Below are 111,260 nucleotides of genomic sequence, written 5' to 3'. Positions count from 1 at the left end.
GCAGAAGGCCCGCCCGAAACGATTGCCGAGGCGCCGGAATCGGCGACCGCGCAGTATCTGAAGCCGCTTCTGGAGCGGGCGTCGGTGAAGCCAGCCATCGTCGATTCCGTGCCCAAAAAGCCCAGGCGGTCTCGCAAAGGCGTATCTCAAGACGACGAACTGGGACTGGTTGCTGCAAAGTAGGCGCTGCTTTTGAGAGCGCTGCTATTTCCCCTCATGCGACTGTTTGGGTTCCGATGCGTTTTGGCTGGACAATGAGATAGAAAGAGCAAGCCTCATGACGCCCCTCGCCAAGCTCCTCACCCTAGCCGTGGCCATCGCCACGCCGGCCGCGGGGCAGTACAACCCCTATCCCAACCAGCCCGGGTACAATTACCCTGTCTATCCAGGTCAGCCCTACCAGGGTTACGGCTACAATCAGGGTTATAACCAGGGCTACAATCAGGGCTATACCGGCAATCCGGTCACCGACATCATCGATCAGCTGCTCGGCAATCGGTACAACGTCACGGATCGCCAGGCCGTCCGCCAGTGCGCCCGCGCGGCTACTGCCCAGGCACAGAACCAATATGGCAGCGGCTACGGCAACCGCTACGGCTACAATCAGGGATTTGCACCGCCGAGCCTTCGCGTCACTGCGATCACCGATGTCGAACGGCGCTCAAATGGCCTTCGCGTTCGCGGCGTCCTCAGCAGTGGCTACCAAGGTCAGTACGGAAACGGCTATCAGGGCTACGGGAACGCCTATGGCAACCGTGGCTACGGCGACCTCATATTCCGCTGCAACGTCGATTACCGCGGCGTCGTGACGGATGTGCGTGTCGGCCCTGGCGGAAACCGGCGCTACTGAGCGCGCTTTAACGGTCGCCGCTCTTCATGCGGCGGCTCCATAGCGGCAGCAGAGGCACTGAGCCCAATCCTCGAAAAGCGCGGCCGGCGGCAGCCGCGGCAGCGTGACTTTCTCGTAGGCCCGCAACCTCTTCTCTTGTTCGCAGCTCTTCCCGTCCCGCGATTGAAACCAAATGTAAGTATCCTCGTTTCGGCCGCGAAAACTGTCGCAATTGCGACAAGAGACGCAAGGTTTGTGAACGTGACGGGCTACAGGCTTTATGACCTCGACGGGGTCCACAAAGTCGCGTCCGGCGAATGGTTTGAGGCCGACGACGACGAGGCCGCGATAAAGGTCGCGAGGAAGATGATGGACGGACACGACTGCGAGCTCTGGCAGGGCCGCAGGCGCGTCGCGCGCATCAGCAAGGACGCTCGAAGCTGAGTGCTACTTGAGCGCCAGCACGACGGGACCCGAGACGGGGTCGGTGACGCCGTCCCCCACCGGTTCGAGCATGTCCCGGAAGCTATCCAGCGTGGCGCCCATGCGCGGCCGCGCCGCCGCGAGCGCATCCATGTCGTCCCACTCGCCGATGATGCAATAGGTCTGCTCACCCGTCTGGATAATGTTGACGTGCCTGAGGCCGGGCCAATCACGCTCGACGCTCTCGTGGGCATCGAGGAAATCCTGATTGCGGCCTGGCTTAACCTTGAAACGCACTGCGTTGAAAGCGGTCATGGCGCATTCTCCAGCTGTGGCTTCGCATCGCCGGGACCCAGAGAACCTAGGCCGGTGCTGGTCCCTTCATTTGGGCAACAGCCGCTTCGAGGGTCTTGCGGTCATTGCCATGCTGCTTGATGAGGTTCCTCACCTCATCATCAGTAAGTCCGTGCTTCTTTCCGAAATAGCGCACTTCACTTGGATCGCTGGCAGCAACCCGGCTGCGGTCACTGGTGGTATTGCCCATGGCGTGGCTCCTTCACTAGCCCCCGGCGCAGACGGCGATACGCTTCTGCCGGCCCGACATCCATAGCAACGGAGGAGCCACCAGCGCCGCGATTGCCGGTGATTCTCTCTCAACACGTATGTGGTCGTTCTTTTTCCCCAGGGAAACGGGCCACGCTACTGCTCAATTTGCCGCAAGGCGCTTCACCAGCAGATCGAGCACGGCAGGGTGGATCGGCCGATCGAACTTCAGTCCCGCCGTGAACCCCTCGACCCAGCAGGCTTCGGCGTCCATGACCTCGAGCCCCTCAAACTTGATCATCATGATATCGCCGACGCTCGGCCGCTCGACGAGCTCTACGCGACAACCGTCCGTCGACAGGTCGAGAACCCTCACGTGATAATTATTGTGTCCGGGAACTCGAAGCGCCACCTCGCCGGGTACCTCCAGCCGAGCGGCGCGCCGCTCGATCTGTTCCTTGGCTTCGGCGGCGACCGGCTCAAAGATGAGGCCCGCCTTGCCGTCGGCATACCAGCGTACCTCGGCCGCGATCGACCCCCGGCCGCGCACCGAGACCTTCACCTCTTCTCCAGGTACGAGCTCGAAAGTGGTTTGGATCCCGCATCCGCCATAGTTGAGGTCGGTCAGCGTGATCAGCTGAGTAACTCCGCCCGCACGAACGAGATGGCCCTGCATGCTGACGGAGCGCCGCTCCCGGCGCTGGTCGGTGGGGCTGCCACGGCGCCTCGGTTCCGGTTCGGGTCCGCTCATCCAGGCCTCCCAGGATAGGCTAGCAACCACAAACTTTGCTAAGGCCGTTTACCCTAACCTTGATGAATGGTCGATGCGGATAGTCGTCGGGCTCGGAACGCAACTCGCCGTTTCGTCCGGTGAGCCGCTCTCGGCGAGCAAATCACTTTGAAGCGATAGTATCTATCTGCCGCTCGAGTCCGAGTTCAGATCGACCGCCGGCCTGGTCGCGTCATCTTGCTGTGCCTCGCTGACCTCCTGGCGCTGTTCGGCGCTGAGATTGGCTTCCCATTGCCCCTCGGCCTGCACCGGGTTCCACGCGAGCATGAGGTCTCCCGCCGACCCGCCCTCTTCGATCTGCGCCGCGAGCTTCTGCAGAACCGGCCGTACCGCAAGGTTCAGCATCCAGTCGGGTGCATAAGCGAGCTTAGCCTTGCTGGTCCCCGCAAGTGCGGTTCGAAGCGCCGCGTGATTGGAGTGGATCCGGGTGACAACGAGCGTATCCCTGCCGTCGTTCTTTCCGATGAAGTCCAGCTCCGCCTGCGCTCCTGGCTGGCCATTGAACAAGAGGTTGACCGTCAGATGCTGATCCGCGGCGCGGTCGACCTTCAGCTCATAGGGCATCGGCGTCCCTCCCTCGAAGGAGGTAGTGCCGCTGGGCCGGACGTCGTCGAGCGCCTGCTCGACCGCTGCATAAGTGACGGCCGGACTCTTGTGGACCAGTTGTTCGGCGTCGGCGCCATAGACGCTGCCGGCCGCATAGCCTGCTCCCATCAAAGCGGGACCCATCAGGAACTTGTACATGGGCCCATCCTAGTGCGGCGCTCGGTAAGAAGCAGTTAAGCGGCCGAGGACTGAGGTTGCCCGCACCCGAGGCGGGAGACGATGAGGTCGAAGACGGCGGGATGAAGCGGACGCGAAAAGCTGACTCCCGCATTTGCGCCGGAAAGCCAGCGAACCCGCGCTTCGAGCGCCTCGAGGCCATCGAACTTGATCCACAATTGCTCGTCCAGCTCCGGCCTCTCGACAAACTCGGCTTTGCACCCCTCGGGAGACAGGTCGTAGATATGGACGCGAAAGTTTACCTTGCCGGACCGGCGCATTGTCACCTCGCCCTCAACCGAAACACGCTCATGGCGTCGCGGCTTCCTGGAGGCGCTTTCGGAGACATCGACGGACTCGAACGAGAGACCGGCCCGCGCGCCGTCGACCCACCGAACCAGCGCCTCGGCCGTACCCCGATGGGCAACCGACAGGCTGAGCCGCTCGCCGGCAACGAGGCTCGTCGTGCAGATCACGCCGCAGCCCGCAAAGGACAGATCGACAATGGTGATCTCGCTCGCAGAACCATCGGGGCGAGTGGCGAAAGCGGTCAGCGTTACGGGCCGCCGCTCACGCCGGTTCATCGGTTGTGAGCCGACATCCGCAAAGACCTGAACTTGCTGAAGCATGGACCTTCTATTCCCGACGCGGCAAATGTCTGCCGCGACGGAGCCAAAATAGTCACGAACTTGTCGCGGCGCGCTTAAGCAAAGATCCGCTTTGGATCCATTTCCAGCCGGAATCAGGCGGCCGCTTCTGCATCCACTTTGACGAGGAGCTGGCCTTCGGCGACCTGCGTGCCTGGCACGACGGTAAGCTTGGCGACGGTACCGTCAAAGGGAGCAATCAATGCGTGCTCCATTTTCATCGCTTCAAGGGTCAGCAAACGTTGCCCCTGAGCAACTTTTTCTCCTTGCGAAACTTCTACCGCCGTCACCTTGCCCGGCATCGGCGCCTCGATTTCGCCGTCGTGAAGACCATGAGAGGTACCGGTGCCTCGCGAGGAAAGCGCGAATTCAAACGCCTGGCCCTCCGTGAACACGACCACATGTTCACTGTCCCGAAAACCGGATAGCTCGGCGATCGGACCGTCCGTCGTCGAGACTGTCCGGAACTCGCCCCGGACGCCGAGCGCCGCGCTAGAGATTGGCCGAGCATTGAGGCGGAAACCGGAAAGGCCGGCCATCGGCTCTTCGTCTTCGCTTGGAACGAGCGCAATCGCAGCAGCGCCGCGCCACACAGAATCGTCCGGTTCCGGATCCGGAACCAGGTCGGCAAGATGGCGCTCGATGAACGCCGTGTCGATCCTGCACGATCCGAAATCCGGGTGCAGCACGGCGTTGAACAGAAATCCGGCATTCGTCCGCACCGGCCAGACCTCAACAGTGTCGAGCAACGATGCGAGTTCGCCTATCGCTTCGTCACGGTCCCTGCCGCTCCCGATCAGCTTCGCAATCATCGGGTCGTAGAACGGCGAGATTGAATCGCCCTCCTCAACCCCGGTTTCAATTCGGCCCTCATTGCCGAGGTCGAAATGGTCTAGCCTGCCAACGCTCGGCAAGAAGCCCTTCGCAGGATCTTCGGCATAAAGTCGTGCCTCGATGGCGTGGCCAAGGATCACGAGCTCGCCCTGGGCCTTTGGGAGCGGCTCGCCCGAGGCCACCCTAAGCTGCCACTCGACGAGGTCCTGGCCGCTGATCTCCTCGGTTACGGGATGCTCGACCTGCAGCCGGGTGTTCATCTCGAGGAACCAGATCCGATCAGCCCGGAGACCTTCCGAGGCATCGGCAATGAACTCGATTGTTCCTGCACTTTCGTAATTGACGGCCTTCGCAGCGCGGACTGCTGCCCCGCAAACCGCCTCCCTCGTCTTGGCGTCCATGCCCGGCGCCGGAGCTTCCTCAATGACCTTTTGGTGGCGCCGCTGCAGCGAGCAGTCCCGTTCGAACAGGTGAACCACGTCGCCGTGACTGTCGCCGAACACCTGCACTTCGATGTGGCGCGGCGAAAGAATGTATTTCTCGATGAGAACCCGGTCGTCGCCGAAGGCACTCCGCGCCTCGCGGCGGGCGCTATCGAGCGAGTCTTCGAACTCCTGCGGAGAATCGACGCGGCGCATCCCCTTGCCGCCTCCGCCGGCCACCGCCTTGATGAGTACCGGATAGCCGATCGCCTCCGCTTCCTTCTTGAGGCGACCAGGATCCTGATCCTCGCCGAGATAGCCGGGCGTCACCGGCACTCCCGCCTCGATCATCAGTTTCTTTGCAGCGTCCTTCAGTCCCATCGCGCGGATGCTGTCCGGCTTTGGGCCGACCCAGATCAGACCGGCCTCGATCACGGCCTGCGCGAAATCGGCATTTTCCGAGAGGAAGCCGTATCCAGGATGGACGGCCTCGGCGCCACTCGCCCTTGCCGCCTCGATGATCCGATCGCCCACAAGATAGCTCTCGCGCGCGGGACCTGGACCGATGTGCAAGGCCTCATCCGCCATGCGGACGTGCAGTGACCTCGCATCAGGATCCGAATAGACCGCGACCGTTCGGATCCCGAGCCGCCGGGCAGTGCGAATGACACGGCAGGCAATCTCGCCCCGGTTCGCAATGAGAAGCGACTTGATCATTGCGCGTGACATCCCGCCGTCCGCTCGGACCAGCTGACGTTTGCAATCTTCCAGGAGCCGCTTTGGCGAACGAGATCGAAGTGATCGATGCCGCAATGGTGAACCTTGCCATCGATCAGGAAGACATAATTGCCCCAGACCATTGCGACGCTTCCGTCGCTCTCGATCGCCGGGTCGCTGAGCCGCTCCTCGAACTTCTCGGGTCCCGGCTGGAAACGCGCGAGCACCTCGGGCCACGTCCTTCGAACAACCGCACGGTTCCCGCCCGGCTGCTCGGTGACAATGGTCGCGCTGCCACCGGCGACGAGCTGCCTTTCCATCGCTGCCGCATCGCGTGCAGCAATCGCGCTGAAGACGGCATTGACCGGCTGCAGGATCGCCTGTTCCTCGGCACCGGGGGCCGGGAGCGGGCCCGCCGGCGGGAGCCTGGTCGCGGCTCCCTGGGCCGCAAGTGCAAGAAGAATTGAAATCATCGCGGGCTACATCCTGAAAACGCCGAATTGCGGCCGGTCCGGGATGGGCGCGTTCAGCGTTGCCGCAAATGCAAGACCAAGGACGTCGCGCGTCTGCGCGGGGTCGATGATGCCGTCGTCCCACAGGCGCGCGGTCGCGTGCCAGGGATTGCCCTGCGCCTCGTAATCCGCGCGGATCGGCTGCTTGAACGCTTCTTCCTGGTCGGGCGTCCACTTGTCTGCATCGCGGTGAACGGTCGCAAGCACGGAAGCCGCCTGCTCACCCCCCATCACGCTGATCCGGGAATTGGGCCAGGTGAACAGGAAGCGGGGCGAGTAGGCGCGGCCGGCCATCCCGTAATTGCCTGCCCCAAAGCTGCCGCCGATCAGCATGGTGATCTTGGGCACGCTCGCGGTCGCGACGGCGGTCACCAGCTTGGCCCCGTGCTTTGCGATTCCCTCGGCCTCGTATTTGCCTCCCACCATGAAGCCAGAAATGTTCTGGAGAAAAAGCAGCGGTGTTCGCCGCTGGCACGCGAGTTCGATGAAATGAGCCCCCTTGAGGGCACTTTCGCTGAACAGGACGCCGTTGTTCGCGAGAATGGCGACTGGGATTCCCCAGATGTGCGCGAACCCGCACACTAACGTCGTTCCGAACTGGGGCTTGAACTCGTGAAGTTCGGAACCGTCCACAATCCGAGCAATGACCTCGTGGACGTCATAAGGAGCGCGCACGTCCTCCGGGATGATGCCGTAGAGGTCGTCGGCACCGAACAGCGGCTCACGTGGTTCGCGAAGGTCCAGCTCCGCGCCACGCTCTGACTGGAGCGTTGAAACGATATCACGAACGATCGTCAGTGCGTGCTCGTCGTTTTCGGCCAGGTGATCGACCACGCCGCTCTTCTTTGCGTGGAGATCCCCGCCCCCAAGATCCTCGGCGCTGATTTCCTCGCCCGTCGCTGCTTTCACGAGCGGCGGACCGCCAAGGAAGATCGTCCCCTGGTTGCGCACGATCACGCTCTCGTCGCTCATCGCGGGAACGTATGCTCCTCCGGCAGTACAGCTGCCCATCACGCAGGCGATCTGGGCAATGCCCTTCGAGCTCATCTGCGCCTGGTTGAAGAAGATCCTGCCGAAATGATCGCGGTCGGGAAAAACTTCGGCCTGGTGCGGCAGATTAGCCCCACCACTGTCGACCAGGTAGATGCATGGCAGCCTGTTCTGCTCTGCGATCTCCTGAGCACGCAGATGCTTCTTGACCGTCATCGGATAATAGGTGCCGCCTTTGACCGTCGCGTCGTTGCAGACGATCATCACTTCTCTTCCCGACACCCGGCCGATGCCGGCGATGATGCCCGCTCCAGGCACCTCCCCGTCATACATGTCGCAACCCGCGAGCTGTCCGATCTCGAGAAACGGCGAGCCTGGATCAAGCAGGCGTTCGACGCGATCGCGCGGAAGAAGCTTGCCCCGCGACACGTGCCGATCGCGGTGCTTTTCGGGGCCGCCCCTTGCTGCTTTGGCAACATCGGCGCGCAGCTTTCCGGCAAGCGCACGATTGTGCGCACTGCGCTGACGGAACTCGTCGCTGTCCGTCGCGATTTTAGTCTCGATCCGCGGTGCGCTCATCGGTTTCGTTATGCCCGTTGGTCGAAAAAGCCCTGCCGCCCGCCTAGCCCGTGCTGCAGGCATTGGCAAAACCGATCCCGGAGGCTTACCGAATGAAGCGTCACATCCTGATCATCGCCGTGTCATCCATTGCGTTTGCAGCGTGCAACAGGACTGCGAGCACACAAAGCGGTGAAGGAAAACAAGAGCCACGCGGACCGCAATCCGGGATCGACAAGTCCCTGATGGACACGTCGGTGAAGCCGGGCGACGACTTCGACAAATATGCCAATGGCGCCTGGGAGAAGAACGCGCAGATCCCGGCCGACAAGTCCAACATCTCCGTCTTTTCAGTCATCAACGATGACGCGCAGAAACGCGAGGCCGCGCTCGTCGGTGACATCGCCAGGTCGAACCCTGCATCAGGATCGGACGAAGCGCGCATCGCCAATTATTACAACGCCTACATGGACACGGCCGGCATCGAGAAGAAAGGCCTTTCGCCGGTCAAGGCGGACATCGATCGCATCGAGGCCATTGCCGACAAGGGCGCCCTCGCCGAGGCGATCGGCCATTCGCTGCGCGCCGATGCGGACCCCTTGAACGCGACCAACTTCCACACCGAGAATCTCTTCGGAGTGTTCGTTACGCAGGGGTTCAACGATCCCACCAAGACGATACCCTATATATTGCAGGGCGGGATCGGACTTCCGGATCGTGACTATCTGGTCTCCTCCGACCCTGCGATGGCCAAGATCCGGAGCGACTACACGCCCTATGTCGCCAAGATACTGACGCTCGCCGGCATCCAGAATGCGCAGGCGCGCGCGCAGAAGATCGTCGCCCTCGAAACCAAGATTGCGCAGGCCCACGAGACGCTCGAGGCAAGCCAGTCGGCCGAAAAAGCGAATAATCCCTGGAAACGCGCCGACTTCGACAAGAAGGCGCCCGGCATCGACTGGAACCGGCTCCTTGGGGCGGCACAGCTCGGCAACCAGCAGGACTTCATCATCTGGCAGCCAGGAGCGGTGACCAAGATCGCCGCCCTGGTCGGTTCAGAGCCTCTGGACGTCTGGAAGGACTGGCTCGCGTTCCACCGTCTCAACCAGATGGCACCGGTCCTTCCAAAAGCATTCGATGATGCGCATTTTGCGTTCTACGGAACCGAGATCAACGGCCAGCCCCAGCAGCAGATTCGCGAGAAGCGCGCGCTGTCCTCACTCGATGCGCAGCTGGGAGACGCCGTCGGCAAGCGCTACGTCGACCGCTACTTCCCAAGCTCGTCCAAAACCGACATCGAGGGCATGGTGAAGAACATCAAGGCAGCGCTCGAAAGAAGGATCGACGCGCTTGCCTGGATGGCGCCTGCAACCAAGGCCGAGGCAAAGAACAAGGTTGCGACTATGGTGGTCGGGATCGGCTACCCCGACACTTGGCGAAACTACGGGTCGCTCGACATCCGGGCCGGGGATGCGTTCGGCAATCTCGACCGCGCCCAGCTCGCCAACTACCAGTACCAGCTCTCGAAGATCGGAAAGCCCGTCGACCGGCATGAGTGGTGGCTCGAGCCGCAAACTGTCAACGCGCAGAACCAGCCCCTGCAAAACTCGCTGAATTTCCCAGCGGCGATCCTGGAAAAAGGCTTCTATGACCCGTCCGCCGATGCGGCTGCCAAATATGGCGCCATCGGATCAGTAATCGGGCACGAAATAAGCCACAGCTTCGACAATCTGGGTGCAACTTTCGATGCGACCGGCAAACTTCGGAACTGGTGGACCCCTGCCGACTTCTCGCACTTCAACCAGGCCGGCGCGGCACTGGCGGCGCAATATGATGCATATGAGGCCCTTCCTGGCCTCCACCTCAATGGCAAGCAGGAGCTTGGCGAGAACATTGCCGATGTCGCAGGGCTCGCAGCAGCCTATGATGCGTGGAAGGCGTCGCTCGGCGGCAAGCCCTCAGCCGTGATCGACGGGCTGACGGGCGACCAGCGTTTCTTTCTTGCCTACGCCCAGTCCCATCGCGGCAAGCTTCGCGACGCGGCGCTCCGGGCGAGGGTCGCGACCGACGTGCATGCACCCGGACCCTGGCGGGTCCTTACAGTCCGAAACGTCGATGCCTGGTATCCCGCCTTCAACGTGGAGGCCGGCGAGAAGCTCTATCTAGCGCCAGGCAAGCGGATCACCGTCTGGGGCAGCTAGGATCACGGCGCAGGCCGGCACCTGATCCTCCAGGCTTCTATCAAGGAAAGCAGCCCGCCATGGGTCGATGGGGCGGGCGGGAGCGATCCGCTGCGCCGGCGCCCGTGTCAGCCGATCAGCTCCCGGCCGATCAGCATGCGGCGGATCTCGTTGGTGCCGGCCCCGATGTCGAGAAGCTTGGCGTCGCGGTAGTAACGCTCGACCGGCCAGTCCTTGGTGTAACCGGCACCTCCGAGCGCCTGGACGGCCTCGTTGGCGACCTTCACGGCGTTTTCGCTTGCAAGCAGGATCGCTCCCGCCGCGTCGTACCTGGTCGTCTTGCCGGCGTCACACGCCTTGGCGACCTGGTAGACATAGGCCCGCGCGCTGTTGAGAGCGACATACATGTCGGCAATCTTGGCCTGCATCAGCTGGAACGACCCGATCGGCTTCCCGAACTGCTTTCGCTCGCGGACATAGGGCAGGACCGTGTCGAGGCACGCCTGCATGATCCCGATCTGCATGCCGGCCAGGACCGTGCGCTCATAGTCGAGGCCGCTCATCAGCACCTCGACCCCCTTGTTTTCTTCGCCGAGGATATTCTCGGGGGGCACGAAGCAATCCTCGAACACGAGTTCGGCCGTGGGCGAGCCGCGGATGCCGAGCTTGTCGACTTTCTGTCCGATCGAAAAGCCATCCATGGTCTTTTCGATGAGGAAGGCCGTGATCCCGCGGCTCCCGGCGGCCATGTCCGTCCTGGCGTAGACGACGAGCGTTTCCGCTTCGGAACCGTTGGTGATCCAGAACTTGGTGCCGTTGAGACGGTAGCCGTTGCCGCTTTTTTCGGCTTTCAGCTTCATTCCGACGACGTCGCTGCCGGCCCCGGATTCGCTCATTGCGAGCGCCCCCACATGCTCACCGCTGATGAGCTTGGGCAAGTATTTGCGCTTCTGCTCGGGATTGGCCCAGCGCCGGATCTGGTTGACGCAGAGGTTCGAGTGGGCGCCGTAGCTTAGTCCTACCGAGGCGGAAGCGCGCGCGACCTCTTCCTGCGCGACGACGTGCTCGAGATAGCCTAGGCCCAGACCTCCCCATTCCTCCTCGACCGTGATCCCGTGAAGGCCAAGTTCGCCCATCTGCGGCCACAGATGGCGCGGAAATTCATCAGTCTGGTCGATCTCGGCCGCGATCGGCGCGATCTTGTCGGTGGCAAAACGCTGGGTGGCGTCGCGGATCGTGTCCGCCATTTCGCCAAGGTCGAAATCGAGTCCGGGCTCGGACATGTCCTCTCTCCTGTTCCGGCCGCCGCTAGCAGAGCGCGAAGCGTTTGAACAACCGCCCCGGCGGTCTTATGTGCGGTGCAGCAAATCGACTCCGGAGTTCGTCATGGCCACTCAAGCATCTGACCCGACCGTCATCCTTTCGATCGCCCGCACGCCGATGGGATCGATGCAGGGCGCGCTCGCCGAGGCGTCGGCGACCGACCTTGGGGCGACTGCGGTCAAGGCTGCGGTCGAACGTTCCGGTGTCTCCGTGGAGGACATTGACCGGATCTACATGGGCTGCGTCCTTCCGGCGGGCCTTGGACAGGCTCCAGCGCGCCAGGCCGCCATCAAGGCCGGCCTTCCAAAGTCGGTCCAGGCAACGACCGTCAACAAGGTTTGCGGTTCGGGGATGCAGACGGTGATCATGGGCGACGAGGCGATCCGCACCGGCAATGCCGACGTGATCATAGCGGGCGGAATGGAGTCGATGACGAACGCGCCTTACCTCCTCAAGAAGCACCGTTCCGGCGCGCGCATCGGTCACGATACGGCCTATGACCACATGTTCCTCGACGGGCTCGAAGATGCTTACGAGGAGGGCCGGGCGATGGGAAGCTTTGCCCAGTGCACGGCCGATGAATACCAGCTCACCCGCGAGCAGATGGACGATTATGCGATCGAGAGCCTGCGGCGTGCCAAGGACGCCATCGAAAAGGGAGAGTTCAGGGACGAGATTGCGCCCGTCACCATCAAGAGCCGCGCCGGGGAGACCAAGGTCGACACAGATGAGGCGCCCGGCCGCGGACGGCCGGACAAGATCCCGCAGCTCAAGCCCGCCTTCGCAAAGGAGGGTACGATCACGGCAGCCACTTCCTCCTCGATCTCGGACGGCGCGGCAGCAGTCGTCCTCACCAGCGAATCCAACGCTCGTTCAAAGGGCCTGCAGCCGGTAGCGCGCATCATTGCGACCGCCGCGCATGCACAGGAGCCTGCTCAGTTCACCGTCGCCCCCATCGGCGCGATCGAGAAAGTGCTCAAGAAGGCAGGCTGGAAGGCCGCGGACGTCGACCTTTGGGAGGTCAACGAGGCATTCGCCTGCGTCGCGATGTTCGCCATGAAGGATCTTGGCATTCCGCACGAGAAGATCAACGTCCACGGCGGAGCGACCGCGCTCGGTCACCCGATCGGCGCCAGCGGCACGCGCATCATCGTAACCCTCGTCAATGCGCTCAAGCAGAAGGGCGGCAGGCGCGGCGTTGCGAGCCTCTGCATCGGCGGCGGCGAGGCAACGGCGGTGGCGGTCGAGCTGGTCTAGGCTCGGGCCTCACCCGCGTAAGCCTGGCACTCGATCTCAAGCAGCGCACCGAGTGCCAGCCCGTTCGCGCCGAAGGCGCTGCGGGCGGGAAGCTTGCCTGGCTCGAAGTACTGCACATAGACCTTGTTGAACGCTGGCCAGTTCTTCATGTCGCTGAGGAAGGCGGTGCAGTGGAACACGTCGCCATAGCCAAGCCCCGCTCGCTTCAGGACGCCTCCGATATTGTCCATCGCGAGCTTGGTCTGGGCCTCGATTCCCTCGGGCACCTTGCCGTCGGCTCCAACGCCGATCTGGCCCGACAGATAAAGAACGTCGCCAACGCGCACGGCATCCGAAAAAGGAAGCGGCTGGCCGTTGAGGGCCGGTCTTCCAAAATGCTGGACCACGGGTCTTGCCGGAGCGGCGTCGGCGGGGGTGGTCACGATGAGAACTCCAGTTGCTATTGCGGCGATCTGTTTCATGCGCTTCCCCCAGTCTCGTCTCAGTCGACGACCTCGCCCTCGGCGACACCCCAGATATCGCTCGTCCGAACGTAGCCCCGATGACTGCCGATCTCGATCCGGCACCATCCCTCGCTGCACTTGCTGACGCGTCCTACGACGCCCTGCTCGGCCATGTATTGAGGCTTGGCGGCATCGTTCCGTCCGACACGGATCGGCCGCGGCTGGCCAGGCTTCACGATCGCCGTGCGGCGGTCGCTGAGCAGCGTCACGAGCATCCAGCCCTGGGCGCCGTCCGGATCCTGGATGAGACGCCAATTGTCATATTTCTTGACCACGCGGACCGGCAGGTCGCGCCGCTGGTAAAGCCAGACGCCAGGATAGTTCTTGCCCGGTCCCGTGCGGGTCATGGCCTGGCCGCTCGCGATCGACGCCCAGTAAGGTGGCTGTTTTTCCTGCGCGGCAGCGGGAGCAGCAGCGCCAAGGATCGCAATGGCGGTGAGCAGCCCCCGAGCAAGCATCAGGCGCCGGTCAGGATCCGATCGACGAGCTGCTTCACGGTGGGAATGAAGCCGTTCGAATAGAAAGGATCGCTCTTGAAGCGAAATGCGGCATGGCCCGCAAACATGAGATTCTGCTCGACCGGGCCGCCGTGGGCGATCTGCTGGAGCGTCTTTTGAATGCAGAAGCTGCGCGGGTCGGCAAGCCGGCCCGTGGAGTTCTTCTCATTGTCGGCCCATGAGGAGAAGGCGCACTGGCTTAGACAGCCCATGCATTCCGCCTGGTCCACACGGATCTGCTTTTCTTCGTCGGGTCTTACGAAGATGAGCGTGTCATCGGGCGTCTTCATCGCGTTGGTGAAGCCGCTCGCGAACCACTCTCGGGCATGCGTCAAATCGCCCTTCGTCACCCAGAAATTCTTCTTGGTGCCGACACCGACGTCCAGCTGGAAATGGTGATCGCCGATCGGCTCCTTCGTGAAGGCAATCTGCCGCTCGCTACGGTCCTCAAGACCGCGCAGGAATGGATTTCGGACGGCCGAGGAATAAAAGCCCGTCGGTGAGAAACGGTGCAGAAGCACGTCGCCTTCCTCAAGAGTGAGCAGCCGGGCTTTCCACTCGGGCGGAATCGGGCTTTCCTGCGTCAGAAGCGGCCGGGTTCCAAATTGAAAGACGATCTGGCCGAGTTCGGGATTGTCGATCCAATGTTCCCATTCATCGAGCCGCCAAACACCGCCTGCCATCACGATTGGAATACTGTCGGCAATCCCCTGCTCGCGCATGGTGTCGCGGAGGGCTTTCACTCGTGGATAAGGATCCTGGGGTTTGCGCGGGTCCTCGGCGTTGGAGAGGCCATTGTGTCCGCCGGCCAGCCACGGGTCTTCGTAGACAACCGCCGCGAGCCACTCGGCGGCCTTGTGATAGGCGCGCTTCCAAAGCGCACTGAACGCCCGGGCCGAACTGATGATGGGGAGGTAGTTGACGCCGTAAGAGGCAGCGATTTCGCTCAGCTTGTACGGCATCCCGGCGCCGCAGGTGACGCCTGAAACCAATCCCCTGGTGCGTTCGAGCACGCCGTGGAGCACTCGCTGGGCCCCGCCCATTTCCCAAAGGACGTTGATGTTGATCGCGCCCCTGCCGCTCGCCATGTCGTAGGCGCGCTGAACCTGCGCGACGGCGCCGTCGATTGCATATTTGATTAGCTCTTCGTGGCGCTCACGGCGGGTGAGCCCTTCGTAGATCTGCGGGATGATCCGTCCTTCGGGATCGTAGCTGTCGGCGTTGACTGCCGACACGGTTCCGATACCGCCCGCAGCCGCCCAGGCGCCGCTGCTCGCGTGGTTCGTTGCGCTGACCCCCTTGCCGCCTTCGATCAGCGGCCAGACCTCGCGTCCGCCGTAGAGGATGGGCTTGAGGCCCTTGAACAAAACCCGTCTCCCCGGCGCAGCATGCGCCATCTTTCGCGCCCATATAGGAGCGGTTCGTTCGCAATGCGCGAAAAAAAGTGAGCGGGGCCCAGGTCGGTTCCGGGGCCCCGCTCCATCCAATCAATGTCGGTGATCAGCCGTATTTAGCACTGCCCGGCAGCAACGGCCCCGCCGAGGATTGCGCCGATCGCGGCGCCGGCGATCGCGCCGTCGGTACGACCGCCGCGACTATAGCGATAGCCGTAGCGGTAACGGTGGTGGCCGCTATCGCCGATCGCGCTCCCGATGACTGCGCCGGCAAGACCGCCCGCCGCTGCTCCAGCGACAGGGCTCGTGCAATAGCCGTAGCCATTGCGCGAACCATAGCCATAGCCGTAGCTCGGGTAATTGTAGCCATAGCCGTAAGATGGATAGCCGTAGGCCGGGTAGCCGTAGCCATAGCTCGGATAACCGTAGCCGCCGTAGCCGCCGTAGCCGCCATAGCCGCCATAGCCGCCGTAGCCGCCGTAGCCGCCGTAGCCGCCGTAGCCGTACGATCCATATCCCGGATAACCGATCGAAATCACCGTCCGCGAGCGCGGATAGGCGTAGCCGTAGTTGCTGTAGCCGTAGTAATCGTGCGCCTGGGCCGCGGCGGGGAGTGCGACCAGCGAGGCGGCAGAAAGCGCCAGTGCTAATTTCGTCAACATGACATTCCTCCGTCTACATCCTGGCCGTGGAGGGACTTCGCGGCCATTTGATACCGGAATTACGCTTCGCAAGCTGTCGAGGTTCTGAACGTTGCGGTCAGGAATCGATAAGCCTGCCTACAATCGCTGCCAACCGGGTCTTAACCCAGCGAATAATCGAGCCCGATGTCGACGGCAGGAGCGGACTGGGTGACACGGCCCACGGAGATGAACGTCACGCCCGTCTCCGCAAGAAAGCGGATGGTCTCCAAAGTGACCCCTCCGGAGGCTTCGAGCGGAACTCGGTGGGACACCAGCTGGACCGCCTCGCGCAGCTGCGCGGGATCCATATTGTCGAGCAGCAACCGGTCCGCTCCCGCCGCGAGCGCCGGCTCGATCTGGTCGATCCGGTCCACTTCGACCTGCACCTCAAGGCCAGTCGCGGCTGCCTTCGCACGGCGGACCGCCTCGGCAACACTGCCGCAGACCGCCACGTGATTGTCCTTGATGAGAACGCCGTCGTCGAGGCGCATGCGGTGGTTCTGAGCGCCTCCCATTCGCGACGCGAACTTCTCGAGCACCCTTAGTCCTGGAATGGTCTTGCGCGTGTCGAGGAGCACAGTCCCGGTACCGTCAATGGCGTCCACATACTGTCGCGTCAGAGTCGCGATGCCAGAGAGATGCTGGAGCGTGTTCAACGCGGAACGCTCTGCCGCGAGCATGGAGCGGGCATTTCCACCAAGACGCATCAGCGTCGTGCCCCGTTCGACGCGCGTACCATCCTTGATCAGCTGCTCTACCTGCACATCCTCATCAAGAGCACGGAAAAAAGCCGCCGCTATTTCAATGCCAGCGACGACCAGGGCCTGGCGCGCGTTCATTTCGGCAGTGAAACGTGCGTCCTTCGCAATGATCGCATCTGACGTGACGTCGCCCGTGCCGAGATCCTCGGCGAGCACGCGCTGCACGAATTCGGAAAGGCTGAAGTTATCGGGAAGGGTCATGGTGGCCCGTCTACGCGAGCGCTGCGCCCAGGGACAAGCTCAGTGCGCCGGCTCCGCCGCCTTGTTGAGGATCCACCTGCCCTCCTCCCACCGGTAGGCCCGGGCGTCGCTTGCTCTGAAGCGATTACCCGCCCAGCCGTTGACGGTGATCGTCGTGCTGCGCTGGGCAATGTCGATAGTGTTGAAACTCTGTTCCTGCTCGCGGACCCGCGTCGAAGTTGCTGTCCCGGCTTGAATCACCAGCACCCCGCCTGCACGGGTGACGAGATCGCTCGCATCCTGGCTGGATGCGTGGTGATTGTGTCCGGCGAGCAGGATGTCGACGCCCGATTTCTCGACAGCGTCGAGTGCCAGCTCCTGGCGGCCGATGGCGCGCTCGACTTCCCCCCCGACCTCAAGCGCGAACAAGGGGTGATGGGTCACAAGTACGCGCATTGCCTCGCTTGACACTCGGGAGAAGCCTTCGCGGATAAATTCGACCTGCTGCTTGTTGATCCGGCCATCCTTGAATGTGAACGAACGGGCCGTGTTGACGCCGAGCACGGCAACGCCGGGAAGCTCGACGAAAGGGCACAGGCTCTGGTCGATGAAACGACGATATCGCGCGAGTGGGGAGAGAAATCGCCGCAGGACGTCGTACAATGGCACGTCGTGGTTCCCCGGCACGCCCAGCACGTCGTGGCCGTGATCGCGCAGCTGCTCGAGGAACTCGCAGGCTTCGCGAAACTGTTCGGTCCGCGCGCGCTGCGTGAAGTCGCCGCTGACGACGACGAGGTCTGGCTTCAGATCGTCGATCTCGCTGCGCACGGCTTCAACAAGACGCTCGTCATGAGCGCCGAAATGAAGGTCCGACAAATGAACAATACGGGTCATGTGGGCTTGTCGAGAACGCGCCGAAGCGCAGCCGGTTCAGCCCGGTTGCACTAGAAATTGAGGAGCAACAGCAGCTTGGCGTCGACCCCCACGCCCTCGGCACGCTTCTGTTCGATGAAGTTGGGGATGTCGGCTCGGGAAACGAGATGAACCTTGATGTCCTCGTTCTCGTCGCCGCCTCCCTCCCCGACCTTGCTGACGCCGTGGGCTCTTACCAGCGTGAAGCCTTCCGAGAGCATTCCGGGCGACGAATAGAATGTGCCGAGGTGCTCGACCCGCTCTGCTGCATATCCGGTCTCCTCAAGCAATTCCTTTAGCGCGGTTGCCTCGACCGTCGCTTCCGGGTCGAGGTCGCCCACGAGACCTGCTGGAAGTTCGATGCAACGACAGTCGGGGGCGACCCGCGGCTGCTCGACGAGGATGATTTTCTGCTCGTGCTCAGCGAGGATGACGACCGCACCGATATCGCGGGCGCGGCTCGCATATTCCCATTTTCCGCGACGAAGGGCTTTTACGAACTTTCCCTCCCACATCAGTTCGACGGGAGGCAGATCATCCAGATTCATAACTCGATTAGCTTGTCCGGGATTTCATTCACGTCGTCGGCCGAACGAGGGAAGTGCTCGGCAAGAACCGTCCCGACGCGCTCGATGGCCGCCACGATCCCGTCCCCGGGCCTGCCCTGACGGACTTCGCCCACAAGGGAGGCCATGGCCTCGCCCCAAGCATGCTCATCGGTAACTTTGAGGATGGCCTCGTCGGCAACAATTTCGGCGCGGTGCTCGGCCATCGAGAGATAGATGAGGATGCCGGTCCGTCCGGCCGTCCGGCGCTCGGCCGCGGCCTTGAAGATTGCGATTGCACGGCGGCGAACTCGCCGGTGCTTGGTCGCCGGCGGAGTTAGCAAGAGCCTCAAGGGCATCCATCTGAGGATCAACAGCGCGACCGTGAACTTCAGTGCCGCAAACACCATCAGCAGTGTCAGCAGCTGACTTAAGGTCGGATCCGGCTGCCATCCGCCGAACAAGAAATCATACCACCAGACAAGCGCCGTCGGTCGCCAAGCGGCCCAGGCGAGCACCGCGAAGAGCGGAACGAGGGCCCAGTGCAGCGCAACGTCATGATAGGCGTCGCTGATAGGGGTCGCGACGGCGACGATTTCGCCACTGCTCTTGGCCTCGGCGCCTGTAATTGCAGCCGACACCTTTTCACGATCCGATTGCGACAATTGCAGGCTCACCAACTGCCTCCCGCACCGCCGCCGCCGAACGAGCCGCCGCCCCCCGAGAAGCCGCCGCCACCACCCCAGCCGCCGCCTCCAAAGCCACCGCCGCCGCCCCAGCCGCTTCCCCGGGAGCCACGGCTGAGCGCGCTCAACCCCCACAGCACCACCCACGGGTTGATGCCGCCGTTGCGATGCCGGTAACGGCGCCCGGGACCCCGCCGGAAGTGCGACAGGACGACGAACCCGATCACCATCAGCCAGAAGAACAGCGGCAACGGGTTGCCGCCGGAATGCTGCCTGTGCTCCTGCGCCTGCTGCGCTGCTGCGACATTCTTCTGCGCCTCGCTGGCAGGAAGGCTCATCTGCTTGATGATCGCTGCTGCGCCCGCTTCGATCCCCCCGCCATAATCGGGCGGATTCTGCTTGAAGTGCGGAAGGATCGCTTCTCGGGTAATCACGCCCGCCATCGCGTCGGTCATGAAGCCGCCCGCGCCATAGCCGGTGGCGATCCAGACCTTGCGTTCGTTGGGGGCGACAAGCAGGAGGACCCCGTCGTTGTTCTTCGCGCTGCCGATCTTCCACTCGCGCCCGAGTCGATAAGCGTAATCCTCAATCGGATAGCCCTCGAGGCTGTTGACGGTCGCAACGACGAACTGGCGGCCCGACTGCGCTTCGAGTGCTTCCGACTTACTGGCGAGATCCTGCACCTGCTGCGCGCTCAGCAGATGCGCCTGGTCCACGACGCGGCCGGTAAGCGGAGGAAAAGTCTGCGCAGCGACGGGCGTAGCCAGCGCCACGAACGCTAACCACAACACCGCCAGGAGCTGCCTCATGCGATCAGCTCGCGTTGAAGTTGACGGAAGGCGCCTGCTGCGCGCCTGCCGAAGCTTCGAAGGGAACCTTCGGCTTGGCGCCGTAGAAGACCCGCGCGCCGATCGCCGTCGGGAACGTCCGGATCAACGTATTATAGCGGCGAACCGAGTCGTTATAATCGCGTCGCGAGGCATTGATCCGGTTCTCTGTGCCCTCGAGCTGGTCCTGGAGCGCGAGGAAGTTCTGGTTCGACTTGAGGTCGGGATAAGCCTCGAAGCTGGCGAGGAGACGACCAATCGAGCCTCCGAGCTGGGCCTGAGCTGCCTGGAAGGCCTGGACTTTGGCCGGATCGCTAAGGTCGCCGGCATTGAGCTGGATGCTCGTCGCCTTGGCGCGGGCTTCGGTCACCTCGGTAAGAACAGTTTTTTCCTGCTGGGCGTAGCCCTTCACGGTATTGACGAGATTGGGAATGAGGTCAGCCCGCCGCTGGTAGTCGGCCTGGAGGTTTCCCCATGACGCGGTAACCTGCTCTTCGGCAGTCGGGACGCTGTTGATCCCGCATCCGGCAAGGCTGAGGGCCGCAAGCGGCGCGAGTAAACCAAGGCGACGAAGCACGGTCATTGGTAGTCCCCTTCAATGCGTCGTGCATAACTAGATGTACGGCCGTTCGCTTTCAATATGCTGTCTTAAGTGAACAATACACGCTCTCGCCTTTCCATCGCGTCCTGAACGGCGCTAGTGTCGCCGATCCCACAAGCAGCCGATGAGGCCACCCATGCTGAAAGAATTTCGTGCGTTCATCGCCAAGGGCAACGTACTCGATCTCGCGGTTGCAGTGATCATCGGCGCCGCGTTCGCCAAGATCGTCACGAGCCTCACCGAAGACATCATCATGCCGGTGATCGGCAAGATCTTCGGCGGTCTCGATTTTTCAAGCCACTTCCTGATGCTTGGCCCGGTACCGGCGGGCTATCACGGCTCGATGAGCGACTATGCTGCGCTCAAGAAGGCGGGCGCTCCCGTGCTGGGCTGGGGAGCGTTCGTGACCGAGATCGTGAGCTTCCTCATCCTTGCCTTCATCATCTTCCTGATGATCAAGGCCGCGAACAGGGCAATGCGCAAGGGCCCCGACGCGCCGGCAGGTCCGTCGGAAGTCGAGCTGCTTGCCGAGATCAGGGACGAGCTCAGGCGGCGCTGAAGATCAGGGCAAGTGGGGGACTTCTGTTGCCCGGCGTCCCCCGTGCCGCTGGAATCCCCTTCTGTTGCCCGGTGGGGTCCGACCGCGCTTTAGCTTTGTAACGTCAGTCCGTTAGGACGTCAGTTACGCGGCAAGAGCGAGCGCCTCGTTATCGTTGGCACTTGTGTGAATGAGCCGTTGCGGTGGCTCAATCCGATCGGCAGTTGGGCCTTTATTGCACTCGTCGATCCTATTTCGCCCCCATCAACAGCCGCGAGACCCGCGGTTGATGGTGGAGGCGCCGGGGTACTGCCCCCCGGGTCCGAAGTGCCTATTCCACCTAACAGTCTACCGACGTAGCCGGCGAACCGGCATGCGGTAGATAGGGATTTTGCACGTGAATCTCAAGAATAGCGCTGTTATTGCAATAATTGCCAACCGGTTTGATGGGGAACGGAACGTGATGAAAGTACTGGTTTTTGTGACATTTGGCGCAGCTTCGCTAGCGCTTGCCGCTTGTGACAAAAGCAACCAGGACGCTGTCCAGAACGCCCAACTCAACCAGCCCAGCGCCGAGCAGCTGAATGATCTTGCGGCCCAGGCAGCGATGGACGCGGCAAATGCGCAGGCGCAGGCGCAGGCGAATGTCCACAACCAAGTCGTGCAGGAGAATGCGGCGGTCGAGAATGTGACCAGCCCCGTTGAGGCGGACGAGCAAAACGTCAGCGGCATGTAAGCGCCGGCGGCGGTGAACGACGAGGCCATTCCCGCCGCAACACTGATCCTCGTCCGCGAGCGGGGCGACAGGCCGCCCGATCTACTGATGGTCGAACGCGCCGGCGGAATGGCCTTCGCTGCGGGCGCACTCGTCTTTCCTGGAGGGCGGATCGACGAGGGCGATCGCCGCCTCGCTGCCGAATTTGGCGTCAAGGCGGCAGCGGTCGCCGCAATCCGCGAAACGATCGAGGAGACGGCAATAGCGGTGGGACTAAGTCCGACGCCCGATGCTGCGCGGGCGCGGATATTGCAGGACGCGCTGGTTCGCGATCGGCCCCTTGCCGAATTGCTGGAGGAACATCAGCTCCAGCTCGACGCGAGCGCGCTGACGGCCTTCACGAGGTGGGTCCCCAAATTCCACGCTGTCCGCCGTTTCGACACCATGTTCTTCATTGCTCCGGCTCCTTTCGGAGACTGGGAACCCCAGGTCATCGAAGGCGAATGTGCGGGCGCCTTATGGGTGTCGGCAAGAGAGGTGCTTGAACGGGATCGCGCCGGGAGCGCACGGCTGATATTCCCGACACGCCGCACTCTTGAACGTCTCGCGCAGCACCCGAGCTTCGATGCGATCCGCGAAGATGCGCTCGCGCATCCGATCGAACCTGTCACTCCCTGGGTCGAAGAAGTGGACGGCGAGCGGTTCATTACGATCCCGGACCATCTGGGCTACCCGGTGACCCGGGAACGTCTCGAGGGACTTTGGCGCGGTTGATCGGGCGGTCGAGTCGCCCGCACGCCAAATAAAAAAGGGGACCGCCGAAGCAGCCCCCTCCTCTTTTCTTGTTAGTCGAAACCTACTTCAGATGGTTCGACAGGTGCTTGTTCATCTCGAACATGCTAACCCGGTCCTTGCCCCCGAAGACCTTCTTCAACTTGTCGTCGGCAACAATTTCCCTCTTGTTCTGAGGGTTTTGTAGGTTGTTCTTGCGAATGTGATCCCACACCTTCGAGACAACCTGGCTACGCGGAAGCGGCTCGCTGCCGCAAATCGCTGCCAGATCGGCCGACGGGGTGACCGGGCGGGCCAGTCCGCCCCCTGCTTTACGACTGCCTTGTGCCATCATGGCCCTCCTGTTGTTCCTATCTGTGGATAGAGCGCAAAGCTCAGTGCTTTGCAATGCCGTTGCAGAGGGAAAATCAGCGATTTTTTCGCTCGAACGGAACGACCCTGTTCAAGACGTCGTGGCCAATGTCGGCTCGGCCGCCAAAGGCAATGCCGGAACGATTGCACCATTGCTCGACAATGTCGGCCTCGTCGGCCCCGAAATCCGGGTCGTTTGGAAGGACATCCAGGACCCGCCCCAGCCTGATGCGGCGTACAGACTGGATCGCCGCGCTTGCAGTCACATGAAACATCGACCGGTCAATCCGATAGAGCTGCTCGCTGAGGTCTTCGATCAAGAGATCGACCCCGGTGAAATCGGGTTCGAGCGAAGTTCCCAGAAGGTTAGAAAGCACCGTCAGGTTGAAGGCCATTGCCGGCCCGTCGAGCGCCGGCTCGAGCGTATCGGGATCACGGCGCACGAGCCAGTTCAGGGCGCGGTTTACCGCTAGCTCGCCGCCCGGGCGAAGGACGTCCTGCGGCATCGGGCCCCAGGCGACATCAAGACCGGCCCGGTGGAATCCCGCGAGCAGAAAACCAGCGTCGCTATAACCCATGTAGAGCTTATTTCGAGCTGCAGCGGGGAAATCGATCACGGCCGCTTCGGCGATCCGGTTCGAGCCATAACCTCCACGGGCGAACCAGACCGCATCGATGGAAGGGTCGCCCATCACCTCGCGAAGCGCTCCCAGCCGGTCTTCGTCGGGCCCTGCGAAATGGCCGTCCGACAGAAAGCATTGCGGGTGGACGAGGAGCTCGAAATCGCCCCTCGTGGCCGCAATCGCCTCTAACCTGTCCGATGCCTCTCGCTTGAGCGGGCAACTTGGGGCAACTACCGCGATGCGCATGGGTGGTGCAGCGTCCGCGGGCTAAACGAGGGCCGCGACGACAGCGCCGATCGCGGCAACCCCGGCAAGCGTGACAGCGAGCCTCTTTCGCATCGACCTGCGCCAGCGGTCATAGGCCGGGACGTCGAGAAAGAAGGTGTCCTGCCCCGTCTCGATGATTACGCCCTGCCGAACGAAGCGAGCAAGTGCGCGGCGCTTCACGAACCGGTCCGGCACCCATTGGATCGCCTGGGCAGAACTGACGGCATTTTGCTGCATGAAATGGGAGACGACGTCCCTTCGTGCCTTCGCCACTACAGCTGCTGCCGCGCTCGCCATTCCATTCTCCCTCGTGAGCAAACCCGACACTAGCTGCGATCCAAAACTCTGCAATCGCGGAGGTTGCCCCCTTTCCTCTGGTAATCACTTCGCAAGCATCGAGGCCTAACTTCCAAGGCAAGAGGCTCGAAAGGCGAGTCTCGGGCGCAAGCGGAGTGCAATTATGTCGGAAGTCCTCGTTTACGAGCGGGCATCACCAGCCTTTGCTGCAAGTCTTGCTCAACGCGGTCACCACATCGTTTACCGCGCAAACAGCGACAATCACTGTCCAGGCTGCGGGCGCTCGCATTGGTACATCGGGCGCGTGAGCGCCGAATGCGGCTTCTGCGGAACGGCGGTTCCGCTTGCCGAGGCGCGCCGCGACGAGCCGGCCTCGCACGGCCAGCGGCGCAGTTCCGTTTCGGCGGCCGAGCAGCGCCGTCATCAGCGAATGGCGGCCAAGGACCGCAAGCTCCAGCTCCTGATTGACGGATCACCCAGGAGCTTTGCCTTGCAGAATATCTCGGAAGGGGGCGCCATGGGCGACAATGTCGCCGACCTCGCGCCCGGCGCGAACGTGCACGTCCGGTTCGAGGGCGGCATCCTCGTGCCGGCCGTTGTCAAATGGGCCGAGGACGGGCTCGTCGGCCTCGCGTTCGTGACACCTGTCCTGCTCGATCGCTCGGACCAGCAAACCCACTGACGCCGACGAATTTGAGGTAGCGCAAGAAGCGTCAATCGGGCAGCTTCCCCTCGTTTCGTTTGAGGGGAAATCATGAAGAAGTGCGTCGCTCTAGCGGCCGCCGCCGGCAGCCTTTTCGTCGTCTCCGCGGCCCCGCCGCCCGCAAGCTACAGCATATTGATCCGCGGCGGCACGATCTACGATGGGTCGGGAGGGTCGCCGTTCGTCGGTGATGTCGCTCTAAGGGGCGATAAAATCGTTTACGTGGGTCCCCACGCCACAGGACGCGCGGCGCGCACCATCGACGCTTCAGGCAAGGCCGTGTCGCCGGGTTTCATCAACATGCTGAGCTGGGCCAACGAAGACCTCATCGCCGATCCCCGCGGAATGAGCGACACCTACCAGGGAGTTACGCTTGAGGTGATGGGCGAAGGCGATTCCATGGGCCCCTGGACCCCCGAGATGAAGCGCCTTGAGATCAAGCGGCAAGGGGATATCAAGTTCCCGATCAGGTGGACGAGCCTCGGCCAGTACCTTGAATGGCTGACCCGCAAGGGCATCACGCCCAATGTGACCTCGTTCGTCGGTGCAACGACGGTCCGCGTGCACGAGCTGGGCGAAAAGGACGTGGATCCTTCGCCGGCGCAGCTTCTGCGAATGCGCGCGCTCGTTCGCCAGGCGATGAAAGAAGGAGCAGTCGGTGTCGGCTCCTCGCTGATTTATGCGCCGGCGACCTATGCCGAAACCCCAGAGCTCATCGCACTGGCGCAGGAGGCCGGCCGCTGCGGGGGCATGTACATCAGCCACATGCGCGACGAGGGACCCAAACTCCTTCAGGCAATCGACGAGCTCGTGACTATTTCCCGCAATTCCGGCGCGCCCGCGGAGATCTATCACTACAAGCAGGCGGGCAAGGACAATTGGGGAAAGATCGACGCAGCCATCGCGCGCGTGAACGCCGCCCGCGCCTCCGGCCAGCGGATCACCGCGGACATGTATACCTACGCGGCAAGCTCGACAGGCTTCGACGCCGCCTTCCCGACGTGGATGCAGGACGGCGGACTTGAGGCATGGGTGAAGCGCCTCAAGGATCCTCAGCTTCGAGCCAAAGCCATCGCCGAGATGAAAGGTCCCCAGGGGACTGAAAATGCAAAACTGGTCGTCGATGATCCCGAGAAAGTACTGCTGGTCGGGTTCAAGCAGGCAAAGCTCAAGGCCCTCACTGGAAAGACCCTGGCGCAGGTCGCGAAAATGCGCGGCAAATCCTCCGCGGAAACGGCCGCAGATCTCATCGTCGAAGACGGTACGCGCATTCAGGTCGTCTATTTCTCGATGAACCCCGACAATGTGAAACGCGAGGTCGCCCTGTCCTGGATGAGCTTCGGGTCGGACGCTGGGAGCCAGGCCCCCGAAGGGGTGTTCCTGAAGTCGAGCACCCACCCCCGCGCCTATGGCAATGTTGCCCGCCTGCTAGGCCTTTACGTGCGCGACCAGCACGCAACGACGCTTCAGGATGCCATTCGGCGACTGACCGCGCTTCCCGCGACGAACCTCTCGATCCGGGAACGAGGTTCGCTAAAGCCCGGCTATTATGGCGATGTCGTCGTGTTTGATCCTGCGACCATCCGTGACAACGGCACTTTTGAAAGGCCGCAGCAACTCGCGAGCGGGGTCGAGCAAGTGTTCATCAATGGGGTCCAGGTGCTGCGAAACGGGAAGCACACAGGGGCGACGCCCGGTCAATTCGTGCGCGGGCCCGGCTGGAGCGGGTGGCCCGGCGGCGGCGCGTGCCGCTGAGTGTTGCTCTCGTCCAGGGCCGCCGCCCGCCGTCCGGGGCGACAGCCCTACTAGCCATCGCGCCAGCTGCCGAATAGGGCCGCGGGCAATGATTGATTCGCCTGTCTTTTTCAGTGGAATCGGGGGAAGCGGAATGCTTCCGCTGGCCTCGATCGTACGCGCCGGCGGGGCTCGCGTCTCCGGCTCGGATCGCTCTCTCGACGCGGGCCGGACGCCGCACAAGTTCGATTATCTTCGTTCGCTCGGCATTCAGCTCTTCCCGCAGGATGGGTCCGGCCTTCAGGAAGGCATGACCCTAGTGACGTCCGCTGCGGTCGAGGCAACCGTCCCCGATGTCGTCCGCGCCAGGGAGCTTGGCCTCCCGCATCTGACACGGCCGCAGTTCCTCGCGCGCCTGCTGAATTCTGCTCAGCGAAGCGTCGCCGTCGGCGGGACCAGCGGGAAGTCCACTGTCACCGGGATGATCGGCTGGATCCTCCACGCTTGCCATCGTCAGCCAACGGTCATGAACGGCGCCGTCATGAAGAATTTCGTGACCCCGTCAGCCCCCTTTGCAAGTGCCATTGTCGGCGATCCGGAGCTGTTTGTCAGCGAAGTCGACGAGAGCGACGGTTCAATAGCTCTCTACGCGCCGGAGATCGCGGTCCTCACCAACATCAGCCTCGATCACAAGGAAATGGACGAGCTTCGCGCTCTGTTCGCGGGTTTCCTCGCGAGCGCAAGAAAAGCGGTACTCAATCTCGATGATCCCGAGACCCGGGCGCTCGCCGAAGGAGTTCGCCTAGAGAAGATCATCGGCTACGGCTTCGACAGCCCTGGCGCCTCGTACATGGGCAAGGACCTCAAACTCGAACCCGGCGGCGTCACCTTCGCGCTGGAGGCTGAGGGAGAGAGGTATGACGTGCGCCTCGCCGTCCCTGGCAGGCATAATGCCTCCAATGCGCTTGCGGCCATTGCAGCCGCCCGCGCACTTGGAGTGAGGATCGAGGACGCGGCCAGCGCTCTTGGCCGGTTCGAGGGATTGAAGCGGCGCCTCGAGACCGTGGGTGAGGCTGCCGGTGTCACAGTGATCGACGACTTCGCGCACAATCCGGACAAGATCACCGCCACGCTCGCGACCCTGCGCGCGCAGCCGGGAAGGCTGCTGATCATGTTTCAGCCGCACGGCTACGGGCCGCTTGCCAAGATGGGAGAGGCGCTTGCTGAGAGCCTAGCCGACGGGATGGGGCCGGAGGACCGGCTCTACCTGCCCGACCCGGTCTACCAGGGCGGCACCGTTGAGAAGGTCCGCGGCTCGGACTGGCTTGCACAGGAGGTTCGCGAACATGGAAAGCGGTCCGAGCATATCGCCGAGCGTGCGAAGATTGCCGGAGCGCTCGTGAGCGAAGCGAACGCTGGAGACCGCATTCTCGTCATGGGCGCGAGGGACGACACCCTCATCGATTTCGCGCAGGAACTTCTGGAGCGCCTGGCCGAAACCCAATCTCGCTGATTCGGTTGAGAGGGGCATGGCAAGGCCCGGAACAGTCACCGGCTGGAAGCTCGGGGCCGGAGAGCGCGCAAGGCTTCTCGATCGCTTCCCTCCCCGGTATGAAAACGTGATCGCCGATCACGTCACCTTGCGCGTCCATGCAGCAGCAAGGACTTCACTCCCGAGGAAGCCTCAGACTGCGCGGATCGTGGGTCGCGCGGACGACGGAAGAAGCCTTGAATGCATGGTCGTCGAACTCGACGGCACCACCCACCGCCCGGACGGATCCACCTACCACATCACCTGGTCCCTGGGATCGGACCGCAAAGCCCGGGAAAGTAACGATCTGCTGCGGGACCACGGCTGGAAAGCGATTCAGGCGCCGGTTGATGTCATCCTCAAGCCCGCGCGTTTCTGATGCGCGAAGCCCGGCTGTTCCTCGACTGCGACGGTGTACTCGCCGATTTCGACGAAGGGGCAAGGCGGCTGCTGGGATCAAGTCCCGGAACCTTCCAGCGAAAGCATGGCCGGAGCGCCTTCTGGAAGCGGCTTGCCGCCGCCAAGGATTTCTACGGCACGCTGGCGGAACTGCCCGACGCCCACATCCTGTTCGAGGGCGTCAGGCATCTCAACCCGACGATCCTTACAGGATTACCGCTCGGCAATTGGGCCGCGGCCCAAAAGATCAGATGGGCCGAGGAGCATTTCCCTGGCGTTCCCGTGATCACTTGCCTCGCCCGCGACAAGCACAAGCACATGCATCCAGGAGACGTACTGGTGGACGACCGCGAAAACCACCGCGCAGCCTACGAAGCCGCGGGCGTTGTTTTCGTGCATCACAAGAATGCGAGCGACAGCCTTCGGCAGCTCGCGAAAATCTTCCCCTCGGTAAAACCCCCGCGAGGCGCCTGAACGTCAGGCGGCGGCCTGGAGGTCCACTTTCTCGACCCATTCCGGCCAGAAGACGGGCTCCCGGCTCGACCAGCCTGGCGCAGTTGCCGCGCTCTCGCTGATCGACTGGAGCAAGGTCCGGCGGCGATCCGGGTGAAGGTGCGGAAGCGCTGCGGCGGCACAGAAGGCGCTTGGCAGCCACGGGCGCGCAGCAGCGCCGATCAGCCGCTCGTAAAGGAAGCGGTAAGCCGCGAAATTCGGCAGGCGGTCCTGGCCAAGGTCGAATGCGGAAATGGTGATCAGCATGCCAACGAACGGCTCGATCATGTCGAGGCCGCTGTCGTCGGGGACCTGCAGACGCAGATGATCAAGTTGCTTGTAGAGGCGGGCCTGGGCGCGGATGGACGCGCCCTCGCCCTCGTCGCGGGCCCAGCACTCAATCGGGTCGCGGCGCCCATAAGCCACATCGAGCGAGCGGCGAATGTAGCGCTGCGTCGCCTTGGCGAAGCTCGCGAACTCCTTCATCTCGGAGATCAGCATCGCACCGCTGGCCGGCTGGCTGGTCCGCGTAATCATGAACCCGACTCCTCAGTTCCCGAGCAGGATCATGCGGCGGCATTGGTTTCGAGAAACTTAACCACGGTCCCACTCCCCGTTCATATTGAATCAAAGGGGAGTCACCGCGTCTAGGCCAGAAATTGACGCACCGAGGGAAATCTGTGGATTGTTGAATTCGGGCAACGCCCGATGCGTTTTTGTGACGGTACCGTTATTTTTCTCGTTCCGGGAAGCCCGACGACGGCGCAGGTTCGTCCGAGCCACCCGGATGAACCGCCGAGGAAGGATCGGATGCGTCCATCGACTCATCACTCCCGACATCGGCCTTGGCGTTGGGATCGTCGGGATGTCGCTTGAGCTTTCGCTCGAGATCATGCTCGGGCGGGGCCGAGATCACCGGCGGTGGCGGCGTGTTCTTATCGTCTTTGCCTGCATTCACAGCCGGGGCTCCCTCGGTATAAACATTGCAGCGCGGAAACGAGCGGGAGCGCCTGCGCGTTCCGCGACCCGTCTGGTTTCGACCGGCAGCGGCGATGCTTCTGCCAACGGGCAAGCGGCGGTTTGCCGGGGAGGAGTTTTGGGACATGACAGTGCCAATGCTCATGATGCAACCTCCGGTCGTGAAGACACGATTCAGCGACTGGCCATTCGCTGTGAAATCGATCCTCGGCTTCTGGCTCTTCTATGCCGGGACCGTCGTCCTTCGGGCCTTCCTCGGCTCCGACCCTTGGACGACGCTCGAGAACAAGCTCATCGTGATCTGCGTCGGTATAGTCATCAATGGCGTCATCTACCTCGCAATCAGCGGACTGTCCGGCGGAAGCAGCATTCGCCGCAAGGCCGTGATTGCCGGGGTCAGCACAGCCATTGGCTCGCTGATCCTGGGCGGCACCGTCGTCATGACCGAAGACATGATGCGCGAGAGCAAGGAGGAATTTCGCTTCCAGGCGCGCGAAGGCTTCACCGTCGTCGAGCAGGGCAACCAGATCCGCATCGAGCGGACTGCGGGCGAGCCCCTCGTGCTGACCATGCCCAAGGTCCACCAGCTCGATCCGATGAAGCGCTTCCGCTATGCGCTCGATATCGCGATCACCTGGCTCTTCTTCTACATTGGCTGGAGCGCCTTCTACATTGCAAACCAGGCGCAGGCCGAGGCGCTCGGCGCTCAGCGCCGCCTCGCCGATGCGGAGAACGCTGCGCAGGCCGCGCAGGTCAGGGCGCTGCGCTACCAGGTCAATCCGCATTTCCTCTTCAACACGCTCAATTCCCTTTCCTCGCTCGTGATGACCGGGCGGACGGATCGGGCGGAAACCATGCTGCTCGCACTCTCGACCTTCTTTCGCACGAGCCTTTCACTAGATCCCAGCGCGGACGTCAGTCTTGCCGAGGAAATCGACCTTCAGCGCCTGTATCTCGACATCGAGATGGCGCGGTTTCCCGATCGCCTCACCGTCGAGATCGACGTTCCAAGCGAACTTGAACAGGCGCGGATGCCGGCCCTCATCCTCCAGCCCATCGTCGAAAATGCCATCAAATACGGCGTATCGAAGAGCCGCAAGGCGGTGGTCATCCGCATAGAGGCACGTCACCTCGACAACCACCGGATGCTGCTCGAGATCAGCAATCGCCTGAAGCACGGCGGCAAGGAAGAGCTTCCTGTCGCGACGCACGAGGGAACGGGTCTTGGCCTCGCCAACGTCTGCCAACGTCTCGAGGCTCGATGGGGCAGTCGCGCAAGCTGCCGATTTGGGCCAATGAAGGGCGGCGGGTTCAAGGTATCACTGACAATGCCGGTGGAGACGAATGGCTGAACTGGACCCGCTCCGCGTTCTCATCGCAGACGATGAACCGCTGGCCGCCGAACGCCTTCAGTTGCTGCTGGCGCGCGCGGAAGGCGCGCAGCTCGTTGGAACCGCAAGTGACGGCGAAAGCGCCATCAATCTTACCGAAGCGCTGCACCCCGACCTGTTGCTGCTCGACATCGCAATGCCCGGTCTCGACGGCATTGGCGTCGCGCGCGCACTCACCGCGCAGCGGCCCTCCCCCGCAGTGGTCTTCGTGACCGCCTTCGACCAGTTCGCCGTCGCGGCCTTTGAGGTCGAGGCGGTGGACTATCTGATGAAGCCGGTCGATCCGGCACGACTGCAGCGCGCACTCGACCGTGCCCGCGCCTATCTCCAGCAGCGAAGCGCTGAACCTGCGCCTGGCAAGGCTTCGCAATGGCTCGAGGAATTCTGGGCTTCGGATCTTTCAGGGCTGGTGCGAATTGCTGCGCGCGACGTCGACAGGGTCTCGGCGGAGCGCGACTATATGCGGCTGCACGTGGGCCGTCGAAGCTGGCTGATCCACCATTCGATGGCGGCGCTGGAGGAAGGCCTGGACCCAGAGCTATTCGTGCGTCTGCATCGCTCGGCGATCGTCCGGAAGGATTTCATTGCAGGGTTCAGCCGCAATCCATCTGGCAGGTGGATCGCGCGGCTCGCCGACGGCACCGAGCAGCCCGTCGGGCGCCTCTATTCCGATCGCGTCCGGGCAATCGCGGGCCGCTAAACGAAAACCGCCGCACGCGGGGGTCAGCGTGCGGCGGCCATTTCGATCGGCATCTTGGGTCAGTGGGCGGTGATGATGAGGGCAGCGCCGAGCACCTCCACCTCGCCGTGACGAGCTGATCTGATCGCTGCCTGGTAAGCAGGCTGCGCATCGGCGACGGTCGCAGTCCGGCACTCTCCCACCGCCTGCAGGAACGGCACGTCGCGATGGTCCGCGGGACCGCATACGACCGACGCTGCGTAGACGATGCGTCCTTGGAGCCTCTGCTGGCCAGCGTCACTCGCAAGATTGAGATCGGCATATGTCACCCGGACGGAATCCTGTTCCGCGGCCTGGCTGACAGTCGGCACCACCAGCGCGGAAGCAACGGCAAGCGCCGCCACCGCGGGAAGGGTCTTCAACATTTTTCGTCTCCCTTTTGCGCGGCGCGGGAGCTGGGGAAGTTGGAGGGGACCCGCGCCGCAGCCTTTCTTTGCACCACAAAGAAGCCGCGGGCCCGCCAGTCTCGATGACCGCTCGGCAATTTGTCGGCAATGCGACGAAGGCCGTTCGTCAGCTGTTCAATCGACGAACGGTGGTCAGCTGGCGTTCAGCTTCGGGTGCCTCTGTTCACGATCGCTGCAAGAGCGACGTCATGGCTGACGTTGCCGACTGTCCGGAAGATGTCGGGCACCATTTCGACTGCGACAAGCAGGCCAAGGGGAGCGATCGGAACGCCGAGCGCAAGCGCGATCGGCGCGATCGAGCTGATGTAGCTGACCTCGCCCGGAAGACTGACCGCACCATAGCTCATGACCGCACCGACGGCAGTCGCAGCGATCATCTGCGTGATGGTGGGCTGGAGCCCGAGCCAGTGGGCCACATAGAACGCGACCGCGACGTTCATCGCCGGGCCCGTCGCGCGAAACAGCGCCACCGCGATCGGCAGCGTCACGTCGCTCACTTCCTCACGAATGCGCATCATCCGCGCGGACGCAAGCATTGCAGGAAGGGATGCAAGAGACGAGCGCGTGGAGATCGCAACCGCCTGGGGGGCGATGAGGCCACGGCTAAACTCGCCGAGCGAAATTCCGCCGGCGATGACTGCCAGCGGATAGGCCGCGATCGTGACGAGGATTCCGATGGCGGAAATTACGACGACATAGTGACCAAGTCCGGCGAAAGCCGCGCCGCCCGCTGTCGAACCGACAGTGAAGGCAAGCGCGAACACGCCGATGGGGGCGACTGCAAGCACCCAGGCAATTACGACCAGCAATGCATCCGCGATAGCATCGAACAGGAGCACCACGGCGTGCCTGCCCTGAGCCGTTATCCTCGTTAGAGCGAGCGCGAACATCACTGCAAAGACGGTCAGGGGCAGCACATCTCCGTTGCTTGCAGCAGCGACCACGTTTGGAGGAACAACGCCCTTGAAGAACTCTGCGGCGCCGGGGAGCGGACCCGAGGCGGTCTGCTCAACCTTGCCCAGGGCCCCCTGGAGCAGCAACGCCGTTTCCCGCCCGAGCGGAAAGACATTGGTCAATGCAAGCGTCGCAAGTGCGCCGAAGACGGCCGAGCCCGTGCAGATGATCACGATCCACAATACCGACCGACCCGCGATCCGGCCCGCCTGCGCTGCCTCTGCGCTCTTAGCGATTCCGACGACGAGCAGGGCGACGACGAGCGGGATGACCGTCATCTTGAGGGCATTGAGCCACAAGGTTCCAACGAACGAGGCGATTCCAAGGGCATTGGCGCGGGGCACCTCGGCAAGATTGCCAGCAAGAATGCCCGCCAGAAGTCCAAGGACGAGTCCCGCCAGCGCATAATAAGCGCGAAAGTTCTTGCTCCCCGCTTCCGCTGCGGGCTCGCTGGCGTTCGTCAACGCGGCTTCTTGAACTTGAAGACGAAGCGGTCGGTCTTCCCCGCGATCTTGGGATCGTGAACCTCGATGTCGTGCCTGTCGGCGGGGTTGCGCAGAATATTGCTGCTCCCGACCAGAACGAAGCCCGCGCGCTTGAAATCCGCCTTTACGACGTTGGGATCGATCCGGTGATATTTTTCGACCGTCGCACGGGTATCCGGGTTTGGATTTGCCACATGATCGATGACTCCGATCACCCCGCCAGGCTTCATTGATGAGTAGACGGCCTTGAGAAAGGCGTCCGGGTCCATCCGGGGCACCTTGAGCTTCTCGTTTTGCCAGTAATTGTCGTGATAATTATCATTCAGGATCACCAGATCCGCGAAATTCCTGGGCAGGTCAGGAGCCTCGAACGCCGACGTCACGATCGAGACGTTTGGATGCGAGGCCCTGAAGGTCTCGAACGCCTGCTTCGTCTTGTCGCTGTAGAATTGCGTTGGATTCCAGACTGTTACGTGACCCTTGGTGCCGACCACGGGGGAGGTGATCTCGGCCCAATAGGCATTGGCACCGAATAGATCGAGGACGTTCATGCCCCGCCGCAACCCAAGGAACTGAAGGACTTGGACGGGCTTTCGACCAGCGTCGAGCTTCACGTTGCCAGGAGAACGCGAAGCGGACGCCGCCGCAGCGGCGATGCTTGGAGAAGCCGGTGCGGCAGCGCCTGCGCCAACCGGCACGGCGGCAATTGCAAGGGTCACGGCAGCAAATCTCGTCAAGCGCATGCGAAATTCCCCCCTTCGAGGCGATCGGCCCCTTCTTATTGCCGGAGACCAATGCGCGCCAGCCGTCAGAGCAGATCCGCCCATCGACAACCGATTTTCGACAAATGCCGTCAGCCCAGCAACGTCCTTCGCCGCTCCAGGCTCTCGCGCGGCCAGACCTCGCTGCTGTCATAATAGGCCTCGACGGCCCGGGCGCCGTCGGGAAGCCGGACCCAGGGCAGCTTCGAGCGCGTGTAGATATGGATGTCGGGCTCGACGTCCTCGGGTCTATCGAGAGTACCGACGCGAACGAAGCGCAGGACATCCCTTGATCCGCCGTAGTTGCTCCACAGCGCAACCGCGCACTCAGGACATCGCCAGATCTGCTGTCCGCGTCCACTTTCGGAAGGGGTCATGAACGGTTGGGGAGAACCCTCGATCGTTTCGACTTCGGCGCTTTCGATCAGGGCATTGATCACGAATGCGGATCCCGTCTCCTTCTGGCAGGACCTGCAGTGGCAGCAATGAACGAACATGGGTTCCCGAGTAAGGCGATACCGGACGGCACCGCATGCGCAGCCACCCTCGCGGCTCACAGGCCCGCGACCTTTGCCGGTCCAGCTTTCGCCATCTCCGAGACGAGCTTCAGGGCCTGGTGAGCCGACAGTGCGGCGCCTTCCTGCCACAGCCCCTGGTAGCTGAGATGCTCGCCCGCAAAGACGATCGGGCCCTCCGGCTTCAGGAGTTCAGCATATTCCGGCGGGCGCGGCTGGTTTCCGGCGGGACCTCGTTGCCAGATGGCTCCAACGCCTTCCGAATAAGGAACCAGTCCCCACCCGACCGAAACTCCCTTCGAGAGTAATTTCGAGCGCCCTGGATGAAGAGCTTCGACGGATTCGCGGCTGACCCGGAGGCGCTCCTCGTTGCTGAAGGCCGCAAACTTTTGGGGATTGTCGGGGTTGGTCCAGCCCGCAACATAGGCGCCAACGAGAACTCCCTTCGAGGCCCCGAAGCCGCTGGAAGGATATATCACGTTCTCGTTGGCCCGGTCGGTCCAGGCGAGGCCACCGAAAATGTTGTCGTCGGTCTCCCAGAAACGTGGAGCCTCGAACGCCACCTTGACGCTCGGGAGGTATTGAACCGTCTTGAGAGCGGCATTCTTCGCGGCCGAGAAATCGTTCGGAATGCGCGAAAGGAGGTTCGCGCCCAATGTGCAGATGCAAAGGTCGGCCTCACTGATCCGCTTTCCCGGTCCATGCTCGATCCGAACGCCGCCTGCTGTCCGGCGAATTGCGGTAACCGGCGAACGCATCCTCACTACAGGCTTTACCTCGTCGTAGATGGCGTGCGCGATCCGGTCCATGCCGCCAACAGGCTGGAGCATGGTCATCTGCATGTCCCAGATATGCTCGAACAGATAGGGCAAGCCGATGGCCGGCGATGGAGCGAGCTCCTTGAAGCCGAGCGGGGGCAGCGCAACTGGCGACTGGGAATAGGCCCCGCCCTCAACGGCCCAGCCAGAAGAGCCGGATGGCACGTAATCCCCCTTGGGACCCAGTGAGCCATAGGGCACCAGGAACTGCCGGACCGCTGCGAGCTCGTCCGCCGAAACGGCTCCATCGAGCGCCTTGCGATCGATCGCCTTCGCAAGCAGCTCCGCCAGCTGACCGCGAAGATCCTCGACCCGTCGCCGCTCGGGATAGACCTTCCCGCCGAAGTCCCATCCCGCGTTTCGGTTGTCGTTGATGAAAGGTTCGAGCTGAACGCCAAGGCGCCGCGCATAGCCAAGGATCACGCGGTGGGTGGAGGGAATGCGGGCGGGCCCTGCATTGAAATAGAGGCCCGCCGAGAAGCTCGCGAGCTGGTCGGGCCGGCGATCCTGGACGATGCGATCACCGCCCCGGATGGTCCAGGCTCTTCCGCCGATCCGATCACGCGCCTCGAGGACCGTGACCCGGTAGCCGGCCCGCCTCAGTTCATAGGCCGAAACCAGCCCTGCTATTCCGGCTCCAAGGATGATGACCGAGTGGCCGTTGCCCGATGTGGGCGGAAGGCGGAAATTCTCTGCTCCCGCCGGGGTCGGCACCGCGAGGCCCAACGTCTCCATCGCCATGTAAGCCGCGGCGATGCCACCGGCCTTTCCGACATGCTCAAGTAGTGCCCTTCGCGTCAGCGCCATCGACTCGCCCCCTTCTCGCCAATGCCCTCGACAGACTGACAGCAATTCAAGGCCGGTGCCGTAAAATTTCGATCGGCCGTTCGCATCGGCTCGTGCGGTCGAGCGTTGTCCGCCTGAAACCCCCAACGTTAACGGAGCAAGATGATGGCGGAACATTCAGAGACGATCAGCACATTGAACACGCTGATCGCGACCACGATCGATAGCATCACGGGCTACGAGGACAGCGCCCAGAACTTCGACAACGAGCGCTTCCGCGAAATCTTTCGCGAACGAGCGAACGAGCGCCAGCAAATCGTCGATGAGCTCCGGTCCGAAGTGCGCCGCCTCGGCGGCAATCCGGAGGACGACGGATCGTTCATGGGCAAGGTCCACCAGCGTTTCGAGGACCTCAAGGCGGCAATTACCGGCCGCGACGAGAAGGCGATCATCAACGAGGTCGAGCGCGGCGAGGACTATCTCAAGGAAAAATGGCAGGCGGCCCTGCAAAGCGGCGACCTTGATGGAGAGACTCACGACCTCGTCGAACGGCTCTACCAGCAGGTGAAGTCAGGCCACGACCAGATGAGCGCGCTGAAGCACGGTATGGAGACGCCTTCACACGCCTGAGATCCAGGCTAAAGTTGATCTTGCCGCCCCTGGTTGGGGTGGGGCGGGGCGATCCCAAGGCCAGCGGGATCGCCCCGATTTTTCTTCCCTAAAGGATCAATAACCCATCAGCGCGAGCACTTCGCGGCGGCTTCGCTCGTCCTCGCGAAACGTGCCCATCATCCGACTGGTCGTCATCATCACGCCTGGAGTGGAAACGCCTCGCGCGGTCATGCACGCGTGGCTCGCCTCGATGACGACGGCAACGGCCTTGGGCTGGAGATGCTGCCATATCGTGTCGGCGACCTGTGCGGTCAGCCGTTCCTGCACCTGCAGGCGCCGCGCAAAACCGTGAAGCACACGGGCGAGCTTGCTGATCCCGACGACCTTGTCGCGGGGAAGGTAGGCAATGGCCGCCTTGCCGATGATCGGTGCCAGGTGATGTTCGCAATGCGACTGGAACGGGATGTCCTTCAGAAGCACGATCTCGTCATAGCCGCCGACCTCCTCGAAAGTGCGGCTGAGATGAGCGGCAGGGTCTTCCTGGTAGCCCCGCGCATATTCACGCCAGGCGCAGGCGACGCGCTTTGGAGTATCAAGAAGTCCTTCGCGGTCCGGGTCGTCGCCAGCCCAGCGGATGAGGGTCCGAACGGCGTCCTTGACTTCATCCGGCACCTCGGTTTCGGCGCCGTTCTCGACGAGATCGCCGTCTTCGGGATCGCCGCGCTCATCGGACGGGGTCATGCGCAAAGCTCCCTCTCGATGGCATCAGCAACGTGAGCTGCCTGCTCGCGGATGTCAGGCACTGCGATAATCTCCCAATAGCGACCCTTCGTGAGCGGGCCCATTGCCCATAGATGCTCGCCGGCGCGGTTGGTTTCATCGACGTCGAGCCCGATGCCGAGATGATCGGGGCGGATCTCCGTCTGGTCCAGAAGGCTTCTGAGCAGCGGGTCGCTCGATCTTGCAATCGAATGGAGGGGACCTGTGCAGTTGAACGCATAAGCGAACCGTTCCTTCCGGCTCCGCTCGCTGCCCCGGGGGCGATACTCGACTTCGAGGCCGCTTCCGTTGCCTTGCGCCGAAAGGATGCGCCCGGCGACGACTTCGAGCCGACCATCGGCAACCATCCGCGCAACCGTAGCAGCAACTTCTGGCGCAATGCGGTGGCGATGAACATCCCACCAGGGCCGTGCATGCCGCAGAAAGCGTTGATGTTCCTCGCAGCTGAATTCCTGCCACAAGACGTGGCTGTACGGGCGAAGGCTGTCCACCGCGGCTCTCCAGCCGACCTGGGCGCTACGACGCCGAAGCCAGCGGAAAAGTGGTCGAAGGCCCCTGGGCAACTCGTCACGCGTCACTGCAGCAGGTTCGAAATCGGCGTGCCCGCGGGGTGCAAGGCCCCGGCGCGAAAGCGCCACGATCCTGCCGGAATAACCCGCCGCCTCGAGCGACAAGACGAGGTCGACCATGGTGAGGCCGGTGCCCACCAGCAGTGCCGATTCTCCCGTTGATGCAAGATCGATCACTGCAGCACGCGCTCCAGCGTCCCAGGGATTCCCGATGAACCGGCTTCCCGCAGCAGCAAAGGCGGCCAGTCCCTCCGGCTCCTGGTTGCCGATAGCAAGTACCAGGGCCTCAGCTCCGATCGAGGAGCCGTCGCTGAAACCAACACGCCATCCATCCTCGCGGCGCTCGGCGCTGCTGGCGGTAGCTTCTACCAGCTCGACGCGTCCGCTCGTCACCGCATCGTTCAGGATCGCCCCCAAATAAGTCGCGAAGAACCTTCGAGGAGCAAAGCCACGGCGGCTACCGCCCTCTGCCTCGAAGGCGCTCGCAAAATGGTCGGGCTCGCCGGCAAGGGCGCTCATGCCTTCCGCGCGTACGTTCAGGAGGTGGACGGCCTCGGTCGTCGAATATGCAACGCCCCTCCCCATGCGGCCGCTTCCGTCGATCAGGGCCGACCGAATTCCCCGACGAGCCAGCTGGGCGGCGACAATCGTGCCGGATGCGCCGCCGCCGACAATTGCGACCGGCACTTGCCGGTCAGATTTCGTAGTCAGGCCAGTTCTCCGGATTGGCGGCGCCAGCTTTGCGACGAGCCATGTGCTCATACATGTTGGTGATCGTCTTGCCGGCAGTTTGCGTGAACATCCCCGGGACGACCGCGTGGACCAGGCAGGCAAGACCGGCGCCGACGAGCTTGGTGCCGATCGCCACCGCGCCGACGCCGTGGCCAGCCCAGCTCATTCCGAGCGAACGCGGATGTTCGAGAAACAGGCGTTCTGCCATCCCTGAACGGTTCCCTGGTCCTTGCTGCGTTGCCATCGTCAGCCCTTTTTCCTTGGCGACCCCGACAGGATTCGAACCTGTGGCCCTCAGATTAGGAATCTGATGCTCTATCCTGCTGAGCTACGGGGTCGCTGGGGCACGAATAGGAGTAGGATGCGCGGCAATCAATTGATCTGGTTGGGCGGCGTCACGGGCACGATGAGGGGGGCGATGGGGACGCCGTCCTCGATAAGCGATTTTGCCTGCTCGAGCGTCGCATTGCCGTGCACCTGGGCAGGCTCCAACTCGCCCTCGTGCATCGCTCGGGCCGTGCTTGCAAAATCGTCGCCTACCCAGCGCGAGCTGCGAAGCATCGCGGCCTGGAGCGCGGCGAGTTTCGCGATGCCGCTCGAGGGACCCTTCCGAGGCACGCGCGGCGCCATTGGCGCCTTTTCCACGTCCGCGGACTGGCAAACAGGGCATTGCACCAGACCTGCCTGACGCTGCTCCTCATAATCCATGCCCGAGTTGAACCAGGCCTCGAAAGTCCCGCAATCTTCGCGACACTGAAGATCGAAAACGATCATAGGCTCACCGCTGCCGGGATCGGCCTTCGGTGGGTCAGCGCCGGTATGCGCGAACGAACGTCCGAGATGCGCTTGAGATCGACTTCGGCAAATCCCAGGCCGGTCTCCTCCTTCATGTCGAGCAGGACCTCTCCCCACGGATCGACGACGAGACTGTGACCGAACGTGTTGCGGCCGTCCTCGTGATGTCCGACCTGCGCCGCGGCGACCACGAAGAGCCCTGCCTCGATCGCGCGGGCCCTTAGCAGCACGTGCCAATGGGCTTTTCCAGTCGGGACGGTGAAAGCCGCCGGAACCGCGATGAGGTCCGCGTCCGATTCGGCAAGCCGCGCGAAAAGCCCCGGGAAGCGAAGATCGTAACAGATCGTGAGCCCGAGCTTGCCGACAGGAGTGCCGTTCACCAGGACGGCGCCCTTCCCTGCAGCGTAAACGCTTGATTCGCGCCAGCTCTCACCCGTTGGCAGGTCGACGTCGAACAAATGCATCTTGTCATAGGTCGCACGTATTTCGCCGGCACGGTCGATGACGAAGCCGCGATTGGCGACCTTGCCGTCCTCGCCAAGGACCGCGAGCGATCCGATGTGAAGCCAGATCCCGTGGCGCGCCGCAGCCTCGCGGCAGGCGGAGAGCACTTGGTCTTCCTCCTGTGGGCGCAGGTTCTTCGCCGCCCGAGCAGAATCGCGGTCCAACAGCCCCGACATTTCAGGCGTGAACAGCATCTCCGCGCCGCCGGCCGATGCCTGTTCCACGGCATGCGTCAATGTTCGCGCATTTGCGGCCGGGTCGATCCCGGTCGTCGACTGGAAAAGGGCGATCCGGGTCATGCGCCGAACAGATCGTCGAGCTTGCCGGAGCGATCCAGCGCGACGAGATCATCGCATCCGCCCACGTGATGCTCGCGGATGAAGATCTGCGGAACGGTGGTCCTCCCTTTCGCGCGCTGTATCATGAGGTCCCGTGCTTCCCCGCCGTAGTCGACTGGGATCTCGCGATATTCGACGCCCTTGGCCTCGAGCAGCTGCTTTGCTCGCCAGCAATAAGGGCAAAATGCCTTCGTATAGATTTCGACAGTCACGTTCAGTCCTTCAGGTCTGATACTTAGGCATGAGTCTCAACGCATCAACTGGAAAGGTTCACCCGCGCGCGTTCGCACTCACGGCTGAACGTGCATGGCGCAAGCCCGTCCGGACCTGTCCGCGGCGGGGATCGGAAAGGTGAACGGGAGATCCTTGTCGGCCACCCGTGCCCGGCGCAAAAGCGCGGCGGATGCCCGACCTCTTCGACATGAACCTGCGCGCGCAGCGGCGCGACCGCGCAGCGCGCAACGGGCCAGAACTGTTTCTTCTCGAGCGCGCCTTTGAAGACTGCCTGGAGCGCGTCTCCCTCCTCCAGCGCCGATTTGGCCGAGCCCTCTTGCTCGGTTGCCCTGATCCATCGTGGCGGCAACGGCTCGCCATCTTTGCCGACAAGGTCGACGTCCGCGACCCCGGTCCCCTGTTTTCGCTTGCCGCAGGAGCAGAGGCGATCATCGAGGATCGGTGGCACCCAAACCCGAACGATTACGGGCTGGTCCTTGCGCTTGGTACGCTCGACACCGTCAACGAACTTCCCCTCGCACTTCGTCTCGTCCGCCATGCAATGCAGGCCGATGGGCTTTTTCTGGCGGCCATGTCGGGCGGAGACACGCTTCCGCAGCTGCGCTCGGCGATGCGCGCTGCGGACAGGGTCGCGGGCGCTGCTGAACCTCATGTCCATCCAAGGATCGAAGCCTCGGCCCTCTCTTCCCTTCTCGTCGACGCCGGGTTCATCAATCCGGTCGTCGATGTCGATCGGGTTTGGGTCGCCTACTCATCCCTGGACGGGCTCGTGCACGACCTGCGGCAGATGGGCTCGACAAACATGCTGAGCGCCCGCTCGCGCTTTGTAAGCCGAGCGGCCCGTCAGGCCGCCCTGGATGCCTTCCGCGCCCTCGGTGACGGATCAAGAACGAAGGAAACCTTCGAAATCCTTCACTTGGCCGCCTGGACCGCCCAACAAAGATGAAGGCGCGTTAACTCTCCCCCGGGAAGAGTTGTTAACCCGACGTGACGTAAACCCGCCGCGTGGACGTGGACCAGAGGAGGGTGGCGTGATCGCTATCCGGAAGATCTTGCGCATGCTTCGCGCCGACGAACGCGGAGCCACTGCGATCGAGTACGGCCTGATTGCCGCGCTCATCGTCATTGCCATGATGACCGGCCTGCAGTCGCTTGGAGGCGGCGTCGGCGGAATGTGGGGCAAGCTTGGCAATACTGCCAACACCTACATGCCCTAAAGCCGATCTCCTGGTTCAGCCCTTCCGCGCACCATAAACCACGAGCTTGACCTTCTGACCCGGAACCAGAGCGCTGTTCGCGGCCAGCCCGTTCAGCGAAAGGAAGCGCTCCAGCCTGAACTCGCGATACGCCATGCGGCTAGCAAGAGACTGAACCGTATCTCCCGGACGTACCGTCTCGATATGGATGATTCGAGGTCGGATCGCGGCCGCTTGGGCAGGTGTGATGCGCCTCAATGAATTGATCATCGGGACGAACGGTCCGACGCCGTACCCCCCCGGGGTCAGCATCACGAAATAATAAACCCTGTCCGGGTCCCACTGGTAGGCGGCGACGCTTGCATCGATCGGACCTGAATCGGTCTCTACACGCGCCGTCGTAACGGCAGCGGGCATGCCATTGATCTGCACGTGCACTGGTTCCGGGACGGGGATGTTGAACTCGCCCCTCGTGAGCTCGCGAAACGCGAGCACAATCGCATTGTCGAGCGAACCGCGGAACTGGCCGCCCCTGAACTGCGCCTTTCCGGCCGATCCCGAAACCGTCACCGCGTCGGTACCGTTGGACATGAGGTAGCCCTGGGGCACGCTGAACTGGATCCTAAGGTCGGGATGCGTGAACGTTGCTCCTTCGATCACGCCCTGTGCCGGGTCATCATCGACATAGACTCCCTCAAGCTCGCTGAGGAAAATGTCGCGGTTGTGAACTCCCTTGCCGAGCCGGCCACTCGCACGCCCTTCGGCGAGCACTCTCTGCATGCGGTTTTCGCTCAGCGGGTGAGTGCTGGCCCATTCAGGGGTTTGCCGGTTGGTCCGGCCCTGGACGCGCTCCTCGAGCGCGCTTTCGCGGCTCAGCGCCGACAGAACGGCCGCGGCGCCGGCGGGATCATAGCCGGCCAAGATCATGTACTGCAGCGACAGAGTATCCGCTTGATATTCCTGCTCGCGCGAGAAGCTCAGCATGTCGAGCCGCGCCCGTGCCTGGAGGACGTCCGAGACTCCGCGTCCAAAGATCGCACCCACGATCTGTCCGAAGATCCCGGCCGTGCTGCGCTCGGCATATTGCTCGCGGATGTGCGCGTGGTTGGCCGCGATGTGACCAACCTCGTGGCCGAGCGCGAACGCCAGCTGGGACTCGTCGTTCATGAGGCCCATCAACTGGCGCGTCACGTAGACGTAGCCGCCCGGCACCGAAAAGGCATTCTCGACTGCCGAATTGAGGGTGGTGAAGTGGAGGGCCTGGCCCGGGTTGGCGATGCCCGAATAGGCACTGACGCGCCGGCCGACCGATTCGACATAGGCAGCTCGCAGTCCGGTTTCGGCGCCGCCGAGCTCCCTCACCAGCTCGGCATTCTCGCGCTGCGCGTCGGCAACGTCCTGCGGGTTGAGATAGTGCAGCTGCTGCGCCGCAGCCGGCGTCAGCGCCAGCGCCGCGCAGGCGATCAGAAGGAAGGTTCTACGCATCAGGCCGACCCGCTCTCCCGTTTCACTCCGATTAAGCGTTGGGGATTTTGAACGGAATATGACTGCGAGCGGTTCCTGGAGAAGTCCTAGCCGATGGCGAGGAACTTGGCCCGGCGCTGCGCGCGAAGCTCATCTCCTCCCAGCCGGCCGCAACCGTCGAGTTCCTCGACAAGGGCGCCTTTCAAGGCGCCGATCGCAGCTTCGGGGTCTCTTTGCGCTCCGCCCAGCGGCTCATTGACGATGCGGTCGACAATTCCGAGCCCCTGGAGGTCGGCCGCGGTAATCTTCATTGCCTCGGCAGCCTCGGCGGCCTTGTCGGCGGTACGCCACAGGATCGAGGCGCAGCCTTCGGGCGAGATGACGGAATAGACGGCATGCTCGAACATCAAAACGCGGTTGGCCGACGCAATGGCGACGGCTCCTCCTGAACCCCCTTCACCGACGATGACCGCGACCATCGGCACGTGCAATGCAAGGCATTCCTGCGTCGACCGGGCGATCGCTTCAGCCTGGCCGCGCTCCTCGGCCTGGACCCCGGGGAAAGCCCCCGGCGTATCGACGAGGGTCACGACCGGGATGCCGAACTGGTCAGCCATCTGCATCAGGCGGATGGCCTTCCGGTACCCTTCAGGCTTGGCCATTCCGAAATTGTGCTTCAGGCGCGAGGCCGTGTCGTCGCCCTTTTCGTGGCCCAGCAGCATGACACGTCGCCCGTCGATACGGGCAAAGCCACCGATGATCGCGGGATCGTCGGCGAACGAGCGATCGCCTGCGAGCGGTAGGAAGTCGTCGGCTATGCCAGCGACATAGTCCTTGAAATGGGGGCGGTCCGGGTGCCGCGCCACCTGCGCCTTCTGCCACGGCGTCAGCTTGGCATAGGTATCGCGCAGCAACTTGTTCGCTTTGCCCTCGAGACGAGCAACCTCGGCATCGATGTCGATGTCGGAACTGTTCGCCGTCTCCTTGAGCTCGGCGACTCGCGCCTCAAGCTCGGCAATGGGCTTTTCGAAGTCGAGATAGGTCTGCATTCGAAGGCGGCGCCTAGGCGGAAGCCACGGTCGAGGTCAACGATGCCTCGTCGCAAGCGGATGCTTCTCGTTGACCAGCTCGACGAGGCGCGCGCTGTCGACATGCGTATAGATCTGGGTCGTCGCGATGTCGGCATGGCCGAGCAGCGACTGCAGCACGCGAAGGTCGGCGCCGCCTGAAAGAAGGTGCGTCGCAAAGGCGTGGCGAAGGACGTGGGGGCTGACGCGTTCCGGGGCGATCCCCGCATCGGCCCCCATCTCACGAACGATCTGGAACAGGCGCACTCGGCTGAGGTGCGATTTTCCGCTCGGGAACAGCCAGATCGTGCCCGTTGGAGCAACCTCGAGCCACTTGGCGACCGCGACCTGGGCGCGCGAGGAAATGGGAACCAGCCGCTCCTTTGAACCCTTGCCCCGAACCATCAGGAAAGGCTGTTGGGGCCGGACCGCGCCGCGGGGCAGGCCGACGAGCTCGCTTGCCCTTAAACCGGAGCCGTAAAGCAGTTCCAGGAGGGCAAGATTGCGAAGGGCCGCAAATGCACCGCTTGCCGCCCGATCCTGCGCTGCTTCAAACATGCGGCCGACCTCGTCGGCATCGAGGATCCTTGGCAGCGGCCGCTCCAGCCGCGGCCTCGGGAGCGCCTCGGACGGATCGTCCGCGCGCAGGCCGTCATCGAAAAGGAAGCCGTAAAATCGCCTGAGCGCGGCAGAGCGGCGGGCGACGGTCGAGGAAGCAAGGTCCGACCATGCAGCACCGAGGCCCGAGAGGTCGTCAGCCGACGCCGAAGCAAGCGACCCAAGTCGCTCGGCGCTCCGCTCAAGATCGTTGCGATAGGCATCGAGTGTGTGCCGCGACGAGCCCGCTTCAGCCGCCATCATGTCAAGAAACCGATCGACCAGAGCGCGATCGTCAGGTGTCACGTCCGCGAAAGTGCCTCGGCGGCCACCATGCGCGCGGTGAAGTTCTGGCCCGTCCGCGAAAGAGCGGTGAGCGCATGATAAAGGTGGGCCGGCGGCACTCTTTCCCACGACGGGGTCTGAAAGCCGGTGCCCGTGAGGACGAGCACGGTCCCCCCCTGCCCCCGCACAGCGGCCGCATCGATCATCTTCGTCCAGCTCGTCACATGGCCAAGGCCGAGGCCGTAGCGCCGGTTGAGCGAATTGGCGGTGTCCGTGGTGATCCGGCCGAGGCCTGCAAGGCCCGCGACGAGGAAAGCGCTCCGCACGTGATCCCGGCTCTTGTCACGCTTGATGAACGAGGTGATCCGGCCCGTGCCCACGTCGGCCACGTTAGGCGCTCCAAGGGCAAGCATTGCCCAGCAGCGATCGGAAGCCTCATCGTCCATTCGGCTTACCGCCGGTATCCAGCGGGCGGCCGCCTGATCGTAGCCGCCCGAGAGCATGGCGGAGATGAGATCGGGCGCATCCTTGGCAAGGCTTGGATCGGGTTCGACGAGTGTCGCCGCGCGCGCGACAAGGGTATGTGCGGCTTCCTTCCGAAGTCCGTCCTTGCCCGTTGCAAGCAGTTTGCGGATTGCTCCGAGCCGCGCGTTTGCGTCCTTCCCCACGAATGCCTGACGCAATTGCCAGGCGTCGCTGTCCGGCAGGTCGCCCGGATCGGTGGAATCATAGATGGCCGAATAGAGATCGATCATCGTCTGGGACGAAAAGACGCCCAGGCCGGCAGCGATTTGCGCAGAAGACAAGCGCTGCTGCGCACTGAGCAGAGGAGCACGCGCCTGGAAGGCATGAAGTTGCACCGAGGCCTCGCTCATGAGGCGGTCAGGCGGGACCATCCCCGTTCCGGTCGCAAGGCCGAAACGCCAAGCGCTGAGCGAATCGACCGGATCCCACTCAATCGTCGTGGCCCGGCCACTCGCGCCCGCGCCCACGACCTTTTCGGCAAGCGCGAGATCGGCGCCGCCAATCCGGCCGTATCGCCGGGCCTGATCGATCATGGCCGAGGCGGCCTCGGGCTCGCCTGCAAGGGATGCGCACATGGCCTGCACGAGGCGCAGGACGCCCGAATCAAACTTCTTGATGCCGTCCTCGAGCGGGCAAAGCGCAGGAGGGTCGGCATTAGCGAGCGCGCTTTGGACCGCTACCTGTACCATCTTGGGCGTGAAGCGATCGGTGTCGACGCCCGCAACGAGCATACGTGCGCCATCGGCTTCGCCGAGGCGAAGCAGCAGCCAGGCCCGCTCCGCGACCCAGTCGACGCTGTTGACGTTCAGCGGCGCATGGATCTTTGCAAGCAGTCCGTCGCGAAGCGCAATGTGCACCCAGCGCGACGCAAGCGGCGTGTGCATTCGCCGCATGAGGGTCGAAAGGAAGGGGCCGCTCGCCTCGCCCCAGGCATCGTCGGCAAGGCCCGCGCGCCCGGGCGGCAGCGCCCCTACCGTTTGGGGATCGCGCCTTGCCCAGCCTGGATATTCGACCGGCGGACTGGGAGGCTGGAGGTTGGTCGACGAAACCTCTTCAACAGCGGTCTCGTCGCCGCCCCCTTCGGAGGGAGCGGCTTCTGACGTGGACGCTTGCGGCACCTGCGCAGCTGGAGCAGGCGTCGCGGGGGCCGGCTGGGACGGCGCGGCTTGCTGCGCGATTGCAGGCAGCGCCAGGACGATGGCTGCCGATGCAAGGAGTAGCGGCTTAATGCGCATTGCTCCCCTGCGCGACCGGAACCTCCACGGTGTGCGTCGGCTGCTGCTTGGGCAGCGTCGAGAGGAAAAAGAGGGCGCCGATCAGGATGACGGCGATGATGATGAGCACGACCAATCGGGACATGGCACCGGCTTTTGCCGAGCGCCAAAGCCGCTGTATAGCCCTTTAAGCGATGGAATTGGGCAAGCGTCTCGACCGGCCCGTAGTGCTGGTCGGGCTAATGGGGGTCGGAAAATCGACGGTCGGGCGCCGCCTGGCCCGCCGCCTAGGCGTGTCTTTCGTCGATACCGACGAGGAAATCGAAGATGCCGCGGGGTATCCGGCGGCAGAAGTCTTCGAACGCTATGGCGAACGGGATTTCCGGGACGGCGAACGGCGACTCGTCGCCCGCCTTGTCCAAGGGGATGTCCGGGTCATTGCAACGGGCGGCGGCGCCTATGTCGACCCGCGCACGCGCCGGTTGCTGAACGAGCGAGCAATCACGGTCTGGCTCGATGCCCCAGTCGACATTCTCGCAGAGCGGACGTCGCGGCGCGACACGCGCGCACAGCTTCGAAGCGGCGATCGCAAGGCGGTCCTCCACCGGCTGGATGCCGAGCGGCGACCTTCCTACGAGGAAGCGCACATCCACGTGAAGAGCGGCGACGGCGCCCATAGGGACGTCGTCGACGCCATCATCGATGCACTCGAAAAGCATCTCGCCGGCAGGGACAAGACCTAGGAAGGGTCCTGGACTGTCTCGCCGGGAAGCGGCCGGTCCGCAGCGAAAGCCGTTTCCCAGCCGGCACGGACATCGCCGGTCTCGCCCTGGAGCTCCAGCCGGTCGCAGTCACGCATCCGGTACTCGCGCTCGACGCGATCGATCTCCTCTCGCGGCACACCGCTCGCCCTCAGTGCCGCTTTTCCCATTGCAACCGCGCCTTCGAACAGCTCGCGCTCTGCAAAGGCAAGGTCGAGGCCCCTCAGCTGCAGCATGTGCAGGCGGTCGAACGTCCGCACCATGACCGAAGCCTGGGGAAAGGTCCTAAGAACGGCGGCAACCGCATCACGCGTCATCTCGCCGCCTTCATTATCGTTGCAAAAGGCGATCACCCTTGCAGTCTCGGCACCGGCTGTCCGAAGGAGGTCAATGCGCAAGCCATCGCCGTAATAGACCTTGGTCCCGAATTCGCTCGAAAGCTCGATCTGTGCCGGCTTCTTGTCGATGATGGTGACCCCGATGCCCTTCGCCATCATCATCTGGGCGACCGTCTGACCGAAACGGCCGTAGCCCACGACGATGGCGCTCGTTTCGGGCGACAGCTCGGGTCCGTCGAGGTCGTCGCGCTGCTCGTCGTCCTGGCCCTCGAGAAAATCAATGAAGCGCATGAGAAAGGGAGTCGCGGCCATGGAAAGCGTGACCACCGCGCTGAAGAGTGAGGCGGCGGTCGTCGAGATAAGCTGCGCTGCCGTTGCCATTGCAAAGAGGACGAACCCGAACTCGCCCGCCTGGCTGAGGAGCAGTCCAAGGCGGATGCTGACCTTCCAGCTGCAGCCGAACAGCCGGCTCAGAGCGCTGATGAGGATGGTCTTGGTAATGATGACGCCCGCCGCAAGACCAATGACCAGCAGTGGGCGCGCAGCAATGATCCTAAGGTCCAGCAGCATTCCGACGGAAAGAAAGAACAGTCCGAGCAGAATGGAGCGGAACGGCTCCACGTCGCTTTCCAGCTCGTGGCGATAGGGCGATTCGGCAAGGACGACACCGGCGACGAAGGCACCGAGCGCCGTCGATAGGCCGAAGTGGCGCATCAGGGCGGCAGCGCCGATGACCGTGAACAGCCCGGCAACGACGAACAGCTCGCGTTCGCCCATGCGGCCGATGAGGCGAAACAGCGGGTTGAGCACGAAGCGGCCGAAGGCGACGAGGCCGATGATCGCAAGCAGCGTGTAAAGAGCAAGCTTCCAACCGAGCGGAGCGCTCGGATCCGGCGACACCCTCGCCATCGCCGCGATGATCGTGATCAAGGGGACGATCGATAGGTCCTGGAACAGCAGGATCGAGAAGGCGCGCTCGCCCTGCGGCGTGTTCAGCTCGTTTTCCGAGCGGAGCATCGGCAGCACCTGCGCAGTCGAGGAAAGCGCAAGCGGCAATCCGATGGCAAGCGAGGCCTCCGGCGAAAAGCCGGGTCCGAAGAACAGGATGGCGGCAATCGCGACCCCGCAGAAGGAAACTTGCGCAAGCCCCAGGCCGAAAATGTCGGTCCGGAGTCGCCATAAGCGGCTTGGCTGAAGCTCCAGCCCAACGATGAAAAGCAGCAGCGCAATCCCGATCTCGGAGACGCTTTGAATGGCCTCCGGCTCGCGAAAGAGCCCGAGGACCGAGGGGCCGATGAGCGCGCCCGCGACGATATAGCCAAGCGTCGCTCCAAGACCCAGACGACGGAACGTCGTCACAAATACGAGCGCGACGCCAAGCATCAGCGCTCCGTCCCGAAGGAGCGTCCCGGTGGCGACTGGCGAAGCGCTACCCAATCGAGGCGGCGTCCATGGCCGCGAGCAGGGTTCGGAACGGCAGCAGGATCGCGCCGTGCCGCCCCCGCCGTGGCCTAGCGGGTTCAAGCGCGCTTATTCCAGGCCAGGGGGGCGTGTCGTGCTCGTCGGCAAGCCAGCGGCTGAGGTCGACCAGCGCTTCTGCGACCTCGTCGTGACTTCGGCCAATGCCATGTCGCTCGACAAGGGCAGCCGAGGCCTGACCAAACGCGCAGGCGTGCACTTCCATCGAGACGCGCTCGATGCGGCGCTCGTCGTCGAGCTGAACGGCCAGCGTGATGCGGCTGCCGCACATCGGAGACCTCAGCTCCGCGCGCCCGTCCTCGCGCTCGAGCTCGTGCGGCTCTCTTAGCGAGGCCGCCAGCCGCAGGATTTCGGTCGTATAGAGAGGCTCCGTCATTCCTTGCGCCAAGTAGTGCCGGAAGGACCGTCCTCCAAGACGATGCCCTCTTTCCTGAGCTCGTCACGGATGCGGTCGGCAGTGGCAAAGTCGCGCGCTTTCTTCGCCTCGGCCCGGGCCGCGATCCGTTCCTCGATCGGTGCCGCGTTTGCATCCGACTGGAACCACTCGGTTGCAGAATTCGCGAGGAGCCCGAGGAGGTTTGCGCTTGCCTTCAGCGTGCTGCCCTCGAGACTTCCCAGGCGCGAGAGGGCGAGCGGCGTGTTGAGGTCGTCACGAAGGGCGTCGAGCACGCCGTCATCAACGCTTCCGGCCTGCGCATCCCCGGCCTTGCGATAGAGACCGTCGAGCGTCGACTTGGCCTGCAAAACCAGAGCATCGGTCCACGGCAGCGGTTGCCGGTAATGCGCCGAGAGCAGCCCGAGCCGGAGCGTCTCGCCGTGATGGCCCTGTGCCAGCAGGTCAGCCGGCGTGACGATATTGCCGAGGCTCTTCGACATCTTCTCAGCGCCCATGTCGACGAAGCCGTTGTGGACCCAGAAGCGAGCGAGCGGCACGCCCCCATGCGCACAGCGGCTCTGTGCGATCTCATTCTCGTGGTGCGGGAAGATGAGATCGAGACCGCCCCCATGAATGTCGATCGTCTCGCCCAGGTGCGCCCGGATCATCGCGGAGCATTCGATATGCCAGCCAGGGCGGCCCCGTCCCCACGGCGATTCCCAGCCGATGACGCCCTCCCGGCTCGGCTTCCAGAGCACGAAATCGGCAGGATCGCGCTTGTAGGGCGCGATTTCCACTCGGGCGCCCGCGATCATCTGATCGCGGTCGCGCCTGCTCAGAACACCATATTGAGGATCGCTCGGAACCGAGAAGAGCACATGGCCGTCGGCCTCATAGGCATTGCCATGTTCGACCAGTCGCTCGATCATCGCGATCATCGGCGCGATCTCGCGGGTCGCGTGCGGCGCAATTGTGGGCTCCTGGACTCCAAGCGCCCCCATGTCCTCCAGATAGCGGCTCTCGTATCGCTCGGTGATCACCGAGGGTTCAACGCCCTCGGCCTCTGCCGCTGCAATGATCTTGTCATCGACGTCGGTGACGTTGCGGGCATAGACGAGGCTGTCGGACCCGAACTCGTGGCGGATGAGCCTCGCGAGCGTGTCGAAGATCACTGCCGGGCGGGCGTTGCCGATATGGGCGCGGCCGTAGACGGTGGGCCCGCACACATACATGGTGATCCGCTCCCTGTTGAGCGGAACGAAGGGCCGCTTTTCGCGAGCAAGCGTGTCGTGGAGGCGGATCACTGGGACTTCCCGGCGGGATTGGGCCTCAGCTGTCGCGCCTGCACCCAGTCGATAATGCCCCGGCCGCTTGCATTAAGCAGCGGGTAGGTCCTGGATTTCGTCATCCACTGCGGTCTGTCGGCCTGAGGTCCATAGACCATGTCGGTCGCAAGATTGGCGAGAAGGAAGAAAAGGGTTGCGCCCAGCAGGCCCTTGAGCGCTCCAAAGCCGCCGCCCAGCGTCCGGTCGAAGGGGCCAAGCACTGCATGCCGGCGGGTCCTTCCCCCCAGTTGCCGCGCAAGCAGCTTCACCAGCAGGAAGCTCGGAATGAAGAGGATCGCGAAGGCTAGCACCGCAGCCGCGGCCGAGCTCGTGTGAAAGCTGTTAATGAGCCCGGTCCACAACTGCGTGTGAAAAAGCTTGAGCATCGCGACGGCGACGATCCAGGCAAAGAGCGAAATCACCTCGTGCACGAAGCCGCGGACGAAACCGACGGCACAGCCACCGATCAGCAACAGGAAAACGAAGACGTCGAGCGCGGTCACGCCAAGGCGCTAGCCGAGCGAAACAGCCGATTCCAGCCCCGCTAGTCAAGGATCGGGCGATAGACCGCGACGCGCGTTGGCCCGGGAACCCGCAGCCGGGTCAAGCTGAGGCCCGCAGCGACCAGCGCTGCAATGGCGGCCGCAAGCATCAGCTGCGGCGCAACACCCACTCCTGCAAGGTGGAAAGCAGCGCCGACTGCAACGGCTCCGGCAGTCTGGCCGAGCAGCCTTGCAGTTGCCAGCATTCCGCCTGCTGCTCCCGACCGTGGCTTGGGAGCCGCGCTGACGATCGTCCGGTTGTTGGGCGATTGAAAAAGGCCAAAGCCAAGGCCGCAAACCGCCATCCGCCAGACAATGTCCAAATTGCTCGGCGAGGCGCCGAGGCGCGATAGAAGGAACAGTCCGGCGGCAAAGATCGCAAGCCCGACGCCGCCCAGGAGGCCGGCGTTCAGCCGGTCTGCCAAGCGTCCCGCCACGGGCGCTGCGATGCCGACCGCGATCGGCCAGGGCGTCATCAGCAAGCCGGTTGCGACAACTGACCGGCCGAGCACGCTCTGGAACAGGAACGGAAGCGCGACATAGGCCAGCATCTGAGCTGCGAACGAGACAACAGAAGTTGAGATCGAAAGGGCGAAAATCGGTATTCGCAGGAGGTCCAGCGGGATCAGGGGACGCGGATCGCGCCGCTCGCGCCATACGAGGATGGCACCGGCGACGACGCCCGCGATGATCAGTCCGAATGCCAGCTGGTTGCCCTCGCGTGCGTAATCCTCGGCACCAAAAACGATGAGGCCCATCATTGCCGCGCTCAGCAGTGCAGACAGCCAGTCGAAGGGCTGACCATGCCCCGCCGGGTCGGGAAGCGCCTTGCGGCCGACGATCAGCGCAGCGATGCCGATTGGAAGGTTGATGAGGAAGAGCCAGGGCCAGGAGGCTAGGCTGAGGATCAGGGCCGCGAGCGTCGGGCCGGTCGCGGCCGACATTGAGAGCACCATCGCGTTATAGCCGATGCCGCGACCAAGCATGCTGGAGGGATAGGTCGCCCGCACCAGCGCAGCGTTCATGCTCATGATGCAGGCTGCACCAATACCCTGGAAGACGCGTGCCGCGATCAGAAGGGGCAAGGTGCCGCCAAGGGCGCAGCCGACGGATCCAAGAGTGAACAGGGCAAGGCCCGGGATGTAGATGCACTTGTAGCCGAGCCGGTCGCCCAAGGCCGCGAGCGGCAGCAGCAGGATCGTGATGGTGAGCTGGTAGGCGTTGATGATCCACACGGACATCGCCGGGCTTGCCCCGAGCTCGCGGGCAATCGTCGGAAGCGCGACATTCGCAATGGCGCCGTCCAGCACGGCCATGGTCAACGCGAGCCAGATGCTGATGACGGACCAGTATCGTCGCGGAATGGGCAGACCGTCCTGGTGCTGGTCCTTGGTCGGGGTGGAAGTTTCGCGGTTCACGGCTGCCAGTCCATTGGCGACCGCCCCAACGAACCGCAACCCAATGCGGCCGCGCCGGCCCGTTTTCGAAGCGGGGTTAGGCCGGCCGGCGGACGATTGCGACGAGGCTGACGCCGAAGGGCATCGGGACCCGTCCGAGGAGGCCCGCTTCAAAACCGAAGACCCGCTCCAGGACGCCGTTCGCGAGGTCCCCCGGAAGCTTGTCATCCGCCGAACGACTGCGCGTTACCTTTCCGACCAGCCTTGCGGCGGCGACAAGCGGGTAAAGCAGGGTGTTGAAGTAGCTCAAAAGCTCCACCTCAAGTCCACTGCGCAGGAACAGTTCCTCAAGGCTGCCCTTCGTATAGCGGCGAAAATGGTGATGAGCCGTGTCGTGCGCGCTCCACATCCAGGGATTGGCCGGCACGGTCAGCAGGAGCTTGCCTCCCGGCTTCAGCCGGCGATGGATCGCGCGGAGCGAAGCGAGGTCGTCGGGCACGTGCTCGAGGACGTCGAGGAGGGCTACCAGATCGTAGGAATTACGCTCGAACATCGAGAGGTCGGGAAGCTTTGCTTCCTTCACCTTGCCGCGCAGGCGCTTGTTGGCGACGGCACGAGCCGAACGGTCGAGCTCGCTTGCCTCGACGCTTCCGAACTTCTTCAGCATCGCAAGATTATGTCCGGTGCCGCAGCCTACTTCGAGGATGCGCGCTTTGGCAGGAAGCCGGACCACTCGCCTGATCAGCGTTTCAAGAATCCGCCGCCGGGCCACGAACCACCAATGAACCTGATCGAGTTCGGCCATTCGGTCGAAGACGGCGCGTTCCATACTCTTCACAACCCTCCCGTTCGTCCGGGCCTGTCTGCGGCCAAAGAAGTAAAGGTCTCGTAAACCATTACCGCCTAGCCTCCTTGGAAACGGGAGGGAAAATTGGCTGCCCAGCGCAAGAAACTCGCAGTCGCATCGCCGCCGCTGGTCGGCGACCTTCGCGCTGCTCTCGTCAAGCGCGGCATGGTGGCGCCGCTTCTCTCCGTCGTCGTGCCAGTCAAGAACGAAGAAGAGGCGGTCCTGCCCTTCGTCGAGCGGGTTGGCGCAATCCTCGAGGAAATCGCACAGGGTGAAGGCTGGGAGATCCTCTTCGTCGACGATGGCAGCACCGATGCAACCCTCGCTGCGATCGTTGCCGCCAATCAGCGGGATCCGCGCGTTCGAGCGCTCTCCTTCTCGCGCAATTTCGGGAAGGAGGCGGCGCTAAGCGCGGGCCTCGACCATGCCCGCGGCAACGCGGTCATTCCGATGGACGTCGACATGCAGGACCCGCCCGAGGTGCTTCCGCAGATGGTGGCCAAGTGGCGCGACGGCGTCGAGATGGTGTTTGGAGTGAGAAGGTGCCGTGCGAGCGACCCACTTCCCAAGCGCCTGACCGCCGGCCTCTATTACCGTGCGCACAATTGGGTCAGCCAGGACAAGATTCCGGAAAACGCGGGCGACTTCCGGCTGATGGACCGCAAGGTCGTCGACGTGATCCGTGCGCTTCCCGAACGCAACCGCTTCATGAAAGGCCTGTTTGCCTGGGCGGGGTTCAGACAGGCGGCGGTTGAATACGACCGCGTCGAACGGGAAACGGGGACGACCAAGTTCAACTACTGGAAATTGTGGACATTGGCGCTCGACGGCATCACGTCGGCTTCGACCGTGCCGCTGCGCATCTGGTCCTATGTCGGTGCCGTCATCGCGCTCTTCGCCCTTTGCTATGCTGGCTTCATTGCCTTCGACACGATGGTCTTTGGCAATCGGGTCCCCGGCTATGCATCGATCATGGTATCGGTGCTCTTTCTTGGGGGCGTCCAGCTCATCTCGCTGGGCGTGCTCGGCGAATATGTCGGGCGCATCCTCACCGAGACCAAGCAGCGCCCGCTCTACGTCGTTCGGGACACCGTCGGGATCGAGCCACTGGCCCACTAGGGATCCTGCTTGCCGCTGCTATCGCGTTACCGGGCGCCGCCGGTCCGGTGTGCAAGGAGGATGCCTCGAGACTGATCAGCGGCCGAGTATCTGGTCGACGAGTTGCCGCAGGTTCGCAAATTCGCCAGTGCTTAGCCCCTCGCTTCCGTTCGCGCCCCGCGGCCCCCAGGCCGAATCAAAGCCGAGCTTGGCAGATTCTTTGAGCCTTAGTCCCAGATGAGCGACCGGCCGGATCTCGCCCGACAGCGCGATCTCGCCAAGGACGACGCAGTCGCTCGGAACCGGCCGTTCCGAGAGCGCCGAGACGAGCGCCGCGGCCACTGCAAGGTCGGCGGCGGGGTCGCTCAGCCGGTATCCTCCGGCGACGTTAAGATAGACTTCCGCGGTCGCAAAGCTGAGGCCGCAGCGCGCCTCGAGCACGGCCAGGATCATCGCGAGTCGCCCGGCATCCCAGCCCACCGCCGCCCGCCGTGGAGTGGCTCCGGTCGCAAGCCGTACCGTGAGCGCCTGAATTTCGACGAGAACCGGGCGCGAGCCCTCGATCGCCGGAAACACGCTCGTTCCGCTCACCGGCTCTCCGCGATGCGTAAGAAACAGGGCCGAGGGATTGGGCACCTCCGTCAATCCCTGTCCCTCCATCGCAAAGACGCCGATCTCGTCGGTCCCGCCGAAGCGGTTCTTCATCGCGCGAAGGATCCGGTACTGGTGACTTCGTTCGCCCTCGAAGCTCAGGACCGTGTCGACCATATGCTCGAGGACGCGGGGACCCGCGATCGTTCCGTCCTTGGTGACGTGACCAACGAGCACGAGTGCCGAGCCGCGTTCCTTGGCGAAGCGGACCAGTTCCTGCGCGGACGCCCGGACCTGGCTCACTGTCCCTGGTGCGCCCTCGATGAGGTCGCTGTGCATCGTCTGGATCGAATCGACGATGAGAAGCGCCGGAGGTTCGCCCTCACCGACGGTGGTGAGGATGTCCCGGACCGACGTTGCGGCAGCAACGCGTACGGGCGTTCCGCCAAGCCCCAGCCGGATTGCCCGAAGCCGCACCTGTTCGACCGATTCCTCCCCCGAAATATAGGCGACCTTGCTGCCGGCGGAGGCGAGCCTCGCCGCGATCTGCAGCAGGAGCGTTGATTTGCCGATCCCCGGATCGCCTCCAACGAGCATCGCCGAGCCGGGAACTATCCCTCCACCGATTGCACGGTCGAACTCAGCAAGGCCGCTCGGCAGCCGTTGTGGAAGGACAGCCGGGGTCTCGAGACCCACCAGCGGAATGACGCGCCCACCGCCCTGGAGGTTGTGCTTGGCTGCAAAGATGCTCGAGACCTCGGCGCCTTCCTGGACGAGCGTATTCCACTCGGCACAGTCGGGGCACTGGCCCTGCCAGCGGCTCGAAACGGATCCGCATGCTTGACAGACGTAGCGCGATTTCACCTTTGCCATGACGGGAACAATACACGAACGCTGGTGCCGTGAAAGAGGAACTGGAACAGCAGTGCAGACCGACGGGGACCGCCTTGGTATGACCGTTTCATGGACGGCGTCTCACTCGTACCGATCGGAGCCTTGCTACTGGTCTCCTGCCTCATCGCGATCCTGACGCGACGGCTTGGCCTTCCCTATATCGTCGGGCTGCTGGTTGCAGGTTTTCTCATCGCGCTTCTTCCCATCAGCCCTGACGTGCCGCTCTCGCGCGAGCTCATGTTCAACATCCTTCTTCCGCCCCTTGTATTTGAGGGAGCATTGCAGCTCGACTGGCAGCGCTTCCGCCGCGAGCTGCCACTCACCCTCACCCTTGCCTTTGCAGGGGTTGCAATCGCCGCGGCAATTGTTGCCGCAGGCATGCACTACCTGGTTGGCTGGAGCTGGATCGGCGCGTGGCTGTTCGCAGTGCTGATTGCCGCAACCGATCCCGTGTCGGTAATCGCCTCCTTCAGAGAGCTTCGCTGTGACGCCAGGGTCTCGATGGTGGTCGAATCAGAGAGCCTCCTCAACGACGGCGTTGCAGCGGTTGGCTTTGCAGTCTTCGCCGCGGTCGCTTCGGGAGCCTCGCCCGGAGTGACAACCATCGTCCCTGCCTTCCTCTGGTCTCTGGCCGGAGGAGCGCTCATCGGATTGTTCGTGAGCGGTGCGATACTGATGATGGTGGGCCGCACCGACGACCCGCTGGTCGAGATCACGCTGACCACGATCGCGGCTTATGGCTCGTTCCTTCTCGCGGAATACCTGCACGCATCAGGTATTATCAGCGCACTTGCGGGCGGCCTCCTGATCGGCAGCGGCGGTACGCGATTCCTGTCTGAGGAGGGCGGCGTCAGCGTACGCCGCGCCTGGGAATATTTTGCGTTCCTCGCAAACAGCTTCGTCTTCATCCTGATCGGAATGACCGAAGCCAACCAGCCGCTCGGCAATCTCGGATCCGCTGCGGTCGCAGCCGCGATCCTTCTAGTGCTCGCGGGCCGGGCTCTTGCCATTTATCCGCTGGCCCTGTTCTTCAGGGGGTCGAGATGGCGATTGCCCGCCGCCTACCAGCACACCTTGTTCTGGGGAGGCCTCAGGGGAGCACTGGCACTTGCACTTGCACTCGCGGTCCCCGCAAACGTGCCCGAACGCGACGCCATCATCGTCACTGCATTCGTGGTCGTTGCCTTCTCGATCCTGGTCCAGGGGCTAACCATGCCCTGGCTGATCAGGCACTTTGGTCTATCGGGGCGCCATTCCGAGGAGACGATTGCGGCACCGGCGAGCGCTGGCTAGTCGGCCATCGTGAGCCTCGTTCCCGAACCCCTTCGAATTCCGGCTTTCCGCTATTTCTGGCTTGCCCGGTTGAGCTGGACGATCGGCAGCCTTGCGATGGTCATCGTCATCGGCTGGCAAGTGTATGACATTGCTCGCGCGACGATGGGCCTCAAGGAAGCGGCGTTTCGCCTAGGCATCATCGGCCTCGTTCAATTTGTCCCGCTCTTTCTCCTGACCCTTGTCAGCGGCTGGGCCGCGGACCGGATCGACAGGCGCTGGATCGCGCGTGCCGCGGTTGCCCTCGAGCTTGGCTGCGCAATAGCGCTCGGCTGGCTCGCCTGGACGCACACGACAACCCTTCTTGCACTCTACACGGTCGCTGCCCTGCTCGGCGTCGGTCGCGCTTTTGCCGGACCGGCTCTGGGAGCGCTTGCGCCCAATCTCGTACCCGCCAAAATCCTTCCACGTGCAATCGCACTGTCGTCAATGTCCTGGCAGACGGGAGCGATCCTGGGCCCTGCCGTCGGGGGCTATCTCTATGCCTTTGCGCCCTTTGCGCCCTATGCCGCGAGCGCAATCCTGTTCGCGACAGCCTTCCTTGGCCTCCTTGCGATCCCGCCGGTTCCGCGGACTGAGCTCACCCACCGCAAGAACCCCTGGGCGCAAATGGTCGAGGGATTGAAATATGTGCGCCACAACCGGTTGGTGCTCGGCGCAATCAGCCTTGATCTCTTCGCCGTTCTGCTGGGCGGAGCAACAGCGATGCTCCCGGTATTCGCGCGCGACGTGCTTCACGCGGGGGCAGAAGGCCTCGGCCACTTGCGCGCTGCCCCGGCGCTCGGCGCGACATTGACGGCGGCATTCTTCTCGATCCGGCCACTGAAGCACAACGTCGGGACCAAGATGCTGACTGCCGTCGGCGTGTTCGGCGGGGCCACGATCCTGTTTGGCTTTTCGCGCTGGATGCCGCTTTCACTCCTCTGCCTTGCGCTCCTCGGTGCAGCCGACATGTTCTCGGTGTACGTTAGGCAGTCACTCATCCAGCTTTACACGCCGGACCAGATGCGCGGCCGCGTTGGCGCAGTCTCCTCGCTCTTCATCTCCGCCTCGAACGAACTTGGCGAAGCAGAGTCTGGCTTCCTGGGCGCGGTCATCGGTCCTGTCCCAGCAGTCATCGCTGGCGGTATCGGCGCGATGTTCGTGGTCATACTCTGGTCCTGGTGGTTCCCGGAGCTCCGCCTTGCAAAAAGCTTCGAACCACCCGATTTGCGCGCTGCACAAGCAGAGGAGAGCTAGGGCATGAAGGCCGCCAATATCCTCGAGACGATCGGCAACACGCCGCACATCCGCATCAACCGCCTGTTCGGTGACAAGGCCGAAGTCTGGATGAAATCGGAACGCGCCAACCCGGGCGGTTCGATCAAGGACCGCATTGCCCTTGCCATGATCGAGGATGCAGAGCGGACCGGGAAGCTCAAAGCCGGGGGCACGATCATCGAGCCCACCTCGGGCAATACCGGGATCGGCCTTGCCATGGTCGCGGCGGTGAAGGGCTACAAGCTCATCCTCGTCATGCCCGACAGCATGAGCATCGAACGGCGCCGACTCATGCTCGCCTACGGAGCGCAATTCGAGCTGACCGACCGGGCAAAGGGCATGAAAGGCTCGATCGAGCGGGCTAACGAACTCGTGGCCAAGACTCCCAACAGCTGGATGCCACAGCAGTTTGACAACCCGGCCAACGTCGAGATCCACCGCCGGACGACCGCCCAGGAGATCCTTCGCGATTTCGGCGACCAGCCGCTCGATGCGATCATCACCGGCGTCGGAACGGGCGGACATATCACCGCCTGCGCCGAGGTCCTCAAGCCGGTGTGGCCAAACCTCAAGGTCTTTGCCGTCGAACCCGCGCTTTCGCCGGTCCTCAGCGGCGGAGCACCCGGGCCGCACCCGATACAGGGGCTCGGCGCCAATTTCGTCCCGAGCATCCTAAACACGAAGATTCTCGACGGAGTCATCGACGTCGACGCGGAACAGGCAAAGGAAATGGCACGCCGCGCGGCAAGCGAGGAAGGCCTCCTCATCGGCATCTCGTCGGGGGCAGCACTGGCCGGAGTTGAACAGAAGCTGCCCGAGCTCGGCGACCGGCCGCGGATCCTCACGTTCAATTACGATACCGGCGAGCGGTACCTCTCCGTCCCCGACTTCCTGCCACAGGAGGCTTAAGGCACCGGTAACCGCGTTCGTTTGGGCAGCTATTAACCGGCGCCCTGCAATACTGCACCATTGACCGCGACGCGCGGTCCTCTTGGTGGAAACTCAATGCGTCGGACCTTGTTCGGCAGACCGCCGGCAGTCGAGCTCAATACGCCTGCGCGCGCGTCCGTGCGCGAGGCGCTGCTGTTCGACGTGGTCGACCACATCGAGAGCGCCAATTTCGCCCTTGGTGAGCGGCGTCTCGCGAGCTGGATGTATGCGCCGTGGCTGCTCCTGAGCGGCCACCTTGCACTGGCGATCAGCCTGTTTGTGGAAGCGCCTGCCGAAGCCGGCGGCGGAGCGCTCGCAGGAGCTCTCGTGCCGCTGGTTTTCTCCCTCGCGCTCGACAGCGCGGCAGGCATCACCATGGCCATGTGGCGGCGACTGCAGCTGGCACCGCACACCGTCTCACGTCTCATGTGCGGCTATCTTGCAGTCACCGGTATGTTGTGGGCTGTTGCCTGCTTTGCTGCAGGATCGGGTCGGCTTGCCGATCCGACCTTCGTCACCGTGGCGATGGCTTCCGGTTTCTTCCTGAGGTCGATCGTTGCCGTTTCCTCCCCGCCGCTTGCACTGGTCAATACGGCGGTCGCCTTCATCACGACCTTCCTCTTTTCGAGCAACTCCGACGCCTCGTTCGCAATCGAGTGGATGTCGGTTCTGATGATCGCCTACAGCGTGCTCATCACGCAAAAGTCGCTATTTGCGGGACGAACTCGCCTTGCGCTCGAGAGTCAGGCCAAGAAAGCGCTCAACTTCGTCGATGAATTCGAGAACAGCGGCCGCGGCTGGTTCTGGGAAACGGACTCGCTCGGAACCCTCTCCTACGTATCGCGCCAGCTTGCCGACGATTTCCAGTGCGAGCCCGAAGCGTTGCTCGGCCGCCAGTTCACCGACCTCCTTTCGGTCGACCAGGCATCGGAATCGCTCGAGGAGCGCAAGACTCTGGGCTTCCACCTTTCGGCACGCTTTCCCTTCTCCGACGTGGTCGTCAGCCCGGCGAGCGAAGAGGATGTCCATTGGTCCCTGTCGGGAAATCCGATCTTCGACGAGCGCGGACGTTTCCTTGGCTTTCGCGGGATCGGCACCGATCTTACCGAGCAGCGCAAGTCCGAGCGCGAGATTTCACGTCTTGCGCGGTTCGATTCGCTGACCGCTCTTCCGAACCGCGCAATGATGCGTCAGACGCTTGATGAAGCGCTTCGCAACGCAGCGCACCGCAAGAAGGGCTGCGCGCTCTTCATGATCGACCTCGACCGGTTCAAGAACGTCAATGATACGCTCGGCCATCCCGTGGGCGATGCGCTCCTTCGCCAGGTGGCCGAAAGGCTGAAGTCGGTGATGGGCAATCACGGCCAGGTCGGCCGTCTTGGCGGCGACGAGTTCCAGGCGGTCCTGCCAGGCGCCGTCGAACTGGGTCTCCTCGAATCGCTTGCACGAACGTTGATCGAGCAAGTGTCGCGGCCCTACATGATCGAGGGATACAAGGTCACGATTGGCGCCTCGGTCGGGATTGTCATCGGTGATCCGGGCCGCGCCAGCGCCGACGCCATGGTCCGGAACGCAGACCTTGCACTTTACGCAGCCAAGGCGGCGGGGCGCGGCAAACACCGGCTGTACGAGCCTTCGATGCACAGCGAAGCTGCCGAGCGGCAAGTGCTCGAGAACGATCTTCGCCAGGCCATCGAGCGCGGCGAACTGTCCGTCCATTACCAGCCGATCGTCCGCACGGCGGCCGAGGAAATCTCGGGCTTCGAAGCCCTTGTGCGCTGGCAGCATCCGACACGCGGCGCGATCTCGCCCGCCAAGTTCATTCCGTTGGCCGAGGAAGCCGGCATCGTCGGCAAGATCGGCGAATGGGTATTAAGGACCGCTCTTGAAGAGGCAGCGAACTGGCCCGACCAGGTGCGCGTCGCAGTGAACCTCTCGCCGCTCCAGTTCAACGATCCGGGCGTCGTGAAAATGGTCGCAGGTCACCTGCGCGAGACGGGCGTCCGCGCAAGCCGGCTCGAACTGGAAATCACCGAAGGCGTATTTCTCGCCGAAGGCGAATCAACCGACGAGACCTTCGCGAGACTGAAAGAGCTGGGAGTCCGGCTTGCGCTGGACGATTTCGGCACTGGCTACTCATCGCTCGGCTATCTGAAGAAGGCGCCCTTCGACAAGATCAAGATCGACCAGAGTTTTGTGCGCGGCGCTGCATCGACAAGCGCTACCAACCGCAATGCAGCCATTATCCGTGCAATCGTCACCCTCGCCGAAACGCTCGGCATGGATACCTGCGCCGAGGGCGTGGAGACCCACGATGATCTCCAGCTCATCCGCGAGCTCGGTGTCAGCATGGTCCAGGGATACATATTCGGTAAGCCCGAGCCTGCCGAAACATCTCGCAAGATTGCCAACAGCACGACCATGGAAGCGGCGGGCTTTGCGTGCATCCGCGAACCTCGCCACCGGCTCATGCGCCGCGCACTTGCGTCCATCGGCGGTCAGACGGTCGAGCTGAGGCTGCGTAACATTTCCTCGATGGGAGCACTCGTCGACTGCTCCAAGCCCGTTGCGCCCGGCGATGAACTCACCATCGACATCGTCGGGGTCGGGCCCGTTCACGGCCTCGTCCGCTGGGCGCAAACCGGCAATTTCGGAATCCAGTTCGCCGGGCACTTCGACCTTGGGCGCCTCGCGCCGACCAAGGAGAAAAAGGGCCAGCCGGCGGTCACCAGCCCGTGGCATACGGGCCGGCGCGAAGCGAGCTGAGCTCCTACCGGCCGGCGAACTGCCGCGCCTGCGCCCGGTCCTTCCCGTAGAAATCGTCGAAATAGACGATGGAAGTCCCGCTCGGCACCGCCGTCAGGTAGGTGATGTAGAGCGGCACCGGCGAGGGCAGATTGACCTTCTGCTCGGGACGAGCTCCTTTGGGGCTCGGCGCCCGGCCGTTGAACAGCCAGCGGGCAAAGCGGGGAGCATCCTCGAGACGGACGCAGCCATTGCTCTCGAGCCGCGCTGCGTCCTCGATCTTTTCCTTCTCCGGAGTGTCGTGGAGCCAGATCCCTTGCTGGTTCGGGAACATGAACTTCATTCGGCCCATGGAATTGGCCGGTCCCGGCTTCTGTCGCATGCGGACCTGAACGCGGCCCCCGACCACACCATTCCAGTCGACCGACATCGGATTGAGGACATGCGCATTGTCGCCGAACTGGTCGACAATCTCATAACCCTTTTCGTTGAGATAGGCGCGCCCGCGCTTCAGGACATTCGGGGCAAGCTTGCGCGCTGCGATGTCCGGCGGCGCATTCCAGTAGGGATTAAGCGCCTCGAAGCGGATGAAGGCGTTCATCATAGGCGTCTGCGCAATCGGATCGGGACGCCCGGCGACGACCCGCATGGAATCCACGACCTGGCCGTTCTCGTACATGTACAGGCGAGCCGCTGGAGGATTGACGATCACGTAGCGGCCGCCACCAGAGGGCAGTGCCCGCGCACGCTCGAGGTTGAGCGAGAGAAGCCTGTATTGCGCCTGATTGCTGTAGATGCGGCTTGCGAGCGCCTGCCTCAGCTTGGCGTAGATCGGGTTCATCCACCCCATCTGCTGCACATAATCGCTGAGCGAAGGAGCGCGGGCGGCGGCTGTCAGCAATTCCATCGCCGAGGGGGGCTCGGGCTTCAGTTCCGGGTCGACATAGATGATGCCCACTCCAGGATCATGCTTCATGTCGCGCGCATAGGTTACGAAGGCGGCGCTCAGCATCGCCTCCGCGCGCTGGACCGCTGCCGGGTCTCCCGTACGAGCCGAAGCGACTGCGCTCGCAAGTCCTCGGACATTGTAACGCCGCGGGTTGAGACGATCCGCTTGCGCACTGGCGAGCAGCTGGACGAGCTGCGGAGCGGCATCTCGGGCCGTTGGAGCAAACCACAGAGGCGCGCCGCTTCGCGAACGGTAGAAATCGGCAATTTCGGCGTCGAATGCCGGAGCCTGCGCGCCGTTTGCGGGCGCGAGCGGGAGCACCGCCGGCAAGCCCAGGCCGAGCACCACCAGCAAAGTTCCAGCCCCAAGGATCCGGCCGAGCGGCATCCGGCCGCGCATCAATTTACCCATCAGTGCTTTTTCATCCCTCAATTGCGCTCGAGCAGCGCTGCAGCGCCATGAACGCACAAATGCAGCATGGGTTTTAAAAGGAAAAGCGCTGACCCTCAGCTGAACCGGGAAAGGACCGAATGCGCTCAAGAAAAAGGGCGCCGGGGGTGGCCCGGCGCCCTTCCTGTTTCAGATTGCCGTCCGTTTAGCGGCGGTTGATGCTTACGCTGTAGACGGCGCCATTCGGCGCAACGTCGCAGCGGAAGCTCAGGTCAGCTGCACTGGCATAGCCGTAACCCAGCGCACCATACGCGCCGACGCCGTACGGACCGTAGCCGTTGGAGGCAAAGCGACCGCTGCTTGCAAGACCGCGCACGCGGATGAGACCGTTGGCGCGCGGGCTGACCTGCGTCACCGAGACCACCCGGCCGCTCGTGTTGGTGCCAAGGACTGCACCCAGGATTCCGCCGATGCTGCTTCGGTTATAAAGGCGGTTCTGGACGGCGGCCGAGCATTGCGAAGCCGCCAGGTTGGTATTGACGCCATAGCCATAGGGGTGGGCATAGCCATAGGACTGCGCGTAGCCATAGGGCTGGGCATAGCCATAGGGCTGCACCTCGCCATAATATTGGCCCGCAGCGGGCGCCGCGGCCGCCAATGCGGCGAAGCCGGCACCGAGGCCAATCATCTTGTTCACCATCGACATGACTCATTTCCTCCGTCTCTGCGTTGGAGTCGTGCCGGTAAAACGCTTGGGACCGCACAGCGGATCGGCGTTCATCGTAGCAGCCGTTCGAGTCGTCGTGGTAATCTGAACCGCGGCTAAATATCTCAAAAGAAAGGCGGCCCCGAAGCAAAAACCCCGGGGCCGCCCGCTTTTCCTGCCGACCTGGACTTATTGATAGTCGGCCTTGACGTCGAAATTCTCGGAATAGACGCCGGCAGGCTGGTTGGGAGCCAGCGTGAAGGTGCCGCCGACATAGACGGTGAACTGGCCCGAAACGTTCGTCTGGCGCGTAGCACCTCCGGCGTCGAGCTGCAGGCTGACTGGGATCGTGTCCACGCCATTGGTGCTGGTCACGACGCCCGTTGCCGGCGGCGTAAGGGTCAGCTGAACGGTTTCCGAGGGAGCAGCCTCGCCAAGAAACTTCGCGGCCTGGTAGGTTCCCGACAGGGCAGTGACGCCGAGTGTCGTGCTGCGCGAGCCGGTCGCATCGGCCGAGATCGACACTGTGCCACCCTGCGCATCGACGGTGACGACGCCGAAATCGAGGTCCTTGTCCTTCACCAGCTGATGAGTTTGGAGAACAACGCCGCGAGCTGCAGCCGAAGCCGTGTCCGAAGCGGTGGGAGCCTGCTGGGCGAGCGCCGGCGAGGCCACGAGAGTCGCGGCAAGCGCCGCTAGGCAGACATTCAAACGCATCTTGATTCCCCACTTTTAAAACATCGAGGCGGCCCAAATGCCTCGAGCCCCCTTCACGTTCGTTGAAAGCTTGTGGTTGCCGGAAAATTTACCTTGTGCGTCAATCAGCAAGCGCCTCGCGCTGCAGGGGCAGCCAGGCGCTCTTCCCCGGCCGGCCCTCTCTCGGTGACCGCGGTGTTAACTCACTCGCATAGGCCAAGTCATTGATCGTAAACGGGCCGCTAAGGCTCCCGCTTCAACTGGAAACCGCCGCTTTCGCGAGGCTCCTAGAAGACTTCGGCCGGCATCTGCATCAGCGTCTCGGCGCCCGCTTCGATCTTCCTTTTCAATGAAACCGACAGAGGTAGCTCACGCTGCGCGTAAAAACGCGCGGTCGTGAGCTTGGCCTCGTGGAACGGTCTGTCCTGGGCGCCATTCTCGAGCGCGCGGCTCGAGGCTGCCGCCATCTTGAGCCACATCCAGCCAAGCGCGACCAGGCCCATCAGGTCCATGTAAGGATAGGCGCCAGCGCCGGCATTGTCCGGATCGGCAGGAGCATTCTGTGCAAGCCACATCGTTGCTGCCTGGAGGTCCTGAAGTGCAGGTTCGAGCGCCGCGGCGATGCCCCCGGGATCGCCGGCCCGCTTGGCCTCGGCGATGTCGCCCCCGACCAGTGCGAAGAAGCTGCGCACGGCCCGGCCGCCCTCGCGTGGGAGCTTGCGTCCGACGAGGTCCATCGCCTGGATCCCGTTCGTGCCTTCATAGATCTGGGTGATGCGCGCATCGCGCACGAACTGTTCCATGCCGTGTTCGCGGATGTAGCCGTGGCCGCCCAGCACCTGCTGCGCATTGACCGCGGCTGCAAAGCCCTTGTCGGTCAGATAGCCCTTGATGACCGGCGTGATGAGCCCGAGCAGATCGTCGGCCTGCTGCCGCTCAGCCTCGTCGGGCGAGCGGCGCATCAGGTCGACCTGCAGCGCTCCCCACAGAACCAGCGCCCGGCCCGCCTCGTTCCACGCGCGAGACTCCATCAGCATCCGCCGAACGTCGGGATGGACGATGATCGGGTCGGCCTTGGCCTCAGTGTCGCGCTCATGTTCGCTAAGCGCCCGGCCTTGTCGCCGGTCGCGTGCGTAGGAAGCAGCATTTTGGTAGGCGACCTCACCCTGGGCGACGCCCTGGAGACCGACGCCAAGGCGCGCCGCATTCATCATGATGAACATCGCCTGGAGCCCTTTTTCGGGTTCGCCGACGAGCCAGCCTTTCGCGCCGTCGTAGTTCATCACGCAGGTCGCATTGCCGTGGATGCCCATTTTCTTCTCGAGGGCGCCGCAGACGAGCGGATTGCGGGCGCCGATCGAGCCGTCCTCGTTAACGAGGAACTTGGGAACGACGAACAGTGAAATGCCCTTGACGTTATCGGGCGCGCCCGTCCGCTTGGCGAGCACCAGGTGGATGATGTTCTCCGACAGATCATGCTCGCCCGACGAGATGAATATCTTGGTGCCGGTGATCGAATAACTGCCGTCCGGATTTTCCTCGGCGCGGGTCTTCAACAGGCCAAGGTCGGTACCGCAATGCGGCTCGGTGAGATTCATGGTGCCGGTCCACTTGCCGGTCGCCATGTTGGGGACGTAGCGCTGCTTCAGCTCGTCCGACCCCTTGACCAGCAGGGAAGCGATCGCGCCCGACGTCAGCCCCTGGTACATTTCGAAGCTGTGGTTGGCCGACAGGATATATTCGCTGACCGCGGTGCCGATCACCTGCGGAAGGCCCTGGCCGCCATATTCCTCGGGCACGGTGAGGGTCGGCCAGCCTGCTTTGCAGAACTGGTCCCAGGCATGCTTGAAGCCGGGCGGCGTCGTTACTGAACCGTCATCCGAGCGCTTGCATCCCGCCTCGTCGCCGATGCGATTGAGCGGCTGGAGCACCTCTGCACAGAAACGCCCGGCTTCCTCGAGGATTGCTTCGATCAGGTCCGGTGTCGCGTTGGCAAAGCCAGGCAGGTTCGAATAGCGCCCGATATCGAGGACATTCTCGAGGACGAAGCGGGTGTCACGCACCGGCGCAGAATAGGTCGGCATTGCTTACCTCCGTGTCAGTACTGTCCTAGCCGCGAGCGCAGCGTCCCGTCCAGCATCTGTAAATGTCGGGCGCCCCACATTAGATTTCCGTCCGGAAGGAACCTTGATGAAGCTTGCCAAGCTGCTGATTGCATCCGCGCTCGCGGCTGCTCCTGCCAATGCCGCTCCAAGAAGTGACACTGCTGTTCTTGCGGGAGGCTGCTTCTGGGGAATGGAAAGCGTGTTCGAGCACGTGAAGGGGGTAAGTGACGTCGTCTCGGGCTATGCCGGGGGCGGCGCCAAGGACGCCAGTTACGAGAAAGTCAGTTCGGAAGGTACGGGACACGCCGAGGCGGTGAAGATCACCTATGATCCTTCACAAGTCAGCTACGCCCAGCTTCTCCAGATCTATTTCACCGTCGCGCATGACCCGACGCAGGTCGACCGCCAGGGGCCCGATGTCGGTCACAGCTACCGCTCCGCCATCTTCCCGCAATCGTCGGATCAGGATCGCTTCGCCCGGGCCTTCATTGCGCGGCTTGGTGCAGCTCATGTCTACAAGGCGCCTATTGTGACGAGGATCGAGAGCGGAAGCTTCTATCCGGCGGAAGCCTATCACCAGGGCTTTGCGAGGAAACACCCATATTTCCCCTACATCGTGGTCAACGACCGGCCCAAAGTCGCTGCCCTCCACCGGAAATTTCCCGCACTTTACAAGGCCTAGGCCCGCTAAACGGTTAAGATTTCACGGAATATTCAGGCCGGGGGCGACAAAGGCAAACCCCTCACCTATATGACGCGCAAGTTACAGCGACCGTGCTCGGGGGATCCTGTGCTGACGACGAATCCGTTCGACGATGACAAGCTGCGCGAGGAGTGCGGCATCTTTGGCATCTGGGGTGCAGACAATGCAGCCAGCTTCGTCGCCCTTGGCCTTCACACGCTTCAGCATCGCGGCCAGGAGGCTGCCGGAATCACCAGCTTCGACGGCAAGCATTTCCATTCGCACCGCGCGATGGGGCATGTCGCCGGAAATTTCGATCGCGACGACATCATCCGGCGCCTCGCCGGGCGGGCTGGCATCGGTCACGTGCGCTATTCGACGACCGGCGAAACCGCGCTCCGCAATGTCCAGCCCTTGTTCGCCGAGCTCGCCGAGGGAGGCTTTGCGGTCGCCCACAACGGGAATCTTTCCAATGCTATGAAGCTGCGGCGGACTCTCAATCGCCGCGGTTCCATCTTCCAGTCCACCAGCGACACCGAAGTCATCATCCACCTCGTTGCAACGTCCGATCGCGGCAACATGCTGGACCGCCTGACGGACGCCCTCAAGCAGGTCGAAGGTGCCTATTCCCTCGTGGTGCTGACCGATGAAGGCCTGATCGCATGCCGCGATCCGCTGGGTATTCGTCCGCTCGTCATGGGCAAGCTTGGCGAGGCGACCATCTTTGCGTCCGAGACGGTGGCACTCGATGTCATCGGCGCGAGCTTTCTGCGCGACGTCGAACCCGGCGAGCTGATTCTGGTCAACGACGGCGGCATCCGTTCCTTCCGGCCCTTCGAGAAGGTCGCGCCGCGGCCCTGCATCTTCGAGCACGTCTATTTCTCGCGGCCGGACAGCATTGCCGAGGGCGTTTCGGTCTACGAAGTCCGAAAGAACATCGGCGCCGAGCTCGCCCGTGAAGCGCCGGTCGAGGCCGACTATGTAGTCCCGGTTCCCGACAGCGGCGTGCCCGCGGCAATCGGCTTTGCGCAGGAAAGCGGAATTCCATTCGAACTTGGAATAATCCGTTCACATTATGTCGGGCGCACCTTCATCCAGCCGAGCCAGGACGTCCGGCTGCAGGGCGTCAAGCTCAAGCACAACGCAAATTCGGCCCTGATCGATGGCAGGACCATCGTGTTGATCGACGATTCGATCGTCCGCGGCACGACGAGCGTGAAGCTCGTCCAGATGATGCGCGACGCCGGCGCGCGCGAAGTTCACATGCGCATCGCTTCCCCGCCTACCCGGCACAGCTGCTTTTACGGCGTCGACACTCCCGAGCGAGCCAAGCTGCTGGCAGCCCAGATGAGCGTCGAGCAGATGCGCGATTACATCAACGCCGACAGCCTCGCGTTCATCTCGATCGAGGGACTGTATCGCGCGCTCGGCCAGGAGCGCGATGCAGCGCAGCCGCAGCGCTGCGACGCCTGCTTTACCGGCGCCTATCCAACCAGCCTTACCGACGTGGGGGAAAAGGAAGACGGCGCGCCGCTCTCTTTGGTCGCGAGCCGCTAAGCCGCTAGAGGCGGCCCAATGACTGATTCGAAACCCTTCGCGGGACGCCTCGCGCTTGTGACCGGGGCAAGCCGCGGGATTGGTGCCGCCACTGCTGAAGCGCTGGCCGCTGCCGGCGCGCACGTAATTCTCGTCGCCCGAACCGTTTCGGCTCTCGAAGAGGTTGAAGACCGTATCCACCGGGCGCGGGGCACTGCGACAATCGCCCCGCTCGACCTCACCCAGGGAGAGAGCATCGGAAAGCTCGCAGCTGCCGTTCTGGAGCGCTGGAAGAAGCTCGACATCCTCGTCCTCAACGCCGCGATGCTCGGATCCCTGACTCCGGTCCAGGACATCGATCCCAAGGAATATACGCGCATCCTGAGCCTGAACCTCCTTGCGAACCAGGCGCTCATTGCAGCGTTCGACCCGCTGTTGAAGCGGGCCGACGAGGCAGACGTGGTTGCTCTCACCTCGTCCGTAGGTGCTGAGCCACGCGCCTTCTGGGGAGCCTATGGCTCGTCAAAAGCAGCGCTCGAAACGCTGCTTGGAGCCTATGCCGACGAGACCGCGCACATGAAACGGGTCCGGGTCCACGTGGTGGATCCCGGGGCCACACGCACGCGCATGCGCGCGCTCGCCTTCCCCGGAGAGGAGCCCGAGCGGGTCAAGCCGCCCGAGGCGGTCGCCCGAGCGATCGTCGAGCGCCTTGAGACCAAGGCTGACGCCGGGAAGATGCGGATCGACGAGCCCGCTGCGCCTTCCCCGGCCCAGGCCTGACCGTATCTGCACGGCAAGTCGGCGCGCTTCATTTTTCGTTAAACGGGCGTTGCCCGACTCGCATGCAATGCCTATGGCAGCGTAACGGTTTGACGCATTTGGGATGGGCGAACTGAAATGTTCGTGCCGATCCTGTCTTGTTGTTGGGTCTAGGCGCCGGGTCGGGGCGCTCACGTGTAAACGGATTGCTCGGCGCAACGTTGCCCCTGTGCCGAGCACGGGTGAGCCCTTCCAAGCTTCGCGCCGGGTAGAGCTCACCCGACTTTCTCCTGAGGGATGCTGCTGCGCCTCGGGCCCCATTTGGTAAACTCAATCTCAACCAAAGCATGTCATTCCCGCGCGAACTGTCCGGGGAGTGGTCATGTCGGTCGAGTGGATTGGGCAAAACCGGATCGGCGCTGACGGCGGTCTCCCTCGGGAGAGGCAGCACACATTGCTCGCTCTTGGAGCGCTGCTCCTCGTGGCGGCAGCTCTCGCACTTCCTGCAGCGCTCGGACCAGTCCGCCTCAACGACAGCTTCTGGATCGACCTCGTGTGGCTCGAGCAATTCGCACGCGAGCTCGGCAAGGGCACGCTCTACCCAAGATGGCTGCCGCTATCCCACGACGGGCTCGGCTCGCCCGTCTTCTATTACTATCCGCCGCTCGCCTTCTATCTCGGCTCCGGCTTCGCGCTCGCGGGCTTCAGCACCTTCTCCGCCCTTATTGCAGCCTTTGCCGCGGCTTCGTTGCTGTCAGGCATCAGCGTCTATTTCTGGCTGAGGCCGCAAAGCCGGGCGGCGCTTCCAGCTGCACTGCTGTTCATGGTCGCACCCTATCAGCTGTTCAACTTCTACCAGCGAGGCGCAATCGCCGAATTTCTTGCAACGGGCTTCGTACCGCTCGTTCTCATCGGCATCCGCAGAATGCTCGAAGAAAAGCGGGGCGGCGCCGCCCTTGCAGCACTCGCCTACGCGGCGCTCGTCATGAGCCACCTGCCGCTCGCGCTTCTCGCCTCGCTGTTCCTCTTTTCGCCCTATGTGCTGGTGAAAGCCTGGAAATCGCCCATGAGCCTGCTGCGCATCGGAGCAGCATTCGCACTGGGGCTTGCCGCTTCGGCAATCTATCTCGTTCCAGCAGTTCTACTCGAACCTTATCGCAGCAGCGCCGACCTCTGGACGCTGCACTATCTCCAGCCTTCGACATGGAACCTGTGGAGCGCCGAAGCCTGGTCTGACCAGACCTATCGAGCAGTCCTCCTGGTCGGCGTCGCGCTTGCAGTGCCGAGCGTCGGCCTCATCATTCGCGAGCGCTCGCCATGGGCAGTCTGGGCCGTCCTATGCCTTGCGATCGGGGTTGGGATCCTGCCCATCATCTGGGAATTTCCGTTCCTGCGCTCAGTCCAGTTTCCCTTCCGCCTGCTGCCCATCGCCGAGCTCGCCTTCGTCACCGCGGCCGCGCTCGGAGCAAGAAACCGCGTGCCCTGGCTGATGATCTGGGTCTCGTTCCTGTTGATGGCCGGGTTCATCATCGCCGCGAAGCCGGACAGCGCCAATTTCGGGGACCGCGTGATGCGCGCAGTCCATCCGGACGTTCCTGAAAATCTTCCGCCCGGGAAACGGCCTTACAGCTGGCCTTCCAAATGGGCGCTCGAGATTGGCGCCCGGCATCGCAGCGCGCAGTTCGACGGCAGGATCACCCGCGAGGCGGTCTTCTATTTTCCTTCATGGGAAGTGCATTGCGGCTCAAGGCGGGTCTCGACGTTCCCGGATCCAAGAACGCAGCTTCTTGCCTATGAGGGACGCGAGTGCGCCCGCAAGCTCGTGCCGACGATGCCCGAGCGCATCGGCGCTGTCGTCAGTTTCGCGGCCTTCCTTCTTATCAGCCTGTCGCTTTTGCCATGGTCACTTGGGCAACGTCGATCGCGCCGCCGCGAAAGCCGCCTTCACAATACATGAGGTAGTAGCGCCAGAGATTGTGGAAGGGCTCTTCAAAACCCCTGAGCGCTCCGTTCGAGACCGCCTCATTGTAGCTGTCGCGCCAGCGCCTCAGCGTCTCGGCATAGTCGAGACGAAGACTCTCCCGGTCCGTCCAGCTCAGTCCGCGTTCGCTCGCCAGGGTCTCGAATTGTTGCTCGTCGAGCAGAAGTCCGCCGGGAAAGATGTAGGTCTGGATGAAATCGGCGTTCTTTGCATACCGCTCGAAAAGCCGGTGATCGATCGAGATGAATTGAAGGGCTGCCCGGCCCCCTGCACGAAGGTTGCGGGCGATGCTGTCGAGATAGGTGCCCCACCAGCGCCGCCCGACGGCCTCGACCATCTCAACCGATGCGAGGGCGTCGAATTGCTCGTCCGTCTCGCGATAATCCTGGAGACGGATCTCGATACGCTCTTCAAGACCAGCTTCGGCAATCTTGCGATCGGCCCACTCCTTTTGCTCGCGCGAGAGGGTGAGGCCCACGACGTGCGCGCCCCGCCTGGCGGCCTCGATCGCAAGCGTGCCCCAGCCGCATCCGATCTCTAGCAGCCTCTGCCCGGGCTTGAGATCGAGCCGGTCGAGCAATGCGGCGATCTTGTTGAGCTGCGCGGTCTCGAGACTTTCGCCGGGAGTATCGAAGCGCGCGGACGAATAGGTCATCGTCGCGTCGAGCCACGCACCATAGAAGTCGTTCCCAAGATCATAATGCGCCGCGATGTTCTGCCTCGCCTTCCCGGGCGCGTTGTCGCGCAGGCGATGCGCAAGCGCGTTGATCCAGCGGAACGGGCCCTTGGCACGTCCAATGTCGCCCAGTGCAACAGCATTGGCGGAAAAGAGCTCGAACACCCCGACCGGGTCGGGACTGGACCATTCGCCGAGCGTCCAAGCCTTGTACCAGCCCACCGAACCGGACGTTGCAAGCCGCACGAGCGCAAGCCAGCTCGAGAGTCGGACCACTGCCTTGGGACCGCTCGTGTCCGAGCCGAGGCGGCGCATCGAGCCGTCAGGCAACCGAGTCTCGATGCAGCCGCAGGCGAGCTGGCGGTCGATCTGGTCGAGAACCTTGGAGAAGGCTGGAGCAGTCAGGCGCGCAAGCGCGCCGCCGCCGGTCGCGAAACCGCGGTCGGCGCGAACCAGATGTTCGCCGCGCGTGCTCATGTCGCGCCAGTTATGAATTCATTTACCGCTTGTCGAGCGGGACCATGAAGGTGGTGCGCCGGAGCGCCGGAAAACGCTGGTCGCTGAGGTAGGCGCGGCCGTCCAGTTCGATCACCAGCGGCATGCGCGACCAGAAAAGGAAGTTGCACACGTCCGGGTCGGTGCGCGCAGCCGGCAAGAGCCGCGGGTCATCGAAATTGAGCGGAAGGATCCTGGGATCGAGGCTCGCACCGGAAAAGGGCACGAACTCGGCGGTGCCGGCAAGCTTGTCGGTCCGCCACATCACCTGGCGCTTCCAGAATGTCAGCGGAACCTCTCCCGCGACGATCATGCGCGGCTGTCCAACCTGCTGAACGAGCGGCCGCGCGGCCGCGACTGCCCCTGCCGAAATGACGGCATTGAGACCGATGTAGGCGAGCACCGCGGTGAAGGCATATGCCGCGGGCCTGGTCCAGTTCCGGCCGAGCCGTTCCGCGCGCCAAGAGAACTCCAGCCCCAGGATCAAGGCGATCCAGATCCATGGATCAACGATGAAGAGCGTGTCTCCGTAGTACCAGCGATGCGAGAAGGGCTCGAGCAGGCGCACCCCGTAGGTGTTCATGAGGTCGAGGAGCGGGTGGCTCAGAACCCCGATGAAACAGGCCAGGAGAAGCCCCAGGGGCTTCACTGCCCCTTCCCTTCCAGGGCGAAGCCTGTCCCACAAAAGGATGACTGCCGCTGCAACGAGCGGCATCACGACGAGCCCGCCAACTCCGTGAGTAAAGCCGCGATGGAAGGTACGCGGCGAGAGGCCGAGCGGGCGCGCGATCCAGCTGTCGATGTCCGGGAGGTTTGCCGAGATGATGAGTGCCGGCATTGCGCGCGGCGTCAGGCGCTTTAGGCCCATGCGCCCGAGGACGGCGCCCACCAGGCTGTGGGTGAGATTGTCCAATTTCTAGGGCTGTCCCTTACGAGCCAGGGTGGCCAGGCCGGTGGCGATCGTGCCGAAAACGAAGGCTCAAAGCTGGCGCGGCTCCTTTTCGACCATCCAGGTCTGGCCCTTGCTGACCAGCGCCTGGAGGTCCGGAGCCTTGCCGGCGGCAACGGCCTTGTTCTGTTCGATGACTGCGCTTTCAAACGTCGGAGCCGGATCCTCGTAAATCACTCCAAGGGCGACGGGGAAGCTATCGGGCATCTCGATCAGCATCGCGGCAATGCCCTTGTTCCTGGGCTCGTGGATGATCACCGAGGGATCATCGCCAGCAACGATCTTGAGGCACAGCCGATCGACGTCGAGCGCGATCCCCTTGGCACCCCCGGCAAAGAGCATCCGCTCGCCCGGCTTGAGCCAGAGCTGTTTCTCAGCGGCAACGTCGCGCTCGGTGAACCCTGCGAAAACATCGTCGTTATAGACGACGCAGTTCTGGTAGATCTCGACGAAGCTTGCGCCCTTGTGCGCGTGCGCAGCCTTGAGAACATCGGGCAGGTTCTTGTGGACGTCGATGCCGCGAGCGATGAAGCGTGCGCCTGAGCCCAATGCAAACATGCACGGAGTGACGGGTCGGTCGACCGAGCCGAACGGGGTCGATGGGCTTCTCGTACCAACCCTGCTGGTGGGAGAATATTGGCCCTTGGTCAGTCCGTAAATCTCGTTGTTGAACAGGAGGATCTGACAGTCGAGGTTGCGACGCAGCACATGCATCGTGTGATTGCCGCCAATGGACAGGGCATCGCCGTCGCCGGTGATGATCCAGACATCCAGCTCGGGGTTGGCGAGCTTGACCCCGGTCGCGACCGCCGCGGCCCGCCCGTGGATCGTGTGAAAACCGTAGCTCGACATGTAATAAGGAAAGCGGCTCGAGCAGCCGATCCCGGAGACGAAGACGGTCTTTTCGCGGGCGACGCCAAGATCGGGCATCGTGCGCTGAACGGCTTTCAGCACCGCATAGTCCCCGCACCCCGGGCACCAGCGCACTTCCTGGTCGCTTGCCCAGTCCTTGGCGGTGGTGATGGTCGTCACTTCGTTCATCAGTGGGGCCTCAACCAGATTACGAGTAAGACAATGGCGATCAGCAGAAGGACCATTGGCCAGACATTGAGGGGCCTCATGGCGCCTCAGTCCGCAGCTCTCGTTCGATTAGACGCGATACAGCCATTCTCAGCCTCCTGAACGAAGGATCGCGTCAATCGCGGCCTCGATCTCGGCAATGCGGAACGGATGGCCCGAGACTTTGGTCAGGGACTGCGCGTCGATCAGAAACTGGTCCCGAAGCACGGTCTTGAACTGGCCCATGTTCATCTCGGGAACGAGGACATGTTTGAAGCTCTTGAGCAGGGCCGACATGTTGCCTGGCATGGGCCAGATGTGGCGGACATGGACATGGGCGACATCACGTCCGCTGGCGAGTGCCCTTCTCACGGCCTGGTGGATGGGCCCGAAGGTCGAGCCCCAGCCGACGACCGCAAGCTCGGCGCCTTCGCGGCCGGCGCAAATCTCCTGATCGGGAATATTGTTCGCGATCCCGGCCACCTTGTTCCACCTCGTGTCGGTCATCTTCTGGTGGACGGCCGGCGAATAATCGATGTTGCCCGTCCCGGGAGCCTTCTCGATGCCTCCGATGCGGTGCTCGAGCCCGGGCGTGCCGGGCTTGATCCATGGCCGCGCGAGTTCCTCGTTGCGTGCGTAGGGCATCACCCCCTCGCCTTCGGCCGGCGGCGTATCGAAATATTTCACTGGAAACGGCTCGTAATTGCCCATGTCCGGTACTCGCCACGGCTCGGCGGCGTTGGCGATATAGCCGTCCGTCAGAAGCATCAGCGGCGTCATGTAACGGGTGGCAATTCGGCAGGCCTCGATCGCGCAGTCGAAGGCGTCCGCAGGCGAGCGCGCGGCAATCACCGGCAATGGCGAATCGGCGTTTCGCCCGTAAACCGCCTGGTAGAGATCCGACTGCTCGGTCTTGGTCGGAAGGCCCGTCGAGGGCCCGCCGCGCTGCGAATTGACGACGACCAGTGGCAGCTCGGTCATGATTGCAAGGCCGATCGCCTCGGTCTTGAGAGCAACGCCAGGCCCAGAGGACGAGGTGATGCCGAGCTGTCCCGCGTAGCTCGCCCCAATGGCGGCGCAGATGGCAGCGATCTCGTCCTCCGCCTGGAAGGTCGTGATTCCGAATTCCTTGAGCCTCGCCAGGTGATGGAGGAGCGGACTTGCAGGAGTAATCGGGTAGGAACCGAAAAACATCTGCAAGCCGGCGAGCTGGCAGCCCGCGACAAGTCCGAGCGCGAGCGCTTCGGCACCCGTGACCGTGCGATAGAGCCCCGGCTCCGCGGGCGCTGCGGCAATGTGGTGCTGCTTGAAGGGCGCACCCATCTCGATGGTTTCGCCATAGGCATGGCCGGCATTCAGTGCCGCAATGTTCGCCTCTGCAAGTTCTGGCGCTTTGGCGAACTTCTGCTTGAGCCAGTCGACGATCGGCTTGCGATCGCGGTCGAACATCCAGAGCGCGAGGCCAAGCGTCCACATGTTCTTGCAGCGGAGCGCTTCCTTGTTGCCAAGGCCGAAGGGCTTCACGGCATCAAGCGTAAGCTGCGAAATGTTGAAATGGACCACCTGCCACTTACCAAGGCTGTCGTCCTCGAGCGGATTTTGCTCGTATCCGGCCTTCGCGAGGTTGCGTGCGGTAAACTCGCCCTCATCGGCAATGATGAGGCCGCCCTCGCGAAGCGCCTCTGCGTTCACCTTCAGCGCGGCGGGGTTCATCGCGATCAATACGTCTGGCTGGTCCCCCGCCGTTTCGATCGCGGTCGAACCGAAATTGATCTGGAAGGCCGAGACTCCGAAGGTCGTGCCCTGGGGAGCACGGATCTCGGCCGGAAAATCGGGGAAGGTCGCAAGATCGTTCCCGGCAAGCGCGGTCGAGAGGGTGAACTGGCCGCCGGTGAGCTGCATACCGTCGCCGGAATCGCCGGCGAAACGGACGACGACCGCTTCAACCGGCGGACGCGCCGCGGCTTCCTTTTCAGTGAGGAGATGGGTGGCTGTCGCCACGAGCTGGTCCTTCACAAACGCGAGTTTTGACGTGGAGGTCACCTTTAGGCTCCTGAGGCGAGCTTCGCTACCTATTCTCATCCTGGCATGCGGGTTGAGCCATGAAGTCGCCAGGCGGATTGCATCAAGGCTTCACTCCCCGCAAATGACACCGCCATGGACAACGCGTTCATCCGGCCCGACGTGCGGCAGTTCCTCGACTATCTTGAGGGCCTTGATCGGCCCAAGGGCCACGAGATAGGGGCTGAGGCAGCCCGCAAGATGATGATTGCCTCGCGTCATGCCTTCGAGCCTCCTGCCAGACCGATCGAAGTGGTCCGCGATCTCGAAGCTCCAGGGCACCAGGGCCGGATCGGTCTCAGGCTCTATGATGCGCGGGGCGAACGCGGTCCTGGTCCAGTGCTCATGTTCATCCATGGCGGCGGGTGGGTGCTTGGAGACCTCGAGACCCACGAGCCATTCTGCATCGAGCTTGCCCTTGAGCTGGATGTCCCCGTCGTGGCCCTCGATTACCGGCGCGCGCCCGAGCATCCCTTTCCCGCAGCCGCCGAGGACAGCATCGCCGCAGCCCGCTGGATTGCAGGCTCGCCGCCAGAAATTGGGCGGGCCGCGACCAGCCTTTTCCTCGCGGGCGACAGCGCGGGGGGCAATCTTGCGGCTGTTGTCGCTGCAGCGCTTCGCGACCAGCCTTCAAAGGTCCCCGTCGCGGGACAGTGGCTGATCTATCCCGCAGCCGATCCGAAGGTCCGCTATCCAAGCTATGACCAGTTCTGCGCCGGACACCTCCTTACCAAGGAGAGCATGGACTGGTTCGAGGAGAGCTATGCAGGGCCGAGCGAGGACTGGCGCTACAGCCCCCTTCTTGCAGGGGTCGCCGGCCTTCCCAGAACCTTCGTTGTGACAGCCGGTCTCGATCCCATCCGTGACCAGGGCCGCGCCTATGCTGCACGGTGCGCCGAAGCGGGGGTGGAGACCGTCTATCTCGAGGTCGAGGGAACCGTTCACGGTTTCCTCAATCTGCGCAAAGCCATCCCGTCCGCACAAAAGGATTTCACCCGATGCCTCAGCTATCTGAAAGCGTGGATGGAGCAGACCCGATGAGCGCCGACAAAAAGGGCTATCGGCGCGGCGTAGGCGTCATGCTGCTCAATGCGGCGGGCAAGGTATTCGTGGGTGCCCGGATCGATAATACGGACGAAGCCTGGCAGATGCCGCAGGGCGGGATCGACCCGGGGGAGCACGATCCCTGGTTCGCCGGCCTTCGAGAACTAGAGGAGGAGACCGGAATCCCGCCGCACCTCGTCGAGCGCATCGCCGATTGCCCGAAGCGCATGAAATACGATCTACCCGACGAGCTCCGCGGCAAGCTTTGGGGCGGCCAGTACATGGGGCAGGACCAGGATTGGTATCTCGCCCGCTTCCTCGGGCGCGACAGCGACATCAACATCAAGACCAAGCATCCCGAGTTCCGCGAATGGAAGTGGGTCGAGCCAGGCCGGCTTCCCGACCTCATCGTGCCCTTCAAACGCGACCTCTATCGCAATCTGCTCGAGGAATTTGCGATCCACCTTTAAAAACGCGCTTGCTGCTTCCCGCAGTCGGAGCGCCGCTGTCGGTCGAAAGACAGTTTCGAGAGACCAGCGATCGTCTAAACAGGCGCCGGGATCGATCTTGTGGAGGCCCCCCGCATGCGGCGCATCGCTTTCCTGACCCTCACGGCCCTCGCCATTGTCTCGGCCTGTTCGCGCCAGGCGCCCCCGCCCAGCATCGGGAAGATCATCGAGAAGGCGGTATCGGATACGGCGCGGCCGGCGGCATTCAGGGCCGCCGATCCGCTTCGCATGCCTGCCGAGACCCTCGCTTTTTCCGGGGTGAAACCCGGAATGACCGTAGGCGAATTCTATCCGGGCGGCGGCTATTTCACGCGCATGCTAAGCGATGTCGTCGGGCCCTCGGGCCACGTCTACGCGATCGAGAATGCCGGTTGGAACGACTCAGTCAACGACGACAAGGCGATGCTTGCCGAAGGGAAATGGAAGAACGTCTCGCTCGAGGTGAAACCCTTTGGGACGGTAAGCTTTCCAAAACCGCTCGATCTCGCCTGGGTCACGCAAAACTACCATGACCTCAAGATCGCGAAATACGGGACTGTCGACACCCTCGCCTTCGACCGCGCGGTGTATGCGGCGCTAAAGCCCGGCGGGACGTTTTTCATCCTCGATCACCAGGGGCCTGCCGGTATGACCGAGCCCGAGATTGCAAGGATGCACCGGATCAATCGCGATGACGTGATCCGCGAAGTCACCTCGGCCGGATTCAGGCTCGCCGCGGAGGGCAATTTCCTTCATCGGCCCGCCGACGATCACACCAAGCCGATCTTCGATCCCGCGATTCGCGGGCACACCGACCAGTACGCGCTAAGGTTCGTGAAGCCCGGGGCGTAAGCTCTGCTTTTTCCGGGAAGGAGCCTCTTTCGAGCCGGCCTTGGTTGCCCTGTCGCGGAGCCTTCTTTAAGCGGGCTCCCGGCAACGGGGACAAGCATGTTCAACTGGTTTCAGCGGCTTCTTCCGAAGACGGGCGATTTCTTCGGGATGTTCGAGGCTCATGCGGCAACGCTCGTTGCCGCGGCGACTGCAATGACCGAGCTGGTCGACGGCCGTCCGCCGTCCAAGGAACAGATCCGGGAAATCGATCGGCGCGAGCACGAGGCCGATGACATCATCCGCCAGGTGCTGCGCGCCGTCCGGCAGACATTTCTGACACCGTTCGACCGCGGGGCGATCACTTCGCTGATCGGATCGATGGACGACACGATCGACGAGATGCAGAGCACCGCCCGCGCGATCGACCTCTACGAACTCGAGACATTCGAGCCCGAGATGAAGCAGATGACGCGAATGATCGCCGAAGCCGCCGACCTTACTGCCAAGGCCATTCCGCTACTGCGCAACATCAGCCGCAACGGTGCTCAGATCCACAGTATCACGGAAAAAGTCGTACGCCTCGAGGGCCAGGTCGACGGGGTTCATGAAACGGGTCTGAAGCGCGCGTTCCAGCTGCACGGGAAAGAACCCATGCAGTTCATCATCACGAGCGAAATTTACCAGCACCTCGAAAGGATCATGGACGCGTTCGAGGACGTGGCGAACGAGATCGACGACATCGTAGTCGATCACGCCTGAGGACCCGAGCGTGCACCAGCTCGCCCTTCCGCTGCTGATCGGCCTCATCATTGTCGCGCTTGCGTTCGATGTTCTCAATGGCCTCCACGATGCCGCAAACTCGATTGCAACAGTCGTCGGCACTCGCCTCATCAGTCCTGTCGCCGCCGTCGGGTTTGCCGCCTTCTTCAACTTCGCAGCCTATTTTCTGGCGCTGAAGTGGCCTGCCCTCCACAACGTCGCGGACACCATCGGGAAGGGGCTGATCAACAAGGATCTCGTAACTCCCGCAGTCGTGTTCGGAGCGCTCGTCGGAGCGATGTTCTGGAACATCGTCACCTGGGTGAAGGGACTTCCCTCGTCTTCGAGCCATGCCCTCGTTGGCGGCATCATCGGTGCAGGAGTGGCACATGCGGGCTTCCCGAGCATCCAGTGGGTGGGCCTAAACAAGACCCTCATCGCGATCGTGCTGTCGCCGATCCTTGGGCTCATGCTCACCATGTTCATCATGCTTGTCACAAGCTGGCTCGGCGCGAGGGCGAGCGCGAGGGGGGCCGAGAGCACGTTCCGCGGTCTGCACCTCATCTCGGCCGGCGCCTATTCACTCGGCCATGGGCTTAACGATGCCCAGAAGACCATGGGCGTCATCACGGTCCTTCTGTATTCGACCGGCTATCTGCGCGGCGAGTTCGCTGTACCCAATTGGGTTGCTTTGAGCTGCTATATCGCGATGGGCATCGGTACGCTTACCGGCGGCTGGCGGATCATCGAGACGATGGGCACGCGCATCACCAAATTGTCGCAGCACCAGGGGTTTTCGGCGTCGCTCGGCGGCTCGATCATGCTCTTTGCCGCCTCATACCTTGGGATTCCGGTATCGACGACGCACACCATCGCCGGCTGCGTGATCGGGGCGGGCACCGCGCGTAGGGCATCGGCCGTTCGTTGGGGACTTGCCGGAGACGTCGCAATCGCCTGGATCATCACGATCCCTGCATCAGCGATGGTCGCCGCGATGTTCTACTGGCTGATCAGCGGCTTCTTCGTGCGCGTGTTGGTCGCACTCGCGGTCATCGCCTTTATTGCATATTCGGCGAAGGCCTGGCGCGTGCAGTCCTGAGGCCAGCGCCTTGTCAGGCGTCGGCGAGGAGCGCCTTGCTCGCGACCAGGGTTCGAAGTTCGCCGCTTGCATAGGGCTTTCGCAACGTTCGGGCGCCCTGGGGAACGGCAGTTCCTGCAAGCTCCCGGCCGGCCGAGGTCACCACCAGTTGCACGTGGGGCCGTTCGCGGGACACCCGGCGGCAGAGCTCGATCCCGTCCATCGGTCCATGAAGGTCTGCATCCGTGACGACCACTTCGATTTCCGGATGCTCTTCAAGAAGCTGCTCCGCGCCTCGAGCGTCATAAGCGTGGAAGGTCTGGAAACCTGACTCTCGCAAGATGTCGGACGCGACAAGACCAACAAACGGCTGGTCTTCGACGATCAGTGCAGCGGGCCGACTCGGAGCCATTTGCCGTTCACCTACGTTGGAGGCACGAGGAGTGGAGAGCGCCTCAAAAGGAGTCAACAGCGGTCGGTGTCACTTGACCTTGCCGCGCACCCTCTCGGCTTCTTCGCCGGAGAGAGTCTCGAGGGTCCTGCGCCCGACTTCAAGCGCCAGCTGCCACATGGCACTGCTCTTGTCGGAACCGCTCTTGGTCATTTCTCCGAGCTGATCGCCCGCATGGGACGCGATCTTGCGGGCCTTGTCGGAATCCTTGAGCGCCGATGCCATTGCAACGAGCGCCGCTGCAACGACGTCGGCGACGAGCGGGTTCTCGGTGATTGACTTAAGACCGGTCGCAATGGAGCCGTCGGCCTTGTCCTTTCGGTCCTTTTTCTTCTTTTTTTTCTTATCCTTGCTCACTCGGCGCCCCTTTTGCGACTCCGGAAGTCGCGGCCTCATACCAATTTTCGTCACAAGACTGTAACAGCCGCCTGTTTCAGTTCCGAGACATGCTTTGGGCAAGATTGACCGCATTCCTCCCGCGACGGCCAAGCTGATGAACAAGATCGGCGACGTTGCCGTGCCTACACCGGGCGCGGAAGCGCCGGTTGCCGAATCACGTTACTTCAACCGCGAGCTTAGCTGGCTCGCGTTCAACCGCCGCGTCCTCGAAGAGGCCTGCAACTTCCGGCATCCGCTGCTGGAGCGCGTGCGCTTCCTCTCCATTTCCGCCAACAATCTCGACGAATTCTTCATGGTGAGAGTGGCGGGCCTGAAGGCCCACCAGACACTGGGCATCGAAGAGATCTCGCCAGATGGAATGACGGTCGCCCAGCAACTCGCTGCCATCACTTCGGATGCTGACCGTCTGGTCACCAGCCAGCACGAGGTCTGGGCCGACCTTCAGGCGCAGCTCGACGGCGTCGGAATGCACGTCGTGGGCGAGGAACCGCTCGATGCAGAGGCCGAAAACTGGATCGACCAGCATTTCCGCGAACAGATCTTTCCGATCCTCACCCCGCAGGCGATCGATCCTGCCCACCCTTTCCCGTTCATCCCGAACAAGGGCCTCAGCCTCATCTTCGAGCTGAAGAAGGGACGCACCAGCGTCCGCGAGCTGATCATGGCCCCCGCGACCCTTCCGCGGTTTATCCGCATTCCGGGCGAGACCGCACGCTACATATCCCTGGAAACGCTCGTCAGGCGCAAGACTGGCTACCTGTTCCCCCGGTATGAAGTGCTTCGCGGGGGCGCGTTCCGGATCATCCGCGACAGCGACATCGAGGTCGAGGAGGAAGCGGAGGACCTCGCCCTCTATTTTCGCAGCGCAATCAAGCGCCGCCGCCGCGGACGGGTGGTGAGACTGGAACTCGAGCCCGAGATGCCCGAGAGCCTCGTCAACGAGGTGCTCGAGGGCCTCGATGCCGGCAATGCGATCACGTCCGAGACCCGCGGCTTTCTTGGAATGACGGACCTCCTGCAGCTTGTCGACGAGGACCGGCCGGACCTTAAGTTCCCGCCCTTCACGCCGCGCTTTCCCGAACGCATCCGCGAGCATGGCGGCGACTGCTTTGCTGCGGTCAAGGAAAAGGACATCCTCGTCCACCACCCCTATGAAAGCTTCGAGGTGGTGGTCGAATTCATCCAGCAGGCCGCCGCCGATCCGGACGTGATCGCGATCAAGCAGACGCTTTACCGGGCGGGCAGGCAATCCGCCATCATCAAGGCGCTGATCGACGCAGCCGAGGCAGGCAAGTCGGTGACGGCCGTCATCGAGCTCAAGGCGCGTTTCGACGAAGAGCAGAACCTCATGTGGGCCAATGCGCTCGAGCGCGCCGGCGTCCAGGTCGTCTACGGCTTCATCGAATGGAAAACCCACGCCAAGGTCTCGATGGTGGTGCGAAGGGAGGAGAAGGGGTTTCGCACCTACTGCCACCTCGGCACCGGCAACTATCATCCGGTCAGCGCACGTATCTACACGGACCTTAGCTATTTCACTGCAAATTCGCAGATCGGCCGGGACGTCGCCAAGCTGTTCAACTACATTACGGGCTATCTCGAGCCCCGAAACCTCAAGCACCTCGTCATCTCGCCCGCGCAGATGCGTCCCGAGCTCATCCGCCTAATCGAGGCCGAAACCGCGAGCGCCAGGGCCGGCAAGCCCTCAGGGATCTGGGCCAAGCTCAACGCGCTCGTCGACCCTGCCCTCATCGACAAGCTCTACGAGGCAAGCGCAGCGGGGGTTCAGATCGACCTCGTCGTCCGCGGCATCTGCTGCCTCAAACCCGGGGTTGCGGGGATGAGCGAGAACATTTTCGTCAAATCGATTGTCGGCCGCTTTCTCGAGCACGGGCGGCTATGGTGCTTTGCCAATGGCCACGAGCTGCCGAACGGCCAGGCCAAGGTCTACATCAGTTCCGCAGACTGGATGCCGCGGAACTTTGATCGGCGCATCGAATATATGCTCCCGATCGAAAACTCGACGGTGCACGCACAGCTTCTCGACCAGGTGATGGTGGCCAATCTTATCGACAATGAGCAGAGCTGGAGGCTCAATCCCGATGGGAGCTATACGAGGCTCGTCCCCAAGGCCGGTCAGGAGTTCAACCTTCACGACTATTTCATGGCCAACCCCAGCCTATCAGGGCGTGGGCAGTCGCTGAAGAAGGGCCGCCGGGTTCCCAAGCTCCGTTTCCAGCGCGGACGCTGAGCCCTGAGCCCGGCGGATCCGTCAGCGATCATCGACATCGGGTCGAACTCCGTGCGGCTGGTCGTCTATGCCGGTCCCGCGAGGATCCCCGCACCCATCTTCAACGAGAAAGTGCTTGCAGGCCTCGGGGCCGGTCTCGACCACTCGCGAAGCCTGCCCAAGGAAGGCCGCCGAAAGGCGCTCGCGGCACTCCAGAGATTCCGGCTGCTGCTCGACCACATGAAAGTGAAGTCGACGCAGGTCGTTGCAACCGCAGCCATTCGCGACGCACAAGACGGCGCTGAGTTCGTGTCCGAAGTCGAACGCATCGGTTTTGATTGCGATGTCCTTAGCGCGCGCGAGGAGGCAGAGCTTGCCGGCGAAGGCGTCCTGTCGGGCATTCCGGAAGCGCGCGGCGTCGTGGGGGATCTTGGCGGAGGGAGCCTCGAACTCGTCGCTCTCGATGAAGGATCGACGAGCGCCGGCATCTCGCTTCCGCTTGGCGTCCTTCGCCTCGACGCCAGCCCCTCTGGGGAGCGCGAAGCGCGCAAGATCCTCAAGACGGCGCTGAAGCAGTCGCCGCTCTGCCGCGATGCGCGTGGGCACTGCTTCTACATGGTCGGCGGCTCATGGCGCGCACTTGCGCGGATCGACATGCTTGCGACGGACTTCCCGCTGCCGATCACTCATCAGTACAAAATGAAGCCCGGAAGGCCCAAGGAGCTCAGAAAGCTCGTGAAAGCCCTCGATCCGCGTCTCGCCGATGCCGCTGCGCCGCCGCGGCTCGCGACCTTGCCGGTTGCAGCTATGCTGCTCGAGCTTCTGGTCAACGAGCTGGAGCCATCGCACCTCGTCGTTTCCACCTACGGAATCCGCGAGGGCCTGCTCTTCTCCAAGCTCCGGCCACGCGTTCGAAGCATCGACCCATTGATCGAGGAAGCCCGCGAGGCGGCCGGCGGCGAACATCGCTTCGGAGAGCACGGAGAGCTGCTCGATGCGTGGATCGCGCCGCTCTTCAGCGATCCTCCCGCCATGCGCCGGCTGCGCCTTGCCTCGTGCCTGCTTGCGGACGTCGCGTGGCAGGCGAACGCGGGGTTTCGCGCGGACCGGGGAATCGAGATGGCGTTGCATGGCAATTGGGTCGCCGTCGATCCGGCCGAACGCGTGATCATGGCGCAGGCGCTGGCATCGAATTTCGGCCGTGACCGCTTGCCGGATGCACGGCTCTCGCAGCTGTGCAAGGAAGACCAGCTCACCCGCGCCCACTGCTGGGGCGCAGCGATGCGCCTTGGCCAAAGGCTGTCGGGAGGCGTCGGATCAGTCCTGAAGCGAACGAGCATCGGGATCGTCAACGGAGCAGTCCGGCTTTCCGTCCGGCGCGGCGAGGAAGCGCTTATCGGCGACCAGGTCGAAAGGCGTCTCTCAAGGCTAGCCCAGGCACTTGGCCGGCAACCGGTGATCGCTTCGGCTTAAGGCGGCACGTCCCCGGCACGGCTGAAATCCATGATCCAGTTCATTTCCCATTGGGTTCCGCCGTCATAGGAAAAGAACTGGCTCCAGCGAGCGGATGTGGGTTCGATCCGGAGCCAGGTGAAGCGAACTTCGACCGCACGCCCGGCGTCCTCGTCGACTCCCTCGAATAAACCGACATCGCCTGAGAAGCGGCCGACCACAGGAGGGCCGAGCACACCGTCGCGCCTGCTCACCCAGTAAATCGACCAGAGGCCCGATGAAGGGCTGTAGGTCCTTAGCGCGATGCCTCCAAAATCCTTGCCGGCAATCGCGTGCTCCTCGATATTGGCGAGGCCGCCGAGGAGCGGGCGGTTTACGGCCGTTCCTTCGAACTCCTCCCAGTTGGTCGAGCCGGCGCCGCGTTTGCGGAGCCTTCGATGGACCACCTTCCATCGGCCATGAAGAAAGTCGAAGTCGTCCCTGGAGTTCACCGCAGCCTGGAGCGTGATGTCGGAGCGAGGCGGAGCATTTCAGGACCCCGTGCGCGGAGCGGCAAGAGCGGCTTGCTTGCCTCGTCCACAGAAAGGCGATGGTCGCGCTCGTCCGCTTCATCCGCAAAGCGGGCGAACCAGACCAGCACCTGCTCGCCGCTCCGAACCGGAAGGGCGGGGAAATTGTTCGGCGAGGTCTCGGTCACAAACCATGCGATGGGCGAAATTCCGTGACGTTCAAGCTTGCTCTTCACCTGCGTTTGGAAGAGCGCGAGCACGGCTTCACTCGGCGTCTCCAGATATTCGATGACGGCAAGGATGAGGCCCGCTTTGTGATCTTCGCCTAAGCAAGGCCTGGACCCGGGAAGCTCAAAGCCCGACGAAGAGGTGCCGGCCCTCAACAGAAGCACGTTGTCACTGTCGATCATGGTGGCGTTCGCTTCATCGCGGTGCGACAGCCAGGCGGGTCCTGAATAGAAGCCGCTCAACCCGGCGAGGCGCGAATCCATGTCGGCAAAGCCGCGAAGCCAGACGAACCTTTCCGGCCGGTCAAGGTCACGGAAGGTACCGATCACCCTCATGCCGAAGGCTTCCTGCGTCTCGACGAACTCCCGCTCGAAAAGACCGATGAGCCTGTCCCGCATGCCCTCGTGAAGCGTGTACTGACGAAGTTCGACGATCGGACAGGAGGCCAGATCCCGCCTTGCCTCTTCCCTTTCTTCCGGCACCATTTCCTTGGACATCCAGGCTCCTCGCAATGCGCACGAACAAACCGGTTGTCCTGTTTTTGTCAAGCGACTAATCAGGGCGGGATCGAGCCGCTATGTGGAGCGACGTGAAGAACAAGATCAGAGAGCCCGCAGCCGCGCGGAGGCGCAGGAACGACCCGGCGGGCCTCCGCCGGCGGATTCTCGATGCGGCGTTCGAGCTTTTCCAGGCTCGAGGCTACAATGCGACGAGCGTGCACGAGATCGCGGCTTCAGCCGGAGTGACCGGCGGCGCGCTGCATCACCATTTCGCAACCAAGAAGTCGCTGGGCCTGGCAGTCATCGAGGAACGGGTCTCGCCCGCCCTCGATACGACGTGGCTACGACCAGTACGCGAGGCTGAAGACGCGGCCCGCGCCATCCTCGACGTGTTCGGGACGCTTGCCGATGAGCTTGATGGCCAGGGTTCAGTCCGCGGCTGCCCGGTCAACAACCTGACGCTCGAGCTCGCTTTCGCCGACGCCGATTACCGCGATGCCCTTCGCAGACTGTTCGACAGCTGGCGCGAGACCATCGCGGCGAGGATCGGCGGCCCCGACGGCGAGGCTCGCGCAGCGACCGTCATCTCCGCATATTCGGGGGCGATGGCGATTGCCAAAGTCGAGCAGCGGGGCGAGCCGCTGCGCGTCTGTGCGCGGGAGATTTCCCGGCTGCTGTAGCGGTGTGGTCTTCCGCAAGCGGGACGGCTAGAGCCCTTTGCCATGGCGGAATTATCGTCGGACGAGCGCGCGGTCGTCGAACGCGCGAATGCCGAGCCGATGCTCGATCAAGTGCTTGCCTGGGCTGCGGTCAACAGCGGCTCACGCAACCTCGCGGGCCTTGAGCGGATGGCCGACCTCTTGATCGAGGCCTTCGCTGCATTACCCGGGCCAATCCGGCTGGAGCCGCCCGCGAAAGTCGAGACGATCGACGGCGAGGGCAGGACCGCGAGGATCGAGCACGGGCGCCACCTGCATCTGACGGTGCGTCCGGCAGCGCCGGTGCAGCTCCTTTTCACCGGGCACATGGACACTGTTTACGCCGCGGACCACCCGTTCCAGGAAACACGCTGGCTCGAGGATGGGCTTCTGAACGGTCCGGGCGTCGCCGACATGAAAGGCGGCCTTGCCGTCATGCTCGCGGCCTTGAAGGCAGTGGAAAAGAGCGCTGCAGCGCAGAGCATCGGCTACGAGGTCATCATCAACAGCGACGAGGAAGTGGGTTCACCCGCTTCCGCGTCCCTCCTCTCGCGCGCCGCCACAGGCAAGCGCGCGGCACTTACCTACGAGCCATCGGCGCTTCCCGATGGGACGCTCGCTGGAGCAAGGCCGGGCAGCGGCAACTTTTCATTCCTCGTCAAAGGCCGCGCAGCGCACGCCGGCCGAAATCCCGAAGACGGGCGCAACGCGATCGTCGCCGCGTCAGAACTTGCACTGCGCCTCGCCATGTCGAAGACGCCGGGACTGTCGATCAATCCGGCGAAGATCGACGGCGGCTCGCCCAACAATGTCGTTCCCGACCTTGCGATCCTTCGCGTCAACATGCGACCGCGCACCACCGACGATCAGGAGATCGCCGCTCGTCTCATCGCCAAGGCGCTCGATGAAACGGCGGCGGCGCATGACGTCTTCATCGAGGCCCACGGCGGTTTCGGCCGCCCGCCCAAGCCGCTCACCGAAGAGGCAGAAGCGCTGTTCGCGCTCGTCAAGAAAGCCGGCGATGACCTTGGCCAGATGGTCGCCTGGCAGCCCTCGGGCGGCGTGTGCGATGGCAATAATATCGCGGCCTGCGGTGTTCCCGTCGTCGACACGATGGGGGTTCGCGGCGGCAAGATCCACAGCGCGGAGGAATTTCTGATCACCGAAAGTCTGGCCGAGCGCGCCGCCTTGAGCGCTCTCACGATATTGCGGCTGGCCGCGGAGGACGCATGAGCTTCCGGATCAGGCCGGCGCACGCCGACGATTTTGCCGCCATCTACGAGATGGCAAAACTGACGGGCGGCGGCTTCACGAACCTTCCGCCGGACCGGGCAACGCTGGTCGCCAAGCTTGCACGCTCGGAAAAGTCGTTCGCCCGAAAGGAGGACGACCAGGCGGGCGACATGTACATGTTCGTGATGGAAGACCCCAAGAAGGAGATCGTCCGCGGCACCTGCCAGGTCTTCGGTCAGGTGGGCGTTATCCAGCCCTTCTATTCCTATCATCTCAGTACCCTCACCCAGACCAGTCCCGAACTCGGGACCACGTTTCGCAATCAGCTCCTCAGCCTCACGACCGACCTTGAGGGCTCGTCGGAGGTCGGCGGGCTCTTCCTTCATCCCACCGCGCGGGCGGGCGGATGGGGCGCCCTTCTCGCCCGAAGCCGCTACCTCTTCATGAAGCTGCACCGCAGCCGCTTCGGCGAGCGCACGCTCGCCGAGCTTCGCGGAGTGATGGACGAGGCCGGCCATTGTCCGTTCTGGGACGGGCTTGCCGGCAGGTTCTTCGGCATGAGCTTTCCCGAGGCCGACGAGTTCAATGCAATCCATGGCACGCGTTTCATTGCCGACCTCATGCCGAGGACGCCGATCTACGTCGCACTGCTCGCGGAAACCGCGCAAGCCGTGATGGGCCTTCCCCATCCGACGGGACGCGCGGCTCTTCGCATGCTCGAGGAAGAAGGTTTCGCCTACGATCGCTACATCGACATTTTCGATGGCGGCCCAACCGTTACCGCCTTTACCGACCAGATCCGGACCATTCGCGAATCCGCGAGCGAGAAGATCGGCGAGATCGGCGAGGGAGGCCGCACCAAGATGCTGGTGGGCACTGGCCGCCTCAAGGATTTCAGGGCCTGCTGCGCGTCCGTCAAACGGCTGCCCAAGAAGGGGATCTGCATCGATCGCGAAGCCGCTGAATTGCTCGAGGTCGACATCGGCGACGAAGTTCTCGCCGTCATTCGCTGATGCTGCGCGAGATCAACTTCGACGGCATCGTCGGGCCGAGCCACAATTACGCGGGCCTCAGCCTTGGCAACCTCGCCTCGGCCCGTAGCGCGGGCGAAGTCTCCAAGCCGCGTTCGGCGGCACTGCAGGGCCTCGACAAGATGCGAGCGAACCTTGCGCTCGGTTTGACCCAGGGCATTTTCCTGCCACACGCGCGGCCGGACCACCGCTGGCTCGCCGAGCTTGGTACCTCCGTCGACGGGGCCGAGCCGGCCCTTGCAGCCAATGCCATGTCGGCCTCGGCAATGTGGGCTGCCAATGCTGCGACCGTCTCGCCCTCGCCCGATACGCGTGACGGGAAGTGCCACCTCACGGCCGCCAACCTCAGGACCATGCCGCACCGGAGCCACGAATGGCCGCAAACGCTTGCGCAGCTGCAACTTGCCTTCGCGAGCGATGCCTTTGCGGTCCACGCCCCGGTGCCGGCGGCCTTCGGGGACGAGGGAGCGGCAAACCACATGCGTCTCTCCTCGGCCCACGACGCTCGCGGCGTTGAAGTCTTCGTCTATGGCGTAACGGGAGGTGCCTTCCCGGCCCGCCAGCATCTCGAGGCATCGAAGGCGGTCGCGCGCCTCCACCGCCTCGATCCTGCACTCACGCTCTTCGTCCAGCAGTCCGAGGAAGCCATCGCCGCCGGGGCTTTTCACAACGACGTGGTCGCAGTTGCAAATGAACGGGTGCTGTTCGCGCACGAACTTGCCTTCAGCGACAAGGCGGCGCTCCTCGACGCTCTGCAAACGAGGGTTCCGGACTTTGAATATCTGGAGGTCGCAGCCGCCGACGTCCCGCTTGCTGACGCAATCCGCTCCTATCTCTTCAACGCGCAGCTGGTCACTCCACCGGATGGCCAACCAACGCTCATCCTTCCGACAGAAGCCAGCGAGACGCCGTCGGTCCGGCGCTGGATCGAGCAGCATGTCGCAGGAAACGGGCCGGTCCGCCGCGCCGAGTTCGTCGACGTGCGCCAGTCGATGGCCAATGGAGGCGGCCCGGCGTGCCTGCGGCTGCGCGTCGCTGCGGACCCCGCGACCATCGATTCCCGATTTCTGGTCGATGATCAAAAGCTCGACACCATCTCGCAGGTCATCGAGCGCTACTGGCCCGATCAGATCCACCACGACGATCTTCAGGAACACTCGCTCCTTTCGGATATCGAGCGAGCCCGGGCGGCCCTGCTTGATCGGCTCGATCTTGCCGAGCTGCTTTGACGGACGTCCCGAAACGGGACGAAGGTTAAGCTCAATTTAACGCTGTTCATTAAGAAACTTCCGGCTCAAAACGGCCATTGACGCGTTCGGGCGTTAACAATGGTTATGCTGAGCAAGATCGGTCGCCTCTTTCAGATCAAGACGCGCTTCGAGGCGTGGCTGGTGATCTATGCCATCGCGCTGGGAGCCGTGGAACGCGGCCGGCACTATCTTGAAACCTATCCAGGATGGGGTGGCTGGGTGCTGGCGGTCGCGTGCACCGGGGTCGTCTTCCTTGCCGGCGGCAAGCTGCTGGACTCGGTGAGATCCCCTGTTCCGGCGCCTGCTGCCATTCCGAAGCGCCGGCAGACACGGCATTTCGCGCGCAATCGCGGGACCCCGGTGGCGGACCGGCGCGGGTCGCAATCGCGAATGTCCCGCGGCAAGTACTGATCCCGCCCGGGATCGCTGCGGCCCGGCGCTCAATACAAAAAAGATGCGCGCGAACCCAAAGGGTCCGCGCGCTTAGATCAGGCCTCGGCGCCTTTAAAGACTAGGCTGCGAGGTCGGTATAGTTGGGCCGCGTTCCGCTCCAGAAGACAGGCGCCGGCGCAGGGCCATGGGTGAGCGCTTCCATCAGCGGGAGGGCAGTCGTGCAGAACGCACATTCGGCCGAGACACGGCCAACGATCCAGTGTGTGCGGCCGCATCCGGGACAGTGATTGACCTCGCCCGCGCGATAAACGGCGTGATAGCCCCGCGAGCTGGGGTTGAACGCTGGGCGGTGTGACTCAATCGAACTCAGCATGGTGCTTTCCTTCGAAACCATTTGAGCGGACCAACGAGCGGCGAATCGTTAGGTTTCATCGATGATCTGTGATTGACCCATTGGTGTCACTCTGGCGACACGCCCCTGTTTCATCGTGGGACAAAGCGCGGGGAATCGTTTCGCCTCTGCGACAATCCGCGCGAAAGGCTGTGGATATTTACCGTCTCTTAGCCATTGGCAGGTGATGGTCGGCTTGTCTCGGAGCGGAGGGACAAGTGGAATCGAACGAACGTTACTACCGCCGGCGCGCAGTGGAGGAGCGCATGGCAGCCCAGCGAGCGGTGACCGAAACGGCCCGTGCCTGGCACAGCAAACTTGCCGAGGATTTCGCCGCAAGGGCGAGTCCCGCGACCGTCGCTATCTGCGAGGCGTCCGCCTTCAACGGCTGATCAAATCCTGCCTTACATTAGTCGCGGCTGAGACGACCGCGCTGGACCGTCAGCATTTTCATCCAGGACAGGGACGCCAAAAAGGCTTCACTTCCTTGGGTCATTTGCTGGGGGTCTTCACGCAACGCATCCTTCGCGTCGCGTCCCACCAATCGGGTGCTCTCCAAGCGGAGCAAGGATAGATTCCGCCAAGCTATTGAAATAACTAATGAAAATGGCGCGCCCGAAAGGATTCGAACCTCTGACCCCCAGATTCGTAGTCTGGTGCTCTATCCAGCTGAGCTACGGGCGCGCTGTGCGGCGCCTTTGAGGCGCTTCGCGGAGGCCGCGACATAGGGGCGTCGGCGCGGGCGCGCAAGCCTTAGCATTTGCCTGCTCGCGAGCGCGCACCTAGAGCTTGGCTTCGATGCGAAGCGGCGCCTGCCTGACCCTCCTGCTGGTAACGGCCTGCTCGGCTCCGGGCGGCCCCTACCCCTCGCTTCAGCCGCGCGCGGCTGAAGCCATCGATCCGCGCGTTCCTGTCGTTCGCCCGATGAACGGGCGGCCGGCTTCCGCCGATCTAGAGGCTCGGCTTGCTGCACTCCTCGATCAAGCCCGCATGGGCGATGCCAGGTTCATCAGCGCCGTATCGCAGGCCGAGCGGCTAGCGGCGTCCGCCGGAGCGCCGCACAGTGAAAGCTGGATCGCCGCGCAGGAAGCGCTCACTGCGGCCATTGCAGCCCGAAAGGATACCGCGACTGCCCTTGGTGACATTGACGAAATCGGAGCAATCGCCCTTCAAACGCGGCAAGGCATTGCACCCAATGACCTGTCTGCAATTGAGCGCGCTGCAGCCCAAGTCGGCTCGCTCGACCGAGCTCAAGCCGGGCGGATCGACGCGGTCCAGAAGCGGCTCGGGATCTAGAAGAGCGCTGAAGCGCGCGCCGGCGGCCAGCCCGCTGCCTCGACTGCGAAGACAACCTGCGGGTTGACGTCGCTATCAGGTGCAAAGCGCCGGTCAATGAAGTCGAGCTCTTCGCGGCGCGTCATTCCGAGCCGCTTCATCAGGCCCTGGCTCGGCGCATTTTTCGCTGCGGTAACAGCCACTACCCGCGGGGCATTGAAGCGGTCGAAGGCAAGATCAAGGGAGGCAATGGCCGCTTCCTTGGCGTAGCCTTGTCCCCACGCCTCCTCACGCAGGCGCCAGCCGATCTCGACCTCACCGGCAATCGCGTCGGCACCAGGCGCATTGGCACGTTTCAGTCCGCAGAACCCCAGTATCTCCTCGTCCGCCCTTCGGTCGACGATCCAGAAGGTGAATCCCAGATCGCGCTCATATTGGCGCAGCCTTTCGTAGCCCTTGTGCCACTCCTCAGGTGTCTGGAGGCCGCCCAGCCAGCGCATCACCGGGGGGTTGTTCATGATCTCGTAGAAGCGTGTCTCGTCCGCATCGTCCCAGGTTCTAAGGCGGAGACGATTGGTTTGCGCAACGATCCTAGCCATTGATGAGGCGAGCGGCGTCCACGGCGTGGTAGGTGAGGATGCCCGCCGCACCGGCGCGCTTGAATGCAAGAAGAGTCTCGAGAATGAGCGCCTGGCGGTCGCCTGCGCCCGCGGCCGCTGCATGCTCGATCATCGCATATTCGCCGCTCACCTGGTATGCGAAGGTCGGAACCCCGAATGCATCCTTCACTCGGGCAATGACATCGAGATAGGGAAGCCCCGGCTTCACCATCACGAAATCCGCTCCTTCGGAAAGATCGAGTTCGACCTCGCGCAGGGCCTCCTCGATATTGGCCGGATCCATCTGGTAACCCCGCTTGTCGCCCTTCAGCCGGCCAAGCGAGCCGACGGCTTCCCGGAAGGGGCCATAGAAGGCCGAGGCGTATTTGGCCGCATAGGCCATGATTGCGACATTCTGATGCCCCTCGCGCTCGAGCGCTTCGCGGATGGCCGCAACGCGTCCATCCATCATGTCGGAGGGAGCAACGATATCGGCGCCTGCCGCGGCCTGGACGAGCGCCTGCTCGACAAGGATCCCCACCGTGTCGTCGTTGATGACGTTGCCGAGCTCGTCCACCAGCCCGTCGTGGCCATGAGCCGTATAAGGGTCGAGCGCGACATCGGTGAGGACGCCGATCGAGGGTGCCGCATCCTTGATCGCTCGAACCGCACGGCAGATGAGATTCTCCTGGTTGAGAGCCTCCTCCGCCCGCTCGGTGCGCAGATGTTCAGGAGTGTTCGGGAACAGCGCGATGCACGGAATGCCCAGATCCGCGGCCTCCTTCGCTCTCGCACCAATGCGATCGACACTCCAGCGGCTGACGCCCGGCAGGGAAGCAATCGGCTCCTCGCAATCGCGGCCCTCGCAAATGAACAGGGGCCAGATGAGATCGCTCGGATGAAGCCGGTTCTCGGCGAGCATTGCGCGCATCCACGGACTCGAGCGGCCGCGGCGCATGCGAAGGTAAGGAAAGGAAGCGGACATTGCGAAGGCGCTTAGCCTCCGCTCATCCGTTCGTCACCCTGCCGGGTTGAGACGGCCGCCGGGTTCAGCCTCCGCGAGAGCCTCTTCGATGGCCTCTTGCTCGTCCATCGGCGCCCGCCCGATTTCCATTCGGGCCTTCCTCCATCCGCCGTGTAGGTAGAAGGCGATCGCCATGGCGATGTTTGCAAGCGAGCTTACCGGGAAGCTCAGCCAGAGGGCATCAGCCTTCAGCCATGGATAGGCCCCCAGCGCGAACCCGAGCCGGACCGGCACCAGCCCGATCGCAAGGATGATCAAGGGGCCGATCACTGCTCCGTTGGCCCGGACCGTCCCGAAAATGACCATCGTCGTCCCCATCAGGAGAAAGCTCCAGGTCGCAAGCAGCTGGATATGCCTGGCAATCGGAAGGGCCGGACTACTGTTGCCCAGGAACAGCGCAAGAGCGGGCTTGTCCGCGATCGCCAGCAACAGGACGAGGACGCCGGTAATGAGCAGCGCCTGGACAACCCCCGAGAGCGTGATCGAGCTGACGCGGTCCCACCGACCGGCTCCGATATTCTGCGCGGTCATCGCGCTTACCGCGGCGCCAAGCGCCATCGCCGGCATCTGGAGATAGGTCCAAAGCTGCATTGCAACGCCGAATGCCGCCGTGGTGTCGACACCCTCACGGTTGACGAGACCGATGAGCGCCAGCGCGGATGCCGAGATGACGATCATCTGGAGGCCCATTGGGATGCCCTTGATGACGATCGTCCTCAGGATGGCTCTGTCGGGGATCAGATAGGCAAGCTCGCGCCCTCTCAGCCTCAGGGGAAGATCGCGCACGTACATGAAGCCAATAAGACCAATGAGCGCGGCATAATTGGCGATGACCGTCGCTGTCGCCGAACCTGCGATACCGAGCCGCGGCGCCGGGCCAAGGCCAAGAATGAAGACGGGGTTGAGGCCGCTGTCGAGAATGACCGCGACGAGCATCGCCAGAAGCGGCGTCATCGCGTCGCCCGCTCCCCGCATTCCCATCATCAGGAGCACGAGGATGAGGATGCCCGGCATGGCGATGAAGATCACCCGCAAATAGGCAAGCGCGAGGGGCGCTGCGTCCGCCGGCGTCGCCAGGAGCCTGAGGAGCGCCGGCGAGAAGATCCAGCCGAGCACGGCGATAAGGAGCGCGACGAACACGAACGAGCCGATCGCCGTCCCCATGACGCGGCGCGCGCCATCGATGTCATGGCGGCCAAATGCCTGCCCGATCAGCACTGTCGAGGCCATCCCGAACCCGAACACGAACGCCATCAAGAGGAACATGATCATGTTCGAGTTGGACGTTGCAGCAAGCGCGCTTTCGCCGAGGAAACGGCCGATCCAGATCGCGTTGACGGTGCCGTTCAGCGACTGAAGGATCGAGGAAACGAGCGTCGGAAGCGCGAAGGCAAGAAGCGTCTTGCCGATGCTGCCGGTCGTAAGGTCGCGGCCCCCGTGCGGTCTACTCGCCATTTCACTGCCCCCTCGCTGCCCCCCCAGGGCCTTAGGGGCTACCCTAGCCGCTCGAGCGCTGCCCGCAAACGCTCGCCCTCGGCCCTCTTCGCTTCATGGTCAGTGCGGGCTTTCTCCACGGCTTCTGGCTTTGCACGTTCGGTGAAGCTTGGATTGGCGAGGCGCTGGCCGAGGCTGTCGCGCTCTTTTTCAGCGGCTGCGGCGGCCTTGTCGAGCCGGGCCTTTTCAGCCTCGACATCGATCACCCCTTCGAGCGGAAGCGCGAACGTCGCTTCATCGACCACGACTTGTGCAGCACCGCTGCCTGAGAAGCGCGACAGCTCGATCGATTCGAGGCGGGCAAGCCGCGAGATCACGGCGTGGTTCCGGTCCAGCCTCTCGGCAGTCTCGTCGGATGCATCGGCAGCAAACAGATGAAGCTTGGCCGAAGGGGGGATGTTGAGCTCGGTCCGGGCGGAGCGGAGCTCGCTCACGAGCCGGACGAGCCAGTCGAGCTCCGCCTTCGCATCAGGATCAACCTGGGCATGCGGCTCGGGCCATTTGGCGATGATGAGCTCGTAGGGCCGGTCGCCCATGGCATGCCAGAGCTCTTCGGTGATGAAGGGCATGAGCGGGTGCAGCATCACCAGGATCTGGTCGAAGGCCCAGGCTGCAACCTGTCTCGTCTCCTCGCCGAACGAGCCCTTGATGAGCTCGACATACCAGTCGCAAAAAGTGCCCCAGACGAAATGGTAGATGGCATCGGCCATTTCGTCGTAGCGAAGCTCGTCAAAAGCACGGTCCAGTCTGGCGAGCGTCTCGATCACCTCGCCGATGATCCAGCGGTTGACCGCAAGCTCGGCTGGTGGTGCGGCGATGCCAGCGCTTGCGCCGACGCCGTTCATCTGGAGGAAGCGGGCCGCGTTCCACAGCTTGGTGGCGAAGTTTCGATAGCCCTCCACGCGCTTCTCATCGAGCTTGATGTCGCGGCCCTGGCTTTCCATTGCCGCGAGCGTGAAGCGGAGCGCGTCGGCGCCGTACTGATCGATAAGGCCCAGGGGATCGACGGTGTTGCCCTTCGACTTGGACATCTTCTGTCCCTGGGCGTCGCGGACGAGACCGTGAAGGTAGAGCGTCTTCCAGGGAACCTCCCCCATGAACTCGATGCCCTGCATCGCCATCCGCGCATCCCAGAAGAAGAGGATGTCGAAGCCCGATATGAGCACGTCATTGGGATAGTGGCGCGCAAGATCGTCGGTTTGTTCGGGCCATCCGAGCGTTGCGAAGGGCCACAGGGCAGAGGAGAACCAGGTGTCGAGGACGTCGGCGTCCTGCCTCAGGGGCTGGTCGCCCGCTTCCTGTCGCGCCTCTTCTTCCGTCTCGGCCACGAAGAAGCGCCCGTCTTCGGCATACCATGCTGGAATTCGATGACCCCACCAGAGCTGCCGCGAAACGCACCAGGGCTGGATATTCTCGAGCCAGTTGAACCAGGTCTTGGACCAGCTCTCGGGCACAATCCTGATCTTGCCGCTGCGAACCGCCTGAAGTGCCGGCATCGCAAGCTTGGCCGCATCGACATACCATTGGTCGGTTAGCCAGGGTTCGATGGCGGCGCCCGAGCGGTCGCCGAACGGCGTCGGGATGACGCGGTCCTCGACCCTCACGAGGGCACCTTCGTCCTCGAGTTTCGCGACGACGGCCTTGCGTGCCTCCTCGCGGGTGAGGCCAAGGAGGTCGGCCGGGATCAAGCCATCCTGCGTCTGCACGACGTGGGCGCTCTGATCGAACATGTTGAGCATGTCCGATGGCCTGATGCCCGCCCGCTTACCGACCTCGTAATCGTTGAAGTCGTGGCCAGGCGTGATCTTCACCGCGCCCGAGCCGAGCTCCGGATCGGCGTGCTCGTCGGCAATGATTGGGATGAGGCGGCCGGTGACCGGGTGCTTGAGCTTCTTTCCGATGAGCGGCCGGTAGCGATCATCCATCGGATGGACCGCGACTGCCATGTCGGCGAGCATCGTCTCTGGGCGCGTCGTTGCGACCTGAATGGCGCCACTGCCGTCCGCGAGCGGATAGCTCAGATGCCAGAACTTGCCCTGGACGTCGCGTGTCTCGACTTCGAGGTCGCTGATGGCGGTTTGGAATTTCGGGTCCCAGTTGACGAGACGCTTGTCGCGATAGGCAAGACCGCGCTTGTAGAGCTCGACGAAGACATGCGTGACGGCGCGGGAGAAACCTTCGTCCATGGTGAAGCGCTCGTGGGCCCAGTCGCAGCTTGCGCCGAGACGGCGAAGCTGCCTTGTGATCGAGCCGCCCGATTGCGCTTTCCATTCCCAGACGTGGGCGAGGAAGGCTTCGCGGCCAATCTCGGCGCGCTTGATCCCCTGGCTCTCGAGATTTCGCTCGACGACCATCTGCGTCGCGATGCCCGCATGGTCCGTCCCCACCACCCAAAGCGCGTCCTTGCCGCGCATCCGCTCGCGCCGCGTGAGGACATCCTGGAGCGTGTTGTCGAGCGCGTGACCGATATGCAGCGAGCCCGTGACGTTGGGCGGCGGCATCACGATCGTCCACGGTTTCGCATCGGGGCGATCCGGCCGGAACAGGCCGCTGCTCTCCCAGTGCGCGTACCAGCGATCCTCGATCGCCCGGGGTTCGAAGGTCTTGGGTAGTTCGCTCATCGCCGCATGCGGTTAGCGATGCGGCGGTGCAGCATCAACCTCGCTCGGGACGTCCGGGCGCGGGCGTCACCGGTATGGCGGCGGGGATCGGCTGCCCCTGTCCAAGCCAGCGGCCCATCCAGGAAAAGACCTCGCCATACCATTGGACCGAATTCTTGGGCTTCAGGACCCAGTGGTTCTCGTCCGGATAAATCAGGAGCCGCGAGGGGATGTTGCGCCGCTGAAGCGCAGTGAAGGCCGCGATGCCCTGCGTATAGGGGATCCGGAAATCCTTCTCGCTCGTGATCACGAGCTGCGGCGTCTTCCAGTTCTGGACGAAGTTGACCGGGTTCCAGCGTTCGAACTCCTGCGGCGCCTCATAATAAGGATGGCCGCCATGCTCCCATTCGTCGAACCACAGTTCCTCAGTCTCATAAGCCATTGCGCGGGCATCGAAGACCCCGTCGTGCTGAACGATGCAGCGGAACCGGTCGGGCCACCGTCCCTCGATCCAGTTCATCATGTAACCGCCATAGGAGCCGCCAAGCGCACAGGCATTGTCGGCCTCCAGCTGGGGATCGTTGGCCGTTGCGTACGCAAGACCTTTCTGCAGGTCCTCGAGCGGCCAGCCGCCCCAGTTGCGGTTGATCGCGTCAGTGAAGGCCTGGCCGTAGCCGGTACTTCCGTGGAAATCGACGCTGACTGCCGCGTAACCGGGCGCCGTGAACAGCCGCGGGTTCCAGCGGAACGACCAGCTGTTGGAAAAGCTGCCCTGGGGACCGCCGTGGACCAGGAAAGCGATTGGCAGCTTCGCGGCTGTATTGGCGGGTTTCAGCGTCCAGCCCCAGACGCGGTCGTTGTTCGCGCCGGTGAAGCTGAATTTCTTGAAGCTGACCGGGTCCAGCTGCGCCAGGAGCGCGCGGTTGAGCTGCGTCAGCTGGCTCGCCCGTCCGCCGGGCTCGAGACGATAAAGATCGTCGGGCGCAAGAACGCTGTTCATCGTTGCAACGAGCCCGCCTCCGGGCAGGGCATGGACATTGCCGTAGCTGCCCTCGCCCGTCAGGCGTGTGACCGTGCCGCTTGCGGCATCGATCCGGAAGACCGGTTCATCGAGCGTGTCGCCCGCGGTGACGAACAGGCTGCGCCCATCCCTTGCCCACTCGATCGAACCCACAGACCGGTCCCATGCCTGCGTAAGCGGCCGCGTGCGACCGGTCGCGAGGTCGCGAAGCATGAGGACGAGCCGATCGGACTCGTACCCCGGCCGCGCCATTGCAGCGTAGGCAAGCGTCCTCCCGTCGGGCGAAACGGCGGGAAGCGTATCGGTTGCATCGTTGGCGTCGGTGAGATTGACGGGCGGCGCTGAGCCGTCGCTCGGCGCTGCAAAGATGTCGAGGTTGGTCGACAGGGATTCGATCCGTCCTGCCTCGCGAAGAGCGAAATAGATGGTTCGGCCGTCGGGCGAGAATGCGATCTCTTCGGCGCCCCCCATGGGCTTGCTCGGTGTATCGCCAACGAGGCTTCCCTCGATCGGCACCCCGGCTCCGGCAAGCTTCCCGGCGGCCACCGGGAAGGTGAAAAGCCGCGAGCGGACGCCGGGCTCGGCCCAGGTGTCCCAGTGGCGGATGAAGAGCTGGTCATAGGTGCGGCCCGAGCCGATCCGCTGTTTCTCGGGAAGCCCCGTGCAATCAAGGCTCGTGCAGCGAAGGTCGCGATCCGCCCAGACGGCGACGCGGTCGCCCGACGGAGCAAGGCGGAAGCCTCCGACGTCGCCCGCGAAGTTGCTCACCTGGAGCGCCGCCCCTCCCGGGGACTTTTTGAACAGCTGGTCGTGGTCACCGACGGCCATCAGGAACCACAGCGAGCCGTCGGGCCCGAACGCCGGGTCGTGGCCCTTCTCGGCGCCCTGGACGAGTACGGGCTGCGCACCTGCCCTGGTGAGATCGAGAAGGTAAAGACTGTTCACCCTCTTGTTCTTCGCCCAGTCGGTGTCGGAAATCGTGAATGCCGCATAACGGCCGTCGCGCGAGACGTCGGGCCCGCCCAGCCGGTGCATCGACTGGAGGTCGACGGCCGTCATCGGGCGGGCGTTGGCCGAGGAAGCGGCGAGCACTGCTGCCGCGGCGATCAAAAGGTTGGGCTGGATCATGCCGCAGGCGTAGCAAACCAGCGGCGGCTGGCAAGAACTAGAGTGGGCGACCCGTGATCCGCGAGATTTCGCGCTTCACATGCTCGTCGACCATCTGCGGGAGATGCTCGTCGAGCCATTGCTTCAGCATCGGCCGGAGCATTTCGCGGATGATCTCTTCAAGCGGGTTGCCAGCCGGCGTGGGCGGCACCGTCGCAGCGACGGTCTGCAGCTGTTCGAGCGCCTGCCGGCTCTTGCCTGCCGCATGTTCGTCGATGAGCGGCGGACCAAGGTCCATCGGGGGCGCAAGCGGCTGGTCAAGCTCCAGCACGTCCTCGTCGGGCGTGTCCTCCGGAAGCGGCTCATCCTCGCCGGAGTCCGAGGGATGAACAGTGGTACGAAGCTCCTTCTCCTCGGCGATCACTTTCTTGATCGACGCGAGGATGTCTTCCATCGATGGTTCGCGACCGGCGGACTGCATAAGCCCGGTGTATATTTAATGTGGGCGCGGAGTCACGCTCGGCGTGGAGGTCGTCGTCGTGGTCGTGGTCGTCGTCGTGCTCGCCGGGATGGCGATGACCGGCGGCGAAGCATCGATCCGCGCGTTGTCTATCTGCGGCGTCACGATCGGGTTGGGTGGCAGTTCTTCGGGGCTTACCGTGCGCGTTGCAATGGTCGGATGACGCGGATCGTTGGCCCAGTCGCTCCAGTTGTTCGCGACGTGCCGGTAATTGCCGAGCGGATCATAGAGCGGTCCGCCATCGAGGCCGAGCGCCTGCGCCTGCGCCTGGCCCATTGCGTTCAAGAGCTGGAAACCCGCGACATAAGCGTCGCGCTTGGCGCTCACGAGCGCGACCTGTGCGTTCAACAGTTCCTGCTCGGCGTTCAGGACTTCGATGATGGTGCGCGTGCCGACGCTCTGCTCGGCGCGGTTGCCCTCGAGCGCAAGCTCGTCGGCCTGGACCGCGACAGTCTCAGCCTGGATCGCCCTCTGGGCAGCCGTATAGGAAGCAAATGCCGCGCGCGTCGCCTGGATGACGGCCCGCTCGGTCCCGACCACCTGCTCGAGGACCTGTCCTTGCTGCGCCTGGGCCTGACGGATCCGCGCGGCAGGCAAGCCGCCCTGGAATATCGGAACTCGTGCACTGAGGCCCACCGCGGTCGCGTTGCCCCTGTTTCCGAATGCGTTGTTGCCGGCGAGGTTGTTTACGTAGGTTTCGCTTCCAACCGCCGAGAGCGTCGGGAGGCGGCTCGCCCGGGCTACGTTGACGTCATAGCCGGCAGCGATTGCCTGGCGGCTGACCGAGACGAGGTCGGGATTGTCGGTGAGCGCGATGCGAACTGCCTCGTCCGCCGTCGCCGGAAGCGGCGGCAGCGGCGGCGGCGGGGCAAGGACGCCGGGCGCGTGCCCGACGATCTGCCTGTAGGTCGCCTCGCTGCCCGTCAGCTGGCCCTGCGCGGTCGCGAGCTGCGAGCGCCCGAGCTGCAGGCGGGCTTCCGACTGGGCAACGTCGGTGCGGGTGAGATCACCGATCTGGAACCGGTCCTGTGTCGCCTGGAGATTTGTCTCGAGGACCCTGACGTTGTTCTGGTTGAGCTCGACGATCGCCCGGTCGCGGATGACGTCCATGTAGGCTGTGACGGCCTGCGTGAACACGTCGCCTTCGACGGCCTGGAGCGTTGCCCGCCCCGCCTGGACGCGGGTTTCAGCGGCCCGAACGGAGTTCTTCACAGACCCGCCCGTGAACAGGGGGACGCTGAGGTCAACTCCTGCGGAAACAGTGGGACCCTTGCCGCCGTTGATGAGGAGTCCGGACTGCGTCAGGGTCCGGTTGAGGCCGACGGTGGCGCTGACCTGGGGGCGTCCCGCGGCCTTGGCGATCGCGACCGTCGCGTCGGTCGCGCGCAAGGTCTCGCGCTGCCCAGTCAGCGTCGGGTTGCTGTTATACGCCGAGACAAGCGCTTCACGCAGCGTGTCGGCCGAGGCCGTGCCGGCCATCAGCGCAGCAACGAGCGATCCGGAAATGAGCTTTCGAAACACCCGTTCCCCCTAGAAAATAAAAGCTTTCCGGCGGCTGAAGCCCGGCAAGGCCGGAACTCCCGCATCGCCGATTGACAAGATTCCGAATGCGGCGCCCACCTTGCGCCCGACAACGAGCCGGGTGATGCCGCGGTCAACCAATGCCGCGCCGAGGCGTCCGCCGTCAGCCAGCTGGTCGATGATCGGATCGGGAAGAAATTCGACGGCACCGTCGATCAGGATGAGATCGTAGGGCGCGCCGGCAGCATGACCGTCTTCGAGCGGTGCCTCGATGACCTCGACGCCTTGCTCACGCGCAGCCCCTGCAAGTTCCGGGCTGCTTTCGATCGCAACCACCTCAAGGCCCATGTCGCGAAGAACCGCGGCCGAGTAACCCGTACCCGCGCCAACCACCAGCGCGCGCTGGCCGGGCTCTGGCTGCATCTCAGTCAGGAGCTGGCCAAGGACGGCCGGGGCGACAAGGAAACGGCCGGCGCCGATTGCCACTGCACGATCGACGTAGGCGAGCGGACGCGTGTGGCTCGGCAGGAAATTCTCGCGGCGAACCCGGCCCATGACATCGAGCACGGCGGGATCCGTGACGCCCGAGGGCCGAAGCTGGTTTTCGACCATCGCTTCGCGGGCTGCGGAAAAGTCGGGGATAGGTCTTTGCACCGTCATCGCTGTTATATGCCAGTAATACACCTGTTGTTCAAGCCGTCCATATCCGCCGACACCGTTCGCGCCAACCGTCATTCATCGAACGACCAATCGACGAACCGGGGTTGACCCCGGGCGTCGCTCCGCGCCAAAGCGCGTGCCACTCTCCCGGCCCGATGGCGGAGTGGTTACGCAGAGGACTGCAAATCCTTGCACGCCGGTTCGATTCCGGCTCGGGCCTCCACTTTCCCTCAGTTCCTGTCGCGTTCCATCTTCGCTGACTCCGAGCATCGGCCAAATTGGTCCAGAAATGCGCGACTTGTCGATCATCATGCGTTGAGGAGAGGGACTCCAAATTCCGCAGAGTCTGACTCAACTCGCTCGATATTCCGCTTTGAATGACTCTGGGAAGATACGCGCAACGTCCCTCCTCTCCCACAAATTGACGCGACAAAGCTTGGCAGATTTCGCTCCCCCCGCTCGCATCGTGTTGCAAAAAACGCGGCAGCCGCCCGAATACCTATCAGCAACTTCCGCGGGGAAAACATAGCGTGATTGAAAGTCCAATAATGACCATAGTGACAGCCCCCCGCCTAGTCTCTTAACCATTCCGAGTGCAGCCGCCTTTGATAGGACCGGATAGCTTACCCGCATAAGCGGGCTTGCCTCAGAGAGTTGGACGCTTCTGTCGACGTTCGGTCGGACATCCAGGTCAGCAATTAGCCGACGAAGCTGCAAAGCGTCGACGTGGACGGCCTTGGCAAGCGGCTCCCCGACATCAACCCGAAAAGCGAGCAACTTCCCGGAAAGCATCTGCTCGATCACGCCGATCCAAACGGAAGGATTTAGTTGATGCCGTAGACCTCGCTCCAACGAAATAGTTTCCACGTTTCTATTCGATATCGAAACGCGCAGAACACCTTTCAAAAGTTCATCGATAGAGTCTCGACTGATCAATTCCTGGGTGCCGGCAAGGACTAAGACGTCATTGCCTTTGACCGGAGACAGTAAACCTCGATCCCGGAGATACGGTATGACGTGCACCGGAACTCCAAGGCATTCTGCGGCCTGCCCATATTCGAGCGAGGTCGCGCGTAACTTGATCATGTTCTGAATCAACTCGCGATCGAAGAGCCGAACGGAGCTTTTTGGCTGGGCATATGCCGCGACGCGCTTACCGCGGTGTTTGAGTCGACGCATCGTCGACCAACTTACTCCTAGCAATTTGATTGCCTCCGACGTCGTCATCGCATCTGCTAATGCGCTGCGCTTCTCAAGACGGACGCCCGCCCGGTTGAAGTTGCTGAGACGCGAGTCCACCAGAGGGATCGTCGCCCGAAGCAAATTTCGCAACTTTGTAGGACGTGCTGCAGGGTTCAGGTGACGGGCGAGCGGACCTAGTGACGCAAAATTTTCGCCTCCTTTCCCGAAATTAGCCGAGAGAATTGTTTCGACAACGGAGACTAGCGGTGCAGGCCAACCTTGCACCATTCGCCATCCCAGAAAAATGCCGTTAGGGCCGAGCGCCGTGAAGTCGCCCGACGCAGTCTGTTTGCCTAAGGGATGATTGTGCGCGCTTAATGGATTCGCAGCTATCACTCCGAGATCCACGACAGCTGCAAAGACTTCTCCAGCCTTCCAGCTATCGAAAGGCTGGGGAAGCTGAATAAGTTCCGCGTCTCTCACTGCGGATGTGCGGTGAAGTAAGTTGCCTATCTGAACAGCTTCTGCCGCAAGCGCCGGGTCAAGCTTTACGGAGTCCGTGTCCAGTGTGGCTCGGCAACTCTCGCAACGAGCCAAACCATGTGTTCGCACCCAACCCAAAGTTTTCTTACATGATGGACAGCAATGACACAGTAGATCAAGAGATAGAGGACAGTAATGCAGTGGTTTGATCATCCATAATGAACGGCCATATGCGCCGTCCAAGAGTCCGGACGGAGAATATCGACGACCCTTCACTTCAATGAACCGCCGCTCGAGTGGGGTACCGAACCAGTCTACTATTGGGGAGTCGAGCTCCTCGATACGAGGATGCATACGTCGTTCGATGGCTGACTTGTCGAGACCTAGTAAGGACGCGATGTTTCCACTGGCGCTTCGCTGGGTAAAAGCCGTGAATGCGGGATTCTTAGCTGCGACGTCCGCGAATTGAAGCAGCTTGCCCAGGGAAGTCATCTCATTAACGACCGCTGCTCGCCCGATCAGGGAAATCAGACTTTCGTCCTCAAACGGTGTTATCGAAGCGCAAAGGGGCCGTATCATGCGGCCAACTTCTTGCGCTTTATCGGCGCGCACCCCTCTCGGAACGGATTCCTGATGTAAAGTCGATTACGAACTGCTCGGTCCGCGGCAACCGTGAAATCATTACGAGAAACATTCAGTCGGCTCTCGCCGGCCGCAACATGGACAGCCTCCTTCACCAGGTTACACGCGGCGCCCAAGACGCCTTGCGACACCTCCAGAATGCAAGCCGGACCGTCGCCGTTAAGGATCGTTCTAATATGCTCCGCTGCACCCACCTGCTCGGTTTTGATCAGATAGTCTGTCAAGAAATTGAAAAAGAGATCGATGTCGCTCTTGGACATCGGATCTAAAGGGCTCAGGTCCAGATGCGCCTCCGCCCGGTGCGCAAGCTGCGTGTTGGCGTCAAATGGTCGCCGAGCTTCGTCCAGCCCCGCTACGACAATCGGGCAGCTTCCAGTAATCAACAGGTGCTTGACCGTTTCGCTTACCGATACGACAACTTTTCGATTGTCACTGTGCACGAGGTGATGAAACTCATCCAGAAATAGGATCTGAACGCGCCTTGCTGCGAGATAGCTGATGGCCCTCCGCAACATTTGAATCTCAGTGCCGGTCTCAACGAGCGCATTACAGCCAAAGGCTTCGAATGCCTCCAGAATGTCCTGAGCGAATTGCCTTCGAGTGATGTTGGCACGAAGCGTTACCTTCAAGGCCGGAATGTCTCCGCTCATCAAAGCATCGGGCGTGTTCAATGCGCCGACGTAACTGTCGATGATTGTAGTCTTACCAGTCTGGGCTGGCGCGATCAGGCTGGCGCATCGCTTTGGCTCCCCGGGCCGGTGTCCGCTCAATTCAACCAGGAAATCGAACGTTGCATGGGCGGCTCGCGCCCGCGGATTATCGATCACAATGCTGTCCATCAGCGCCCGCCGTTTAGCCGGTGACGGTATGGCTGCTTGGACGGTCACGTCAGTCGAGCCAACGACCGCTCGATCGCCGCCTCGCGATCGCGATCGGCGAAGGGATCATAGTAGACCAGCTCCTCGATCTGCTCATTCTGGTCCGATTTGGCCGATGATTTCGATTTGCGAGACCTTACTGGGGCCTTCTCGGGTCGATCGCCGCCCGACCTGCTACTGACGGCGTCAATCTTGATTGACGTCCGAGCCGGCTCACTGACGTCGTCATTCAGCATTCGAGCGCGACGGCGACGCTCCTTTATCGGCATGCGATCGTATGCGTCCTGGATGCTTTTTAATAGCGATGCTTTCTTGAGAATGAGTTCTTCTTCGTCGACTAAGGTTTGCGCCGCCCTACGAACTTGTCGCTGCAGCTCTTCGTGTACGCGCTCGCTGAGTCCTTGAGCATATTTCTCATTCGTGCAGGGCAATGTGACGTAGTCGTTGCGAGCCTCATTCCAAACGAAAATGCGGGACAGGTCCTCAGGGTGATATTTGATCTTAACCCTGGCCGAGCCTTGACGCACATCTGCGGCTTGCAAGGGGAGCAAGTCCGCTAAGAGTCCGTCGACGGCTGCCGATCGATAAGTGAGATTCAGGAACTTAACGCCTTCATGATTTAGCGTGCGGTTCCGGACGAGCTTAGCCATTGCGTGTTCGACAGCGGCAAGATCATGCGCAAGCTCAATGCCATGCTTCGAGGCACTCTCACGCCAAAGTCGAAGCGGACTGTCGTTTATGCCGGTGTGGAAATCCTGCGGGTAGATGTCGACCAAATAGCGGAGGAGCAATTCATTCAGCTCGTGAAGTGTGAGCCCCGCATCTGACTGTGGGTCGATTCGACGCTGAGCGAGAGCGTACGGGTGATCTACAACTGCGCCAGGCAGCTTATGCGCAAGCTGATCATCTAGGCGGCCGAAAAATCGCTCGAGAATGCCCTTGTATTCCGGCCGTCTCACTGGCGCCCATTCAATCGAGATACCATTATCGGCACACGCGTCCACGAATGACGAACCAGTGTTCTCCCATGCATTATCGGCTAGAATCGTTCTTGGAACGCCGAAGGCTTCCCATTCGCCGTCGACTGTCGGGAAGCGCCGCTTGAGATGGGGCATACCTCGCATGGCTGCACGAACACAGGCCATGGCGGATAGGACACTAGGGTCTTCAAACGAGAGCGAATAGCCAAGCACCATTCGCGACTTCACGTCGATCAACACGGCCAACCAAGGTCGTCCGATCGTGAACTTGCGGGTTTCGTCACAGATGTGCACGTCCATGCGCTTGTGATCGATGATCGCCACGTCCAGGATCCGCTTTGCGCCGAGCGAATTCCGGACGCTCTTGAACAAGCGGTCCGCGACATGGCGACCTTGCCGCGTTGTAATGTTATCGTAAGTCCGCTCCTCGCGAAGCCACCGCCAAAGCGTTGTCCGACCTGGCACCCTCAGAAGAGGTAGATCGTCTCTCTTACGTCGGTTATTTTCGGCGAAGACCGCTGCACGAACCTCGATCTGCACATCCCGAAAGGTAACTTTGTAGTTGGACCAATATTTGATCGAGGCCGCTTCGTACGCACCCCGCACAAACTCGTGGACAGCCTGGCGCCCCCGCTTGAGCCGCAGCCGATTACCCATCTGCCTCGGCCGTCGGTCACCGTTCTGCCCGCGTTCGCGCAACCAGCGGCGAAGCGTGTGTGGGCTGGGCGGATCGATTGGGTCCGGCTGCTTAGACTGATTCGCCTGGATAAAGCTCTGCAACTTAGCTGTGGACTTCGGCACCGGAGCATCGTCGAATGTCTGCGTCCAGAATAGTCGCCACCGTCGAGCAATTTGCTTGGTAGGGCTCTCATCGTCACCGACGACATCTCCGGGCTTTTTCGGTGAACGATGGAGAAGGACTCTCCCTTCGGAATAAGCCAACAGAAACTCACCGAGAGTAAAATTGTGTGCGCGCCGGTTTCGAGCGTCGAGAAATTGCAGGTCATCCGTTCCGTCAGAACGGGCCGTGACCGGCGGGACGAAACCATCGAACCGCAAGTGTTGTCCATCGAGCGTGACAAGCTCACCTGCCTCAAGGCTTGGCCAGCCCTTCATTCGCATGGCCGATCAACCAGTGAGACCGTCGCATCTCCGCGTAAACCCTGAGCCAGATCGATGGCAACGATCCTGCGAACCATCATCGCGAATAAGACAGGTCGAGGATTAGGCCGCTCAAGACCTTCGAGAACGTCGCGTAGAGACAGCCGCCCGTTCCGGAGCAGCGTGCGTATGAGCTTAACATCCGCGACGGTGACTACCGAGCGCCGATAAGCTTGGATTTCTTCGATAGCGGAGAAGTCAGGCTCGACGTTGATCTGAGACCGCTCACGCACTTCGAATGCCCGTCCGAGCGCGGCGTAGATATGCGCCGCCTGATCCAGCTTGTCGGTGTATTCGGCGTCCTGGCAGGGATCGAACCGATCCTTGATCTCGACCACACGCGTGCTTCCATCGAACATCAAATCGAGACGGTCTGGAGTGTACCGGTGCCTCTTCCCAACGTATTCCCATTGCAAGGTTTCGGGCTGAACTGCGTACGACACTATCGCCGGATCAACCTCGGCGCGGTAAAGGTCATGAAGTTCCAGGCGCGACTCCCACGGAATCGTGCTCCCCATCTTGATGCTCGCATATCGGCCGACGGCGCGATGACGACGCCCATTCGTCAATCGAATATGTCGGCCATCTGACCGACGCGCGATCCTGACGCCCTGAAATCGGGAGTCTG

Annotated in this window: 114 protein-coding genes, 3 tRNA genes and 1 other RNA gene (2 of these 118 cut by a window edge); 43 read left to right on the top strand and 75 right to left on the bottom strand. The window is 62.9% G+C overall.

The window, feature by feature from the left end:
- The 3 genes from uvrA to V8192_RS12875 form a co-directional block, all read left to right on the top strand.
- Nucleotides 1-183 carry the 3' end of an excinuclease ABC subunit UvrA gene (gene uvrA, locus V8192_RS12885; protein ID WP_341633505.1) on the top strand. The gene continues 2,799 nt to the left of window position 1, outside the view, so 183 of the gene's 2,982 nt are visible here — the last part of the coding sequence; the start codon falls outside the window, past its left edge; it ends in the stop codon at nucleotides 181-183.
- A 94-nt stretch (nucleotides 184-277) separates the two neighbouring features.
- Nucleotides 278-850, top strand: a complete 573-nt coding sequence (locus V8192_RS12880; protein ID WP_341633504.1) for a hypothetical protein — start codon at nucleotides 278-280, stop codon at nucleotides 848-850.
- 234 nt (nucleotides 851-1,084) lie between these two features.
- Complete coding sequence (locus tag V8192_RS12875; protein WP_341633503.1) at nucleotides 1,085-1,273, top strand: hypothetical protein; 189 nt, start codon at nucleotides 1,085-1,087, stop codon at nucleotides 1,271-1,273.
- 3 nt (nucleotides 1,274-1,276) lie between these two features.
- Here V8192_RS12875 and V8192_RS12870 read toward each other — a convergent pair whose 3' ends face one another.
- The 8 genes from V8192_RS12870 to V8192_RS12835 form a co-directional block, all read right to left on the bottom strand.
- Nucleotides 1,277-1,567, bottom strand: coding sequence for a putative quinol monooxygenase (locus tag V8192_RS12870; RefSeq protein WP_341633502.1), 291 nt, complete (start codon nucleotides 1,565-1,567; stop codon nucleotides 1,277-1,279).
- 46 nt (nucleotides 1,568-1,613) lie between these two features.
- Nucleotides 1,614-1,796, bottom strand: coding sequence for a DUF3606 domain-containing protein (locus tag V8192_RS12865; protein WP_341633501.1), 183 nt, complete (start codon nucleotides 1,794-1,796; stop codon nucleotides 1,614-1,616).
- A 162-nt stretch (nucleotides 1,797-1,958) separates the two neighbouring features.
- A complete protein-coding gene (locus tag V8192_RS12860) occupies nucleotides 1,959-2,546 on the bottom strand; it encodes a PilZ domain-containing protein (protein WP_341633500.1) in 588 nt (195 codons plus the stop codon).
- A 162-nt stretch (nucleotides 2,547-2,708) separates the two neighbouring features.
- Nucleotides 2,709-3,329: a hypothetical protein gene (locus V8192_RS12855; RefSeq protein WP_341633499.1), complete on the bottom strand. Its 621-nt coding sequence runs from the start codon at nucleotides 3,327-3,329 to the stop codon at nucleotides 2,709-2,711.
- Between the two features lie 35 nt (nucleotides 3,330-3,364).
- Nucleotides 3,365-3,976, bottom strand: coding sequence for a PilZ domain-containing protein (locus V8192_RS12850; protein WP_341633498.1), 612 nt, complete (start codon nucleotides 3,974-3,976; stop codon nucleotides 3,365-3,367).
- A 113-nt stretch (nucleotides 3,977-4,089) separates the two neighbouring features.
- On the bottom strand, nucleotides 4,090-5,967 hold the full coding sequence (locus tag V8192_RS12845; protein ID WP_341633497.1) for an acetyl/propionyl/methylcrotonyl-CoA carboxylase subunit alpha: 1,878 nt from the start codon (nucleotides 5,965-5,967) through the stop codon (nucleotides 4,090-4,092).
- A complete protein-coding gene (locus V8192_RS12840) occupies nucleotides 5,964-6,440 on the bottom strand; it encodes a nuclear transport factor 2 family protein (protein ID WP_341633496.1) in 477 nt (158 codons plus the stop codon). Before V8192_RS12840 ends, V8192_RS12845 begins: the two co-directional genes overlap by 4 nt.
- A gap of 6 nt (nucleotides 6,441-6,446) precedes the next feature.
- Nucleotides 6,447-8,048, bottom strand: a complete 1,602-nt coding sequence (locus V8192_RS12835) for a carboxyl transferase domain-containing protein (protein WP_341633495.1) — start codon at nucleotides 8,046-8,048, stop codon at nucleotides 6,447-6,449.
- A gap of 92 nt (nucleotides 8,049-8,140) precedes the next feature.
- Between V8192_RS12835 and V8192_RS12830 the strand changes: the two genes are divergently transcribed.
- Nucleotides 8,141-10,228, top strand: a complete 2,088-nt coding sequence (locus tag V8192_RS12830; protein WP_341633494.1) for a M13 family metallopeptidase — start codon at nucleotides 8,141-8,143, stop codon at nucleotides 10,226-10,228.
- A gap of 107 nt (nucleotides 10,229-10,335) precedes the next feature.
- Here the strand turns inward: V8192_RS12830 and V8192_RS12825 are convergent, their stop codons facing one another.
- A complete protein-coding gene (locus tag V8192_RS12825; RefSeq protein ID WP_341633493.1) occupies nucleotides 10,336-11,490 on the bottom strand; it encodes an isovaleryl-CoA dehydrogenase in 1,155 nt (384 codons plus the stop codon).
- 103 nt (nucleotides 11,491-11,593) lie between these two features.
- Here V8192_RS12825 and V8192_RS12820 point away from each other — a divergent pair, with 103 nt between their 5' ends.
- Entirely contained in the window at nucleotides 11,594-12,787 is a 1,194-nt protein-coding gene (locus V8192_RS12820; RefSeq protein ID WP_341633492.1) for a thiolase family protein, read from the top strand.
- Here V8192_RS12820 and V8192_RS12815 read toward each other — a convergent pair.
- From V8192_RS12815 to V8192_RS12770, 10 genes are all read right to left on the bottom strand, one after another.
- A complete protein-coding gene (locus V8192_RS12815) occupies nucleotides 12,784-13,248 on the bottom strand; it encodes a RidA family protein (protein ID WP_341633491.1) in 465 nt (154 codons plus the stop codon). The genes V8192_RS12820 and V8192_RS12815 overlap by 4 nt on opposite strands.
- 20 nt (nucleotides 13,249-13,268) lie before the next feature.
- The gene (locus tag V8192_RS12810) at nucleotides 13,269-13,748 is read right to left on the bottom strand and encodes an SH3 domain-containing protein (RefSeq protein WP_341633490.1); all 480 of its coding nucleotides are present in this window, start codon (nucleotides 13,746-13,748) and stop codon (nucleotides 13,269-13,271) included.
- Nucleotides 13,748-15,154 carry an NAD(P)H-dependent flavin oxidoreductase gene (locus V8192_RS12805; protein WP_341633824.1) on the bottom strand — a complete coding sequence of 469 codons (1,407 nt, stop codon included), beginning with the start codon at nucleotides 15,152-15,154 and terminating at the stop codon, nucleotides 13,748-13,750. The genes V8192_RS12810 and V8192_RS12805 overlap by 1 nt, the downstream gene beginning before the upstream one ends.
- A gap of 143 nt (nucleotides 15,155-15,297) precedes the next feature.
- Complete coding sequence (locus V8192_RS12800) at nucleotides 15,298-15,843, bottom strand: hypothetical protein (protein WP_341633489.1); 546 nt, start codon at nucleotides 15,841-15,843, stop codon at nucleotides 15,298-15,300.
- A gap of 140 nt (nucleotides 15,844-15,983) precedes the next feature.
- Complete coding sequence (nadC, locus tag V8192_RS12795; protein ID WP_341633488.1) at nucleotides 15,984-16,826, bottom strand: carboxylating nicotinate-nucleotide diphosphorylase; 843 nt, start codon at nucleotides 16,824-16,826, stop codon at nucleotides 15,984-15,986.
- A 39-nt stretch (nucleotides 16,827-16,865) separates the two neighbouring features.
- Nucleotides 16,866-17,699 (bottom strand): metallophosphoesterase family protein, encoded by an 834-nt coding sequence (locus V8192_RS12790; RefSeq protein WP_341633487.1) that lies wholly within the window; start codon nucleotides 17,697-17,699, stop codon nucleotides 16,866-16,868.
- A 50-nt stretch (nucleotides 17,700-17,749) separates the two neighbouring features.
- Nucleotides 17,750-18,265 (bottom strand): NUDIX hydrolase, encoded by a 516-nt coding sequence (locus V8192_RS12785; protein WP_341633486.1) that lies wholly within the window; start codon nucleotides 18,263-18,265, stop codon nucleotides 17,750-17,752.
- Nucleotides 18,262-18,939 carry a TPM domain-containing protein gene (locus tag V8192_RS12780; RefSeq protein ID WP_341633485.1) on the bottom strand — a complete coding sequence of 226 codons (678 nt, stop codon included), beginning with the start codon at nucleotides 18,937-18,939 and terminating at the stop codon, nucleotides 18,262-18,264. The genes V8192_RS12785 and V8192_RS12780 overlap by 4 nt, the downstream gene beginning before the upstream one ends.
- Nucleotides 18,936-19,757: a TPM domain-containing protein gene (locus V8192_RS12775; RefSeq protein WP_341633484.1), complete on the bottom strand. Its 822-nt coding sequence runs from the start codon at nucleotides 19,755-19,757 to the stop codon at nucleotides 18,936-18,938. The genes V8192_RS12780 and V8192_RS12775 overlap by 4 nt, the downstream gene beginning before the upstream one ends.
- A 4-nt stretch (nucleotides 19,758-19,761) precedes the next feature.
- Nucleotides 19,762-20,358: a LemA family protein gene (locus V8192_RS12770; protein WP_341633483.1), complete on the bottom strand. Its 597-nt coding sequence runs from the start codon at nucleotides 20,356-20,358 to the stop codon at nucleotides 19,762-19,764.
- A gap of 154 nt (nucleotides 20,359-20,512) precedes the next feature.
- Between V8192_RS12770 and mscL the strand changes: the two genes are divergently transcribed.
- Nucleotides 20,513-20,935, top strand: a complete 423-nt coding sequence (mscL, locus tag V8192_RS12765; protein ID WP_341633482.1) for a large conductance mechanosensitive channel protein MscL — start codon at nucleotides 20,513-20,515, stop codon at nucleotides 20,933-20,935.
- A gap of 50 nt (nucleotides 20,936-20,985) precedes the next feature.
- Here mscL and ssrA read toward each other — a convergent pair.
- Nucleotides 20,986-21,326, bottom strand: a transfer-messenger RNA (tmRNA) gene (gene ssrA, locus V8192_RS12760).
- A gap of 51 nt (nucleotides 21,327-21,377) precedes the next feature.
- Here ssrA and V8192_RS12755 point away from each other — a divergent pair.
- Nucleotides 21,378-21,650, top strand: coding sequence for a hypothetical protein (locus tag V8192_RS12755; RefSeq protein WP_341633481.1), 273 nt, complete (start codon nucleotides 21,378-21,380; stop codon nucleotides 21,648-21,650).
- Between the two features lie 12 nt (nucleotides 21,651-21,662).
- Nucleotides 21,663-22,403: an NUDIX hydrolase gene (locus tag V8192_RS12750; protein ID WP_341633480.1), complete on the top strand. Its 741-nt coding sequence runs from the start codon at nucleotides 21,663-21,665 to the stop codon at nucleotides 22,401-22,403.
- 82 nt (nucleotides 22,404-22,485) lie between these two features.
- On the opposite strand, the gene V8192_RS12745 is transcribed toward V8192_RS12750, so the two are convergent.
- The 3 genes from V8192_RS12745 to V8192_RS12735 form a co-directional block, all read right to left on the bottom strand.
- The gene (locus V8192_RS12745; protein WP_341633479.1) at nucleotides 22,486-22,755 is read right to left on the bottom strand and encodes an SWIB/MDM2 domain-containing protein; all 270 of its coding nucleotides are present in this window, start codon (nucleotides 22,753-22,755) and stop codon (nucleotides 22,486-22,488) included.
- 73 nt (nucleotides 22,756-22,828) lie between these two features.
- Nucleotides 22,829-23,641 (bottom strand): LD-carboxypeptidase, encoded by an 813-nt coding sequence (locus tag V8192_RS12740; protein WP_341633478.1) that lies wholly within the window; start codon nucleotides 23,639-23,641, stop codon nucleotides 22,829-22,831.
- Between the two features lie 21 nt (nucleotides 23,642-23,662).
- The gene (locus tag V8192_RS12735; RefSeq protein WP_341633477.1) at nucleotides 23,663-23,959 is read right to left on the bottom strand and encodes a hypothetical protein; all 297 of its coding nucleotides are present in this window, start codon (nucleotides 23,957-23,959) and stop codon (nucleotides 23,663-23,665) included.
- 163 nt (nucleotides 23,960-24,122) lie between these two features.
- Between V8192_RS12735 and V8192_RS12730 the strand changes: the two genes are divergently transcribed.
- From V8192_RS12730 to V8192_RS12710, 5 genes are all read left to right on the top strand, one after another.
- A complete protein-coding gene (locus V8192_RS12730; RefSeq protein ID WP_341633476.1) occupies nucleotides 24,123-24,641 on the top strand; it encodes a PilZ domain-containing protein in 519 nt (172 codons plus the stop codon).
- Between the two features lie 72 nt (nucleotides 24,642-24,713).
- On the top strand, nucleotides 24,714-26,417 hold the full coding sequence (locus V8192_RS12725; protein WP_341633475.1) for an N-acyl-D-amino-acid deacylase family protein: 1,704 nt from the start codon (nucleotides 24,714-24,716) through the stop codon (nucleotides 26,415-26,417).
- Between the two features lie 88 nt (nucleotides 26,418-26,505).
- Nucleotides 26,506-27,909: a UDP-N-acetylmuramate--L-alanine ligase gene (locus V8192_RS12720; protein WP_341633474.1), complete on the top strand. Its 1,404-nt coding sequence runs from the start codon at nucleotides 26,506-26,508 to the stop codon at nucleotides 27,907-27,909.
- A 16-nt stretch (nucleotides 27,910-27,925) separates the two neighbouring features.
- Nucleotides 27,926-28,306 (top strand): hypothetical protein, encoded by a 381-nt coding sequence (locus V8192_RS12715; RefSeq protein WP_341633473.1) that lies wholly within the window; start codon nucleotides 27,926-27,928, stop codon nucleotides 28,304-28,306.
- Nucleotides 28,306-28,800 carry a 5' nucleotidase, NT5C type gene (locus V8192_RS12710; RefSeq protein ID WP_341633472.1) on the top strand — a complete coding sequence of 165 codons (495 nt, stop codon included), beginning with the start codon at nucleotides 28,306-28,308 and terminating at the stop codon, nucleotides 28,798-28,800. The genes V8192_RS12715 and V8192_RS12710 overlap by 1 nt, the downstream gene beginning before the upstream one ends.
- Nucleotides 28,801-28,803: 3 nt before the next feature.
- Here the strand turns inward: V8192_RS12710 and V8192_RS12705 are convergent, their stop codons facing one another.
- Together V8192_RS12705 and V8192_RS12700 are read right to left on the bottom strand one after the other, a co-directional pair.
- On the bottom strand, nucleotides 28,804-29,355 hold the full coding sequence (locus V8192_RS12705) for a hypothetical protein (protein WP_341633471.1): 552 nt from the start codon (nucleotides 29,353-29,355) through the stop codon (nucleotides 28,804-28,806).
- Nucleotides 29,356-29,548: 193 nt separating this feature from the next.
- Complete coding sequence (locus V8192_RS12700; RefSeq protein ID WP_341633470.1) at nucleotides 29,549-29,776, bottom strand: hypothetical protein; 228 nt, start codon at nucleotides 29,774-29,776, stop codon at nucleotides 29,549-29,551.
- A 157-nt stretch (nucleotides 29,777-29,933) separates the two neighbouring features.
- On the opposite strand from V8192_RS12700, the gene V8192_RS12695 reads away from it, so the two are divergent.
- Together V8192_RS12695 and V8192_RS12690 are read left to right on the top strand one after the other, a co-directional pair.
- Entirely contained in the window at nucleotides 29,934-31,148 is a 1,215-nt protein-coding gene (locus V8192_RS12695) for a sensor histidine kinase (RefSeq protein WP_341633469.1), read from the top strand.
- Entirely contained in the window at nucleotides 31,141-31,887 is a 747-nt protein-coding gene (locus V8192_RS12690) for a LytR/AlgR family response regulator transcription factor (RefSeq protein ID WP_341633468.1), read from the top strand. Before V8192_RS12695 ends, V8192_RS12690 begins: the two co-directional genes overlap by 8 nt.
- 59 nt (nucleotides 31,888-31,946) lie before the next feature.
- Here the strand turns inward: V8192_RS12690 and V8192_RS12685 are convergent, their stop codons facing one another.
- The 5 genes from V8192_RS12685 to V8192_RS12665 form a co-directional block, all read right to left on the bottom strand.
- Nucleotides 31,947-32,291 (bottom strand): UrcA family protein, encoded by a 345-nt coding sequence (locus tag V8192_RS12685; protein WP_341633467.1) that lies wholly within the window; start codon nucleotides 32,289-32,291, stop codon nucleotides 31,947-31,949.
- Between the two features lie 185 nt (nucleotides 32,292-32,476).
- Nucleotides 32,477-33,751 carry a dicarboxylate/amino acid:cation symporter gene (locus tag V8192_RS12680; RefSeq protein ID WP_341633466.1) on the bottom strand — a complete coding sequence of 425 codons (1,275 nt, stop codon included), beginning with the start codon at nucleotides 33,749-33,751 and terminating at the stop codon, nucleotides 32,477-32,479.
- Nucleotides 33,748-34,515 carry a class I SAM-dependent methyltransferase gene (locus V8192_RS12675; protein WP_341633465.1) on the bottom strand — a complete coding sequence of 256 codons (768 nt, stop codon included), beginning with the start codon at nucleotides 34,513-34,515 and terminating at the stop codon, nucleotides 33,748-33,750. Before V8192_RS12675 ends, V8192_RS12680 begins: the two co-directional genes overlap by 4 nt.
- A gap of 110 nt (nucleotides 34,516-34,625) precedes the next feature.
- Nucleotides 34,626-35,090, bottom strand: a complete 465-nt coding sequence (locus tag V8192_RS12670) for a GFA family protein (protein WP_444529435.1) — start codon at nucleotides 35,088-35,090, stop codon at nucleotides 34,626-34,628.
- Nucleotides 35,087-36,673, bottom strand: a complete 1,587-nt coding sequence (locus tag V8192_RS12665; protein ID WP_341633463.1) for a flavin monoamine oxidase family protein — start codon at nucleotides 36,671-36,673, stop codon at nucleotides 35,087-35,089. The genes V8192_RS12670 and V8192_RS12665 overlap by 4 nt, the downstream gene beginning before the upstream one ends.
- 144 nt (nucleotides 36,674-36,817) lie before the next feature.
- On the opposite strand from V8192_RS12665, the gene V8192_RS12660 reads away from it, so the two are divergent.
- Nucleotides 36,818-37,282 (top strand): PA2169 family four-helix-bundle protein, encoded by a 465-nt coding sequence (locus V8192_RS12660; protein ID WP_341633462.1) that lies wholly within the window; start codon nucleotides 36,818-36,820, stop codon nucleotides 37,280-37,282.
- A 96-nt stretch (nucleotides 37,283-37,378) separates the two neighbouring features.
- Here V8192_RS12660 and folE read toward each other — a convergent pair whose 3' ends face one another.
- From folE to grxC, 7 genes are all read right to left on the bottom strand, one after another.
- Nucleotides 37,379-38,005, bottom strand: a complete 627-nt coding sequence (gene folE, locus V8192_RS12655; RefSeq protein ID WP_341633461.1) for a GTP cyclohydrolase I FolE — start codon at nucleotides 38,003-38,005, stop codon at nucleotides 37,379-37,381.
- Nucleotides 38,002-39,300 carry an FAD/NAD(P)-binding protein gene (locus tag V8192_RS12650; RefSeq protein ID WP_341633460.1) on the bottom strand — a complete coding sequence of 433 codons (1,299 nt, stop codon included), beginning with the start codon at nucleotides 39,298-39,300 and terminating at the stop codon, nucleotides 38,002-38,004. Before V8192_RS12650 ends, folE begins: the two co-directional genes overlap by 4 nt.
- A 7-nt stretch (nucleotides 39,301-39,307) precedes the next feature.
- The gene (locus tag V8192_RS12645) at nucleotides 39,308-39,553 is read right to left on the bottom strand and encodes a DUF6356 family protein (RefSeq protein WP_341633459.1); all 246 of its coding nucleotides are present in this window, start codon (nucleotides 39,551-39,553) and stop codon (nucleotides 39,308-39,310) included.
- Between the two features lie 53 nt (nucleotides 39,554-39,606).
- Nucleotides 39,607-39,683, bottom strand: a tRNA-Arg gene (locus V8192_RS12640).
- A gap of 34 nt (nucleotides 39,684-39,717) precedes the next feature.
- A complete protein-coding gene (locus V8192_RS12635; protein WP_341633458.1) occupies nucleotides 39,718-40,119 on the bottom strand; it encodes a DUF1178 family protein in 402 nt (133 codons plus the stop codon).
- Entirely contained in the window at nucleotides 40,116-40,943 is an 828-nt protein-coding gene (locus V8192_RS12630) for a carbon-nitrogen hydrolase family protein (RefSeq protein ID WP_341633457.1), read from the bottom strand. The genes V8192_RS12635 and V8192_RS12630 overlap by 4 nt, the downstream gene beginning before the upstream one ends.
- Nucleotides 40,940-41,194, bottom strand: coding sequence for a glutaredoxin 3 (gene grxC, locus V8192_RS12625; protein ID WP_341633456.1), 255 nt, complete (start codon nucleotides 41,192-41,194; stop codon nucleotides 40,940-40,942). The genes V8192_RS12630 and grxC overlap by 4 nt, the downstream gene beginning before the upstream one ends.
- Before the next feature lie 191 nt (nucleotides 41,195-41,385).
- On the opposite strand from grxC, the gene V8192_RS12620 reads away from it, so the two are divergent.
- Both V8192_RS12620 and V8192_RS12615 read left to right on the top strand, forming a co-directional pair.
- Nucleotides 41,386-42,162, top strand: coding sequence for an SAM-dependent methyltransferase (locus V8192_RS12620; RefSeq protein WP_341633455.1), 777 nt, complete (start codon nucleotides 41,386-41,388; stop codon nucleotides 42,160-42,162).
- Nucleotides 42,163-42,274: 112 nt separating this feature from the next.
- On the top strand, nucleotides 42,275-42,433 hold the full coding sequence (locus V8192_RS12615; RefSeq protein ID WP_341633823.1) for a Flp family type IVb pilin: 159 nt from the start codon (nucleotides 42,275-42,277) through the stop codon (nucleotides 42,431-42,433).
- A 15-nt stretch (nucleotides 42,434-42,448) separates the two neighbouring features.
- On the opposite strand, the gene V8192_RS12610 is transcribed toward V8192_RS12615, so the two are convergent.
- The 5 genes from V8192_RS12610 to V8192_RS12590 all read right to left on the bottom strand — a co-directional run bounded on the left by V8192_RS12610 (nucleotide 42,449) and on the right by V8192_RS12590 (nucleotide 47,709).
- Nucleotides 42,449-43,897 carry a M48 family metalloprotease gene (locus tag V8192_RS12610; protein ID WP_341633454.1) on the bottom strand — a complete coding sequence of 483 codons (1,449 nt, stop codon included), beginning with the start codon at nucleotides 43,895-43,897 and terminating at the stop codon, nucleotides 42,449-42,451.
- A gap of 86 nt (nucleotides 43,898-43,983) precedes the next feature.
- Nucleotides 43,984-44,925 (bottom strand): acetyl-CoA carboxylase carboxyltransferase subunit alpha, encoded by a 942-nt coding sequence (locus tag V8192_RS12605; RefSeq protein WP_341633453.1) that lies wholly within the window; start codon nucleotides 44,923-44,925, stop codon nucleotides 43,984-43,986.
- A 36-nt stretch (nucleotides 44,926-44,961) separates the two neighbouring features.
- Nucleotides 44,962-45,846 (bottom strand): tyrosine recombinase, encoded by an 885-nt coding sequence (locus V8192_RS12600; RefSeq protein WP_341633452.1) that lies wholly within the window; start codon nucleotides 45,844-45,846, stop codon nucleotides 44,962-44,964.
- A complete protein-coding gene (locus V8192_RS12595) occupies nucleotides 45,843-47,585 on the bottom strand; it encodes a hypothetical protein (RefSeq protein WP_341633451.1) in 1,743 nt (580 codons plus the stop codon). Before V8192_RS12595 ends, V8192_RS12600 begins: the two co-directional genes overlap by 4 nt.
- Entirely contained in the window at nucleotides 47,575-47,709 is a 135-nt protein-coding gene (locus V8192_RS12590; RefSeq protein WP_341633450.1) for a hypothetical protein, read from the bottom strand. The genes V8192_RS12595 and V8192_RS12590 overlap by 11 nt, the downstream gene beginning before the upstream one ends.
- A 49-nt stretch (nucleotides 47,710-47,758) precedes the next feature.
- Between V8192_RS12590 and V8192_RS12585 the strand changes: the two genes are divergently transcribed.
- Nucleotides 47,759-48,307, top strand: coding sequence for a shikimate kinase (locus V8192_RS12585; RefSeq protein ID WP_341633449.1), 549 nt, complete (start codon nucleotides 47,759-47,761; stop codon nucleotides 48,305-48,307).
- On the opposite strand, the gene V8192_RS12580 is transcribed toward V8192_RS12585, so the two are convergent.
- From V8192_RS12580 to V8192_RS12555, 6 genes are all read right to left on the bottom strand, one after another.
- Nucleotides 48,304-50,046, bottom strand: coding sequence for a monovalent cation:proton antiporter-2 (CPA2) family protein (locus tag V8192_RS12580; RefSeq protein ID WP_341633822.1), 1,743 nt, complete (start codon nucleotides 50,044-50,046; stop codon nucleotides 48,304-48,306). The two genes, V8192_RS12585 and V8192_RS12580, sit on opposite strands and share 4 nt — an antisense overlap.
- 46 nt (nucleotides 50,047-50,092) lie before the next feature.
- Nucleotides 50,093-50,518 carry an iron-sulfur cluster assembly scaffold protein gene (locus V8192_RS12575; RefSeq protein ID WP_341633448.1) on the bottom strand — a complete coding sequence of 142 codons (426 nt, stop codon included), beginning with the start codon at nucleotides 50,516-50,518 and terminating at the stop codon, nucleotides 50,093-50,095.
- Nucleotides 50,515-51,822 (bottom strand): cysteine--tRNA ligase, encoded by a 1,308-nt coding sequence (gene cysS, locus V8192_RS12570; protein ID WP_341633447.1) that lies wholly within the window; start codon nucleotides 51,820-51,822, stop codon nucleotides 50,515-50,517. Before cysS ends, V8192_RS12575 begins: the two co-directional genes overlap by 4 nt.
- Entirely contained in the window at nucleotides 51,819-52,346 is a 528-nt protein-coding gene (locus V8192_RS12565; RefSeq protein ID WP_341633446.1) for a CvpA family protein, read from the bottom strand. Before V8192_RS12565 ends, cysS begins: the two co-directional genes overlap by 4 nt.
- 41 nt (nucleotides 52,347-52,387) lie before the next feature.
- Nucleotides 52,388-53,803, bottom strand: a complete 1,416-nt coding sequence (locus V8192_RS12560; protein ID WP_341633445.1) for an MFS transporter — start codon at nucleotides 53,801-53,803, stop codon at nucleotides 52,388-52,390.
- A gap of 76 nt (nucleotides 53,804-53,879) precedes the next feature.
- On the bottom strand, nucleotides 53,880-54,587 hold the full coding sequence (locus V8192_RS12555) for a class I SAM-dependent methyltransferase (protein ID WP_341633444.1): 708 nt from the start codon (nucleotides 54,585-54,587) through the stop codon (nucleotides 53,880-53,882).
- A gap of 126 nt (nucleotides 54,588-54,713) precedes the next feature.
- Between V8192_RS12555 and V8192_RS12550 the strand changes: the two genes are divergently transcribed.
- On the top strand, nucleotides 54,714-55,748 hold the full coding sequence (locus V8192_RS12550; protein WP_341633443.1) for a glycosyltransferase family 2 protein: 1,035 nt from the start codon (nucleotides 54,714-54,716) through the stop codon (nucleotides 55,746-55,748).
- A 75-nt stretch (nucleotides 55,749-55,823) separates the two neighbouring features.
- On the opposite strand, the gene radA is transcribed toward V8192_RS12550, so the two are convergent.
- Nucleotides 55,824-57,191 (bottom strand): DNA repair protein RadA, encoded by a 1,368-nt coding sequence (gene radA / locus V8192_RS12545; RefSeq protein WP_341633442.1) that lies wholly within the window; start codon nucleotides 57,189-57,191, stop codon nucleotides 55,824-55,826.
- 90 nt (nucleotides 57,192-57,281) lie between these two features.
- Here radA and V8192_RS12540 point away from each other — a divergent pair, with 90 nt between their 5' ends.
- The 4 genes from V8192_RS12540 to V8192_RS12525 all read left to right on the top strand — a co-directional run bounded on the left by V8192_RS12540 (nucleotide 57,282) and on the right by V8192_RS12525 (nucleotide 63,500).
- A complete protein-coding gene (locus tag V8192_RS12540; RefSeq protein ID WP_341633441.1) occupies nucleotides 57,282-58,505 on the top strand; it encodes a cation:proton antiporter in 1,224 nt (407 codons plus the stop codon).
- Between the two features lie 9 nt (nucleotides 58,506-58,514).
- Entirely contained in the window at nucleotides 58,515-59,783 is a 1,269-nt protein-coding gene (locus V8192_RS12535; RefSeq protein WP_341633440.1) for an MFS transporter, read from the top strand.
- A gap of 3 nt (nucleotides 59,784-59,786) precedes the next feature.
- Nucleotides 59,787-60,713, top strand: a complete 927-nt coding sequence (gene cysK / locus V8192_RS12530) for a cysteine synthase A (protein WP_341633439.1) — start codon at nucleotides 59,787-59,789, stop codon at nucleotides 60,711-60,713.
- 96 nt (nucleotides 60,714-60,809) lie between these two features.
- Nucleotides 60,810-63,500 carry a putative bifunctional diguanylate cyclase/phosphodiesterase gene (locus tag V8192_RS12525; RefSeq protein WP_341633438.1) on the top strand — a complete coding sequence of 897 codons (2,691 nt, stop codon included), beginning with the start codon at nucleotides 60,810-60,812 and terminating at the stop codon, nucleotides 63,498-63,500.
- 4 nt (nucleotides 63,501-63,504) lie between these two features.
- Here the strand turns inward: V8192_RS12525 and V8192_RS12520 are convergent, their stop codons facing one another.
- From V8192_RS12520 to V8192_RS12505, 4 genes are all read right to left on the bottom strand, one after another.
- Nucleotides 63,505-64,839, bottom strand: a complete 1,335-nt coding sequence (locus tag V8192_RS12520; RefSeq protein ID WP_341633437.1) for a L,D-transpeptidase family protein — start codon at nucleotides 64,837-64,839, stop codon at nucleotides 63,505-63,507.
- Nucleotides 64,840-65,023: 184 nt separating this feature from the next.
- The gene (locus tag V8192_RS12515) at nucleotides 65,024-65,524 is read right to left on the bottom strand and encodes a hypothetical protein (RefSeq protein WP_341633436.1); all 501 of its coding nucleotides are present in this window, start codon (nucleotides 65,522-65,524) and stop codon (nucleotides 65,024-65,026) included.
- 189 nt (nucleotides 65,525-65,713) lie between these two features.
- The gene (locus tag V8192_RS12510; protein ID WP_341633435.1) at nucleotides 65,714-66,241 is read right to left on the bottom strand and encodes a DUF4402 domain-containing protein; all 528 of its coding nucleotides are present in this window, start codon (nucleotides 66,239-66,241) and stop codon (nucleotides 65,714-65,716) included.
- A gap of 266 nt (nucleotides 66,242-66,507) precedes the next feature.
- The gene (locus V8192_RS12505; RefSeq protein ID WP_341633434.1) at nucleotides 66,508-68,304 is read right to left on the bottom strand and encodes an acyl-CoA dehydrogenase C-terminal domain-containing protein; all 1,797 of its coding nucleotides are present in this window, start codon (nucleotides 68,302-68,304) and stop codon (nucleotides 66,508-66,510) included.
- A 106-nt stretch (nucleotides 68,305-68,410) separates the two neighbouring features.
- Here V8192_RS12505 and msrA point away from each other — a divergent pair, with 106 nt between their 5' ends.
- The 4 genes from msrA (at nucleotide 68,411) to V8192_RS12485 (ending at nucleotide 73,259) form a co-directional block, all read left to right on the top strand.
- The gene (gene msrA, locus V8192_RS12500) at nucleotides 68,411-69,007 is read left to right on the top strand and encodes a peptide-methionine (S)-S-oxide reductase MsrA (RefSeq protein ID WP_341633433.1); all 597 of its coding nucleotides are present in this window, start codon (nucleotides 68,411-68,413) and stop codon (nucleotides 69,005-69,007) included.
- 69 nt (nucleotides 69,008-69,076) lie between these two features.
- Complete coding sequence (purF, locus tag V8192_RS12495) at nucleotides 69,077-70,564, top strand: amidophosphoribosyltransferase (RefSeq protein WP_341633432.1); 1,488 nt, start codon at nucleotides 69,077-69,079, stop codon at nucleotides 70,562-70,564.
- An 18-nt stretch (nucleotides 70,565-70,582) separates the two neighbouring features.
- Entirely contained in the window at nucleotides 70,583-71,323 is a 741-nt protein-coding gene (locus tag V8192_RS12490) for an SDR family NAD(P)-dependent oxidoreductase (RefSeq protein ID WP_341633431.1), read from the top strand.
- Nucleotides 71,324-71,684: 361 nt separating this feature from the next.
- Nucleotides 71,685-73,259 (top strand): 6-pyruvoyl-tetrahydropterin synthase-related protein, encoded by a 1,575-nt coding sequence (locus V8192_RS12485; protein ID WP_341633430.1) that lies wholly within the window; start codon nucleotides 71,685-71,687, stop codon nucleotides 73,257-73,259.
- Here V8192_RS12485 and V8192_RS12480 read toward each other — a convergent pair.
- The 4 genes from V8192_RS12480 to V8192_RS12465 form a co-directional block, all read right to left on the bottom strand.
- Nucleotides 73,183-74,436 carry a class I SAM-dependent methyltransferase gene (locus V8192_RS12480; protein ID WP_341633429.1) on the bottom strand — a complete coding sequence of 418 codons (1,254 nt, stop codon included), beginning with the start codon at nucleotides 74,434-74,436 and terminating at the stop codon, nucleotides 73,183-73,185. The two genes, V8192_RS12485 and V8192_RS12480, sit on opposite strands and share 77 nt — an antisense overlap.
- 22 nt (nucleotides 74,437-74,458) lie before the next feature.
- Nucleotides 74,459-75,367 carry a metal-dependent hydrolase gene (locus V8192_RS12475; RefSeq protein WP_341633428.1) on the bottom strand — a complete coding sequence of 303 codons (909 nt, stop codon included), beginning with the start codon at nucleotides 75,365-75,367 and terminating at the stop codon, nucleotides 74,459-74,461.
- A gap of 66 nt (nucleotides 75,368-75,433) precedes the next feature.
- Nucleotides 75,434-76,444 (bottom strand): 2-oxoacid:ferredoxin oxidoreductase subunit beta, encoded by a 1,011-nt coding sequence (locus tag V8192_RS12470; RefSeq protein ID WP_341633427.1) that lies wholly within the window; start codon nucleotides 76,442-76,444, stop codon nucleotides 75,434-75,436.
- A gap of 129 nt (nucleotides 76,445-76,573) precedes the next feature.
- On the bottom strand, nucleotides 76,574-78,463 hold the full coding sequence (locus V8192_RS12465; protein WP_341633821.1) for a 2-oxoacid:acceptor oxidoreductase subunit alpha: 1,890 nt from the start codon (nucleotides 78,461-78,463) through the stop codon (nucleotides 76,574-76,576).
- A gap of 156 nt (nucleotides 78,464-78,619) precedes the next feature.
- On the opposite strand from V8192_RS12465, the gene V8192_RS12460 reads away from it, so the two are divergent.
- From V8192_RS12460 to V8192_RS12440, 5 genes are all read left to right on the top strand, one after another.
- Entirely contained in the window at nucleotides 78,620-79,564 is a 945-nt protein-coding gene (locus V8192_RS12460) for an alpha/beta hydrolase (protein WP_341633426.1), read from the top strand.
- Nucleotides 79,561-80,037 (top strand): RNA pyrophosphohydrolase, encoded by a 477-nt coding sequence (locus tag V8192_RS12455; RefSeq protein ID WP_341633425.1) that lies wholly within the window; start codon nucleotides 79,561-79,563, stop codon nucleotides 80,035-80,037. Before V8192_RS12460 ends, V8192_RS12455 begins: the two co-directional genes overlap by 4 nt.
- Before the next feature lie 114 nt (nucleotides 80,038-80,151).
- A complete protein-coding gene (locus V8192_RS12450) occupies nucleotides 80,152-80,907 on the top strand; it encodes a class I SAM-dependent methyltransferase (RefSeq protein ID WP_341633424.1) in 756 nt (251 codons plus the stop codon).
- Nucleotides 80,908-81,003: 96 nt separating this feature from the next.
- Nucleotides 81,004-81,645: a DUF47 domain-containing protein gene (locus tag V8192_RS12445; RefSeq protein WP_341633423.1), complete on the top strand. Its 642-nt coding sequence runs from the start codon at nucleotides 81,004-81,006 to the stop codon at nucleotides 81,643-81,645.
- A 10-nt stretch (nucleotides 81,646-81,655) separates the two neighbouring features.
- Nucleotides 81,656-82,744, top strand: a complete 1,089-nt coding sequence (locus V8192_RS12440) for an inorganic phosphate transporter (RefSeq protein WP_341633422.1) — start codon at nucleotides 81,656-81,658, stop codon at nucleotides 82,742-82,744.
- Nucleotides 82,745-82,757: 13 nt separating this feature from the next.
- On the opposite strand, the gene V8192_RS12435 is transcribed toward V8192_RS12440, so the two are convergent.
- Both V8192_RS12435 and V8192_RS12430 read right to left on the bottom strand, forming a co-directional pair.
- A complete protein-coding gene (locus V8192_RS12435; RefSeq protein WP_341633421.1) occupies nucleotides 82,758-83,135 on the bottom strand; it encodes a response regulator in 378 nt (125 codons plus the stop codon).
- 69 nt (nucleotides 83,136-83,204) lie between these two features.
- Nucleotides 83,205-83,531 carry a hypothetical protein gene (locus tag V8192_RS12430; protein WP_341633420.1) on the bottom strand — a complete coding sequence of 109 codons (327 nt, stop codon included), beginning with the start codon at nucleotides 83,529-83,531 and terminating at the stop codon, nucleotides 83,205-83,207.
- Nucleotides 83,532-83,667: 136 nt separating this feature from the next.
- Between V8192_RS12430 and V8192_RS12425 the strand changes: the two genes are divergently transcribed.
- Nucleotides 83,668-85,821 carry an RNA degradosome polyphosphate kinase gene (locus V8192_RS12425; RefSeq protein WP_341633419.1) on the top strand — a complete coding sequence of 718 codons (2,154 nt, stop codon included), beginning with the start codon at nucleotides 83,668-83,670 and terminating at the stop codon, nucleotides 85,819-85,821.
- Between the two features lie 51 nt (nucleotides 85,822-85,872).
- Nucleotides 85,873-87,273, top strand: coding sequence for a Ppx/GppA phosphatase family protein (locus V8192_RS12420; protein ID WP_341633418.1), 1,401 nt, complete (start codon nucleotides 85,873-85,875; stop codon nucleotides 87,271-87,273).
- Here the strand turns inward: V8192_RS12420 and V8192_RS12415 are convergent.
- Both V8192_RS12415 and V8192_RS12410 read right to left on the bottom strand, forming a co-directional pair.
- Nucleotides 87,270-87,743, bottom strand: a complete 474-nt coding sequence (locus V8192_RS12415; protein WP_341633417.1) for a DUF1579 domain-containing protein — start codon at nucleotides 87,741-87,743, stop codon at nucleotides 87,270-87,272. The genes V8192_RS12420 and V8192_RS12415 overlap by 4 nt on opposite strands.
- On the bottom strand, nucleotides 87,740-88,486 hold the full coding sequence (locus V8192_RS12410; protein WP_341633416.1) for an NIPSNAP family protein: 747 nt from the start codon (nucleotides 88,484-88,486) through the stop codon (nucleotides 87,740-87,742). Before V8192_RS12410 ends, V8192_RS12415 begins: the two co-directional genes overlap by 4 nt.
- 92 nt (nucleotides 88,487-88,578) lie before the next feature.
- On the opposite strand from V8192_RS12410, the gene V8192_RS12405 reads away from it, so the two are divergent.
- The 5 genes from V8192_RS12405 (at nucleotide 88,579) to V8192_RS14670 (ending at nucleotide 93,112) form a co-directional block, all read left to right on the top strand.
- The gene (locus V8192_RS12405) at nucleotides 88,579-89,169 is read left to right on the top strand and encodes a TetR family transcriptional regulator (protein WP_341633415.1); all 591 of its coding nucleotides are present in this window, start codon (nucleotides 88,579-88,581) and stop codon (nucleotides 89,167-89,169) included.
- A 42-nt stretch (nucleotides 89,170-89,211) separates the two neighbouring features.
- Nucleotides 89,212-90,420 carry a hydrolase gene (locus tag V8192_RS12400; RefSeq protein ID WP_341633414.1) on the top strand — a complete coding sequence of 403 codons (1,209 nt, stop codon included), beginning with the start codon at nucleotides 89,212-89,214 and terminating at the stop codon, nucleotides 90,418-90,420.
- Nucleotides 90,417-91,433, top strand: coding sequence for an arginine N-succinyltransferase (astA, locus tag V8192_RS12395; protein ID WP_341633413.1), 1,017 nt, complete (start codon nucleotides 90,417-90,419; stop codon nucleotides 91,431-91,433). Before V8192_RS12400 ends, astA begins: the two co-directional genes overlap by 4 nt.
- The gene (locus tag V8192_RS12390; RefSeq protein ID WP_341633820.1) at nucleotides 91,430-92,680 is read left to right on the top strand and encodes an N-succinylarginine dihydrolase; all 1,251 of its coding nucleotides are present in this window, start codon (nucleotides 91,430-91,432) and stop codon (nucleotides 92,678-92,680) included. The genes astA and V8192_RS12390 overlap by 4 nt, the downstream gene beginning before the upstream one ends.
- 105 nt (nucleotides 92,681-92,785) lie before the next feature.
- Nucleotides 92,786-93,112 carry a hypothetical protein gene (locus tag V8192_RS14670; RefSeq protein WP_373276358.1) on the top strand — a complete coding sequence of 109 codons (327 nt, stop codon included), beginning with the start codon at nucleotides 92,786-92,788 and terminating at the stop codon, nucleotides 93,110-93,112.
- Nucleotides 93,113-93,212: 100 nt separating this feature from the next.
- On the opposite strand, the gene V8192_RS12380 is transcribed toward V8192_RS14670, so the two are convergent.
- A complete protein-coding gene (locus tag V8192_RS12380; protein WP_341633412.1) occupies nucleotides 93,213-93,467 on the bottom strand; it encodes a hypothetical protein in 255 nt (84 codons plus the stop codon).
- Nucleotides 93,468-93,703: 236 nt separating this feature from the next.
- Between V8192_RS12380 and V8192_RS12375 the strand changes: the two genes are divergently transcribed.
- Nucleotides 93,704-93,877, top strand: a complete 174-nt coding sequence (locus V8192_RS12375) for a hypothetical protein (protein WP_341633411.1) — start codon at nucleotides 93,704-93,706, stop codon at nucleotides 93,875-93,877.
- Nucleotides 93,878-94,092: 215 nt separating this feature from the next.
- On the opposite strand, the gene V8192_RS12370 is transcribed toward V8192_RS12375, so the two are convergent.
- Nucleotides 94,093-94,169, bottom strand: a tRNA-Arg gene (locus tag V8192_RS12370).
- A 105-nt stretch (nucleotides 94,170-94,274) separates the two neighbouring features.
- Here V8192_RS12370 and V8192_RS12365 point away from each other — a divergent pair.
- Nucleotides 94,275-94,781: a hypothetical protein gene (locus V8192_RS12365; protein WP_341633410.1), complete on the top strand. Its 507-nt coding sequence runs from the start codon at nucleotides 94,275-94,277 to the stop codon at nucleotides 94,779-94,781.
- On the opposite strand, the gene V8192_RS12360 is transcribed toward V8192_RS12365, so the two are convergent.
- The 8 genes from V8192_RS12360 to V8192_RS12325 are packed head-to-tail and all read right to left on the bottom strand — an operon-like array spanning nucleotide 94,778 to nucleotide 105,306.
- Nucleotides 94,778-95,359: a GNAT family N-acetyltransferase gene (locus V8192_RS12360; RefSeq protein WP_341633409.1), complete on the bottom strand. Its 582-nt coding sequence runs from the start codon at nucleotides 95,357-95,359 to the stop codon at nucleotides 94,778-94,780. The two genes, V8192_RS12365 and V8192_RS12360, sit on opposite strands and share 4 nt — an antisense overlap.
- On the bottom strand, nucleotides 95,352-96,344 hold the full coding sequence (hemB, locus tag V8192_RS12355; protein ID WP_341633408.1) for a porphobilinogen synthase: 993 nt from the start codon (nucleotides 96,342-96,344) through the stop codon (nucleotides 95,352-95,354). The genes V8192_RS12360 and hemB overlap by 8 nt, the downstream gene beginning before the upstream one ends.
- A gap of 33 nt (nucleotides 96,345-96,377) precedes the next feature.
- Nucleotides 96,378-97,838 (bottom strand): MATE family efflux transporter, encoded by a 1,461-nt coding sequence (locus tag V8192_RS12350; RefSeq protein ID WP_341633407.1) that lies wholly within the window; start codon nucleotides 97,836-97,838, stop codon nucleotides 96,378-96,380.
- 38 nt (nucleotides 97,839-97,876) lie between these two features.
- On the bottom strand, nucleotides 97,877-100,498 hold the full coding sequence (locus V8192_RS12345) for a valine--tRNA ligase (protein WP_341633406.1): 2,622 nt from the start codon (nucleotides 100,496-100,498) through the stop codon (nucleotides 97,877-97,879).
- 34 nt (nucleotides 100,499-100,532) lie between these two features.
- Nucleotides 100,533-102,626, bottom strand: coding sequence for a prolyl oligopeptidase family serine peptidase (locus tag V8192_RS12340; protein WP_341633405.1), 2,094 nt, complete (start codon nucleotides 102,624-102,626; stop codon nucleotides 100,533-100,535).
- 37 nt (nucleotides 102,627-102,663) lie between these two features.
- On the bottom strand, nucleotides 102,664-103,059 hold the full coding sequence (locus V8192_RS12335) for a DUF2497 domain-containing protein (RefSeq protein ID WP_341633404.1): 396 nt from the start codon (nucleotides 103,057-103,059) through the stop codon (nucleotides 102,664-102,666).
- 42 nt (nucleotides 103,060-103,101) lie between these two features.
- Complete coding sequence (locus V8192_RS12330; protein ID WP_341633403.1) at nucleotides 103,102-104,646, bottom strand: TolC family outer membrane protein; 1,545 nt, start codon at nucleotides 104,644-104,646, stop codon at nucleotides 103,102-103,104.
- A 9-nt stretch (nucleotides 104,647-104,655) separates the two neighbouring features.
- The gene (locus tag V8192_RS12325; protein ID WP_341633402.1) at nucleotides 104,656-105,306 is read right to left on the bottom strand and encodes a protein-L-isoaspartate O-methyltransferase family protein; all 651 of its coding nucleotides are present in this window, start codon (nucleotides 105,304-105,306) and stop codon (nucleotides 104,656-104,658) included.
- A gap of 149 nt (nucleotides 105,307-105,455) precedes the next feature.
- Here V8192_RS12325 and V8192_RS12320 point away from each other — a divergent pair.
- A tRNA-Cys gene (locus tag V8192_RS12320) sits at nucleotides 105,456-105,529 on the top strand.
- Between the two features lie 128 nt (nucleotides 105,530-105,657).
- On the opposite strand, the gene V8192_RS12315 is transcribed toward V8192_RS12320, so the two are convergent.
- The 4 genes from V8192_RS12315 to V8192_RS12300 form a co-directional block, all read right to left on the bottom strand.
- The gene (locus tag V8192_RS12315; protein WP_341633401.1) at nucleotides 105,658-107,463 is read right to left on the bottom strand and encodes a hypothetical protein; all 1,806 of its coding nucleotides are present in this window, start codon (nucleotides 107,461-107,463) and stop codon (nucleotides 105,658-105,660) included.
- 83 nt (nucleotides 107,464-107,546) lie between these two features.
- Complete coding sequence (locus V8192_RS12310; RefSeq protein WP_341633400.1) at nucleotides 107,547-108,452, bottom strand: TniB family NTP-binding protein; 906 nt, start codon at nucleotides 108,450-108,452, stop codon at nucleotides 107,547-107,549.
- A 44-nt stretch (nucleotides 108,453-108,496) separates the two neighbouring features.
- Complete coding sequence (locus V8192_RS12305) at nucleotides 108,497-110,587, bottom strand: TnsB C-terminal domain-containing protein (protein WP_341633399.1); 2,091 nt, start codon at nucleotides 110,585-110,587, stop codon at nucleotides 108,497-108,499.
- Nucleotides 110,584-111,260 carry the 3' portion of a hypothetical protein gene (locus V8192_RS12300; RefSeq protein ID WP_341633398.1) on the bottom strand. Its footprint extends 37 nt past the window's final position, so only the last 677 of its 714 coding nucleotides appear in the window; its start codon lies beyond the right edge, outside the window; the stop codon is at nucleotides 110,584-110,586. The genes V8192_RS12305 and V8192_RS12300 overlap by 4 nt, the downstream gene beginning before the upstream one ends.

Source organism: Sphingomonas agri, assembly GCF_038148795.1.
GTDB lineage: Bacteria > Pseudomonadota > Alphaproteobacteria > Sphingomonadales > Sphingomonadaceae > Sphingomicrobium > Sphingomicrobium agri.
Note: the sequence above shows the minus strand (reverse complement) of the source record. Positions and strands in the feature narration are given on the sequence as shown.

Bases quoted from the DNA above. Each gene is read 5' to 3' on its own strand.
- V8192_RS12880 (WP_341633504.1), top strand. From the start codon at position 278: ATGACGCCCCTCGCCAAGCTCCTCACCCTAGCCGTGGCCATCGCCACG.
- V8192_RS12870 (WP_341633502.1), bottom strand. From the start codon at position 1,567: ATGACCGCTTTCAACGCAGTGCGTTTCAAGGTTAAGCCAGGCCGCAAT.
- V8192_RS12865 (WP_341633501.1), bottom strand. From the start codon at position 1,796: ATGGGCAATACCACCAGTGACCGCAGCCGGGTTGCTGCCAGCGATCCA.
- V8192_RS12860 (WP_341633500.1), bottom strand. From the start codon at position 2,546: ATGAGCGGACCCGAACCGGAACCGAGGCGCCGTGGCAGCCCCACCGAC.
- V8192_RS12855 (WP_341633499.1), bottom strand. From the start codon at position 3,329: ATGTACAAGTTCCTGATGGGTCCCGCTTTGATGGGAGCAGGCTATGCG.
- V8192_RS12850 (WP_341633498.1), bottom strand. From the start codon at position 3,976: ATGCTTCAGCAAGTTCAGGTCTTTGCGGATGTCGGCTCACAACCGATG.
- V8192_RS12845 (WP_341633497.1), bottom strand. From the start codon at position 5,967: ATGATCAAGTCGCTTCTCATTGCGAACCGGGGCGAGATTGCCTGCCGT.
- V8192_RS12840 (WP_341633496.1), bottom strand. From the start codon at position 6,440: ATGATTTCAATTCTTCTTGCACTTGCGGCCCAGGGAGCCGCGACCAGG.
- V8192_RS12835 (WP_341633495.1), bottom strand. From the start codon at position 8,048: ATGAGCGCACCGCGGATCGAGACTAAAATCGCGACGGACAGCGACGAG.
- V8192_RS12830 (WP_341633494.1), top strand. From the start codon at position 8,141: ATGAAGCGTCACATCCTGATCATCGCCGTGTCATCCATTGCGTTTGCA.
- V8192_RS12825 (WP_341633493.1), bottom strand. From the start codon at position 11,490: ATGTCCGAGCCCGGACTCGATTTCGACCTTGGCGAAATGGCGGACACG.
- V8192_RS12820 (WP_341633492.1), top strand. From the start codon at position 11,594: ATGGCCACTCAAGCATCTGACCCGACCGTCATCCTTTCGATCGCCCGC.
- V8192_RS12815 (WP_341633491.1), bottom strand. From the start codon at position 13,248: ATGAAACAGATCGCCGCAATAGCAACTGGAGTTCTCATCGTGACCACC.
- V8192_RS12810 (WP_341633490.1), bottom strand. From the start codon at position 13,748: ATGCTTGCTCGGGGGCTGCTCACCGCCATTGCGATCCTTGGCGCTGCT.
- V8192_RS12800 (WP_341633489.1), bottom strand. From the start codon at position 15,843: ATGTTGACGAAATTAGCACTGGCGCTTTCTGCCGCCTCGCTGGTCGCA.
- nadC (WP_341633488.1), bottom strand. From the start codon at position 16,826: ATGACCCTTCCCGATAACTTCAGCCTTTCCGAATTCGTGCAGCGCGTG.
- V8192_RS12790 (WP_341633487.1), bottom strand. From the start codon at position 17,699: ATGACCCGTATTGTTCATTTGTCGGACCTTCATTTCGGCGCTCATGAC.
- V8192_RS12785 (WP_341633486.1), bottom strand. From the start codon at position 18,265: ATGAATCTGGATGATCTGCCTCCCGTCGAACTGATGTGGGAGGGAAAG.
- V8192_RS12775 (WP_341633484.1), bottom strand. From the start codon at position 19,757: ATGAGGCAGCTCCTGGCGGTGTTGTGGTTAGCGTTCGTGGCGCTGGCT.
- V8192_RS12770 (WP_341633483.1), bottom strand. From the start codon at position 20,358: ATGACCGTGCTTCGTCGCCTTGGTTTACTCGCGCCGCTTGCGGCCCTC.
- mscL (WP_341633482.1), top strand. From the start codon at position 20,513: ATGCTGAAAGAATTTCGTGCGTTCATCGCCAAGGGCAACGTACTCGAT.
- V8192_RS12755 (WP_341633481.1), top strand. From the start codon at position 21,378: ATGAAAGTACTGGTTTTTGTGACATTTGGCGCAGCTTCGCTAGCGCTT.
- V8192_RS12745 (WP_341633479.1), bottom strand. From the start codon at position 22,755: ATGATGGCACAAGGCAGTCGTAAAGCAGGGGGCGGACTGGCCCGCCCG.
- V8192_RS12740 (WP_341633478.1), bottom strand. From the start codon at position 23,641: ATGCGCATCGCGGTAGTTGCCCCAAGTTGCCCGCTCAAGCGAGAGGCA.
- V8192_RS12735 (WP_341633477.1), bottom strand. From the start codon at position 23,959: ATGGCGAGCGCGGCAGCAGCTGTAGTGGCGAAGGCACGAAGGGACGTC.
- V8192_RS12730 (WP_341633476.1), top strand. From the start codon at position 24,123: ATGTCGGAAGTCCTCGTTTACGAGCGGGCATCACCAGCCTTTGCTGCA.
- V8192_RS12725 (WP_341633475.1), top strand. From the start codon at position 24,714: ATGAAGAAGTGCGTCGCTCTAGCGGCCGCCGCCGGCAGCCTTTTCGTC.
- V8192_RS12720 (WP_341633474.1), top strand. From the start codon at position 26,506: ATGATTGATTCGCCTGTCTTTTTCAGTGGAATCGGGGGAAGCGGAATG.
- V8192_RS12715 (WP_341633473.1), top strand. From the start codon at position 27,926: ATGGCAAGGCCCGGAACAGTCACCGGCTGGAAGCTCGGGGCCGGAGAG.
- V8192_RS12710 (WP_341633472.1), top strand. From the start codon at position 28,306: ATGCGCGAAGCCCGGCTGTTCCTCGACTGCGACGGTGTACTCGCCGAT.
- V8192_RS12705 (WP_341633471.1), bottom strand. From the start codon at position 29,355: ATGATTACGCGGACCAGCCAGCCGGCCAGCGGTGCGATGCTGATCTCC.
- V8192_RS12695 (WP_341633469.1), top strand. From the start codon at position 29,934: ATGCTCATGATGCAACCTCCGGTCGTGAAGACACGATTCAGCGACTGG.
- V8192_RS12690 (WP_341633468.1), top strand. From the start codon at position 31,141: ATGGCTGAACTGGACCCGCTCCGCGTTCTCATCGCAGACGATGAACCG.
- V8192_RS12685 (WP_341633467.1), bottom strand. From the start codon at position 32,291: ATGTTGAAGACCCTTCCCGCGGTGGCGGCGCTTGCCGTTGCTTCCGCG.
- V8192_RS12675 (WP_341633465.1), bottom strand. From the start codon at position 34,515: ATGCGCTTGACGAGATTTGCTGCCGTGACCCTTGCAATTGCCGCCGTG.
- V8192_RS12665 (WP_341633463.1), bottom strand. From the start codon at position 36,673: ATGGCGCTGACGCGAAGGGCACTACTTGAGCATGTCGGAAAGGCCGGT.
- V8192_RS12660 (WP_341633462.1), top strand. From the start codon at position 36,818: ATGGCGGAACATTCAGAGACGATCAGCACATTGAACACGCTGATCGCG.
- folE (WP_341633461.1), bottom strand. From the start codon at position 38,005: ATGACCCCGTCCGATGAGCGCGGCGATCCCGAAGACGGCGATCTCGTC.
- V8192_RS12645 (WP_341633459.1), bottom strand. From the start codon at position 39,553: ATGGCAGAACGCCTGTTTCTCGAACATCCGCGTTCGCTCGGAATGAGC.
- V8192_RS12635 (WP_341633458.1), bottom strand. From the start codon at position 40,119: ATGATCGTTTTCGATCTTCAGTGTCGCGAAGATTGCGGGACTTTCGAG.
- V8192_RS12630 (WP_341633457.1), bottom strand. From the start codon at position 40,943: ATGACCCGGATCGCCCTTTTCCAGTCGACGACCGGGATCGACCCGGCC.
- V8192_RS12620 (WP_341633455.1), top strand. From the start codon at position 41,386: ATGCCCGACCTCTTCGACATGAACCTGCGCGCGCAGCGGCGCGACCGC.
- V8192_RS12615 (WP_341633823.1), top strand. From the start codon at position 42,275: ATGCTTCGCGCCGACGAACGCGGAGCCACTGCGATCGAGTACGGCCTG.
- V8192_RS12610 (WP_341633454.1), bottom strand. From the start codon at position 43,897: ATGCGTAGAACCTTCCTTCTGATCGCCTGCGCGGCGCTGGCGCTGACG.
- V8192_RS12605 (WP_341633453.1), bottom strand. From the start codon at position 44,925: ATGCAGACCTATCTCGACTTCGAAAAGCCCATTGCCGAGCTTGAGGCG.
- V8192_RS12595 (WP_341633451.1), bottom strand. From the start codon at position 47,585: ATGCGCATTAAGCCGCTACTCCTTGCATCGGCAGCCATCGTCCTGGCG.
- V8192_RS12590 (WP_341633450.1), bottom strand. From the start codon at position 47,709: ATGTCCCGATTGGTCGTGCTCATCATCATCGCCGTCATCCTGATCGGC.
- V8192_RS12585 (WP_341633449.1), top strand. From the start codon at position 47,759: ATGGAATTGGGCAAGCGTCTCGACCGGCCCGTAGTGCTGGTCGGGCTA.
- V8192_RS12580 (WP_341633822.1), bottom strand. From the start codon at position 50,046: ATGCTTGGCGTCGCGCTCGTATTTGTGACGACGTTCCGTCGTCTGGGT.
- V8192_RS12575 (WP_341633448.1), bottom strand. From the start codon at position 50,518: ATGACGGAGCCTCTCTATACGACCGAAATCCTGCGGCTGGCGGCCTCG.
- V8192_RS12555 (WP_341633444.1), bottom strand. From the start codon at position 54,587: ATGGCCGAACTCGATCAGGTTCATTGGTGGTTCGTGGCCCGGCGGCGG.
- radA (WP_341633442.1), bottom strand. From the start codon at position 57,191: ATGGCAAAGGTGAAATCGCGCTACGTCTGTCAAGCATGCGGATCCGTT.
- V8192_RS12540 (WP_341633441.1), top strand. From the start codon at position 57,282: ATGGACGGCGTCTCACTCGTACCGATCGGAGCCTTGCTACTGGTCTCC.
- cysK (WP_341633439.1), top strand. From the start codon at position 59,787: ATGAAGGCCGCCAATATCCTCGAGACGATCGGCAACACGCCGCACATC.
- V8192_RS12525 (WP_341633438.1), top strand. From the start codon at position 60,810: ATGCGTCGGACCTTGTTCGGCAGACCGCCGGCAGTCGAGCTCAATACG.
- V8192_RS12520 (WP_341633437.1), bottom strand. From the start codon at position 64,839: ATGGGTAAATTGATGCGCGGCCGGATGCCGCTCGGCCGGATCCTTGGG.
- V8192_RS12515 (WP_341633436.1), bottom strand. From the start codon at position 65,524: ATGTCGATGGTGAACAAGATGATTGGCCTCGGTGCCGGCTTCGCCGCA.
- V8192_RS12510 (WP_341633435.1), bottom strand. From the start codon at position 66,241: ATGCGTTTGAATGTCTGCCTAGCGGCGCTTGCCGCGACTCTCGTGGCC.
- V8192_RS12505 (WP_341633434.1), bottom strand. From the start codon at position 68,304: ATGCCGACCTATTCTGCGCCGGTGCGTGACACCCGCTTCGTCCTCGAG.
- msrA (WP_341633433.1), top strand. From the start codon at position 68,411: ATGAAGCTTGCCAAGCTGCTGATTGCATCCGCGCTCGCGGCTGCTCCT.
- purF (WP_341633432.1), top strand. From the start codon at position 69,077: ATGACGCGCAAGTTACAGCGACCGTGCTCGGGGGATCCTGTGCTGACG.
- V8192_RS12490 (WP_341633431.1), top strand. From the start codon at position 70,583: ATGACTGATTCGAAACCCTTCGCGGGACGCCTCGCGCTTGTGACCGGG.
- V8192_RS12485 (WP_341633430.1), top strand. From the start codon at position 71,685: ATGTCGGTCGAGTGGATTGGGCAAAACCGGATCGGCGCTGACGGCGGT.
- V8192_RS12480 (WP_341633429.1), bottom strand. From the start codon at position 74,436: ATGAGCACGCGCGGCGAACATCTGGTTCGCGCCGACCGCGGTTTCGCG.
- V8192_RS12470 (WP_341633427.1), bottom strand. From the start codon at position 76,444: ATGAACGAAGTGACGACCATCACCACCGCCAAGGACTGGGCAAGCGAC.
- V8192_RS12460 (WP_341633426.1), top strand. From the start codon at position 78,620: ATGGACAACGCGTTCATCCGGCCCGACGTGCGGCAGTTCCTCGACTAT.
- V8192_RS12455 (WP_341633425.1), top strand. From the start codon at position 79,561: ATGAGCGCCGACAAAAAGGGCTATCGGCGCGGCGTAGGCGTCATGCTG.
- V8192_RS12450 (WP_341633424.1), top strand. From the start codon at position 80,152: ATGCGGCGCATCGCTTTCCTGACCCTCACGGCCCTCGCCATTGTCTCG.
- V8192_RS12445 (WP_341633423.1), top strand. From the start codon at position 81,004: ATGTTCAACTGGTTTCAGCGGCTTCTTCCGAAGACGGGCGATTTCTTC.
- V8192_RS12435 (WP_341633421.1), bottom strand. From the start codon at position 83,135: ATGGCTCCGAGTCGGCCCGCTGCACTGATCGTCGAAGACCAGCCGTTT.
- V8192_RS12425 (WP_341633419.1), top strand. From the start codon at position 83,668: ATGAACAAGATCGGCGACGTTGCCGTGCCTACACCGGGCGCGGAAGCG.
- V8192_RS12410 (WP_341633416.1), bottom strand. From the start codon at position 88,486: ATGTCCAAGGAAATGGTGCCGGAAGAAAGGGAAGAGGCAAGGCGGGAT.
- V8192_RS12400 (WP_341633414.1), top strand. From the start codon at position 89,212: ATGGCGGAATTATCGTCGGACGAGCGCGCGGTCGTCGAACGCGCGAAT.
- astA (WP_341633413.1), top strand. From the start codon at position 90,417: ATGAGCTTCCGGATCAGGCCGGCGCACGCCGACGATTTTGCCGCCATC.
- V8192_RS14670 (WP_373276358.1), top strand. From the start codon at position 92,786: ATGCTGAGCAAGATCGGTCGCCTCTTTCAGATCAAGACGCGCTTCGAG.
- V8192_RS12380 (WP_341633412.1), bottom strand. From the start codon at position 93,467: ATGCTGAGTTCGATTGAGTCACACCGCCCAGCGTTCAACCCCAGCTCG.
- V8192_RS12360 (WP_341633409.1), bottom strand. From the start codon at position 95,359: ATGGCTAGGATCGTTGCGCAAACCAATCGTCTCCGCCTTAGAACCTGG.
- hemB (WP_341633408.1), bottom strand. From the start codon at position 96,344: ATGTCCGCTTCCTTTCCTTACCTTCGCATGCGCCGCGGCCGCTCGAGT.
- V8192_RS12350 (WP_341633407.1), bottom strand. From the start codon at position 97,838: ATGGCGAGTAGACCGCACGGGGGCCGCGACCTTACGACCGGCAGCATC.
- V8192_RS12345 (WP_341633406.1), bottom strand. From the start codon at position 100,498: ATGAGCGAACTACCCAAGACCTTCGAACCCCGGGCGATCGAGGATCGC.
- V8192_RS12340 (WP_341633405.1), bottom strand. From the start codon at position 102,626: ATGATCCAGCCCAACCTTTTGATCGCCGCGGCAGCAGTGCTCGCCGCT.
- V8192_RS12335 (WP_341633404.1), bottom strand. From the start codon at position 103,059: ATGGAAGACATCCTCGCGTCGATCAAGAAAGTGATCGCCGAGGAGAAG.
- V8192_RS12325 (WP_341633402.1), bottom strand. From the start codon at position 105,306: ATGACGGTGCAAAGACCTATCCCCGACTTTTCCGCAGCCCGCGAAGCG.
- V8192_RS12315 (WP_341633401.1), bottom strand. From the start codon at position 107,463: ATGACTTCCCTGGGCAAGCTGCTTCAATTCGCGGACGTCGCAGCTAAG.
- V8192_RS12310 (WP_341633400.1), bottom strand. From the start codon at position 108,452: ATGGACAGCATTGTGATCGATAATCCGCGGGCGCGAGCCGCCCATGCA.
- V8192_RS12305 (WP_341633399.1), bottom strand. From the start codon at position 110,587: ATGAAGGGCTGGCCAAGCCTTGAGGCAGGTGAGCTTGTCACGCTCGAT.